General features: G+C 35.0%; 111 protein-coding genes, 12 tRNA genes and 2 rRNA genes (1 of these 125 running past the window's edge). 13 read left to right on the top strand and 112 right to left on the bottom strand.

The window, feature by feature from the left end:
- A protein-coding gene (locus BN2409_RS09145) for a permease (protein ID WP_053956339.1) crosses the window boundary here: on the bottom strand, positions 1-234 show its beginning. 249 nt of this gene lie to the left of the window's left edge; the window shows 234 of its 483 coding nt (coding positions 1-234); the start codon lies at positions 232-234; its stop codon lies beyond the left edge, outside the window.
- A gap of 113 nt (positions 235-347) precedes the next feature.
- Here BN2409_RS09145 and BN2409_RS09140 point away from each other — a divergent pair, with 113 nt between their 5' ends.
- Both BN2409_RS09140 and BN2409_RS09135 read left to right on the top strand, forming a co-directional pair.
- A complete protein-coding gene (locus BN2409_RS09140) occupies positions 348-995 on the top strand; it encodes a Crp/Fnr family transcriptional regulator (protein WP_053956338.1) in 648 nt (215 codons plus the stop codon).
- Between the two features lie 319 nt (positions 996-1,314).
- The gene (locus BN2409_RS09135; RefSeq protein WP_242847945.1) at positions 1,315-1,992 is read left to right on the top strand and encodes a Crp/Fnr family transcriptional regulator; all 678 of its coding nucleotides are present in this window, start codon (positions 1,315-1,317) and stop codon (positions 1,990-1,992) included.
- 64 nt (positions 1,993-2,056) lie between these two features.
- Here the strand turns inward: BN2409_RS09135 and BN2409_RS09130 are convergent, their stop codons facing one another.
- The 14 genes from BN2409_RS09130 to BN2409_RS09065 all read right to left on the bottom strand — a co-directional run bounded on the left by BN2409_RS09130 (position 2,057) and on the right by BN2409_RS09065 (position 14,931).
- On the bottom strand, positions 2,057-2,761 hold the full coding sequence (locus tag BN2409_RS09130; RefSeq protein WP_053956337.1) for an oxygen-binding di-iron domain-containing protein: 705 nt from the start codon (positions 2,759-2,761) through the stop codon (positions 2,057-2,059).
- 337 nt (positions 2,762-3,098) lie between these two features.
- Positions 3,099-3,764 (bottom strand): Crp/Fnr family transcriptional regulator, encoded by a 666-nt coding sequence (locus tag BN2409_RS09125; protein WP_053956336.1) that lies wholly within the window; start codon positions 3,762-3,764, stop codon positions 3,099-3,101.
- A 211-nt stretch (positions 3,765-3,975) separates the two neighbouring features.
- Positions 3,976-4,662 (bottom strand): sulfurtransferase TusA family protein, encoded by a 687-nt coding sequence (locus BN2409_RS09120; protein ID WP_199872986.1) that lies wholly within the window; start codon positions 4,660-4,662, stop codon positions 3,976-3,978.
- A 24-nt stretch (positions 4,663-4,686) separates the two neighbouring features.
- Positions 4,687-5,244 carry a hemerythrin domain-containing protein gene (locus BN2409_RS09115; protein ID WP_053956335.1) on the bottom strand — a complete coding sequence of 186 codons (558 nt, stop codon included), beginning with the start codon at positions 5,242-5,244 and terminating at the stop codon, positions 4,687-4,689.
- Positions 5,241-5,882 (bottom strand): hypothetical protein, encoded by a 642-nt coding sequence (locus BN2409_RS09110; RefSeq protein WP_199872985.1) that lies wholly within the window; start codon positions 5,880-5,882, stop codon positions 5,241-5,243. Before BN2409_RS09110 ends, BN2409_RS09115 begins: the two co-directional genes overlap by 4 nt.
- A gap of 36 nt (positions 5,883-5,918) precedes the next feature.
- On the bottom strand, positions 5,919-7,763 hold the full coding sequence (gene hcp / locus BN2409_RS09105) for a hydroxylamine reductase (protein ID WP_053956333.1): 1,845 nt from the start codon (positions 7,761-7,763) through the stop codon (positions 5,919-5,921).
- A 56-nt stretch (positions 7,764-7,819) separates the two neighbouring features.
- Positions 7,820-8,161: a cupin domain-containing protein gene (locus BN2409_RS09100; protein WP_053956332.1), complete on the bottom strand. Its 342-nt coding sequence runs from the start codon at positions 8,159-8,161 to the stop codon at positions 7,820-7,822.
- Between the two features lie 11 nt (positions 8,162-8,172).
- Positions 8,173-8,361, bottom strand: a complete 189-nt coding sequence (locus tag BN2409_RS09095; RefSeq protein WP_053956331.1) for a ferredoxin — start codon at positions 8,359-8,361, stop codon at positions 8,173-8,175.
- A gap of 156 nt (positions 8,362-8,517) precedes the next feature.
- Positions 8,518-10,170 (bottom strand): recombinase family protein, encoded by a 1,653-nt coding sequence (locus tag BN2409_RS09090; protein WP_110943056.1) that lies wholly within the window; start codon positions 10,168-10,170, stop codon positions 8,518-8,520.
- The gene (locus BN2409_RS09085; RefSeq protein WP_053956329.1) at positions 10,118-11,089 is read right to left on the bottom strand and encodes a recombinase family protein; all 972 of its coding nucleotides are present in this window, start codon (positions 11,087-11,089) and stop codon (positions 10,118-10,120) included. Before BN2409_RS09085 ends, BN2409_RS09090 begins: the two co-directional genes overlap by 53 nt.
- A gap of 8 nt (positions 11,090-11,097) precedes the next feature.
- Positions 11,098-12,687: a recombinase family protein gene (locus tag BN2409_RS09080; protein WP_053956328.1), complete on the bottom strand. Its 1,590-nt coding sequence runs from the start codon at positions 12,685-12,687 to the stop codon at positions 11,098-11,100.
- A gap of 80 nt (positions 12,688-12,767) precedes the next feature.
- The gene (locus BN2409_RS09075) at positions 12,768-13,094 is read right to left on the bottom strand and encodes an SHOCT domain-containing protein (RefSeq protein ID WP_053956327.1); all 327 of its coding nucleotides are present in this window, start codon (positions 13,092-13,094) and stop codon (positions 12,768-12,770) included.
- Positions 13,095-13,585: 491 nt separating this feature from the next.
- Positions 13,586-14,050 (bottom strand): RNA polymerase sigma factor, encoded by a 465-nt coding sequence (locus tag BN2409_RS09070; protein ID WP_053956326.1) that lies wholly within the window; start codon positions 14,048-14,050, stop codon positions 13,586-13,588.
- Between the two features lie 311 nt (positions 14,051-14,361).
- Entirely contained in the window at positions 14,362-14,931 is a 570-nt protein-coding gene (locus tag BN2409_RS09065) for a hypothetical protein (protein WP_242847944.1), read from the bottom strand.
- 204 nt (positions 14,932-15,135) lie between these two features.
- Between BN2409_RS09065 and BN2409_RS09060 the strand changes: the two genes are divergently transcribed.
- On the top strand, positions 15,136-15,540 hold the full coding sequence (locus BN2409_RS09060; RefSeq protein ID WP_053956325.1) for a helix-turn-helix domain-containing protein: 405 nt from the start codon (positions 15,136-15,138) through the stop codon (positions 15,538-15,540).
- Positions 15,541-15,606: 66 nt separating this feature from the next.
- A complete protein-coding gene (locus BN2409_RS09055) occupies positions 15,607-16,125 on the top strand; it encodes an ImmA/IrrE family metallo-endopeptidase (RefSeq protein WP_053956324.1) in 519 nt (172 codons plus the stop codon).
- Between the two features lie 214 nt (positions 16,126-16,339).
- Here the strand turns inward: BN2409_RS09055 and BN2409_RS09050 are convergent, their stop codons facing one another.
- Both BN2409_RS09050 and BN2409_RS09045 read right to left on the bottom strand, forming a co-directional pair.
- Positions 16,340-16,603: a helix-turn-helix domain-containing protein gene (locus tag BN2409_RS09050; RefSeq protein ID WP_053956323.1), complete on the bottom strand. Its 264-nt coding sequence runs from the start codon at positions 16,601-16,603 to the stop codon at positions 16,340-16,342.
- Between the two features lie 16 nt (positions 16,604-16,619).
- Positions 16,620-18,470 carry a VirD4-like conjugal transfer protein, CD1115 family gene (locus BN2409_RS09045; protein ID WP_330375423.1) on the bottom strand — a complete coding sequence of 617 codons (1,851 nt, stop codon included), beginning with the start codon at positions 18,468-18,470 and terminating at the stop codon, positions 16,620-16,622.
- 140 nt (positions 18,471-18,610) lie between these two features.
- Between BN2409_RS09045 and BN2409_RS09040 the strand changes: the two genes are divergently transcribed.
- Positions 18,611-19,255: a hypothetical protein gene (locus BN2409_RS09040; protein WP_053956322.1), complete on the top strand. Its 645-nt coding sequence runs from the start codon at positions 18,611-18,613 to the stop codon at positions 19,253-19,255.
- 100 nt (positions 19,256-19,355) lie between these two features.
- Here BN2409_RS09040 and BN2409_RS09035 read toward each other — a convergent pair whose 3' ends face one another.
- The 12 genes from BN2409_RS09035 to BN2409_RS17760 all read right to left on the bottom strand — a co-directional run bounded on the left by BN2409_RS09035 (position 19,356) and on the right by BN2409_RS17760 (position 32,050).
- Positions 19,356-20,300: a DUF3991 and toprim domain-containing protein gene (locus BN2409_RS09035; RefSeq protein ID WP_053956321.1), complete on the bottom strand. Its 945-nt coding sequence runs from the start codon at positions 20,298-20,300 to the stop codon at positions 19,356-19,358.
- 208 nt (positions 20,301-20,508) lie between these two features.
- Positions 20,509-23,271, bottom strand: a complete 2,763-nt coding sequence (mobP3, locus tag BN2409_RS09030) for a MobP3 family relaxase (protein ID WP_053956320.1) — start codon at positions 23,269-23,271, stop codon at positions 20,509-20,511.
- An 18-nt stretch (positions 23,272-23,289) separates the two neighbouring features.
- Complete coding sequence (locus BN2409_RS09025) at positions 23,290-23,712, bottom strand: hypothetical protein (RefSeq protein ID WP_242847943.1); 423 nt, start codon at positions 23,710-23,712, stop codon at positions 23,290-23,292.
- A gap of 389 nt (positions 23,713-24,101) precedes the next feature.
- Complete coding sequence (locus BN2409_RS09020) at positions 24,102-24,344, bottom strand: DUF6103 family protein (protein ID WP_053956318.1); 243 nt, start codon at positions 24,342-24,344, stop codon at positions 24,102-24,104.
- 13 nt (positions 24,345-24,357) lie between these two features.
- Positions 24,358-25,323, bottom strand: a complete 966-nt coding sequence (locus BN2409_RS17535) for a DUF3846 domain-containing protein (protein ID WP_242847942.1) — start codon at positions 25,321-25,323, stop codon at positions 24,358-24,360.
- A 16-nt stretch (positions 25,324-25,339) separates the two neighbouring features.
- Positions 25,340-26,422 (bottom strand): M23 family metallopeptidase, encoded by a 1,083-nt coding sequence (locus BN2409_RS09010; RefSeq protein WP_053956317.1) that lies wholly within the window; start codon positions 26,420-26,422, stop codon positions 25,340-25,342.
- Positions 26,423-28,243 carry a VirB4 family type IV secretion system protein gene (locus BN2409_RS09005; RefSeq protein ID WP_053956316.1) on the bottom strand — a complete coding sequence of 607 codons (1,821 nt, stop codon included), beginning with the start codon at positions 28,241-28,243 and terminating at the stop codon, positions 26,423-26,425. It lies immediately after the preceding gene.
- A gap of 119 nt (positions 28,244-28,362) precedes the next feature.
- Positions 28,363-29,277: a class I SAM-dependent methyltransferase gene (locus BN2409_RS09000; protein WP_053956315.1), complete on the bottom strand. Its 915-nt coding sequence runs from the start codon at positions 29,275-29,277 to the stop codon at positions 28,363-28,365.
- Between the two features lie 236 nt (positions 29,278-29,513).
- A complete protein-coding gene (locus BN2409_RS08995) occupies positions 29,514-30,098 on the bottom strand; it encodes a hypothetical protein (protein ID WP_053956314.1) in 585 nt (194 codons plus the stop codon).
- 3 nt (positions 30,099-30,101) lie between these two features.
- Complete coding sequence (locus tag BN2409_RS08990; protein ID WP_053956313.1) at positions 30,102-30,359, bottom strand: hypothetical protein; 258 nt, start codon at positions 30,357-30,359, stop codon at positions 30,102-30,104.
- A gap of 1 nt (position 30,360) precedes the next feature.
- Positions 30,361-31,101 carry a DNA cytosine methyltransferase gene (locus BN2409_RS17880; protein WP_479691177.1) on the bottom strand — a complete coding sequence of 247 codons (741 nt, stop codon included), beginning with the start codon at positions 31,099-31,101 and terminating at the stop codon, positions 30,361-30,363.
- Between the two features lie 562 nt (positions 31,102-31,663).
- Entirely contained in the window at positions 31,664-32,050 is a 387-nt protein-coding gene (locus BN2409_RS17760) for a DNA cytosine methyltransferase (protein ID WP_334291713.1), read from the bottom strand.
- 247 nt (positions 32,051-32,297) lie between these two features.
- On the opposite strand from BN2409_RS17760, the gene BN2409_RS08975 reads away from it, so the two are divergent.
- Genes BN2409_RS08975 through BN2409_RS08965 form a run of 3 tightly spaced genes read left to right on the top strand, consistent with a single transcriptional unit; the run spans position 32,298 to position 35,894 of the window.
- Positions 32,298-33,911 (top strand): tyrosine-type recombinase/integrase, encoded by a 1,614-nt coding sequence (locus tag BN2409_RS08975; RefSeq protein ID WP_053956311.1) that lies wholly within the window; start codon positions 32,298-32,300, stop codon positions 33,909-33,911.
- Complete coding sequence (locus BN2409_RS16835; protein WP_110943055.1) at positions 33,908-34,876, top strand: tyrosine-type recombinase/integrase; 969 nt, start codon at positions 33,908-33,910, stop codon at positions 34,874-34,876. The genes BN2409_RS08975 and BN2409_RS16835 overlap by 4 nt, the downstream gene beginning before the upstream one ends.
- On the top strand, positions 34,869-35,894 hold the full coding sequence (locus BN2409_RS08965) for a tyrosine-type recombinase/integrase (RefSeq protein ID WP_053956309.1): 1,026 nt from the start codon (positions 34,869-34,871) through the stop codon (positions 35,892-35,894). Before BN2409_RS16835 ends, BN2409_RS08965 begins: the two co-directional genes overlap by 8 nt.
- 50 nt (positions 35,895-35,944) lie before the next feature.
- Here BN2409_RS08965 and BN2409_RS08960 read toward each other — a convergent pair whose 3' ends face one another.
- The 29 genes from BN2409_RS08960 to BN2409_RS08820 all read right to left on the bottom strand — a co-directional run bounded on the left by BN2409_RS08960 (position 35,945) and on the right by BN2409_RS08820 (position 61,390).
- Entirely contained in the window at positions 35,945-36,205 is a 261-nt protein-coding gene (locus BN2409_RS08960) for a DNA cytosine methyltransferase (protein WP_330375420.1), read from the bottom strand.
- A 43-nt stretch (positions 36,206-36,248) separates the two neighbouring features.
- The gene (locus BN2409_RS08955) at positions 36,249-37,151 is read right to left on the bottom strand and encodes a conjugal transfer protein TrbL family protein (RefSeq protein WP_053956307.1); all 903 of its coding nucleotides are present in this window, start codon (positions 37,149-37,151) and stop codon (positions 36,249-36,251) included.
- 85 nt (positions 37,152-37,236) lie between these two features.
- A complete protein-coding gene (locus tag BN2409_RS08950; protein WP_053956306.1) occupies positions 37,237-37,539 on the bottom strand; it encodes a DUF6809 family protein in 303 nt (100 codons plus the stop codon).
- Positions 37,540-37,648: 109 nt separating this feature from the next.
- Complete coding sequence (locus BN2409_RS08945) at positions 37,649-37,960, bottom strand: toxin-antitoxin system HicB family antitoxin (RefSeq protein WP_053956305.1); 312 nt, start codon at positions 37,958-37,960, stop codon at positions 37,649-37,651.
- 115 nt (positions 37,961-38,075) lie between these two features.
- A complete protein-coding gene (locus BN2409_RS08940; RefSeq protein WP_053956304.1) occupies positions 38,076-38,417 on the bottom strand; it encodes a DUF3852 domain-containing protein in 342 nt (113 codons plus the stop codon).
- A 23-nt stretch (positions 38,418-38,440) separates the two neighbouring features.
- Positions 38,441-40,129, bottom strand: coding sequence for a DUF8193 domain-containing protein (locus tag BN2409_RS08935; protein WP_053956303.1), 1,689 nt, complete (start codon positions 40,127-40,129; stop codon positions 38,441-38,443).
- Positions 40,130-40,191: 62 nt separating this feature from the next.
- Complete coding sequence (locus BN2409_RS08930) at positions 40,192-40,722, bottom strand: DUF6550 family protein (protein WP_053956302.1); 531 nt, start codon at positions 40,720-40,722, stop codon at positions 40,192-40,194.
- 97 nt (positions 40,723-40,819) lie between these two features.
- Positions 40,820-41,368 (bottom strand): hypothetical protein, encoded by a 549-nt coding sequence (locus BN2409_RS08925; RefSeq protein WP_053956301.1) that lies wholly within the window; start codon positions 41,366-41,368, stop codon positions 40,820-40,822.
- Positions 41,368-41,772, bottom strand: coding sequence for a DUF4320 family protein (locus tag BN2409_RS08920; protein ID WP_330375419.1), 405 nt, complete (start codon positions 41,770-41,772; stop codon positions 41,368-41,370). The genes BN2409_RS08925 and BN2409_RS08920 overlap by 1 nt, the downstream gene beginning before the upstream one ends.
- Before the next feature lie 14 nt (positions 41,773-41,786).
- Positions 41,787-42,659, bottom strand: coding sequence for a hypothetical protein (locus BN2409_RS08915; protein ID WP_053956300.1), 873 nt, complete (start codon positions 42,657-42,659; stop codon positions 41,787-41,789).
- A gap of 8 nt (positions 42,660-42,667) precedes the next feature.
- On the bottom strand, positions 42,668-43,597 hold the full coding sequence (locus BN2409_RS08910; RefSeq protein ID WP_110943054.1) for a type II secretion system F family protein: 930 nt from the start codon (positions 43,595-43,597) through the stop codon (positions 42,668-42,670).
- The gene (locus BN2409_RS08905; RefSeq protein WP_110943053.1) at positions 43,594-45,111 is read right to left on the bottom strand and encodes a CpaF/VirB11 family protein; all 1,518 of its coding nucleotides are present in this window, start codon (positions 45,109-45,111) and stop codon (positions 43,594-43,596) included. Before BN2409_RS08905 ends, BN2409_RS08910 begins: the two co-directional genes overlap by 4 nt.
- Complete coding sequence (locus tag BN2409_RS08900) at positions 45,105-45,914, bottom strand: AAA family ATPase (RefSeq protein ID WP_053956299.1); 810 nt, start codon at positions 45,912-45,914, stop codon at positions 45,105-45,107. Before BN2409_RS08900 ends, BN2409_RS08905 begins: the two co-directional genes overlap by 7 nt.
- Complete coding sequence (gene cpaB / locus BN2409_RS08895) at positions 45,914-46,690, bottom strand: Flp pilus assembly protein CpaB (RefSeq protein ID WP_053956298.1); 777 nt, start codon at positions 46,688-46,690, stop codon at positions 45,914-45,916. Before cpaB ends, BN2409_RS08900 begins: the two co-directional genes overlap by 1 nt.
- Positions 46,687-47,145, bottom strand: a complete 459-nt coding sequence (locus BN2409_RS08890; protein WP_110943052.1) for a prepilin peptidase — start codon at positions 47,143-47,145, stop codon at positions 46,687-46,689. The genes cpaB and BN2409_RS08890 overlap by 4 nt, the downstream gene beginning before the upstream one ends.
- 155 nt (positions 47,146-47,300) lie before the next feature.
- Positions 47,301-49,100 (bottom strand): group II intron reverse transcriptase/maturase, encoded by a 1,800-nt coding sequence (gene ltrA, locus BN2409_RS08885; protein ID WP_053956296.1) that lies wholly within the window; start codon positions 49,098-49,100, stop codon positions 47,301-47,303.
- A gap of 572 nt (positions 49,101-49,672) precedes the next feature.
- Positions 49,673-50,737, bottom strand: coding sequence for a hypothetical protein (locus BN2409_RS17520; protein WP_242847940.1), 1,065 nt, complete (start codon positions 50,735-50,737; stop codon positions 49,673-49,675).
- Positions 50,698-53,346, bottom strand: coding sequence for an S-layer homology domain-containing protein (locus BN2409_RS08875; RefSeq protein ID WP_242847939.1), 2,649 nt, complete (start codon positions 53,344-53,346; stop codon positions 50,698-50,700). Before BN2409_RS08875 ends, BN2409_RS17520 begins: the two co-directional genes overlap by 40 nt.
- A gap of 12 nt (positions 53,347-53,358) precedes the next feature.
- Entirely contained in the window at positions 53,359-53,610 is a 252-nt protein-coding gene (locus BN2409_RS08870; protein WP_330375417.1) for a DUF6133 family protein, read from the bottom strand.
- 98 nt (positions 53,611-53,708) lie between these two features.
- The gene (locus tag BN2409_RS08865; RefSeq protein WP_110943051.1) at positions 53,709-53,969 is read right to left on the bottom strand and encodes a SpoVG family protein; all 261 of its coding nucleotides are present in this window, start codon (positions 53,967-53,969) and stop codon (positions 53,709-53,711) included.
- A 47-nt stretch (positions 53,970-54,016) separates the two neighbouring features.
- Complete coding sequence (locus BN2409_RS08860) at positions 54,017-54,574, bottom strand: YodL domain-containing protein (protein WP_053956294.1); 558 nt, start codon at positions 54,572-54,574, stop codon at positions 54,017-54,019.
- A 13-nt stretch (positions 54,575-54,587) separates the two neighbouring features.
- The gene (locus BN2409_RS08855; RefSeq protein WP_053956293.1) at positions 54,588-55,325 is read right to left on the bottom strand and encodes a DUF3849 domain-containing protein; all 738 of its coding nucleotides are present in this window, start codon (positions 55,323-55,325) and stop codon (positions 54,588-54,590) included.
- Positions 55,318-55,797: a hypothetical protein gene (locus BN2409_RS08850; RefSeq protein WP_053956292.1), complete on the bottom strand. Its 480-nt coding sequence runs from the start codon at positions 55,795-55,797 to the stop codon at positions 55,318-55,320. Before BN2409_RS08850 ends, BN2409_RS08855 begins: the two co-directional genes overlap by 8 nt.
- A 13-nt stretch (positions 55,798-55,810) precedes the next feature.
- Entirely contained in the window at positions 55,811-56,773 is a 963-nt protein-coding gene (locus tag BN2409_RS08845) for a DNA adenine methylase (protein WP_053956291.1), read from the bottom strand.
- A 90-nt stretch (positions 56,774-56,863) separates the two neighbouring features.
- On the bottom strand, positions 56,864-57,601 hold the full coding sequence (locus tag BN2409_RS08840) for a BRO family protein (protein WP_053956290.1): 738 nt from the start codon (positions 57,599-57,601) through the stop codon (positions 56,864-56,866).
- Positions 57,602-57,685: 84 nt separating this feature from the next.
- Positions 57,686-58,879: a hypothetical protein gene (locus tag BN2409_RS08835; RefSeq protein ID WP_053956289.1), complete on the bottom strand. Its 1,194-nt coding sequence runs from the start codon at positions 58,877-58,879 to the stop codon at positions 57,686-57,688.
- Positions 58,876-59,157, bottom strand: a complete 282-nt coding sequence (locus tag BN2409_RS08830; protein ID WP_053956288.1) for a DUF4314 domain-containing protein — start codon at positions 59,155-59,157, stop codon at positions 58,876-58,878. The genes BN2409_RS08835 and BN2409_RS08830 overlap by 4 nt, the downstream gene beginning before the upstream one ends.
- 1 nt (position 59,158) lies before the next feature.
- A complete protein-coding gene (locus tag BN2409_RS08825; RefSeq protein WP_053956287.1) occupies positions 59,159-60,817 on the bottom strand; it encodes an antirestriction protein ArdA in 1,659 nt (552 codons plus the stop codon).
- Between the two features lie 66 nt (positions 60,818-60,883).
- Positions 60,884-61,390, bottom strand: a complete 507-nt coding sequence (locus BN2409_RS08820; protein WP_053956286.1) for an SLOG family protein — start codon at positions 61,388-61,390, stop codon at positions 60,884-60,886.
- A 103-nt stretch (positions 61,391-61,493) separates the two neighbouring features.
- On the opposite strand from BN2409_RS08820, the gene BN2409_RS08815 reads away from it, so the two are divergent.
- Positions 61,494-61,733: a helix-turn-helix domain-containing protein gene (locus BN2409_RS08815; protein ID WP_242847938.1), complete on the top strand. Its 240-nt coding sequence runs from the start codon at positions 61,494-61,496 to the stop codon at positions 61,731-61,733.
- Positions 61,734-61,771: 38 nt separating this feature from the next.
- Here BN2409_RS08815 and BN2409_RS08810 read toward each other — a convergent pair whose 3' ends face one another.
- The 19 genes from BN2409_RS08810 to BN2409_RS08720 all read right to left on the bottom strand — a co-directional run bounded on the left by BN2409_RS08810 (position 61,772) and on the right by BN2409_RS08720 (position 84,312).
- Positions 61,772-62,461 carry a hypothetical protein gene (locus tag BN2409_RS08810; protein WP_199872983.1) on the bottom strand — a complete coding sequence of 230 codons (690 nt, stop codon included), beginning with the start codon at positions 62,459-62,461 and terminating at the stop codon, positions 61,772-61,774.
- 108 nt (positions 62,462-62,569) lie between these two features.
- Positions 62,570-63,664, bottom strand: a complete 1,095-nt coding sequence (locus BN2409_RS17515) for a hypothetical protein (RefSeq protein WP_242847937.1) — start codon at positions 63,662-63,664, stop codon at positions 62,570-62,572.
- A 302-nt stretch (positions 63,665-63,966) separates the two neighbouring features.
- Positions 63,967-65,340 carry a 23S rRNA (uracil(1939)-C(5))-methyltransferase RlmD gene (gene rlmD / locus BN2409_RS08800; protein WP_053957690.1) on the bottom strand — a complete coding sequence of 458 codons (1,374 nt, stop codon included), beginning with the start codon at positions 65,338-65,340 and terminating at the stop codon, positions 63,967-63,969.
- A gap of 328 nt (positions 65,341-65,668) precedes the next feature.
- A complete protein-coding gene (locus BN2409_RS08795) occupies positions 65,669-66,085 on the bottom strand; it encodes an acyl-CoA thioesterase (protein ID WP_053956284.1) in 417 nt (138 codons plus the stop codon).
- 52 nt (positions 66,086-66,137) lie between these two features.
- Positions 66,138-67,895 (bottom strand): pyruvate kinase, encoded by a 1,758-nt coding sequence (gene pyk, locus BN2409_RS08790; RefSeq protein ID WP_053956283.1) that lies wholly within the window; start codon positions 67,893-67,895, stop codon positions 66,138-66,140.
- 16 nt (positions 67,896-67,911) lie between these two features.
- Complete coding sequence (gene pfkA / locus BN2409_RS08785) at positions 67,912-68,874, bottom strand: 6-phosphofructokinase (RefSeq protein ID WP_053956282.1); 963 nt, start codon at positions 68,872-68,874, stop codon at positions 67,912-67,914.
- A gap of 92 nt (positions 68,875-68,966) precedes the next feature.
- The gene (locus BN2409_RS08780) at positions 68,967-69,146 is read right to left on the bottom strand and encodes a hypothetical protein (protein ID WP_053956281.1); all 180 of its coding nucleotides are present in this window, start codon (positions 69,144-69,146) and stop codon (positions 68,967-68,969) included.
- 124 nt (positions 69,147-69,270) lie between these two features.
- The gene (locus tag BN2409_RS08775) at positions 69,271-72,747 is read right to left on the bottom strand and encodes a DNA polymerase III subunit alpha (RefSeq protein WP_053956280.1); all 3,477 of its coding nucleotides are present in this window, start codon (positions 72,745-72,747) and stop codon (positions 69,271-69,273) included.
- Positions 72,748-72,760: 13 nt separating this feature from the next.
- Positions 72,761-74,059 (bottom strand): DRTGG domain-containing protein, encoded by a 1,299-nt coding sequence (locus BN2409_RS08770; protein ID WP_053956279.1) that lies wholly within the window; start codon positions 74,057-74,059, stop codon positions 72,761-72,763.
- Positions 74,060-74,138: 79 nt separating this feature from the next.
- Positions 74,139-75,209, bottom strand: coding sequence for an HD-GYP domain-containing protein (locus BN2409_RS08765; protein ID WP_053956278.1), 1,071 nt, complete (start codon positions 75,207-75,209; stop codon positions 74,139-74,141).
- Positions 75,210-75,363: 154 nt separating this feature from the next.
- Positions 75,364-75,630 carry an HPr family phosphocarrier protein gene (locus BN2409_RS08760; RefSeq protein WP_053956277.1) on the bottom strand — a complete coding sequence of 89 codons (267 nt, stop codon included), beginning with the start codon at positions 75,628-75,630 and terminating at the stop codon, positions 75,364-75,366.
- Positions 75,627-76,589, bottom strand: coding sequence for a DNA-binding protein WhiA (gene whiA / locus BN2409_RS08755; RefSeq protein ID WP_053957689.1), 963 nt, complete (start codon positions 76,587-76,589; stop codon positions 75,627-75,629). Before whiA ends, BN2409_RS08760 begins: the two co-directional genes overlap by 4 nt.
- 199 nt (positions 76,590-76,788) lie before the next feature.
- Positions 76,789-77,211: an NUDIX hydrolase gene (locus BN2409_RS08750; RefSeq protein WP_053956276.1), complete on the bottom strand. Its 423-nt coding sequence runs from the start codon at positions 77,209-77,211 to the stop codon at positions 76,789-76,791.
- Positions 77,212-77,315: 104 nt separating this feature from the next.
- A complete protein-coding gene (locus tag BN2409_RS08745; RefSeq protein WP_053956275.1) occupies positions 77,316-78,647 on the bottom strand; it encodes a gluconeogenesis factor YvcK family protein in 1,332 nt (443 codons plus the stop codon).
- A gap of 14 nt (positions 78,648-78,661) precedes the next feature.
- Entirely contained in the window at positions 78,662-79,519 is an 858-nt protein-coding gene (gene rapZ / locus BN2409_RS08740; protein ID WP_053956274.1) for an RNase adapter RapZ, read from the bottom strand.
- A gap of 11 nt (positions 79,520-79,530) precedes the next feature.
- The gene (locus tag BN2409_RS08735; protein WP_053956273.1) at positions 79,531-80,259 is read right to left on the bottom strand and encodes a PHP domain-containing protein; all 729 of its coding nucleotides are present in this window, start codon (positions 80,257-80,259) and stop codon (positions 79,531-79,533) included.
- Positions 80,260-80,280: 21 nt separating this feature from the next.
- Positions 80,281-81,195 (bottom strand): UDP-N-acetylmuramate dehydrogenase, encoded by a 915-nt coding sequence (murB, locus tag BN2409_RS08730; protein ID WP_053956272.1) that lies wholly within the window; start codon positions 81,193-81,195, stop codon positions 80,281-80,283.
- Positions 81,196-81,268: 73 nt separating this feature from the next.
- Positions 81,269-82,612 carry an ABC transporter substrate-binding protein gene (locus tag BN2409_RS08725; protein ID WP_053956271.1) on the bottom strand — a complete coding sequence of 448 codons (1,344 nt, stop codon included), beginning with the start codon at positions 82,610-82,612 and terminating at the stop codon, positions 81,269-81,271.
- Between the two features lie 173 nt (positions 82,613-82,785).
- Complete coding sequence (locus BN2409_RS08720) at positions 82,786-84,312, bottom strand: helix-turn-helix domain-containing protein (RefSeq protein ID WP_053956270.1); 1,527 nt, start codon at positions 84,310-84,312, stop codon at positions 82,786-82,788.
- A 272-nt stretch (positions 84,313-84,584) separates the two neighbouring features.
- Between BN2409_RS08720 and BN2409_RS08715 the strand changes: the two genes are divergently transcribed.
- Both BN2409_RS08715 and BN2409_RS08710 read left to right on the top strand, forming a co-directional pair.
- On the top strand, positions 84,585-85,136 hold the full coding sequence (locus BN2409_RS08715) for an HD-GYP domain-containing protein (RefSeq protein WP_278320211.1): 552 nt from the start codon (positions 84,585-84,587) through the stop codon (positions 85,134-85,136).
- A gap of 135 nt (positions 85,137-85,271) precedes the next feature.
- On the top strand, positions 85,272-85,811 hold the full coding sequence (locus BN2409_RS08710) for a peroxiredoxin (protein WP_053956268.1): 540 nt from the start codon (positions 85,272-85,274) through the stop codon (positions 85,809-85,811).
- A 21-nt stretch (positions 85,812-85,832) separates the two neighbouring features.
- On the opposite strand, the gene hydF is transcribed toward BN2409_RS08710, so the two are convergent.
- The 14 genes from hydF to uvrC form a co-directional block, all read right to left on the bottom strand.
- Complete coding sequence (gene hydF, locus BN2409_RS08705) at positions 85,833-87,053, bottom strand: [FeFe] hydrogenase H-cluster maturation GTPase HydF (protein WP_053956267.1); 1,221 nt, start codon at positions 87,051-87,053, stop codon at positions 85,833-85,835.
- 1 nt (position 87,054) lies between these two features.
- Entirely contained in the window at positions 87,055-88,341 is a 1,287-nt protein-coding gene (gene hydE / locus BN2409_RS08700; protein ID WP_199872982.1) for a [FeFe] hydrogenase H-cluster radical SAM maturase HydE, read from the bottom strand.
- Between the two features lie 9 nt (positions 88,342-88,350).
- Positions 88,351-89,724: a [FeFe] hydrogenase H-cluster radical SAM maturase HydG gene (gene hydG / locus BN2409_RS08695; protein ID WP_053956266.1), complete on the bottom strand. Its 1,374-nt coding sequence runs from the start codon at positions 89,722-89,724 to the stop codon at positions 88,351-88,353.
- 11 nt (positions 89,725-89,735) lie between these two features.
- Positions 89,736-89,981, bottom strand: coding sequence for a TM1266 family iron-only hydrogenase system putative regulator (locus BN2409_RS08690; protein WP_053956265.1), 246 nt, complete (start codon positions 89,979-89,981; stop codon positions 89,736-89,738).
- A gap of 383 nt (positions 89,982-90,364) precedes the next feature.
- A complete protein-coding gene (locus BN2409_RS08685; protein WP_053956264.1) occupies positions 90,365-92,173 on the bottom strand; it encodes an NADH-dependent [FeFe] hydrogenase, group A6 in 1,809 nt (602 codons plus the stop codon).
- A gap of 31 nt (positions 92,174-92,204) precedes the next feature.
- Complete coding sequence (gene nuoF, locus BN2409_RS08680) at positions 92,205-94,001, bottom strand: NADH-quinone oxidoreductase subunit NuoF (RefSeq protein WP_053956263.1); 1,797 nt, start codon at positions 93,999-94,001, stop codon at positions 92,205-92,207.
- 24 nt (positions 94,002-94,025) lie between these two features.
- Positions 94,026-94,391, bottom strand: a complete 366-nt coding sequence (locus BN2409_RS08675) for a (2Fe-2S) ferredoxin domain-containing protein (RefSeq protein WP_053956262.1) — start codon at positions 94,389-94,391, stop codon at positions 94,026-94,028.
- Positions 94,392-94,403: 12 nt separating this feature from the next.
- Positions 94,404-94,877, bottom strand: coding sequence for an NADH-quinone oxidoreductase subunit NuoE family protein (locus tag BN2409_RS08670; protein ID WP_053956261.1), 474 nt, complete (start codon positions 94,875-94,877; stop codon positions 94,404-94,406).
- Positions 94,878-95,711: 834 nt separating this feature from the next.
- Positions 95,712-96,425: a metallophosphoesterase family protein gene (locus tag BN2409_RS08665; RefSeq protein ID WP_053956260.1), complete on the bottom strand. Its 714-nt coding sequence runs from the start codon at positions 96,423-96,425 to the stop codon at positions 95,712-95,714.
- 12 nt (positions 96,426-96,437) lie between these two features.
- Positions 96,438-96,674 carry a thioredoxin family protein gene (locus BN2409_RS08660; protein ID WP_053956259.1) on the bottom strand — a complete coding sequence of 79 codons (237 nt, stop codon included), beginning with the start codon at positions 96,672-96,674 and terminating at the stop codon, positions 96,438-96,440.
- A 109-nt stretch (positions 96,675-96,783) separates the two neighbouring features.
- Positions 96,784-97,788, bottom strand: coding sequence for a permease (locus BN2409_RS08655; RefSeq protein ID WP_334291712.1), 1,005 nt, complete (start codon positions 97,786-97,788; stop codon positions 96,784-96,786).
- Entirely contained in the window at positions 97,781-98,092 is a 312-nt protein-coding gene (locus BN2409_RS08650; protein ID WP_053956258.1) for an ArsR/SmtB family transcription factor, read from the bottom strand. The genes BN2409_RS08655 and BN2409_RS08650 overlap by 8 nt, the downstream gene beginning before the upstream one ends.
- A 360-nt stretch (positions 98,093-98,452) precedes the next feature.
- Positions 98,453-99,379: an HPr(Ser) kinase/phosphatase gene (hprK, locus tag BN2409_RS08645; RefSeq protein ID WP_053956257.1), complete on the bottom strand. Its 927-nt coding sequence runs from the start codon at positions 99,377-99,379 to the stop codon at positions 98,453-98,455.
- Positions 99,380-101,251 carry an excinuclease ABC subunit UvrC gene (gene uvrC, locus BN2409_RS08640; protein ID WP_053956256.1) on the bottom strand — a complete coding sequence of 624 codons (1,872 nt, stop codon included), beginning with the start codon at positions 101,249-101,251 and terminating at the stop codon, positions 99,380-99,382.
- 189 nt (positions 101,252-101,440) lie between these two features.
- Here uvrC and BN2409_RS08635 point away from each other — a divergent pair, with 189 nt between their 5' ends.
- Complete coding sequence (locus BN2409_RS08635; RefSeq protein ID WP_053956255.1) at positions 101,441-101,986, top strand: hypothetical protein; 546 nt, start codon at positions 101,441-101,443, stop codon at positions 101,984-101,986.
- Positions 101,987-102,109: 123 nt separating this feature from the next.
- Here BN2409_RS08635 and BN2409_RS08630 read toward each other — a convergent pair whose 3' ends face one another.
- From BN2409_RS08630 to uvrB, 3 genes are all read right to left on the bottom strand, one after another.
- Entirely contained in the window at positions 102,110-103,012 is a 903-nt protein-coding gene (locus tag BN2409_RS08630; RefSeq protein WP_053956254.1) for a protease complex subunit PrcB family protein, read from the bottom strand.
- Positions 103,013-103,110: 98 nt separating this feature from the next.
- Positions 103,111-105,945 (bottom strand): excinuclease ABC subunit UvrA, encoded by a 2,835-nt coding sequence (gene uvrA, locus BN2409_RS08625; protein WP_053956253.1) that lies wholly within the window; start codon positions 105,943-105,945, stop codon positions 103,111-103,113.
- Between the two features lie 13 nt (positions 105,946-105,958).
- The gene (gene uvrB, locus BN2409_RS08620) at positions 105,959-107,935 is read right to left on the bottom strand and encodes an excinuclease ABC subunit UvrB (protein ID WP_053956252.1); all 1,977 of its coding nucleotides are present in this window, start codon (positions 107,933-107,935) and stop codon (positions 105,959-105,961) included.
- A gap of 584 nt (positions 107,936-108,519) precedes the next feature.
- On the opposite strand from uvrB, the gene BN2409_RS08615 reads away from it, so the two are divergent.
- Positions 108,520-109,536, top strand: a complete 1,017-nt coding sequence (locus BN2409_RS08615; RefSeq protein WP_207642561.1) for a sensor domain-containing diguanylate cyclase — start codon at positions 108,520-108,522, stop codon at positions 109,534-109,536.
- A 1-nt stretch (position 109,537) separates the two neighbouring features.
- On the opposite strand, the gene BN2409_RS08610 is transcribed toward BN2409_RS08615, so the two are convergent.
- From BN2409_RS08610 to BN2409_RS08525, 18 genes are all read right to left on the bottom strand, one after another.
- Positions 109,538-110,635 carry a PDZ domain-containing protein gene (locus BN2409_RS08610; protein WP_053956250.1) on the bottom strand — a complete coding sequence of 366 codons (1,098 nt, stop codon included), beginning with the start codon at positions 110,633-110,635 and terminating at the stop codon, positions 109,538-109,540.
- 93 nt (positions 110,636-110,728) lie between these two features.
- The gene (locus BN2409_RS08605; RefSeq protein WP_053956249.1) at positions 110,729-111,955 is read right to left on the bottom strand and encodes a S41 family peptidase; all 1,227 of its coding nucleotides are present in this window, start codon (positions 111,953-111,955) and stop codon (positions 110,729-110,731) included.
- 128 nt (positions 111,956-112,083) lie between these two features.
- A complete protein-coding gene (locus BN2409_RS08600) occupies positions 112,084-112,920 on the bottom strand; it encodes an aminotransferase class IV (RefSeq protein ID WP_053956248.1) in 837 nt (278 codons plus the stop codon).
- Between the two features lie 45 nt (positions 112,921-112,965).
- Entirely contained in the window at positions 112,966-113,895 is a 930-nt protein-coding gene (locus tag BN2409_RS08595) for a DMT family transporter (protein WP_053956247.1), read from the bottom strand.
- Positions 113,896-113,997: 102 nt separating this feature from the next.
- Positions 113,998-114,073 (bottom strand) — tRNA-Phe (locus tag BN2409_RS08590).
- 16 nt (positions 114,074-114,089) lie between these two features.
- Positions 114,090-114,166, bottom strand: a tRNA-Ile gene (locus BN2409_RS08585).
- A 4-nt stretch (positions 114,167-114,170) separates the two neighbouring features.
- A tRNA-Pro gene (locus BN2409_RS08580) sits at positions 114,171-114,247 on the bottom strand.
- Positions 114,248-114,264: 17 nt separating this feature from the next.
- Positions 114,265-114,340 (bottom strand) — tRNA-Trp (locus BN2409_RS08575).
- 25 nt (positions 114,341-114,365) lie between these two features.
- A tRNA-Lys gene (locus BN2409_RS08570) sits at positions 114,366-114,441 on the bottom strand.
- 7 nt (positions 114,442-114,448) lie between these two features.
- Positions 114,449-114,524: transfer RNA gene (locus BN2409_RS08565), tRNA-Gln, on the bottom strand.
- Positions 114,525-114,529: 5 nt separating this feature from the next.
- Positions 114,530-114,606 (bottom strand) — tRNA-Arg (locus BN2409_RS08560).
- 6 nt (positions 114,607-114,612) lie between these two features.
- A tRNA-Gly gene (locus tag BN2409_RS08555) sits at positions 114,613-114,686 on the bottom strand.
- A gap of 7 nt (positions 114,687-114,693) precedes the next feature.
- Positions 114,694-114,768: transfer RNA gene (locus BN2409_RS08550), tRNA-Thr, on the bottom strand.
- Between the two features lie 11 nt (positions 114,769-114,779).
- A tRNA-Asp gene (locus BN2409_RS08545) sits at positions 114,780-114,856 on the bottom strand.
- Positions 114,857-114,861: 5 nt separating this feature from the next.
- A tRNA-Glu gene (locus tag BN2409_RS08540) sits at positions 114,862-114,936 on the bottom strand.
- Between the two features lie 7 nt (positions 114,937-114,943).
- Positions 114,944-115,020: transfer RNA gene (locus BN2409_RS08535), tRNA-Met, on the bottom strand.
- Between the two features lie 6 nt (positions 115,021-115,026).
- Positions 115,027-115,143: ribosomal RNA gene (gene rrf, locus BN2409_RS08530) — 5S ribosomal RNA — on the bottom strand.
- Positions 115,144-115,183: 40 nt separating this feature from the next.
- Positions 115,184-115,343 (bottom strand): 23S ribosomal RNA (locus tag BN2409_RS08525); the annotation flags it as partial.

Below are 115,343 nucleotides of genomic sequence, written 5' to 3'. Positions count from 1 at the left end.
CACTGTTGCTATGAACAATGATTGACTTCCCACAAATTTGGCAATATTCTCTGGCGGTAATATTGTTAGAATTAAACCAATCAAAAAAATAATTGATAAGATGCTCCCCAACATACCCTTGCCCATACCAAATGCCATTTTAAGTGCTTTCAATGTCTTAACTTTATCCTTTTTTAAGGAAATCAAAAGGAATATGATCGTTCCTATCCACATTGCTACTGTAAAAATATCCATACAAATCCTCCTTTTCTTTTTGTAATAATACAATTATAAAGTAGTTTATCATTCTCAAATAGACACCAATGTTTCTTTTTGATATAATGTTTTTAGATGGAGGAGTAATTCACATGAATATTGACTTTTTACGAAATATTTCATTATTTTCAGCTGTAAAGGAATCTGACTTAGAAAAACTATTGGCAGGTAATCATATTTATAAAAAACACTATTCGAAGGGTGTAACCGTTCATAATGCAAATGAAACTTGTAGAACATTGGATATTGTATTGTCAGGAAGTTTGGTTGCGTATTCTTTATCAACTAATGGTTCATCAACTACAATGTTTGAATTTAGCAAAGGAAGTGTGATAGGAGCAAATTTATTATTTGGTGAAAACCACAGTTATCCTCTTAATATCTATTGTCTTACAGATTGTGAAATTCTCCACATTGACACAAATGCTGTATTAGAACTCTTGCACGACTATAATTTTACATTGCATTATATAAAGTCAATCTCACAAAATTCGCAAGGAATAAATCAGAAGATAGCAATGTTTACTCAAAGAACACTTCGTGAAAATATTATGTATTATTTTAAACAGCAAGCTATCATACAGAAATCCTCGGTAATTCTGCTTCCAATGAGTAAAAGGCAACTGGCAGATTATTTAGGTGTACAAAGACCTTCTCTCTTTAGAGAGCTTAAAAAATTAAAAGAAGAAGGTATTATTGAGATTGATAATCGTACAATTGTAATAAAATACTACAGATAAATCCCAAGTACAAGAATGACTTTAGAAGAACAGTAAACTAAATATGGAAATCAATACTAAAAAAGGAATCAAACAGCAAGATATTATCGCTGGTTGATTCCTTTTTTTAGTTTATTAAAGTTAATTTAGAAGGTAAATTTCAATATTAAAGTAACTAATCTCGCGTCATAATCTATTGACGCACTTTCCACTCATTATTTATAAACCTCCCGTGACAGAACTTTGGATGTCAATCCTCTTCCCACTAAATAAATGCCTACAGGTTGCACTTGCAACAAGTAAAAATTTCATTTATACTCCTTTCAAGGAGGTGCTCTAAGTGCATACCGTTTATATTAAACTACTTCAGAAAATGCCGTTACTCGAAGGAATCAAAGAAACCGAAATTGATTCTGTGCTTACTTGTCTGGGAAGCTATTTGCGTTCCTACAAAAAGGGGGAACTTATTTTTCTTGCAGGTGAATCAATAAAATCTGTTGGCGTCATTTTAAGCGGATCTGTTAATATGATTAAAGAGGATATTGGGGGCACCCAAACCCTTATCGTTTCTATGAAAATAGGAGAAGTTTTCGGAGAAACTTTTGCCTGCGGAAACCTTCCTGACTCCAAAGTTACTTTTGCTGTAGGAACAGATTGTTTGATTTTATTTCTTCCTTATAATAAGGTCTTACACTCTTGCAGCATGTCCTGCACCTTCCATCATCGGCTAATCGAAAATATGGTAAGGCTTATTAGCAACAAAAATATCCAGCTGTTAGAAAAAATCGAAGTGACCTCAAAGAAAACTCTACGAGAAAAAATTATGACTTATCTTTCCATTCAAGCCCAACAGCAAGGTTGTGCATATTTTGATATTCCTTTAGGACGTCTCGAGTTGGCTGCTTATCTATGCGCAGATCGCAGCGCATTAACACGTGAATTATCACAAATGCGTTCCGAGGGCTTGCTGGACTTTGAAAAGAATACATTTCATCTCTTAAAATTAAACAATGATTAGCCCTAAATTTTCGCAATAGGTCTTTTTCAACGGTTTTACCTTACGCTTTCTGATATGACCACAATTAATACACAGCGCATTCTGTTTCATAAAGAGCAAAAACATCATTTAACTTTCCTGTCAAAATTACACCATGTCCAGGTGCGACACATTCCAATTCCAAGTCTGCCAAGCCCAAAACAGCACGTTTCTCATTGGATGTTGCTTGTGCAAACACCTTATCAAAATATGCTTTTGCTCCCTGTAAAACCCTGTCAGTGGTGTAGTCTTTATCCAAGGGCGGTTCGCATCCCAAATATTGCCCAAACAAATCATTGGAAAACAAGATTTGTTCATTTTCAAAATAAGTAACCATATTATCATCCCAATGCAATCCTGGCGTATGGGTAAAGCGAAACTCAAATGTTCCAACTTTTAATGTTGATAAATCTTCCACTTCTATAAAATTTGCATTAGGATAACGGGAAACCAAACGATGTTTGCAGGCTGCTGTGCAGTAAATTGGAATATCCGCACTTTCAGCCAACAATAGTGCAAGAGCTCCGCTATGATCTTCTTCAGAATGATTAAGGATGATCGCATCCAACTGGCTAAGGGGAACTAACTGTTTTAACTCAGCCATGAACGTCTCTCCAACTTTTTCGGGAACAGTATCAATAAGCACATTCTTTTCTCCCCGCAAGAGATACGCTAAAAATGAAAAACTACGATCTGGTTTTTGTATAACTTTTCCCAGAACTGTACATGAATCTGAAATTGAATAATACATAAATTTTCCTCCTTTTATCCATATATTTATACTTTGTTTCGTATTGTTAATGTTAGTAATAATTTTAGTTTAACATAAGTTTCTCTGTTTCATGTTGCGTACGCAGCATGAAATTACAAAATTAATTATCTATAGATAGTAAACACTCTGGAAGCTAAAAGCAGAAAAATAAATTAAAAGAAACAGGTCAAATCTCAGCCTAGATGAAGATAGCTATAGAACAACAAAAAAAGTGACTCTTAAGTATAGGCTCACGATGAAGTATACAACCACACCACTATTAGGAAAGAATGACTGCTCCAACAATATAATTGTGTTGTGAATGGATTAAAATTTTTTATACCAAGTCGGTTTTTATTAAAAAGTGGTTTCTATGAACCGTAAACAACCCTTCCCGTTGCATTTTACCTAATTCATTTGAAAGTGCACTGCGGTCTACACTTAGGTAATCGGCCAACTGTTGCCGATTAAAAGGGATATCAAATTCATGCCTGCCCTCACGAGTCGCCTGGAAAGAAAGATAAGATAGCAACCGCCCCCGAATAGACTTTGCTGAAGTATGAAAAATACGCCGTGATAAAGTTAAGTTTTTTTGGGATGAGATTGTCAGCAGGTTTCGAATTAGTTTTCCATGATATTCGCAGGCAGATGGACACGGTTGCAATGTTTTTGCTACATTCAGAAATAAAACGAGTGTGCATTCTGCCGCCACCGCACTAACCATCAAAGGTTCCCCAGGTGCACAGGCATAGGTTTCCGCAAATACTTGACCATGTCCAATTTTATCTAAAACACTTTTATTCCCCCAAATGTCGTCGTGCTCAATAGAGACGTTTCCAGATAATACCATGCCTAATTTATGAACAGTATCTCCTGCACGGTAAATCACTTCATCTTTCTGGTAGCATTTCTCTTCCGCCATCAGGCAGCCCAGCATAGAAGTCACTTCTTCTGGTGTAATTCCACGAAACAAACTTGTATTTGATAAAAAAAGAGCATCCATTTATATTCCCACCATTTCATAAAACAACATAGTTTAATGAGATAAGCCTATTATACTATGCATAGAAGTTCAAATTGAAAGCTAGTGTTAAGGCAAAACCTCTCATTTCTCGGCTGATGCCTTTACACCTATCTGGACATACAGAATTCGTGCGGTATCACCCGCATTCCCAGATAGACTTTTACCGTAATTTTTTAGTAAAAAAACAGGGTTACTGCACCTTAACTTCGGGATTCTTTTCTCCAAATTTCTCCTTTAATTCATGTTCAATTTCGCTGCGCTGCTTACCTGATTTCTCACGAGTCTTGATTAGTTTGTATGCCTGAAATAGCTGCGATGGTCCGATTTCCGAACTAAAATAACCAATTCCCTGATTCCACGCCAGAAGTTCAAAGACATCGTCCAGAGCAGCAGAATCAAGCCCATGGATATACGCCTTTACCAATTCTCTCGTTGCTTGACGCATTCGCCCCGCACCCACTGCATTCGTCAGAGAAAGCAGCAAACGCATCTCATAAGGCAACGTTCGCTTTTGATCATTCCATGTAAGATCCCAAAAGTCCACAGCTATTTGGCCTAGTCTTTCATCAATCATGGGATAGTTCAACAAAGCTAGGGGGCGAAAGGGCGCCACTTCAGCCGTCTCAGTCTCCTGCACACGATAGAAATAAATATGAAACTCATCTTCCCCCACTTGTTGCGCAAAATGTTCAAACCCAAGAGCTTCCATAGGGGCATAAAGAGGTAGGGGCTCAAAAGTTTGTATAATTGTAAATCCACAACCTTTATCCAATCCAGCAGCACGTTTTTGTAAACCAGGGAAAAAGTTTCCTTGTAAGTGGCGAACATCAATGCGTTCAAAATTCGAAATTTGTTCCTTCCATTGTTCGAAACTCATAATCATATCCCTTCTTTCTTTGAATTAGCAATATTTTTCCGTGAGCTGTTTCAACAAATTCAAAGCAGCCTCCTGAACTCCCTTCTCTTCCGCTTGACTTTCAAAAAGTTCCACTTCACTGTTTATGCTCTGCAACACATCATCCGTAAGGCTACGTCCTGCAAACGTATAAACTACATTATTCTCTTTGTCAATATGACGTTGTAATAGGTTCGCCCATGCACCGGCGTTTACCAAAATTTCTAGCTTGTCCAGAGTATTTGGAGCAGACTCATAACGTTCCAATGCAATTTCAAGCTCACCCAAGTGAAACCTCCCCATATCATGCTCAACCAACATACCATGTTGAATCAGCTTTACGGCAGCAGGACCCAGCCGCCCCGTCATCTCTCGGAACAAAATCCGCTCCTCTTTCCCATGATGATGTTGATCCGCATAGGTTCGTGCAAAGGTAATCATATCCCTAAAATCATTTACTTCTATGGGGGCACCCTCCAATATGCGGCAGCCGGCATTACGGATTACCGCTACAAGGGCAAGAATATTTTTATGTTCCTGTACCATTAATTCAATAGAATTCATCTTTGCACCTCCTCAATGAGAAACTGCCCGTCTATCCGCTGAAAAGAAAAACGACTGCCAGAGAGACTCCCTGAAACAAAAGCGTCTCGTAATAAATAATAGTTTTCAATCTTTCCACCTACTGCATCCCAAAAAGGTAAATGCAAATCCACAGTCTGGTGCCAGCGAACACGTTGCTCACTCTGCTCCAAAACTTCATTGACGTGGTCACAGGGCATGCCTTCCAGCAGTACATCATTCAAAGCTCGATAGATTTCCTGAGCATCATTAGAATCTAACAAAGGATTATGCAATCCCAGTTGAAATGCCCGTTGTTTAAGCACTTCAATTTTTGTTGGATCGCCATGTAAAATTTCTGTAACTGTTGCTGCAAAGCGCTTCTCTGCAATACCGATTTGGCCTTGCAACCAACCGTGGATGTTACCGTTATCAATCACGTCTTCCAACGGGCGTCGCTCAACAATTCCATAAGTTGTATTTAGCTTGTTTTCCAAGGTATTACGCTCTTCTTCTGACGGAATCGAAGACAACATTGCTTCCGTCAATCCCTCCTGCAACTGAATTTTACGATAAAGCCAGTAATGAATTGGCCCTAAAAATGCACTCATAATCTCAACCCTTTCTAAAAATGTGGTCATGGAATAATAAAGTATTCCATGACCTTAATCTCAACGTTAACCGTTCACCTTACGATTTACAGCTTTTAATACATCATTCACATTTAAGCCATGAACCATACATGCATCTGCTAAAGTCTCCATCTGAGAGGAAGGACAACCTAAACAATGCATTCCACACTCCATCAGTGCAGGAGCAGTTTCGGGGTATTTACGCAAAATAGCGCTCATTATCATATCACCAGTAACAAGGTCGTTTGTAGTATCTTCGTCAAAAAACAGCTTTATGTCGTCCTCAACATTTCCAATCCCTGCAATGCCAAAGTTTTCTACCAGTACCTTTGCTACATTAGGACTAAGGAAAGCAGGAAGTGTTGGCCCTAAATGAATATTTTTCACACCCAAATACAACAGAGCCAGAAGTACAATCACTGCTTTTTGCTCATACCAAGCAATGTTATAAACGATAGGCAAATCGTTGATGTCCTCCAATCCAAAAACCTCTTTCAACTTCAGTGCGATAACAGCCAAGGAGTAGGAGTCATTGCACTGTCCTGCATCCAATACACGAGGAATACCACCGATGTCACCCAGTTCCAACTTGTTGTACTTATACTTGGCACAACCTGCAGTGAGAATAACCGCATCCTTTGGCAAAGCTTGGGCAAAGTCAGTATAATAATTACGGCTCTTGGCACGACCATCACAACCTGCCATAACCACAAACTTTTTGATTGCACCTGATTTTACTGCCGCAACCACCTGATCGGCGAGAGCCAGAACTTGGTTGTGTGCAAAGCCGCCTATAATTTCTCCAGTCTCGATTTCTGTTGGAGCTACGCAATGTTTTGCGTGTTCAATGATTTCTGAGAAATCCTTTTCCTCTCCAATAGCACCGGAAATATGTTTGCAACCAGGGAAGCCTGCTGCACCGGTTGTATACAGACGGTCTTTATAGCTATCCTTAGGAGGAACAATGCAGTTGGTAGTCATGAGAATTGGGCCGTTGAAGGTTTCAAATTCCTCTTTTTGTTTCCACCATGCATTCCCGTAGTTTCCTACAAAATTAGGATACTTCTTAAATGCAGGGTAGTAGTGTGCAGGCAACATCTCAGAGTGAGTATAAACATCCACACCAGCTTCTTGGGTCTGCTTAAGCAGCATTTCCAAATCCCGCAGGTCATGGCCGGAAACCAAAATCCCTGGGCGAGAACCCACGCCAATACTCACCTTAGTAATCTCAGGATTTCCGTAGGCTTGCGTATTTGCTTTGTCCAGCAGAGCCATACCGGAAACACCATACTTTCCTGTTTCCAGTGTCAGTGCAACCAAATCATCTGCGGAAAGACTGTCATCCAGAGTCGCCGACAGAGCACGCTGGAGAAATGCATCAACTTCACCATCTTCTTGCAGCAAAACGTTAGCATGCTTGGAGTAGGCGGAAAGTCCTTTTAAGCCATAAGTAATCAGTTCACGCAATGAACGAATATCCTCATTTTCTGTAGAAAGCACACCCACCTTGGCTGCCTTTGCTTCAAACGTAGATGCATCCCCATCCCAGTGTGACGCCTCGGGCAACGTTTCCCTATTTCTTACCTGTGCAAGCAGTTCACGCTTTGCATCCAATGTTCCACGGATACGAGCTGTGATCGCTTCTTTATCAAAGTTGGCGTTGGTAATTGTTATGAAAAGATTTAATGTAATCAAGTGATTAATTGTGGAAGAAACCTCTCCACCCTGGGCACGAAGGGCAGTGGTAACAGCTGACAGCCCTTTAGTTACATATATTAACAGATCCTGCGTCCCAGCAACATCGGGCTTTTTGCCACAAACACCCATCTGGGTGCATCCTGTACATCCTGCAGTTTCTTGGCATTGATAGCAAAACATTTTATTTTCCATGATTATTACTCCTTTATTTTACTTATATTTTTTATGTTATTTTTCTTGTTGTTCTATCAGCTCATTGAGGGAAAAACAACTGTGAGCAGCATTTTGAAGTCTTCTTTAGCAAATACTGCATGAGGTTTCTTTGCAGGCATAATTAAGGTTTCACCCGCACTCAAAACGTATTCAGAACCATCCACGGTGAACTGCCCTGTGCCTTCCAGTACCAAAACCATTGCATCCCCACTAGAATCATGGGAGCTGATTTCCTCCCCTTTTGAAAATGCAAAAAGAGTAATGCTGACATGAGGATTCTGAGCTAGGGTTTTACTTACAATTTGCCCAGCCTGAACAGAAACCTCATCTTTTAAACACAATGCTGATTCATGTTCTATATTTTTTATGTAATTCATATATAACCTCCTTAATCATCGCTTTCGATGGCATTCACAGGACAACCACTTTGTGCCTGTGCTGCTGCATCCAGTACGTCTACGGAAACTTCTTCTTTGGAAGCAATTGCGACCCCTGCGTCCGTCATTTCAAAAACCTCTGGACAAGCAATTGCACATAACCCACACCCGATACAACTTTCGTTTACAAAATACTTCATAAGAACATCTCCTTTTTAGAATCACTAGTTATAATGTTGTATATTTGTTTGTTTACACAATATTATCATGAATTTCACAACATTTATGTTGTTAAAACAACATAAAATAAAATAATTTGCAAACAGCTAAATCTTCCTATGGCATTGGTGGTATGCCTATTCATAGTAGTCCACTTCTTGTTTTACCACTATTCCTGAGTGGAACTGTATTTCTAGCTTCATGCCCTTATGTACCCTGATGGCAGATATCAGACTTTTCACAAGGTCTTGATCAAACTCCCTTACCTGTGGGTTAACATTGCCTATCGTCTTGTCTAATTCCTCAACTCTTTGTACATAACTTTCTGCATTTTTCTGTGCTTGCACCGTCTTTATTTTCGCTGTTTTCAGCCCATTTATCTTCTCAGACAGTTTCTTATATTCTTCATCGAATTCTTCGCTGACAGCTCCTTGTTTTGCGTTATTTTCTATGAGTGTAAGCATCTGCTGTTGCAGTTTTTCTATCTGTTCGTCATATTCGGTTGTAACACCTTGGGTACTGTAGTTACCTATAACTCTTATTACGTTTTCTCTGAAGGTCCCTATAAATTCACCTGTATTTTCTACTACAGTATTTATTGCTTTCATAATTGCATCATGGAGCTGTTCTTCCTTTAGGGTAGGTGAGTTCTGACATCTTGATTTCTTGCCTTGCTTCAGCCTGTCCTCACATCTCCATACTGCCGATTTTTGACCATACTTGGACCATATCTGCCTGCGGTAGGCATGGCCGCACTCTGCACATACCATCAGATCCGTAAGTACGTATTTAGAACTATATTTGCTTTTCTCCTTTAATTCCTTGTTCTTTTTTCTTGTAACTGCAGCTTTATTTAAACTTGCTCGCCTTGCTTTTTCTGCCTGTACTTGGTGGAATAACTCCTTTGGAATGATTGCCTCATGGTTATCTTCTATATAGTACTGTCTGACATATCCATCATTTTTCACCCTTTTCTTGGTTAGAAAATCTACTGTATAAGTCTTTTGCATACGAGCATCACCGCAGAATTTTTCATTTGAGAGCATTTTGTTGATGGTTCCCGGATGCCACTGCTCAAGTCCTGTGACAGTCTTAATACCATCTTTTTCTAAGTCTTTGCATATCTGAACGATACTACTGCCCTCAAGATACTCCCGAAAAATCCTTTTTACAATAACTGCTTCTTCGGGTACTATTACAAGGTTGCCGTTTTCATCTTTGGTGTAGCCTAAGAACTTTTTATGGTTTACCGATATGATGCCGTTTTCAAATCTTCTCGTCAAACCCCATCTTGTATTTTCACTGATGTTTCGGCTTTCCTCTTGTGCCTGACTGCTGAGTATGGTGATTAGCAGTTCTCCACCACTTTCCATGGTGTTGATGCCCTCTTTTTCAAATATGACAGGAACATTTTTCTCTTTCAGCTTTCTGATATTTTGTAAGGCATCTACTGTATTTCTGGCAAATCTACTGACCGATTTCGTTAGCACTAAGTCTATTTTACCATTCATGCAAGCATCAACCATGGCATTAAAGTCATCACGTTTACTTGTCTGCGTTGCTGATTTTCCATCGTCAGCAAATATGCCGGCGCATTTCCAATTTGGGTTGCTGTTTATTTTATTGGTGTAGTAATCAACCTGTGCCTCGTAACTGCCTTCCTGCTGTTCCAGCAAGGTGCTTACTCGGCAGTAGGCGGCTACACGCAGTGTTTTCTGCTCTACTCTTAATTGTCTGTCATATTTCATTTGTGGCGGTATGATTGCCACTGTCTTTTTGGCTACAGCCATTTTTCTCATCCTTTCGCTTGTATTCTAAAATCTCGCTGATTTTCAGTCCGTTTATAAATTGTGTTTCCACTTTGCTGTCTTGATAGATGGTAATTTTGCCTATCATACCTTTGAATAATTCCTCATCAAACTCTGTTAATTGGTTTTGACCGATTAACAGCTCTTTTATTTTTTGTGTCTGCACTTCGTAGTCATCTACCTTGGAAGTGCTATAGGTAAGTTCTGCTCTTTTAAATATTAGATCTGCCAACTCTTGAGATGAAAATTCCTCATCTTCTTCAAGCTGATGTATTTGATCTTCTATCGCAAGCAGTTCTTTGCTCATTTTCGGTAGCTCTTTTTTATGGGGTTTGTCTAGTAAGCGTTGATTTTTAATAAGCTTATTTACTGCACTAATAAATATTGATTTTAATTCCTCATCCGTATAAAAGAGGTTTTTGCATAGTACTCGATTCTTAAATATATATTTTTTACATTTCCATCTGCTCTTTTCCGATGCCTTACCCGAATGTTCCGTGTACTTTCGATATGGCTCACCGCATTCACCGCAGAATATCTTGTTTGCAAATAGGCTTTGGTTTTTCATGCTGTTTGGCTGTGCTGTACGTCCAAGCTGATTTTCTTTCTGTTTTCTCTTAATTTGAACCTTATCGAAGGTGGATTTGTCAATTAATTTGGGATAAATTTCGTCACCCATATATTTAATGTTTTCAAGTATTCTTCCTATAGCACCGTGTGTCCAATTGGTCTTGTTATTTGCATTCGGCACTTCTTTTTTACTTAGTTCTTTTGCTATCGCTAATAAGGATTTTCCTTTTAAGTATTCTGAGTAAATCTTTTTTACGATTTTGGATTTTTCTTTATCTATCTGTATTTTGCCATCCACCATCTTGTAGCCAATGGGCATATGTGTTTGCATATTTGTGCTCACCTCTTTGCTATGTATTCCGTCAGTTCAAGATTATTAATCAGTCTGAATGTAATATCATCATTTTTCCCGATTAGGACTTTATCTACCGTATGGATAAACAGTTCTGCTTGGTAATCGTCCATGATTACAGGGTTATATTTTATAATCTGCAGTATCCTGTTTGTTCCCTCAATCTCTTTTTCATAACCATTACTCTCAAGGAGAACATTTCGTTTTTTCTTGTATTCCTCAATTTCAATGTTAATGGCATTCTGCTTTTCCATAAAAATAGCAGAGTCCATATATCCTTTTAGCATGACTCGCTGTAGGATATGGCTCTGCTCCATTAACTCCGATATTTTATTGTTAAGTGTAAGAATTTCTTCTTCCTGTTCTTTATTCGCCCTTAATCTTTTCAAGGATTCCAAGAGGGGATAGAGGATTTCACTGTAGTTGCTTACAAGCTTATTCCACATGGTTAGAAAGGCATCTTTGATAATATCCTCTCTTACGGCTTTCATAGTACACTTTTTACTATTTTCAATATGTGTGATGCAGCACCATTGTATTTTCTCGTAAGGCTTGCCGATATAGATTTTCTGTCTGCGGAATGTTCCACCGCATTCTTTGCAGATGATTTTACTGCTGAATTCATAACGGTTTTGGTATTTACTGCTGTCATCCATGCCCATCTGCACTCTTCGGTACTCATAAATTTCCCGAACTCTTTCTGCTTGTTCCTTTGTAATAATAGGTTCATGACTATTTTTCACGGAGTACATGGGTAGCTCTCCATAATTTTTCTTTTTTGTGAAGGGGAGTACATCTGTTGTATATGTTTTTTGTAGCAGTAATTCTCCCTTATAAATTGGATTTTGCAGAATTTCCTTTACTACACTATCATTCCATTTTTCTGCTGTTCGGATGGTTGGTATATTGTCACGAGTTAAGTCTCGGGCAATTGCATAACTGCCTTTTCCGCTTAAGTATTCGTTATAAATTCTTCGGATAATCTCCGCTTCATCTTCTTTGATAATAAGTTCACCATTTTCATCCTTGGTATAGCCATATGCTACACAGCTTGGTACGTAGCTTCCATCCCCGAATCTTTTTTGAATACCCCAGCAATTATTTGTGGAGATGCTTTCCGATTCACCTTGTGCAATTGAGCTTAGGATTGTCAGCATCTGCTCACTCTGTTCAGACATCGTATTGATATTCTCTTTTTCAAAGTATACCGCTATCCCAAGGGATTTCAGAGTTCGAATTGTTTCAATGCTGTCTATGGTATTTCTTGCAAACCTTGTGATGGATTTTGTAATGATGAGGTCGATGTTTCCTTTTTCACATTCCGTTATCATTCTCTGAAATTCATCACGATTTTTCACCTTGGTTCCACTTGATTCATCTGCAAATATTCCTACAAATTCCCATTCCACTCTTTTTTCAATGTATTCTTTATAATACTCTGTTTGAGCAACATAGGAAGTATGCTGTTTTGCACTATCGGTGCTGACTCTGCAGTAAGCACAAACTCTTTTCTTTGGTCTTAATTCCTGCAAAACTTTCTGTCTTACAGGTTCTATGGTTTTAACCTTTTTAGCCATGTAGTTTTCCTCCTTTCCCAGAAGTAAGCCTTCTGTTAGTAACACACAATACCCCAAAGCAATTATAATAGCAAGTGTTTTTACACATATACTTTCGCAAGGCATGGAGAAAAGGATTGGCGGTTTAATTCATCTATTTGTGCATACTCAACATCAGAAACAATTCCTTTTCTCTTTAGAATATCAAGAAACTTAATTGACATTTTATAGTGCACCTCGTTTTGAGATTGTTCTATTGTCATTTCATGCTCTTTTGCAATTTCAGAACCTATTTTGATTAAATCCATATTCTTTACCTCCATTCCTGAATAATTATCCTTAATACCACAAAAATAGGGATTACCGCTGTCTAAGTTTGCAACTGCAAAAGCAGATAAAGCATAGGTAATCCCCATTGCTTCTGACATTAAATCAGTTATACTTTTGTTTCTGTACTTTATTCGACACTACTTCCCAAGTACTAGGCGATTTGCATAAACTGAGAGTAGTTAATTCTCATCATAGGAATCTCACCTCCTGCAGGATCTCTGCAAGCTGCCCCCATTGCGTGAGTCTGTGGCTGGACAGAAGTATCATTATAGGCTGATAAAGTTATGGCAATACAATCCACTACAAATTGTTTCATAATCAGACGGACCCGCTCGCTCCTTATGTTGGCCGCATTTATAAAATTCAGAAGAAACAATCCATTTTCACGGATTGTTCTGATTTTACAGGAGGTTATCGCGCATCTATCAAGGTTGCTTTTCCGATCAAGGCTCATCAGCTAACGTATTTATGAAATCGGATATTCAGTTTTCAAGGTGCTAACCTTTTTTCAAAATAGAAAACAGGGAAGAGAAAATATCCCTTCACCTGTTTCCACACTTAGAAGACTTTTTTGAAGTCTAATCTTGAATTATTTTTGAAAATATTTTTTTAGGTTTTCCTTTGCACAATCTACACTGTATTTTATTGCTCTAAAGGAGCACCCCTCAATTTTGGCAATCTGCTCATAAGTAAAGCCTTCAAAGTAGTATAAAATCAATCTTCTTCGTTGAATTTTAGGTAATGTATCAATTGCTCGCCATAGCTTTTCTTTTTGCAAATTCAAAAAAGCTGTATCTTCCAATGATTCTGGTTTATGTAAGGCTCTTTGATATAAGATTTGCTCATTTAGTTCAGAATGCTCAAGATTTCTTTCATCGGAACGTCTTAAATTTCTTTCTTTTCTAACAAAAGTCTGAAATAGCAATTTCGCAACTGCTACACTTATTTCGACTTCAATTTTTTTACCTTCCTCATCAACAAAAGCTGCATAGTATCGCTTTGTATTTTCATCTGCATGAATTTGCAAATAGTAAGGGTTTGTGTTATCAAACATTTTTATTTCCTCCGTTTCTGAATTTTGAAATGTTTAGAATCAAAATCAGAAAGGCGGAGAACGACACCGAAACCAACGATTTGGCTTATCCATTTTTCCTCCTAAAAATGGCGCAAAAAAAGCCGAGAATAACATTTCTGTTACTCCCGGCTTTCTTACTGCCGTATTATGAAAAATGGGTATAAAAAAGCCCCGACTTTTTTATAGTCGAGGCTTATCAGTTATTTTATTTCGTACCCATCCCACAATACACATTATAGAATATGCAATGTCCAAAGTCAGTGCGTGATTAGTTCGTATTTAGTTCGCATTTAGTCTGCATGTTTGCAAAAGTAATTATAATTATCTTCTTCACTGTGATTACCAATAAAAACAGCCTTGTATCTTGGAAGTGCATACCCCCAAAGTGCAACTCCAAATAATTTAATGGCTTCTTTTTTTCTCACATAAAAGCTTGTCCTTTCCATAGATAAACATTCAAGCAGTTCCTGCCCATTGAATGTTGCGGAATTTATATAGCATTTGGATAATATTTCATGATAAAGCTTTCCATTTGCAGGATAATCATATATTTTAATCATTGCGGTATCAATAAGTTCAATCATCCAAGATGTTTCAAATATGTAGGAAACCTTATTCTTAAATTCTTCTTTTTGCTCTGTCGGTGCAAAATTAGCTAAATAAGTTAAGGCAACATTCAAATCATTGCTATAGTAAGATTCACATATTTCTTTTATGTAATCAGCCTCTCTCAGAGTTTTCCATACAACATCACGATAGATATCTAACAACAGTTTAGCCTTATGAAAAACTTGTTCTTCATTGAGATGCATGCCTTCATACATAAGCGAAATATTTCTCATTGTTCTGGTAACTCTCATAGCAGTCCTCCGTTTTAAATATTGGGTTGATTCAAGATAATGTAATATTTTCCATACCATTAAATTCGTTGACAAAATGTGAAGATTGAAGTAATATAAATATGTAGTTTATCTTCACATTTATATTATATGAAGATTACCTACTTTTGTCAATATGTAGTAATGTATTTTGTGAAATTTAACTTCACATTCAAGGAGGACTATATGAAGTTTGGAGAGAAACTCAGAGATCTGCGAAAGGATAAAGGACTTACACAGACGGACTTAGCGAAAGAAATCGGTGTTTCACTGCGTACAATCATCAGTTATGAAACTGGTAAAAGCTACCCCAAAAAAAGAGAAATCTATTCTATGTTGGCAGATTATTTTCATATCGATGTGAATTATCTGCTTACGGAAGATGAAGAATTTATTGCAGAAGCCAAAGAGAAATACGGTTCTCGAGGTGCAAAGCAAGCTCAGGAATTAGTATCTGAAATCGGCGGTTTATTTGCCGGTGGTGAGTTATCCGAAACAGATAAAGATGCTGTTATGCAAGCATTACAGCAAGCTTATTGGGATGCAAAAGAAGATAATAAAAAATACACACCAAAGAAATTCAGACCTTAAATCATCTTCTGATAGTTTATTATTCCTAATGAGATAAAAAACTGCCCTTTTGTTGGAGGTGTTGGCTTGATTAACTCAGTTGAAATATATAAAAAAGTTGAACTTCTGAAACGCAAATGCGGTTCTCACAAAGTTCAACAAATTGCTAAAAGTCAGGGAATAAAAGTTTATTATGCTTCTCTTGAAGATTTACTCGGTATGTATACCTATCAATGGAAACAACGAATTATACTTTTGAATAATAACCTTGACGAGCATATGAATAATATTGTTCTTGCCCATGAACTCGGTCACGATCATTTACATAGACAACTCGCCACAACTGGATTAAAGGAGTTTAATCTTTTTGATATGCGAAGCATTACAGAATACGAGGCAAACGTCTTTGCGTCCCATCTTCTTCTTGATAATGAAGAAGTTTACGAGTTAGCAATGGACGGATATAACATTGAGCAGATTGCTTGCATGCTCAATTCTCATATGAACCTGCTGCTCATTAAAATGCAAGAAATGAACCGCCTTGGATATGACTTTAGACTTCCCGATTATCCTAGAGGGGACTTTTTAAGGAAGGTTAAAATATAAAAAACATACCTTATTATCTCTTATTCATGTTAAACATTATCTTTCTCATACGAATTATGTTTATTGCTTATACTTCTTTCTCTGCCTATAAACTTCCTTAGAGTGACTCCTTCTGGGTGGTCCACTATGAACGCAGACTTCGTTCACAAACAAAGCATATTACCCTCTTGGCGGAAAGCCATATTTTTGAACAAAGAGCTAAAACACAATTTTATTATTTTAGTTCTTTTATAAAATATCGGTTTGAAGTATGACTGCCGTTTTCTCTGTAACGATATTCCTTAATTAGTAAGCCATAACGGATTAAATCCGCTATGGCTCTTTTTACTGTGCTGATAGATAGTGAGGTGTCCTTTGCTATGGTTTTGACTGCGGGCCAACATTCACCATCCTTATTGCTGCGGTCTTTTAAGTACATATAGACAGTCTTTGCCCTTGGTGGCAAATCCTCACGATAAAGACTTCCAAAAAAACTCATATAAACACCTTCTTCCTTACGGTCTTAATACTGTTTTACGCTTTAATGCTGTTTCTTCAGCCTGCTCTTTTATTGCAGTATGATTTATACCTCCATGTTTTTTATTTGCAGAGGATATAACCTCATCTTCTATCTCACTGTCAGAAAAAGATTTAATAATGTTCTGCTCTAATTCTTCCTTATCTGCATAGTAAACTTTACGATGAGATTTTTCCTCTATTTCATGTGACTTTTCAAAGGTAATACCCCAATCAAGAAATAACCTTAACTTAGTCTGCATAGGATGGGCACCTGTTTTCATGACAACAAAGCTACCTTTGGGCAATGATTTCAGTTCATCTGCAGTTAGGAGTGGGCGTTCTATCATCTGCAATGATTGTGAAGGATCGTTTTTACCTCGGCTGATACTGCCACTCATGACAGTTCTGCTACCCAAAGCTTTGGAAAGCACCTGTGCTGTTTCAGAGTTAGGTGCAAAGCCACCGAATATCGTCAACTGACAGTTATCTGTGATAATCTCTGAGCCTTCTTTACCATAATTCTTATCAAGCTGTGCAAAAGACTGAATGATAGGTACAACTGAAATTTTTCGGGAACGTCCCGCTGACAGCATCATTTCAAATGACTCAATCTTTGGGATAGTTCCAATTTCATCGGCATAAATCATCACACGGTTTGGGAGCTTACCACCGTGTTCATCCGCTACCATAAGCATTTCACGATAGAACTGCTGTAAAAATAATGACACCATAAAATATTTTGTGTTATCTTCCTCTGGAAGTATAAGAAAGATTGCCGACTTTTCTTTGCAGAAAGTTTCAGCATCTATGGAGGAATGAAAACAAAGAATTTGCTCCATCTCCGTGTCCAAAAAAGCATTGAGTCTTGACAGTACAGTGGAGAGAACAGATGCCATTGCTTGTTCTGCTGAGTTAAGAGCCGCTCCCGCAAACCACTTTGCTTTATGGGTTAATGGCAACTTATCCATCAACAGCTGAAACTGACTCTTTCCTTTCACTTGACTTGGCGCCATCAAGTCTTGTACCATTTTGAACACCGATACAATGTGTCTTTTATCTACTAATTGTCCATCAATTTCAGTAGGTGGTAGGTATTCAGCAATGAGTAATATCACCGCTGTGAGAAGTCCCTCTGCAGCATCATAGAAGAATGCATTTTGTCCCATTGCGGCATTATTACCATCGGGAGATACAATAGTTTTTGCAATAATCTTTGCATACTTTTCAGCTTTGGCTTTAGCATAAAATTTTTTATTGTCGGCAAGATATATGTCCATATACTTATTAACTAGGTGCAGTAAGTTGTTTCCATCACTTCTTGTAGGGTTACGCAAATCAATGACAGCAATATTGTAGCCATAGTTTTCTTTTGCGATAGTTCCATAATTCCTTGCTAAATCACCTTTGGTATCAGTAGTTATAAAACTCATACCACTGGCACAGGCATATTCAAGATTCGGGTATAAAAAGAATGCAGTTTTACCAACACCTGCTGCACCAATCATTAAGCAATGAACATCACCTGTATCTACAAGTGCAGTGACAGTTCCTTTTCTTCCCGTTGATCCGACAACTAAGCCTTGCTTCTTTGGAAGATTTTCGCCCTTTCGCCAATCGGCAACTTGGAAGGTTACAGGATGATAAACTTGAGTAATTTCTTTTTTAGTTGCAAACCTTGCCACACCGTGCTGACCGTCACCAACAGTTTTATTTTTAATTCCGTTGAGGGTATAAAAGTGGGCAATCATAGAAAGACCCCCAATGACAAAGAACATCAGAAGTCCTACTCCTAACAAGGTTATAACGGGTGAGTTGAAAAGCATATCCATGTCTGGGAAAAAGGTCATAAAAAACGCTCCTTTCTATTTGTAATTTTTAGTAGTATAATATACAAAAACTGGTCACAAATGGTAATGTTCAATCGGTACTCAATGTAATATTCATTTCGCTTAACAATACATATAAAATTTGAAGGAGAAGAGAGAATTTGATAAAAAAACTATTTAGCTATAATTCAGATATTAATAAAAATGCATATATGAATTGGAGAACTAATCAACATGAACCAATTCAAAATATGAATGTAATTGCAGAAGGATATTTCCAAAGTGCAATTCTATTAGCAGAACAATGTCTAACAAATAATGATGATAAGAAGGCAGATGCCATTATTTTCCCTATTCTATTTGCTACTAATCATGCAATTGAGTTATATGAAAAATCAATTTGCTGGAGTTTAAATATTTTACTTGGATACAATTCAAAATTCAAAGAAAATCATGATATAAGGGGCAATTGGCTAACAATAAAAAATAAAATCATAGAGTTTGGATTCGGGTATGGACGAGGAAAAGATGAGTTTGAAAAAATGATAGTTTGTTTGGAAGCCTATATTGATGAAATTTCAACTAATATAATGGATGATGATATTAACAAAGCATTTTTTAACATTGACTTTAGCAGATACCCTTTAAACAATCGTAATGAGTACCATTTCTACTTAAAAACATATGATAACGTGGTTGTTGATATAGAAAATTTTATAAAATTAGCAGAAAACATTAGTAATTGTTTAGAGTGTTTAGCCAATTACTATTATGAATTAGTAGTAGAAAGTTGGCAAAAAGAATAAACTATAATTTGCGGTGCAGTTTATGAGCAATACACTTGAAATCGTAAGCGAATAAAGATTTTGTATACTCCCAAGAGAAGATCTCTCGGGAGTATTATTTTTATGCCATGTTAATTTCAAAGCTTTGAATCTGTTCCTTTGCGTTTTCCTGTAAATCCTCGTTGAAATCTTTAAGCATAGGGGAAATACGAGAAGCCAATATACCTTGTTCATATAACAAATTTTCAAACTTCTCACACGCATTAATTCCAGCTTTATCATTATCTAAACACAAAACTACTTTTTTAATTTGAAGGTTAATCTCCAACTGTTTGAGCATTGCCTGTTCCGAAAGTCCACAGAGGGAAACATAACTGTGCTGTTTCCAATCGCTGTCTTTATGTAGGCTGATAAAAGACAGCATATCAATGGGTGCTTCAAACACATAGAGCATGTCACTTGTTCCACAGAAGTGGAAACTGTAACAAGGATTACTGCTGTAAATATTCCCTTTGTAACCTTTACCATTAGTATAGATGCCACGCTTATGCGCATGACGAGCCACACAATTTTCATCTAGCCCAACAAAAATTACATTGTGATATTCTTTTGTTCCATTATTAGACTTTTCACAGCTTTCATACAATAATTTTTCTTTGGCAAAAAAACTAACCACATCGCTATCAATACATCTGTGCTTAATGAGATAGGCAAAGGTTCTCCGCATATCCTTGTTCTGTGGTGGAAGTTTAAATGGCTTTTTAACTTCTTCTTTCTTTTCAGCACAATGATAAACTTTACCCATCTCACCACCAAGGAGCATGGTTACCGCATCGGGAAAAGATAAACCGTAAAAGTTTTGCACAAAATCAATAGCAAGACCACCCTTTTCCGTTGCATGATCGTACCATTCATTGCCTCGAACAGTAATGCTGTGATCACTCTTTAATCTTTTTTCTCTGCCTGATGGTAGCAATGTTTCACCTTTTTGGCGGAGGAAATATTCAAGGTCAACGTTATTTGCTTGCCGTTTTTCTTCTTCAGTAAAATGAATATACTTACCCATACAACCCCTCCTTATGCTTTTTTACCAACTTTACGATGAAAGGCTATCCTTTTAACGGGATAGCCTTTCATGTTTGGTTTTTGATTCTGTTTTTCAAGTACATTGGAACTGGAATGAGTATTTTTCTGCTTGTTTTTCATAATAAAATCCTTTCCATATTGTTTTGGGGTAAAAAAATAACAGTCTTTCCGTTTTGAAAGACTGCATATTACAAACTCATATTTTGCTCATGGTCATCTTGCTTATGGCCTTGCGCCATTTTCTTTTGCTTTAACTTCCTAAGAAGCTTACTGTCTACCGTAAGACCGATAGGTGATTTGTGCTTTGGCATGTTATCCTCGAAAATTCGGCTCATATGATGCAATAACCTTGAAACTGCAAAACTTACTGATGACTCATGCCACTTATCCATATTTTCAAGAAAAAACTTTGCATACTCGTTACCTTGTTCTGCCGATAGAGTAAACCATTTTACAGCAGTTTCTTTATCCTTTGCCACATCTTGACCGATTAAATATATCTTGCCAAGAATGTACTGTGAAAACTGGTTGCCTTGTTCCGCTGATGAAGTAAGATACTTCAATGCTTTTTCAACATCTTTCGGAATTTCTTCACCTTTGAGATATAGTTTTCCGAGAACATACTGAGCAAATTGATTGCCTTTTTCTGCGCATTGTTTAAGCCATCGAGTGGCAGAAGTAATATCTTTAAAGTTTTCTTCTGTCAAATATATTTTCCCAAGTTGGTATTCTGACCACTCATTTTCCTGTTCGGCTGAATGTGTAAACATTTCAATCGCTTTTGATATATCCTGCCCTATATATTTTCCCTCGTAATAAAGTTTAGCAAGAGCATACTGTGCAAATGGGTTGCCACTTTGAGATGCAGTTTTAAAATACTCGATTGCTGATTTTATTTCTTCCTCTGTGGGATTTTCTTCTAAAAGAATAATTTTTGCAAGAGAATAGCAAGCAAATGTATTTCCAAGTTTTGCGGACTTTTGGAAATATTCTTTTGCTCTCACAATATCCTTTTCAGTTCCGATTCCATTCTGCAGCATCCAACCAAGACGGTATTGAAGTTTATCATCTCTGCTTTGTTTTTCTAAACTTTCAAAGCCTACAAATGCTTTTTGAAAATAAATATTGCTTTGATTTTCATCTTTTTCTGTGCCTGTACCGTCACGAAACATTTTTGCAACTTCAAAATCCGCATACGGAAAGCCTTGCTTTGCAGATCGCAAATAAAGTTCAAAGGCTTTTTCAAAGTTTTGATCTACACCTTGCCCACAATAGTAAAGTCCACCATGGGAATACTCGGCAAACTTATATTTCTCCGCAGATGATTTTGAAAGCCAATCCGCAGCATTTTCATAATTTTGTTCTGTCCCAAGCCCTTGTGCAAACATTTTGCCAATGCGGTACTGGGTGTATTTCCATGGTTTTTTATTCTCAACAAATTGAAAGCCCTCAAGAGCCTTTGTATAATAGTTCTTTGCCTGTTCTGCATTTATTTCAACACCAAGACCGTCTGCATACATTCGTCCTATATCAAAAACAGCAAGCACATTGCCTTTTTCGGATTCTGATTTTAAAAATTCCATTACCTTTTCAAAGTCGGGGTCTTCATTTTCTGTACCAAACAAAAACTTTCGAGCCTTTTTATAATCTTCAGACCATTTTATGTATGATGTACAAGGTTCGTCTTTGCTGTCATCTTCTGTTTCATCCATTATAAAATCAGACATCTCACTGGGTTCTTCAGAATCTTTATCAACGAAATATTCAGTTAAAGTATTTTCATATTTTTCTCCATCAGCTTCAATTTCTTCAAGTTCTGTTAAGTTGATTTCACCTTTCGATAGTTTATCTGCCTCAGAGATAATAAAATTTTTAATTGACTTAAATTCCTTTTGCTTAGAAAGCGGTATAGGGTCAGTAAGCTTATCGGAATAACTTTTAAGCACCTCATTTCTCATTTCATACCACAAGCTATATGCATCTGAAACTGTTTTTTCTTTTGCAAGCTCATCTACAATACTGTCCACGATATTTTTTAGTTTTGGGGATAAATAGCCGTAGACTCGATTGCCTTTGGTATGCTTAAGCTTTTCAGCAAGTTCAAGGAGTAACAACTCTATCTTCGGATTTTGAACATTTCCGTTTTTCATTTCTGTAATCAGCTGAAGCAATATTTTTTTGCTTTCTGCTTTTAAATCATCTCTTCGGTGACTTTGCTCCGTATAGATTTCTTTCATCTCATTTTGAAAGATATTTGAAACCAATCCAGACTTTATATTTTTGATACCATCCTTTGTGAGATATCCTCTGCGAATATCTGTGGAGTAACAAATCATGTGAACATGAGGGTGGTGGTTCTCATTATGAAAAGCTGCGTACCATTTAAAGTGTTCAATCGGAATTTTTAAGTTATCAGCAATGGTTGGTACGTAGGATTCAAGAAAGTCTTTCCACTTTTCTACGTTATCAAATCCTGTGCTTATAGCATCCTCTCGCCTTAATGAGATAATTGGTGTCCAAACATTTCCCTCGTGATGAGCAACTTCTTCCGCAACCTTTGAGAGAACTATTTTTTCTGTTCCGCTTGTAAATAAACCATGGGAAGATAATTTTTCTACCCTTGGACGATTTGCAATGTAATCCACGTAATTTTCTTTCTTCGCTGTTACATCAAGGTTGTGTTCTAATGCTATGGAAATAAAGTCTGATGCATTTTCAATTGTTTTGTTTTGAATATAATCTTCATACTCAAATAAGTTTTTACTGTCAGGAAACTCCTTCAAGATATTTTTGATAAGCTCTGCCTGCTTTTTTGTCGCTGGGAGATTTTTATTTTCAGCACTAAACTTTTGCACACCACTTCTTGTTGCAATGTATTTTACAAGATTGGATAGATGTGCTGTATTATTACCGCCTTTTAGATAAGGACATTTAAAAATTATCCTTGGCATATAAATCTCCCTTCTTTCTTATTCCCCATTACCCATTTGATACTTTACTGCATCCTCCATATTAATTCTGCCTTTATTTCTTTTTACTTCGGCAACACATCTGCCACGAAGTTTTCGCAAATCTTCATCACTGATTTCAAGTCCGGCGGCAAGAATATTCATCATCATACTCATTTCTACCGACAAGCGAAAGAGATTTGCTGATTGACGATTTTCCGTTTCCCTAAGTGTACCTTGAATTGCTCCCAATAGAATTTTAGAAAGATAATCTGTTGTTTGATTACTAACCAAATATCCCATATAAAAAGTCAAGGCCTTTTCAATAAACTCACTGCGGTTATTACAATTATCCTCTTGCAATAAATGATCCATCTTTTCAAATGTTTCTGGATACAGCCAAACCGCTGTTCTTTTCTTATTCTTGTTTTGTGGTTCTTTCAAAATATCACTCCTAATCATCGAAACCACCTGTTTGACCACCTTGAAAATGCCGTAATCACGGTCTTTTCATTGATTGCTGACCACCTAAGCATCACAAAAGTTGTTTTCCGACCACCTAACTAAAATGCGAGAAAAGCTCGGCACTGCCGAGCTTTGTGACCGAGAGGCGGTCGCTTGCGACCACCTCTCTTTATCCCGCACCTAAATCGAACGGTGGGTTCACATCTGATTTGATGTTGAGTGGTGCTTAAGTTTATATCTTATTTGGCATTTCGCAAAACCTTGCCCAAATCGCCCTCAATTCTTCCAAGGGGTATACTTATCCTATCTATGGTGTTTAAGTCGCACAAAAGGGCACACAGGTGGCAACGTGGTCGATTATCTGTTTCTTATGAATTGTCGTTATTGGATTGCGATGTAGTTATCGGTTTTTTAGCCTTTGTCGGCTTAGTCTCCTTTGCAATTCTGTCTTCGATATACTCTCGGGTAGGCTGTGGTACATATTTCTCATACAGCTTTTGAACAATATCGGAGAGTTCGTTTTGCAATTCAGCATCCTTTTTCTCCATATAAAACTCAAGTGCATTCAGTTTTTCCTTTTCAAACGTTAAGGTTAAAGTTGCTTTTTTCATTCCACTCATCCTCCTAAAAATCAAAACTTATAAACGTCATTCGTGGCTCCAGTTCTGGTTCTTCTCCTGTAAAAGAGGGAACATCAGAAAACATCTGGGTATATTGTTCTACCTGTTTGTCATCAAGTGATACAAATTCACCATCATCACTATCGCCACAAATAAAAAATGGACCACAGATAATATCTGAGCCCAAGCGTCTGTTTGGTTCCATTTCGTTTAGTTTTCCTTCCTCATTGACAACAGCAAGACATCCATCATCGAGGTAAACACATTCAATGAGTCCACCAACTTCTGCTTGTAATGCCGCAAGAGTATTCTCAATTTCTTTTACCACTGGGGGCATACCTACATCCATTTTTACAACTTTTATTTTATTTTCTGTAATTACACTTTCTTCCCATGTATCATTATTCTCCAAATCTTGCTCATTTTCCTTTATCTTATTACAGTACTCAGAATCAAGAGTTATATTAAAACAGTTATCCTCCACCACAATTTCGGCAAGTTCTTGTCTTTTACGAAGGGCCGAAATCAGCATGCCACCGATACCATTGTTCTCCTTGATATGGATTTCGTAGCATTCACTGGCATCTTCAATGTCAAAAATCCATCTACCGTTCTCTGCATTTGTTATAGCATCTTTTATAATTTTGTCTGCTGTAAGAGCAATCTGATCATCCAGATAAGGCTTGATATTGGGCATGAATGCACTGTATCTTGCATAGTTATATCCACTTGAATCAATTAGAATACCGTCACCATCCTCCACATCAAGAACAAGCAGTCCGTGAATTACACCATTAGAATCAACAAACATATCCTCTTTGTGGTCTGCAATAAACTGTCTGTCCTCAAGCAAGCCATTAGAAAACTCTTTAAATTTTTCATGTTCCATTTGCTCTACAGCTTCAATCACACAAGTCTGCGTTTGAATAGCAGAGCATTTTCTTTCGAAAGTTGCATTTGTTTTAAGCATAAAATCTCCCTTTCTCTTATGGTAAATAACTTCTTGGATTTTGTTTTTCTCCGTTTATGCGGATTTCAAAGTGCAGATGATTCCCTGTACTTCTGCCTGTAGTACCTACCTCGGCAATCTTTGTTCCTGCTGATACCTTTTGCCCCTCACTTACAAGTAACTTTGAGCAATGCCCATAAAGGGTAAGAAACCCTCCGCCATGATCCACCATCACATGGTATCCGTAGCCTGTATTGGAGTAGCGTACAAGCATAACCGTTCCGTCAAGAGCAGAATATATCGGAGTACCTTTTGGCTTTCCAATGTCGATACCCCCATGCCCTTTCATCTGTCCTGTGAATGGGTCTTTACGATAGCCGAACTCACTGGTCACCGAACTTCTCCAATTTGCCACAGGTTCGGTAAATCCATCTACACCTACGAACGGAACATCAGAAATGGGAAGTCCATTGGTAAAATCGTCAAACCCCTTCCCATAGGTAGGCGCCGGTCTGCCGTATTTAATACGGTAATAGATTTCTGTAGCATTGGCTCTATCATCAGCTGTTGCGGTTATTCCCATTACTTTAGCAATGTTTTCATAAATAACTGACAGTTCCTTAATGGGAACAGCTACAGTGTAGGTTTCTTTACTGGTACTGCCATCTTTATTTGTAACTGTGCGAGTTCTTTTTTCGTAAACAACAAAGCAATCTGCAAACTGCAAAGTATTAATAAGGGATGGGCGTTCATCGCCGAAATACAGAGCATAAAAAATAGCCTTAACTCTTACCGAATCAAGGCTTTCGTCATCTTCTGTTTTGCTGTTGATACTTTTAATATCATAGTCAAGAAAGCCAAAGCTGTAACGCATATCTTCAATATGCGTTCTGAATTCCACGGGTACTTTTTCAGATATAGCACCACCGTTAAAGGATAATTCCAATGCTGTGCTGTTGTGACTTGCTGTTCCTGAAAGAATTGCAAGAATTAAAGCTATTGTTACAATGATAGGGGAAAGGATTGCCACGACAATCCACCCAACCCCTTTTCTGATTTTGTCATTAGATAAAACCGCAGTGGCTGCTTTGGCAAGAGCTGCTCCCGAAATAGCCGCCATCTATCTACCTCCTGCCTTTCCAAACAATTTTTCCTTGTATGCCGGAGCATGAACAACAAGGTTATATCGCTCGTTACCGCATTTATAGAGGCATACTCCACGCTGAGGAAACTTAATAAGATTGTACTCACTTTGTTCAAGCTGTAAGGTATCCATATAAAATTTAGAATCTACAGCGCCGGCATTAAACAAGAATTGATGCGTGGGGATAGAGAACAAAGGCTTTGTCATCTCACGAATGCCCTCAATATTAAAGTCCTCCAAATTCTGACTGGACAGAATTACGGAGGACTCTTTCTTTCGCACTCTTTTCATAAAGTTCCTGATGTACTCAATGGCAGTCATATTTGTAAGGAATAAATACAGTTCGTCAATGGCGGCCGCCGTATTTCCCTCGGTAAGAAGTTTGTCACTCATGAAGGATAAGACATTGAAAAGCAAAGCATTTTTTACATTCTTACTTGCATTTAATAAGCCTTTTACACCAAACACAATAAATCTGTTTGAAGTAATATTGGTATAGCCATTAAAGAACTTACTCTCTGCACCCTTACACATAGAATGCAGTCCAAGTAGAATTTCCTGTAACAATTCAGCGGTATAAAGCTGATATTTTTCTTTATCATAGTCTTTATATTCTTTCTCAATCAGAGTATAAAGGTCAGACAGGATGGGATAGTCCTTAGATTCAAGGGATGCAAAGTCGGTGTTATCACTGATATTCCAATTGGAATACAATTTGCCAAGCATAATTTCAATGACATCAATATTCCTGTCATCAAAGTCTTTATAGCAACGAAAAAAATCTTTTAAAAAGCTAATATGCTGACTAAGCTTTGTTGCTTGTCTGAATGCAATGGGTGCATCCTTATCCTGTGGCGAACCGCCGTCATCCCAGCTTTTCGGTTCTAGTGGATTTATCATATACTCCCCACTCATTAAATCCACAAAACAACCGTCTGTATTTTCTGCAAGTTCACCGAATTCATGTTCTGGATCAAGGCATATTACACTTTTACCCGACTCTAAGATATTGCATAAAATCAGCTTAAGAAGATAACTTTTGCCTTGTCCCGAATTACCCAAAATCAAGATACAAGGGTTGGTTTTGTCATCATCTCGCTTATCGAAATCCACAAGAATGTTACTGCCAAACTTATCTCTGCCTAAATAAAAACCGTTGCTATCTGTCTTTCCCGAATAATTAAAGGGATACAGATTTGCAACGGATGAGGCGGGGAGGACTCGCTCAAATTGACTACCAAAAATATTTCTACCCGATGGGCCAACGCAGAAAAAGCCTTGTTGTTGACGGAGCAACAGCCTATCTACATTCAGCTTACTTCGAACAAGTTCTGTCAAAACATCAGTTTGTAATAGCTTTAGGCTGTCATAGTCGCTTGCAGTCAGTTCGATATATACTGCACAATGTAAAAGTGGTTCGCGGTTTCGATGCATGGTAGATACCAAAGTAACCACATCCTGCAGATTGCTTTCAGCAGTGACGCTTTCTTGCAAATCGTTGGTATTTGCAGTATTCATTCTGTTCTTATTTGTGGCATTATGAATGATTCTTTTTTCTTCTGTTGGTGTTACCTGTCTTGTATAGATACGCAGTGTCACACCATCTTTTTCACCTAAATGACGAAGGATTGCCTGTTCTTCAGTTACTGTGGGATATTCACGAAGTGCCCACACACATCGAAATGTGTTTCCACAAATGAAATGATCCACATTAAATTTAATCACCGATGGAGCAATCATGTCTAAAAATGTTTTGAGTTGGAGGCTCGGCTCGGTTGCAATGCTTTGAGTTTTCATCTATTATCATCAGTCCTTTCTTAGTTTAGGGTATAAAAAAACAACCTCTCGGGTGAAAGGTTGCTTTAGGATAATTGAATTTTGTTTTGTTCAGTTAACTAAGCTACATAGAAAACAACTTATTTTCTTACCGCAAGGCAATAATTTACATTATCGAATGCAGTCATATAATGAGTAGGGTTTGCTTGATTATAGGTTTCAAAGTATTGTTGTGTCATTTCCATTGGGGTTAAATGCTCATAAATTAAAAATCCATGTTCTGAAAGAATTTTCTCCATATCTTTGTACGAATAGCTACCAAGCATCTTTTCGTTTGCCGCACCTGCCAACAAAGCTTGTTTTTTTGCACGTTCTCCTGCTTTTTCGGTATAAGTATTTTCATCGGGATAATCAAATACAATTGAACTTCCCTTTGGTAAAATTAAGCTGAGCACGGTAATCAATTCACTAAATGTTTGTCTGGAAAGATAATATGCAACTCCTAGGATACTGCAAAAGCTAATTTTATTTCCATTAAATGAAGTATTTTGGGTTAATGCCGTTTGCCACTGTTCATTGGTGAAATCTGCTTCAATAAAGTGAACATTATTTGGTATTGTAATATTAGCATTTTTAAGATGTACTTGCTTATCATTTGCAGTAAAAGGATGATCAATCTCCAAAATCTGTATCTTTTCAGCCCAACTCGGTTGACGGTAGGCAAATGTATCGTATCCTGCACCGAAAATTAAATATTGTTTTACACCTATAGATACAGCAGTCTGAAGTGCTTTTTCTGCATAAGCTGCTCTGCCAAGTTGTGGAGGAGATAATTGGTTGTCTACTACCCATCTCAGGGCTTCGTCCTTTGTCCCTTTAAAATTAGGATTAAAGAAGCCAATACCGTCCGTCATGCTTTTTGAAATATTATGGTATTCTTCATCGGTCAAGAGCATCCTAGCAATACTGTCATCAAAAATTTTAACTTTATTATTTTGAGAGTGGTACGCTCTTGAGAATGCACTAACAAGTGCTGTCATGCTTTTTTGTTCCATTTTAAATCACCTCTTATACTTAATACACCCAAAGCTGGGCAAGTACAAGACTTGAAATTTTGCTCATTTTGTGGTAATATAAGTATATAAAATCAATAGAATTTACATTTCCGTCACATATTATGTGACGGATTTTTTATTATCCTTCATAGAATAACAGATAAATCTCGTTGCTTCATTTCCACCAATATTTCTTTGAATATTAAATTTCAAAACAAACTTACAAGCACAATATATTAAATATCCCCAAACACAATCCACCTCTCACCGTCAAAATCTTCGTACCTATCAGTTGTGACATTCTGTTCAAAGTACACTCCCAAAATTCTCTTAATATCTGCATTATCTGCTCGTCTTCCTGTAAAACCTTGATCCTTTAGGCTCTTTTCTATACGAGATAAATACGGAAACACGTCACTTTCTTTCTCATTTTTCAATCGAATGATTATCAGAAATTCACGAGCAGTAGCCATCTGCACTTGCATACGGTCAAGATTGGTGCTGTCTTGCATCAGAAGTTTTCGGATAATAGGATTTTCCTCTTCCTCCATACGCTTTTTTAGATATTCCTTATTGTCATCAAAATTCTCTTTGGAATTAAGGCAGAGCATTTCAATTTCAGCAATACCTTTCAGCACCGTCATCAATGCATATATTCTACTGCTTACACTGCTTTCTGAAAGTACAGAAATATTGGTGGGGTGGATGATGAAATACACCAACTCTCCATAGGAAGTGACAAGGCTGTAATCAGTGATTTCCGTAATTTCTATCAGTTCTCTTGTGGAATTTCTATGTTTTGTCTTTTCTTTTCTGCTCATAGTTTACAACCTCCATTCATATGTCTGTGGCTTTAAAATAAAAAAGAATACAGCATATCGAATAAAATCCAAGATACTCATATCCTCAAAGCGAATGCTTAAAAAAGCATATGCCGCAGTTATTACAACAGGGAATAGGATACCTGTTTGGGCAAGGGCAAAAACAGAAATAAGCAATCCAATTCCGATAATACCAATGTCACGCAGTTCCCACAGCCACAGTGTTGCTTTTGCTTTTAAGTTATCGGGATACATATACATTTTAACTTTCCTCTCTTTCTTCCTTGAATTTTTGCAAGAAAAAAGCAATCCCACGGAGAACAAAGTCTACGCATGGAATTGCCACACTGTTTCCAAGTGCCTTGTATCTTGGCGAATCTGAAGCTTTTGCTATATTCGTCCAACCATCGGGAAAGCCTTGCAGTCTTTCGCACTCAAGAGGTGTCAGCCTACGGACAAGATTTCGTGATACTGCAAGATTTTCACTTCCTCCACCATTGTCACCGCCTTGGGCTCTTAAAGTGCTACAACCTTCCTTGTAATCTGCAAATGCAGATTGCCCATAGATGTTGCTTTGGTTGTCAATAATGCACTTATCTTGGCTGACATATTGATTACCGGCACCTTTCCAATCACCATTGCACAATGCTCCAACAACATCCTGGTATGGTTTATCTACAATGCATTTGTCTTGATTTACATATATAGAATTCACTCCTTTGTAATCACGATGACACAAGGCTCCAACTACATCTTGATATGGCTGAGGCTTATAAATAGCATGAACATCTGACGTTGTAAGCGTATAACTAATATCTTTCTGCACCCCTTGACCGTTGCCTCCATTGTGATCTTGGCGGTTAATCGTATTGCTGGCAATGCAATAACTTTCCTGTACTATGGCAATACCACCTTGATTTTTACTTGGATCTGGGTTTGTAGTATCAAGTGTTCGTGATTTATCTGTTTCCCGACACCCTGATATTGGGTTATTAGATTTCATTGAATTGCTGTCTTTGCTATCCAAACTATATGCAATAGGCTTTGAAACAAGAGGAACGTTATTGCCACCTGTTCCATAGACTGCTGCCACTGTCGGTGCAACTTTTAGTGGTCCGTTATATCTGCAGTCCTTACCGTGATTATCAAACAGTACAGGCTGATTATTTCCACTTGTTCCAGCAGCTGATGTAATCGTCGGGCAAAGATTTTCACAAATTTCCGCACCACCTTGCTGACTTCCCATAACAATGGGAAGATTTCCACCCATACTTGCTCTTAATGTAGATGTTATATTTTCAGTAATATCCATGCGGTTTCCGCCTTGGTCATTTAAACATATCATTGGTTCTGTAACAAAAGTCTGCATCTGCATATTCTGTGTTGCCATCAATGCACCCGAAAGATTTTCAAGGTCAATACCTTCATTCCTTTGATTAATGTGATAGGATTTCAGTTCTTTCATATTTGATAGGCTGCTGTTATCTATCTGTGTAATTCCAGCTTGTATTTCCAATGCTGTTTTTAATTGTTTTGGCAACTCTTTACCCCTCGATTTTGCTCGTCTAAGTATTCCCAAGCAAGCGGTCTTGCTCAAATAGTATTTTGGGAGCGGTGTGTCCTCCAAAATCTGCGACAAGAAAGATTCTTTTGCGCCTTTGGGCGACACCCCAGTATTGAGCATCCAGAACTCTCCAAGCAAGGGAGAATTCTCTTCCCAAAATGCACCCAGCAGATTTCCATACCCCTCCCGCAGGTCGAGGTACAGATACGGTGTGGTCTGCAATTCGTATGCTCTCTTCGAGGACCGCTTTGAAATCTTCTCCGTTTTGAGATGAGAAGGCTCCGGGAACATTTTCCCAAACGAAGAATCGAGGTCGAATAAGGTCATTTGCTTTTCCGTCTTTTCCATCGGCATACCTCATTTCTTTTGTTATTCTAATCTGCTCCATAAAGAGTCCTGAACGTTCGCCATCAAGTCCTGCTCTCTTTCCCGCTACAGATAAGTCCTGATTATCCCGATGTCGGGATAATCAGGATTATGCCGAGGAAATAGTTATCCCGAAGTTTAAGCCACAGCCCTTGTAGATAAAGGGTCTGCGGTCAAAAACCTCGGGATAATAAATGGTGTCCATCGTTTATTCGTATAATAGAAAAGGCAGGTTTTAACCTGACTATCTGAAAATACGAGGTAAACGAATGGACACATTTAATCTGCAAGAAGTTGCCGAACAGTCGTTAAGGCTGTTGAAGCAAGGTGACGCAAGTGCAAAGACGGTGAAAGAGTATCGAACCACAGGTTTTGGCGCGGTTATCCGTCATTTCACCCGCCAGGGTGTTCTGAACGTGAGCGCCAAAATGCTTGACGCGTTTGTGCTGGAACAGCGCGAGCTTTTTGAGCGCAGAGAATTTTCCGAATGGAAATGGCGGCTGGTTCGCCGCGGGAGTGAGTTGCTCAAACACTTTGCACAAACCGGTACAGTAGAATTGACAGAGCTCAGACCATGGGAACCTGTTCTGAGAAAACCGCGCCAAAGTGTTGAGCTGGACATGCCCACACCTGAACAACTGGCTGACCCCGATGACCTTTTCGCACTGATTTGGCGAGTTAAGCAAGAGCTTCTCAAAGCGGGCCTGACGAAGCGAACAGTGCGGCATTACACAGCCGAAGGAATGACAGTCATTTTGCGCAGGCACACAGAGCAAGGGCTGGTACACTATTCTGAATCGCTGGTATCCGACATGGTGGCGGAAATACGGAGCAAATATGAGCAGGGGCTCACTTCGCGGGTTTCATACCAGAACCTGCGCAAAGCGAGTTTCCTTCTGGCTGAAATGCACCGAACCGGAGATATTACTCTCTACAAGGTCCCAGATTGGGGACAACGCGAACCGGCTCCCGAATTTGCAGCCTTGCTTCTCCATTTCTGCGACAACGCCAATCGCACGGGCATACTTGCGGGCAGCACGGTCAAGGTGGCCCGAAGCGCCATACGCACCTTTTTCTTCGAGCTGGAAGCACGCGGCCGGAAATCCTTTGACGGCATTACTTTGGCAGAGGTCAGCGATACCATAACTCGTATGGCAGATAGGTACACCGGAGGACTACACTCGGCTATCTTTTCCGTTCGGGTATTTCTTCTGCATTTGTATGAAAACAATTTTACGCCGGAGAACCTGAGCCTTGCGGTTCCCGAGATGGTCGCGTGCAGAACAGTATTCCGAGAGGGCTTTACTGGTGGTGAAACAGCGCGCTTACTGGATGAGCCAAATTTAGAAACGGCCTTTGGCAAGCGTGATTACGCCATGATGCTCTTGGCTGCCCAAACCGGCCTGCGCGCCTGTGATGTTGTCAACCTCAAGCGGGAGAATATTGACTGGCGGGCCGGGGAGATTCGCATTGTTCAGCAAAAAACGGGAAAGCAGCTAAGTCTGCCTCTTGAACCCGAAAGCGGCAACGCAATCGCGGACTATCTGCTCCACGCCCGTCCAGAAAGTGATCTGCCGTATATTTTCCTGTGTCACACTGGCGCACTACGCCCCATCAACAATCGTAGCGCCAGCGCCCTTGTGACAAAATATCTACGCCGTGCGAACATTGTTTCACATATTCCCCGCCGGGGATTCCACAGCTTCCAGCGGTCGTTTGGAACCCGGCTGCTGCAAAACGAGATACCGCTTGAATTGCTCCGACAACTTTTGGGGCATTCAAAGATTGATTCGGCGAAACCGTATCTATCCGTAGATGAGCAGGGCCTGAAAACCTGCGCGCTGGGGCTTGTGCCCTGCGGAAAGGCGGGTGATTTGGTGTGAAGCATACGTTTAAGAGCCTTTTTTCCGAGCGCCTGCGCGGCTTCGCACAGCAAAAGAATGCCGTCGGTTTTCCGTATGACGAATCGTTACGACTGCTGCTCGACTTTGACCGGTTCTGCCTTGACAAATTCCCCTCCGAAACCACTCTAACCAAAGAGATTTGTTTGGCGTGGGCAGTTCGGAAAGATACAGAGGGCAACAACACCTTTCGCAACCGTTTAATGCCGGTCAGGGAATTTGCCCGTTACCTGAACCGCTGCGGGGAACCGGCGTTTGTTCTCACACCGAATTTCGCGAAGAAAGGTCCGCGGCATATCCCGCACATTTACAGTGAAGAAGAAATCGCCGCGCTGTGGAATGTTTTAGACCATCTGCGGCCCCGCAAGGGGTATCCTATCCGCCACTTTGTCTTCCCAACACTTGTCCGCTTGCTATACTGCTGTGGTTTACGCCCTTGCGAGACCCGAAAGCTCCGTACCGCTGATGTGGATTTGGAAAAGGGGCGGCTGGATATTGTAGAAAGCAAAGGCCACAAAAGCCGGATCGTGATGATGGCGGATGATGTTACGGAAATATGCCGGAAGTATGATGAAACAGTTTCTAAAGTCATGCCCGGACGCGAACTGTTTTTTCCTGATTCCAACGGAAATATTTATGGTAAAGTAGGACTCAACAAGACTTTCCGCATTGCCAAAGCGAAAGCAGGAATTGGAACGTCCGGCGAGTATTCCCCCAGGCTTTACGACTTCCGGCACACATTCGCGACGCACCGTCTGTACCAGTGGATGTGTGATGGCAAGGACGTAACCGCCATGCTGCCGTATCTCAGCGCGTATATGGGCCACGCGCAGTTAAGCGACACATATTACTATATCCACTTGGTTCCGGGCCTGTTTGAAAAAATGACGGGGTTCGATTATTCAGCGTCAGAACATCTTCTGCCGGAGGTGGAATGCGATGAATGATTTTTTTAACACCGTTAGGAGCTTCCTGCTGGAATATCTGCCCAACCAAAGATGTTTCAGCGAAAACACGATTCGATCCTACCGCCAGGCACTGAATCTATTCATTCTGTATTTGCGGACGGAACAAAGGATGTCCGTTAAGCAAATACGATTTGATACCATGAACAGAGAAATGATTCTGAATTTTCTTGATTGGCTGGAAAATGACCGGCACTGCGGCGTCAATACCCGCAACCAACGGCTTATGGTATTGCGCTCATTTTTTGATTACGCCGGGGAGCTTGACTGCACGCAGATCGCATTAAGCGTAACCGTCCAAAATGTTCCGATTAAAACGCCGCAAAGCAAGGTGGTAGAGTATCTTTCGGAAACAGCGCTGGAGGCATTGCTGAAACAGCCCGATCCGGCAAAGCGAACCGGGCTGCGCAATTCCTTTTTCATGGTGCTGATGTATGATACAGCGGCGCGCTGCGGTGAACTTTTGGACATGAAGGTTCGTGACTTACGCATTCGTGTTCAGCACCCCATTGCCTATTTACACGGGAAAGGAAGCAAAACTCGCACTGTACCTTTGCTTTCCAGAACAGTTCAGCATTGTGAGCGATATTTGCGCACATTTCATCCCTGCGAACCGATGGACAGCGAAAAACCTTTATTCTATACCATTATTCACGGAATACAACAGCCGATGTCCGCAGATACGGTGGCACTGTTTCTGAAAAAATACGGTGATTTAGCTTGCCGTGCCTGCCCTGAGGTTCCACCGCATATTCACGCCCACATGCTCAGGCATACCAGAGCAATGCACCTGTACCACCAGGGAATGCCGATGATGCTGCTTTCCGAATATCTCGGCCATGCCAGTGAGGAAACAACCAAAGTTTACGCCTACGCGGACACCGAAATGAAACGCGCTGCAATTGACAAGGCCGATGTTGTTCGAGGCAGCGCTTCACCACCTGTGCCGATTTGGATTAATGATGATGAAATGATCCTCAAGCTCTCTGGCTTAATCTGATGAAATACCCAATATTGTTATCCCGAATTTTTTGACCACAATCCCTTTATTTACAAGGGCTGTGGCTTAAACTTCGGGATAACTATTTCCTCGGCATAATCTTGGCAAGGCGAACCTCCACAAATAATATCCACAACAGGAAGTTTGCTCCCATCAAGCTTTGTAATGTCACCAACATGGAGCATCTCGGGAAATCGTATTTTTGTTACTTCGATGGGAAAACTTTCGATTTCACTGGCCCATAAAGGCACAATTCCATTGTGAACTGCAGCAAGGGGGAATCCGCCAATCCCATCAAAAAGGCTTCCCATTGTAAATATTTATATCATCTCCATTCCATAGGCACTTTCCTTTCTACTTCGGTACCGCTTGCACAATGGTCCGAGTTGTATTGACTGCTGCTTGAGCCGTATATACCGCACTCATCACGTTCGCTTTTGTCGAGGTATCCAAACCAAATGCACCCGCAATTCTTGGAACTTCCCCCGCAGATAGCATAAGTCCCAAACCAAGTAATGCATGGTCTTTTAACACCATCAGGCCTGCTGTAAGTATGGTTGCTTGCAGAAAAGTAGTTAAGCAAAGTCCTATGATTTGTTTGCACCACCCTATAAATCCATCCAAATAACCTCTTGGAACAGAGAACATATATAAACTTCCAACCGCTATTTGAATGAGCAAAATACCACCACGCTTGAGATTTGCAAAAAACACTTTTATCACCGCATATCCCATAAGGATAATAATAAACAGTGCCATAATAGGTGAAGTGATGGCCGACAATCCTCCAAATATATTAGAATGTCCAACGGCATCAAGCGTTCCTACGTTATTTAATTCGGTAATAATACCGTTAGCCAAGTCACTGATTCCATTTGCATGACCTGTAATTCCTGTAGTAAGGCTTGCTTGCAGATTTACCGATAACTTATACAGTTCTATAGGGGCAACGGTAAAAAGGCTTACCGCCATAAATCCTTTAATAGCATTTATTCCTGTATCCTTAAGATTTCCTCGACCATACTGATATTCAATTCCCGTTTCAAAACATGACACCACAAGTCCTGTAACATAAAGAGTCCATGCAAGATAAGAAAAAAACAGTACAATGCTTTGAACCCAATTCATCTCAAATAACTCCACACCCATATTACCCATCTGGGCAAAGAAGTCACCGAGAAACCCTACAAGATGTCCATAAAACCAATCAATGATTTGATCCATCACGTCACTGAGCAAAAAATCCCATATAAACAAAAGGTGAAACCTCCTTTCTTTCCAAGTAAAAAGAGCATACCGTTTTCACGATATGCCCAAGCTTTGCATAAAAAATGACGGGGTGCTAATCCTTCAAAGATTTTAGCTTTCCGTCATCTTCATTCATTATTTCCAATATCAGTTTTGCTCCCATACGAAAGCCTTGTGTAAAGCGTTCCTCAGCATTTATATAACTGAGTTTTCCTTGTGCTGTGACAAAGTCTTGCAGTTTTTCTTTTCCTTGTGCATCTAACAGCTTGTTGAGTTGTTCTTCAAGTTCAGCTATTTCATTCAGACTCTTTTGGTATTCACTGCCATGAACCACTTCCTTTGCCATGGGACACAGATTTCCGTTGTACAACTCGCTAAGTAATTTTTCTTTCTGCATTTTCTCCACCTCCCTCAAGCACAACACAATAGCACAATAAATTGATTTAAGCTATACACAGAAACCAACAAACTTGACATTAAAAAAACAAGGACATTTTCTATCCTTGCTACTGATTATTATCTTCTTGCAACTCAGCTTCATCTAGTGCTTTTATAATTAGTTCAGTGATAAATGCCTTTTGGGTTAAGTGTGGGTTCTTATCAAGGTGTTTTTTTATTCTCGCAAAGATTTCCTCTGATATTTGCAGTGCAAGTGTCCTTGTTTGTGCCATGTTTTTCATCTCCTTCATTTGATAGTATTCAATAATCAGCTTTTCTACATATTGATTTAGGGTAAGTCCGCTTTCTTCTTGGCTTGCTCTTACTCTATTGTGCAATTCTATCGGAATTTTAGCACATAAACTTTTGGATTCCTCCATAGCTTTTTCTCCTCCTGTTTTTAATTTTGCAAGCAAAGCATACCCTAAAGTCTAAGTTTAAGCTATACCCAATACCAACAAGAATTGAAGTAAAATTCAAACAATATTTACTTTGCTACATACCCAAAATAGTCCAAATATAAAGCGGTGCCGTTAAAGTAAACACCAAACATGCAAAAAGGATTGCCGGTGCCGCCCACTCAAATTGACCATGTTTCCTATAATCAAAATAGGCAAGACCTAATTTGGCAAAGAAAAACACCGCAAGAATTAAATCAATAGCTGGGAAAATAACCTTGTTAACCACCGTTTTAATCTGACTTGATGCATCTTTCCATGTACCTTCAATAGCTCCGGCTACATCTCCTGTTCCAGCTGCAAAAACAGTAGTGCTAAATAACAGACAAATAAGCAGTGCTACTATGAGAATGAATGCAATTTTCTTGTGTTTATTCATATATTTATCTACCTTCCTTTTTCTTATGGTTTTAATGGTGCGGCGTGCCAATCATCCCACAGCGAACCATGAATCATTAAACTGTCACTAAGATTTTTAGACATCATTCCTACAGGGGTCCAGCTGTCTATTATCCACGTGTTCACTTCATATTTTCCGTTTGGCATCCAAATTGGTGTAAAGTGAGTTCGATTTTTATAGGTAGAGTACTTATTTTTTTGAAATTCAAAACGAGCATTACTACCATTCTGAACTTGTTCCAATAGTCGCCAATAGGTGTTGTAATTAAATTCTGGAAAGTAGCTCACTGCGTTTTGTGGGTTGGTCACTGCCGAGAATTGATTACTGCTTACGGAAGCAGATACTTCTTGATTAACGCCATATCCAGATTTCATTGTCTTACCATTTGCAGTTGGATTTTTACCATCGCAAAGTAACTTCATCTCTGCCGAAAAGACAGCATAATACTTGTTCAGTTCAAACTCCCACCATCCATGGTCGCACCAATACCCACTATTTTCACCTGTGCTATGCCATACCCAATATTCATGCCACCACGGGTCCCAAACAGTCCATTCAGCCTTTGTTTTTTCTGCTCTTTGAGGAATAGGTGATAATGAAAAGTCATCATCTCTATCATCAGCAACAGGGTTTGGTGGCGGATTTTTATCAAGGTCAACAATTTTGCAATGAATGGTGGTTTTATCTGTTCCTCCCGGACCTTTTACAGTTACATCTATGTTCATATTCTGTTCTATGTTGGGAGTAGTCCATTTTACCCACGCAAGCTGACTGTCACCTTCGGGATAATATATATTACCTACATTATAGTTTTTACCGTTAATATGAAAGCTGACACGAGTCGGATTGTCGGGATCAGACTGCCCACCGCTGATCATAACGGAGGTAATGACCTCTGTGCTTACACGGTATTCATAATCATACGTTGAAACAACAGGTGGTTCCGGCTGTTCTGTAAAACGCACAACCCCAAGTCCAAGCAATGATTTAATATCCGCATTGGTTGCTGCCTTGGTTGTACTGCCATTCCACGCAGGATAGCCTAAGTCAGATACTTCCAAAAACATTGCAAGAGGTAGGTTTTTGTGAGATAAAGAAACCATTCGCTTTCGCAGCAATCCACTGACCTTTTCATCATACATGGCCGCCTCAGTTGCAGTGGTTGCAATCATAACACCCTCAAACTTGTAATAAGCAATTGGTTCAAGCAGTAATTTATACTCTCCACCAATTAGCACATCGTAGTTCATGCCTGTGTGATTGGCTATCATCTGCACTGTATACTCCGAGCAGAAATATTTTTTTATAGTTTCAATATTGTTACTGCCATTCGTACTTACGATTCTGGGTATTGCTTTGGGTGGCTTAATACAGTTATATCCACCTTTTTGTGGGAACAAAGCTTTACCATTTCCATATTGAATCTTGCTTATCTTACCGAAGTTATAGATAGATGAATCTGGAGGTTTATTAGTTATATCTATGGGAGTAGTCACTATCGCATGATCCTTGGTTCTAACTACGGTCACACGAACACCATCATTGCCTGGTGACCATACATTGTTGCTTGTACCACTGCCCATTCCTCCACCTCCACCATCAATATTTCCATCCCCAACAGCAAAAACAGATATGGAATAACAACAGACAATGATTAGAGAAATACATATTGTTGTTAATATCTTTTTCATTAAGGCTCCTTTCCCCAAGAAAAAATGCACTGCTTTTGCAGTGCACTAACCTTGATTATATTTTATTCTCCCATATTTCCTACTTGCTTATTGATATCACCATCACTTACACCATCAACAACTTCATTCTCACCACCATTGGGTACATTATCGAATCCAGGTAACCCACCAGATGTATTTTGCGTTGGTGCAGTTGGTTTTTCCACTTTATCATGTTCAACAGGCTTATCATCTGCTGTTACCTTATCACCATTTGGTTTTTCATTTGGATTTGTAAGCTGTTCTTCTGTATATGTAGGCTTTTCAGCATCTCCTTGAATTTTCTGTTCTGTACCTGTATCTACCGCTCCGTTATCCGTTTCCATCTGCTGTGGAACTTCAATAGGCGGTACCTTAATTTCATCTTCTTTTTCTGAAGTAGTGGGTGTTTTTGTCACTACATCTTGAACCTCACTACTTTGAGAGGAAATATCGACATCCTTAACAGGAGGTTTCTGAAATCTTACTCCTATCATAACAATCAGTGAAATGCTTATTACTATACCGCCTGTTATGATGAGCCACTTTTGGGTTTTATCATTTATGTTTTTCATAAACCGAGGCCTCCTTATATATAAATTCTTCTATTAAGTCAAACCGTATCACAAGATTTTTTAAAAGTCTACTAAAGATTTAAAAGTTATCATAAAGTTAAAATTTAGGTGTATATCCCGCACTGTTTTCTACCTTGATATGCATCGGCGGCAACAGTTTTCCTCCAAAGGATACAGGGACTTCTAAGTTCACAGAGCTATTTATTTTAAATCTTTGGCTATCCAGATCACCGCTTGCAAAAGGTGCATTTTTAATATCCACATCAAGATTCCAAATTTTAAACTGGGTATTGTTATTATCCTCTGTTACTTTTTTGTGATAGTCATTTTCTACTGTTAAACCAAGTATTGTATCCATTTTATCATAAATATCGCCATAATCAATGGACTCTTTAAAGTCATCAAGGTTTGGCTGATAGCCGCCCGAATATCCTTCTCTAACTCCGTGATACACATCATCATAATTCTCTGTAACCGTAGAAATGACTGCATCTTGCATTGCATCACGAACTCCCTGTGCAACGATTAAAAGACGAAAATATTCAGAGATGCCTGTAAAAATCATTACAAGACAAAGAGTAATAGCAACAGCTAAAGGATAACCGTTGCCATGATTGTTTTGTAATGGTTTTATTCGTTTTTTCATCACTTCCAATACACCTCACTTTTCCCCATTGCTTCACCTCGTAGCGTAACAGGAAATGAACCAAAACCACCAAACAACCCGATATCCATATCATAAGTGACTATAACAGAAACTTCTTCGTTTAGCTGTATTTTGCCTGTTGTTGACCATTTAACCTCTGGATGAAATCCTGTTTTTTCAATAAGCACTTGCTCTCGTCTTGCCGTTTCTGTCCCTACTCGACCTGCAATTTCTGCTTCACGTACAAGTTCTGTCGCAAAAGTATCAACCTGCTGTTTGGCAATATAGGCAGGGAATACCTTAACCGCGACAGCAATTATGAGCATTGCACAAAGGACAAACACTACTACATCAATGTATCCCTCACCACGATTGTTTCGGAGAGATTTCAGCATTTTATGCATAAAAAGCACCTCCCTTATAACATTGCACTGAGTGAATGAATGATTTCAGAAATGATAATGACGATATAAGTCATTAGAAAACACATGAGCATCAAAAAGCTAAATATACGGATTTTCGAAGGTATCTTCATCGCCTCTGCTTTCAGCCTTTGCAACTCCAACTGTTTCATGTCATGACTCAGCATTTGAAAATACATCGCACCATCATCACCACGCAGCACACCAATTAGTCCACGAGTAATATCAGACAGCATTGTTGAATTGATTCTCGCCTCAAACCTTGTAAGTGCCGCCTCATAAGATGATGACCGCATGTCCGCTGTTACAATATCCAGCTCTTTAGCAAAGTCTGTACCTGCATTTTTCTTAAAGTTTTCAAGGATTGAAAGCACGTCACGGCTTGCCTTTAGTTCCTGTTTAACAGTTGCCACAAACCTTGGAAGTTCTATTTCAATTTTTTCTCTCTTTGCATTTAGCTTTTCATCAGCCTTGCGGATTTCTTTAAAATAAACAATCACGGCAAGAATTAAAACTATAGGAGCAAGCAGAGGAAAAAGAATAAGCGCAGGAATGATTCCAAAGAGAATGACACCTGATTTCACAAGTGCATTTGCCATAAATTCTTCGGGGGTTTCTTTCATTCCTGCAGCATTCAAGGTATTTCTCATACGTATTTTCTTGTACTCATCTATAGGCAAATATTTTGCAATCCTTACTGCAAATCCGTTAAGCAGAACTTCTATATTTTTAGTTTTTTTACTGCTTTCCTTAGCCGCAGAAAGCATTGCTTTTTCTGCGGCTAAGCTTGGGAGTTTCAGAAATTCTGCAAGGATAAAGAATAATCCCATTGCAAAGAAAACAGCAAAAAGAATCATTATAATTTGCATATGCCTTTTCACCTCCTATACTCAACTGGCTGAGTCAGCTTAATCACAAATGCCATAGATACAAACATGATGATAAAACAAACCGCAAGTACAATCTGCCCTGGAATGGTGTGCATTAGAGTGTGATACCAGTCTTTGTTTAAAAAATACAGCAGAGGAATATTGCAAAGCACCAACATCTGCATCGTAATAAACTCTTTTCTCGGCTCAAATACCAAGTTTTCAAGTTCACCGTTTACTACCCGCATATCAGAAAGTTTTGATACAATTGGTGTCAATGTGCTTTTAAGACTTCTATCCTGCTGACACGCAATCAACGCATCACACCATTCTCGAAAGACAGCGTTATCTATCTGCTTTCTTATGCTTTGCAACCCTGTATTAATGTCTGGATTGATCATCTTAATTCGATAAACAAAACCTTTGAATACGGAAAGCACAGGCGGATTTAAGTAGTTTATATTTTCCTCCACCGCTGTCAAAATGTCCTCATTTCTTAGATATGAGGTGGTAATGATAGACAGCGCTGTTTCAAGTTCTGCGGCAATATCCTTTTTAAAATGAGTTTGAGTGAGTCGAACATACCAAAAAGGCAAAAGCATCATTCCTACTGCAAGAACCGGTACAAGGAAGAAGTTGCCCATCATAATTGCTATGGATGTTCCAACTGCAAACAATGCAAGTGAAATTATACAAATCATTGGGAAACGGCTTGCTCGACCAGTTATTTTTAAAATTTCCTGTACCTCTTTTATCTCTCGTTTAAAGAAAGCAACCTTTTTTCTATTCGTTGTTTTATTGATCTCTTCCTTTATACTTTTTGGACCATTTAAAAAGGATTTGAAAACTCCATCTGTAAACTCCGATAGAGATAGGGAAAATAAAATAAAAAAGCCTGTTATCATTCCGATATAGGCAGTTAATAAAATTATATTCAATTGTTACTCACCTCAGCTTTCTGTAAGGTGTTAATCATTTCAAGAGGCATACCGTTTTCCAGCAGTCGTTTTGCTAAGCTGTCGGAAATACCATGTATTCGTTTGTGATGCCCCTCAATGATGAAATTACCATTTTTATCAATTTCATTTTCTGTAACAATATACTGATATAAACTGCGAAAATTTCTTGTCCCATCGGGCATAATTTCACATTCCATAATCTCCATCATGCGTCTTTGCTTGTTTTCAAGCTGTTTACAGAATACCACGATTGGGTATGCCTCTGTTACATATCCGTATAATGTCTTATCATCCATATCCACCGCACGTTTGCAAAGGGATACCATTCTTGGATACACTGCAACAGCTGAATTTGCATGAAGAGTTGTTATAACAGCAATACCTGTCCTTGCCGCCTCTTGTCCTGCATTGGCTTCGGGGCCTCGCATTTCTCCGATTACTGCAATATCAGGATTAAAACGAAGTGCCATATCAAGGAGTGTGATTTGGTCAATTTTTTGCTTATCATTATCACTATCTCTTGTAATCGTGTGAATGACCGAATTCACGGCTTTACCATTTTCATATCGTGCAAGATCAAGCTCTCTTGAACCGTTTTCGATGGTATAAATTCGTTTTCCGTTTGGGATTGTTGTCAACAGCCATCCAAGCACTGTGGTTTTACCGCTTGAAGTTGCACCTGCAATACAAACGGAAATACCATATCGAACAAGCTGTGACAGCATATTCAGCATTTCATCGGTAGCCGTTCCACCTTGTACAAAATCCTCTTTCTTCATACTCTGTGGATTTACAATACGAATGGATGCCGCAATGCCAACATCTTCATCCACAAGAGGTGTCTTTAATGTGGCAATACGGATATTTTTTGAAAGGTGCCCAAGAACTGCAGGACTTGCATTGTCCAAAACCATTCCCGATACATGGAGCATTCTCCGAACCACATTGACAGCATGTTCCGGTGAATCAAAATGCTCATCAAGCTTTACCGTTCTGCCATCAGAATATTGCACCTCAATATCCCGCCAAGAGTTGATATCTATTTCCTCAATGTTTTTTCCGAAGATATATTTTGTTAAAAAACCATACTCCGCCATTTCAGTGTATAGAGTATCAATTAGCTCATTCTCATTCATCCCATTAACAGCAATTTTCTCATCCATAACATACTTGCTAATATATCGTTTCATCTGTTCTTTGGCATCTTCTAAATTACTGTCGGTAATGAGGTTCGCATAGTTTTCGGATATATACTCCTGCACCTGTTTTAGTACTTGTGAAAACTCCCTATACTCGCACTCTTGAGCAAAAAATAAAGAGTGTGTATTCTTCTTAACCCCCAGTTTCACAGGACTTGTTATTTCATTTGGTACTGCAAGCAGTTCATTGACTCTATTACATATCGAGGTAGTTTTATTGTCTGGTTCATAAGCATCATTCTTTGGACTTTTCTCTTTCCTTTTGAAAAAGAATTCTATAATCTTTTTCAACATCCGAACACCTCCTTTACGATTTTTTCAATCTTTTTGCGAAATTCTCGGCTGTCTTTTAAAGTCAAATCTGCAAAGAGATTACCCTCCAAGTATTGCTGTTCTACCTCATTGGAATGAGGTATTTGAAAAGTAAGACTTCCCATAGCACCCGCCATATGTTCAATACCGTGATTTGATTTCATATTTGATGCACATTTATATTGTTTCTCAAAGTCAAGTCCTGTGGTTTGCAAAATAGATAGCTGACTGGATAAATAACTGATGGATTTTAAATCACAATTTGCAAGCCTTAACATAGAATCACAATCTATCAAGGCTACAGCAGAGAGAATATCACTTGCAATATAACTTCCACAGTCAATTATGACAAAGGGAGCGATTTTTCTAAGACTTGCAATCAGTTCTTTTGCCTGTGTTTCGTTATAAGGTGCATAGGAATATTCGTTTTCTCCTTTTAGCATGCCAAGAATGGTAAGGTAATCCATCTTTTTATGAGTAATCATATGATATTTCACCAGTGATTCGGTAACATGTTGTGCGGCTAAGATGCTTCCCAGTGATTTTTCGCATTCTAAATCTGATGGCGAGCAGATACAGGGGATCATGGGCGCAGTCGTATCACAAAGCACCAGTACTACATTTTTCTTTTTATCTGCAAGGTATTTTGCAATCTTTACAGCAACAGTTGTTTTACCACTTGAAGGACTTCCCCAAACAGCAAGAACACCGCCATGGAGTGCCTGTTCTTTTGGTACTTTCTGCGTTTGACCTCGTGAAAAAATGGAGCCTTTCATAAAATTCATTACTGCACCACCTCGTTTTCTTGCGTAGTCTCTGTGCTGATCTCTGAATGATAAAGTTTATTAAGCACTTCTTCTTGAATAGAAATAAACTTTTCTGCTTGTTTTGAATCCCCGCGATAAACAAGAGAAACATGGCTTTTTCCGTCTGACTCAAGTTCTGCTAAGATATTACTTTGTTCTGCTGTGGCAAGAAGTGTAACAGTGGTAGGTAGTTCTCGTTCATCTTCATTTTCAATGACTTCTCCTGTATTAGCATCATAACCGCTTGGTGCAGTAACCGAAATTACTTCCACATATTTCAGTTCGGGCGGAATAACGGTCATCCCTTGTTTTCTATAATCGGGTGCAATCACCGAAACAATATCTCCGCTTTGAAGTTTGCCCGAAAGACCGCTTGCAAAGGTTTTCAGTGTAAGTGAAATTGCCTGTTTCTCACCATTTAATCGATATAGATATGCATTATCTTGTGCGGGTGTTTTAGATATCTTTGTGTTTAAGATATAATCCCCAACAGATAAATCAGCAGCTGCAAACGCGCCAATAACTGTATCTTTGTTTTTAATAACATTTTCGGGCAGGTTATATCCACCTACTTCCACAGTCTGCACCATATCCTTTGCTATTTTATCGCCCAACTTGATTTCCTTTGCAACTCTCACAATTTCTGTCTTCTGACTGATCGTTTTATTGAAAAGCGGTGTAATTCCAAAGCAGATAAGCAAAGATATTACAATGCAGAGAATGCCAAGTGTTGTTCTGTTTTTGAAAATTTTCATATACTAAGTCCTCCCAAGTTTATAAAATATGTGGTTAAAAAACCGATGGATAAAAAAGGAGCAAGGGGCATGAAGTAATTCTTTGCCTCTTGCTCTGATAGCTTCTTTTGATGCTTTATCACTGAAAAACAAATGAGTTCCAGTGTAAAGCCAATAATGATTCCGTAAGCCGTGGCTGTAAATCCAAGAACAAGACTTACAGCGGCGGTGAGTTTAATGTCACCGCCGCCAAGCATATTGGGACATATGAACGCTGCACATATCCATAAAATAAGAGCAATGCCTAATCCCAACAGATTTGCCACCTTAAAATCAAGCACCGAACAAAGTGCAACCGCCACACAATAAATTGGTGGGATTTCTCTCTTTCTGACATCAATAACGGAAATGATTATAAGCAGAATGCTAAATAATATAGCTTGTATAATGTACTGAAATGACACAAAAGCCTCCATTATTCAAAGAAATATTCTACGCTGTAAGTAATGTTTGACTTGTTGTAGGGTAGGCAACCAACGCCTTGCCATATTTCTATGGTAGGTTTTTGTCTGCCCCCCTCCGAACCGTACGTACACCTTTCAATGTATACGGCTCTCCAATTGTTTCTAAATCAGTTGCCTCTATGGATATTCCAGTGGCAGTTTTTACAGACGATTAAGGTTTTTCTATTCATCTGTGACATAACCAAACTCCAGTTTGGAATGCGTGTGCCACGTTTTTTATACTTGTCTTTAATATCCTTTAGTTTTCTTACATGATGAACTTCCACATTTTCGTCACTGCCACACAATTCGCATTGATTTGCATTTAATCTCGTTATCAGTTGTGCACGAAAAGGCACACCATAACCAAAGCTATCAAGCACTATTTTTTCAGCAAAATCTTTTCTAACAATACTGTCATTAAAGTATGTCATTACTTTTTCGCCTTTCTTGGTCCGATATTTCATACCCACTACTCGGCGAGTTCCTGTGCCATCTTTTATTGGCACATCAATACCATACTTTTTGATAACCTTTTTAACAGATATATTTTCTTTTCTTGCGATTGTGTGGAGCATACTAAAATAGTGATAATATTTAAACTTGTACAGCCTTTTGCTAACATTGTGAGCTAAGCAATAATAATTGTATAACCCTCTGATTTCAGCATTGTATTCACTGATAATATCAAGAACAGGCAATTTTAATCTTGGTTTGAAAACACTTGATTCTCCATTGCTCGTAAAGTCCTTGATTTTCTGATTGATAACCTTATGGGGTACTAATAGTTGAATTTGACCATTAATAGAACGCTTTTTGTTGCCCTTTTTATCCTTAACCATTTTTGTGTTGTTGTGTGCTTTCATAAATTCATAGCCTAAGAAATTGGCTTTTTCCGTTGCAAGATTTGTAATGAGGGTCTTGTCCTCATTTAGTTCAAGGTTTAAGTTGTCTTTTAGGAACTTTGCAACATCCTCCCTTATGCCTTTCGCCATTTCCTTACTACCAATGACGGCAATTACAAAATCGTCAGCATAACGCACATAACGCACTCTTGTAAAATTGCTATCCATTGGGTCGGTGGTGGGGATACTTTGCAATATGCTTGTCAATCGTTTGACTTCTTCAAGGTTGTTATTCCTCATTGCAGTATATCTTTTTCCACGCAATCTCTCGTATTCGGGATTGTGCTTTCTATTTTTGCCCTTGGTGTTTTTGGAGATAATCTCGTCCATGTATTTGTCAAACTCGTTTAGATAGATGTTAGATAAAATAGGACTGATAATGCCACCTTGTGGGCAACCAGAAATGGAGTTATGCATTTGCTTAAACTCAATATATCCTGCTTTCAAAAATCTTCTAATTAACTCGATAAATCTCCCATCACCAATCTTCTTAGATAAAATATTTAATAGGATTGTGTGGTCGATATTATCAAAGCACCCTGTTATATCACCCTCGATAACCCAACTTGTTCCTCTCATTGTATCTTTGATTTGACACAGTGCAGTATGACAACTTCTATTCGGTCTAAAACCATGAGACTTATCATTGAAAATTGGCTCATAAATGGCTTCAAGGATTTGTCTAATAACTTCTTGCAACAATTTATCTTCAAAAGATGGTATTCCAAGAGGTCTTTTCTTACCGTTCTTTTTTGGGATATAGGTTCTTCTTACTGGTTTTGGATAATACTGTTCTGTTTTTAGTTTTTCAATCAGATTATCAATGATTTCATACTTGAAACCATCAATGGTTTTGCCGTCAACACCCTCTGTCATATTCCCCTCTTTGGAGTAGATTTTGGCATAGGCATTAACATAAAACTCTTTGTTGTACAAGAGTCTATATATTCTTTGGAATACATAGTGTTCATCAGTATTGGATTTCTGATTTAGTATTGATAAAATCGTATTAGCATTTTGCATTTCGCATACCTCCATTCTTTATCAATCAAACAATCTGCTTTCCTTCGCCATGTACAAGGCTTTCCCTTGCTCGGACTACTATGAAAGCTCCGTTGCCATATTAGATATTCAATGTCATCTCTCTTAGTTTTATCCTTGAGATTTATCACCATAAAGGCATTACATATAGCCATAAAGACGGCATTCTAACTTAGGCAATCTCCGTTTAAACTTAATAGTACAGTTGGTGTAACTTAGGCTTCCTTTTCGTTTCTTTAACGTACTGATTGTACGTCGGAATAAATCAAAGAGTATGAAAACAATGTACAAATATTTTCATAGATTTATCCTCAAACACATAAGTCAGTGTGTGTTTGCCCACCATGTTAAAGCGAAGAAACTGGGATTAAAACAGTATAGTCTTAGCCATATTACGCTGTGGTCTTGCATATCTTGCTTATCCCTGACTTCAAAACAAATATGCTTTTCCGACGTGCTTTGTTCCCATTGACCTTTCGGCTACTGGTAAGTCGGCTGACCAATTAGATTTCTCTTTAATCTAATGCCCACTCATGGGCGATACTAAAAAGTCCTTACGGACGCACATACATGCAATTATGATTGGTATAGTAGTAAAACTCCAGTTTGGAATAAAGTCCACTTGTTAAGCTTCGCTCAAAGGTGATTCCATTGCTTGTAGTTCCGTAATCAAGCTGTTCCCACTGCTTTGTTAGAATGTTGTATCCTTTTACTCTACCAAAGTCATTGCCGCTATGCCCACTGACAGGTGGAACAGTAAAGGTATATTTTGTGATAGTTGCACCCTCAATTCCGTTTTCCAAGATAGTAGAGTCGGGGCCTGTTAGTGTCATTCCACCTGAGCCGTTTGAATCGGCAACAAAGAATACAATTGCTGACCATGGGGATTCAGCACCAGTACTGTCAACCGCTTTTACTCGCACTACATTTTTTCCTAGAGAATAAGTGCCTGTTTGGCTCGGTCTGTTCTCCCAGACATAGGTAATGTTATCACCATCGGGGTCAATGCTTTGTGCTGTAATAGTAACGAGTGTACCCGGTGCTACACTGTTACCATTTGGTGTTCTGGTAATGACAGGTCTTGTAGGTGCTGAGTTTGCAACTGTAAATGACTTTTCTTCCCATTCGGAATAAGTCCCTGTCGTATCTTTTGCACGAACTTTAACCGTATATGTTCCTACCGTATAGTAACCGTCTGCATTTTTGCCCTGCCATTCAAGTATGGTTTCATCTCCATCTGCATCGCTTGCTGTAGCAGAGATGTTTACAAGAAACTTACCATCTTTTGCAGTTCTTGTTGGAGTTGCTGTAAAATTTGTGATAGTAGGTGCTGAGTTTGCAACTGTAAATGACTTCTCTGACCATTCGGAATAAGTCCCTGCCGTATCTTTTGCACGAACTTTAACCGTATATGTTCCCACAGCATAGTAGCCGTCTACATTTTCACCTTGCCATTCAAGCACGATAGTATCTTCATCTGGATCACTTGCTGTGGCAGAGATATTTACTAGAAACTTACCATCTTTTGTAGTTCTTGTTGGGGTTATTGTAAACTCAGAAATTTGGGGAGCCGTATTGGTTACAGTAATTTTCTGTGTGCATCTGCTTTCTCTTCCCAAACGGTCGGTTGCAACAGAAGTAAGAGCAAATTCACCTGTATCGAAAATCGAGATTGAGCCCCCTTATCTGTCAGCACTCCGGTATAACTTACAGGAGCACCGTTTTTGCTGAGCATCCAAGAAACCTTTGCGTTTTCGATATGTTCGGATTTGCTGACTTTTACATTGAACTCCTTGCCATAATGAATTTCATTTGGCATGGTAAAGCCAAAATCCAATACAGGCATAATCGTAATGCTTTCACTGTGAGAATACTTTCTGCCAAGTAAATCTGTCATATCTGCGGTTAATACAAATTCTCCATATTCTTTAAATCTTACCTTACCACCAAGTGCATTGAGGTTGCCGTCAAGAATCGTTTCAAGAGATTTTTTTTCACCGTCTTTCGTTACTGTCCACTCCACGGGAAGTGTGTTATTATGACCGCTTGTGCGAAGATCTATTTCCGTATCGGTATAGGCCACCTTTGGCAGTTCGAAGCCAATTGCAAGAACAGGTAGAACCTCTGTTGTTTTCTTTGGTTCAAATAAAAATACTCTGCCTGTTTCATCGGTAACTCGACACACAAGTTCATAAATGCCTGCTCTCTTAAAATAGATTGAACCACCACTATTATTAAGTTTTCCATTGACAAAAGTGTTCCAATCTTGATAACCAAAGGCATTATCTACAAGCCACTCCAAGGTAAGATCATCTAAATCTGTACCACTTACCGTAATCTCAATCTTCGTATCGGTATGAGCATACTTTGGCACGGAATAAGTCACAGTCGGCACAGGGTATACTTTGACATTTTGCTCATAGGAATAACTCCTGCCGACATCATCAGTAAATGAGGCTTTTAAAACATAGTTTCCTTTTTCTTTAAAACGAATATTGCCACCATCATTTGTCAAGCTGCCACTTATACAATCAGCAAGAGCAACTTTCTGTCCATCTTTTTCGAGTGTCCATATGGCAGTTTTGTCGCCGACTTCTCCTAAAGTGGTTTCTACCTTAACCGTATCATCAGTATGAAGAATAGTCGGAAGATAAAATCCTACAGAGCCTACGGGATAAATCGTAACTTTAGCGGTATCGGTGAATTTTCTGCCTGCTTTATCGGTTAATGTAATCGTCAGCTGATAGACACCTTTTTCTGTGAAACCAATGTCGCTGTCACTCAGAGTAAGGTTTCCTTTGATATATTTTGCAATCTCAACTTCTTTTCCGTCTTTTGTTAGGCTCCATGATGCCGACAAATCCTTACTGTTTTTATTCTCTGTCGTAAGAATAATTGTTTTATCGGTATGTGTAACATTCGGTAAGTTGAGTTTTACATCAGCCACAGGATAGACCGTGATTTCATGAGAAACCGTCACAACTTTTCCGATTTCATCAGTAATAGTGGCGGTTAGAGTGTAAATGCCTTTTTCTTTAAACTGCACCGTTCCTCCAGTATTTCCAAGTTTGCCTACAAGGGAATCTGCTATTTTTGCTGATTTATTATCTTTCGTAAGAGTCCATACAACAGAGTTACTGCCAAGGTTTTCAGCTTTTAAATCTACTGCAATACTTGTATCGGTATGTGCTGTATTCGGCAAAGTAAAATCAGCTGTCATAACAGGGTAAACGGATACAGTCTGTTTATATGTAATTTCTCTGCCACGGCTGTTCTTAGCTGTTGCGGTAATAACATAAGTACCTGCATCTTTTGCTTTGATCGTACCTCCGTCAGCTTTCAGCTCGCCCTCAAAAGTCTTTGAAAATTCAATGGGAAGATCATTCTTACTGACAGACCAAACGACAGAATTTACATATTTGCTTTGCGGTACAACGGTAATAGATTCTCCTACATAGATTGTTTTTGGAAGAGTAAAGCTAAACTGTGGTTCAGGAACATAGAAGGAACTTCCGCCACTGCTATTTCCATGCGAAGGTTTTTCATCCGGTTTTACAACAGGTGGATTTTGTTCCTCTTTTTTTATCTGTTCTTTTGCTTTTTTTTCTTTCACAAGCATTTGAAAGGCTTCCGCACGGGTAGCTGTATCATTTGGCTTTACTGTTTTATCAGGGTAGCCATGGATAATGTAATACTTTTCACCAATGCAAAGATACAGCTTATCCTCTTTGTTCAAAAGCTGAATATCTGTAAAATCAAGATTACAAGTACAATCTTTGCTGTGGCAGTTCGCACCTAATGCACGAACCAACATCTTTACAATTTCCATTCTTGTGATTGGTTCATCGGGTTTAAATAAATGATCCTTGTAATCAGATTCTTCAATAATGTCTTTGCTTACAAGAAATAAAATATTATCCTCCGACCAATGACTTTCAATATCCGAAAAAGAAGAGGATGGATATTCCTTATCTTCAGATATCTTTAACGTTCTTGCAAGAAGTGTAGTAAATTCTCCACGGGTAATGGTTTCATCGGGATGGCAAAGACCATCGGGAAAACCAGTAACAATACCTTGCTCTGTTAGTTTTTGAATTGCTTCTTCTGCCCAATGTCCTTTCGCATCCTCAAAGTATAAATGCATAGCATAGGCACTGCCTGCAAACATTGAAACGATAAGGCAGACAATGAGCAGAAAAGAAGAAGTCTTTTTAAATTTCTGATTCATATTATCCCTCCGTTAACCTTGGTAGTTAAACATTTCTTGGATTTTGCTTTTGAGTGTCGGCATTACTACATCTCCGAATAAAGCATAAAGTCCTGCAAGAAGCAGTCCGCCAAGTACAACTGCAATCAAGATTTTGACTGCACTGTCCACATAATTTTCACCTCTGTTATTTAAAACAGCAGATCTCATTTTCATTCTCTGAACCATAAAAAATGCTTGTGCCTTATCCATCTTTTCATTTGCAAAACAAATAATTTTCTTCATAATCAAATCCTCCTAATTTACATTGTCATTGTTGGAGCAGAACTTTGCTCCTGTTCTACTGATTGTTCTTCTTTTTGTTTCTGCCCTTGCGTAAGAAATTAGTTATATTCTTCAATTACAGCATTTTGCAGTGCCTTTCGAGCATCCGCAGTAATTGGAAAGCAGATATCTTGGTACTCTCCTTTTTGATTTTTTTGACTTGGCATAGCAACAAACAATCCTTTACTGCCTTCAATCAACCGAATACCACGTACAGCAAAAGCACCGTTAATATTTACGGATGCAATCGCTTTAAGTGCACCCTCTGGCTTAATACTTCCAATTTTCACATCGTACTGAAGTGCGTTGTTTTGTTTCATATTCTTCTTCCTCCTGCTTTTTAGTCATAAAAAAAGGAATACAGTTTTTACATCTGCATTCCCATTTCTTGTTGTAATTTTGGCTCCATAAAGCCTATTTCTTTAAATCCAAATCTGTCCACATAATAAAAACTACTGCTTGTATCATCGTAAAGCTCCACTACATCAGACATGGAAAGAGAATGCCCATTGTAGCCTTTTGGATGATCTATATTGCATATGGTATAGATAGATTCCAAATCATTTGTATCGAGTTCACCATCAAATACAACTTTGTAATGATCAGCGGCCGGCTCGCCGAACTTCTTTTGAAATTCCTCCAATGAGATAAAACGCATAGAAAAATCCGAATCAGCATTTAACTGCCAAATTCGGACTTTTTTTAGTGGCTTGTAATCTTCGTTTAACTCAGCAATCTTTTCGCCTTTGGAAAGCTTATCAAAGATGCCCTCCATAACATTGATTTCATAATTCCTCTTTTCGCACCATGATTTCAGTTCCACACAATCAAACATGGTATCTACTGATGCTTTGCCGTCCTTTACATATCCCGCAGGACTACCATAGTAATAAATACAGCCGTTTTTCAGTTTAATGCTATCCATAAAGTCCTCCTCATTACTGCATTTTCATTCCTCCCATATCTTGATTTTCCTCCATGTTCACTCCTATCTCATTTAGTTTTTCCAATGCCCAATCTGGGAGATGCTCGGTTTTCAATTCTCCGATAAAGTCGCTACGTTCATATTGGCACTTTTCGCCATCGGAAAGAAATCTGCCGAACACCTTTCTTCCACTTGCCGTAGGAGAGCAGCCAAAGCCGCCCTCACACAAAACAAGCTGGTCACGAGGATTTTTATACTCATCTTTGAGGTTTGTGGGACGAAGCACCATCACCTTACCCTCAAAGTTAAGCCCTGTCGGATCATTGCAGTGTTTTGGCTCCCATAAATTTAAAGCTTGGTAGGCTCGTCTTGCCTGGTTGATAAATCCATCCAGTACAGCAGGGTGGCTGTCCACTGCAAACTCCAACCGCTTATCAAATCCTTGAATCTTATCGGGAGAAATATAAAAGCTTTTTGCCCATTCCTTATTTTCACGAGAAAATCTGCCGTCATGACTTTTTTGCTGTACAGAGTTGGCAAGGACAAAATTAACTCTGTCATATCCAAACTGTGAAATCACTTGTTCTGCTGTGTTTTTTCCAAGCCTTAAGCCATCAAAATTATGGGCAATGACTTTTTCAATGGCATTTTTACACTCTACATTTACTTTATGTGACTCCTTATATAAATCAAGTTCTTGATTTTCCTTTGCAAACTGAAAGCTGTAAGGATATACATAATTCTTATCCATGAAGAAGTTCCCCCTTTACAAGCAAAGCATCAAGTTCGCCCATACAAATTCCATAGTTATAAAGTAATTCACGAATTTCTTCGGGAATATCTGCAATATCATGGTCGTATTCTGCTTGTTCCACACGCACAATTCCGCTGTCTTCCTCAGCATATGCAATCAGTTTTGCATCTTTTGGAATTCCTGCGGTTTCGAGCATATAGTCGGGAAGTTTAATATTATCTGTATCCATTTCTTCACAATGGCCACAATCCTCACAAGTACCACAATTTTTTGCTAAGACTTCAAGCAGATTTTGAGTGATATCCGTAAGCGTTCCAATGGTTTTCACCATATCCATTGCCGTCATCTTTGCCTTTGTCAACACAATAAGACGGTCTACTGCGGTAAGAACTACTTCATCACCTAAGTTTGCAAATTCTATCATTTCATTTTCAACAACCAAGCCTTGCTGCGCATTTAATTTTTTCATGTACATATTCCTCCTAATCCTCTTTTAAGTAATATTCAAACTGTTCGTCCTCTTCCTGCAAATTAGAGAAAAGGTTCATTTGAAAGCTCAAGTCCTCCATAATCATCTTCTTTGGATCATAATTTGTAATAATTAATTCACTGTACTCCGCACCTCCTTCATAACGCTGAGCCAAATTATTGATACGAACAGCAGAGCGAATATAAAAATTCTTATAAAGTTCTCTAATGTACTCGCAATCGTTATATGACACCATCCATAATCCCTTGCACTCTGAAAGCGTATCTCGAAGTCTTACATGGTTCTCTTTTGCAAATCCCACAGCATAATGCCCTTCTGTTCCAAAATAAGGCGGATCGCAATAGATGAATGCACCCTCTCTGTCATACTGCTTGATTAAGTCCTCAAAGTCCTTGTTCTCTATGACAACATCTTTTAATCTTTCAGAGGCTTCCCATATAATTCTGAAACACTTTCGGATGTCACAGGGTTGACCTCCAAAGGATGTTGTACTGCTGCCATAGCTGTACTTGATAAGCTTGAAAAAAGCTGCTGCTCTTTTTACTTCGTATAGCTCTGTTTTCTTTTCATATAGAAGTTTCATTTCTTCAGCAGATGGTGGAGCAATATATTTTTCTGCCAGTTTCAGTTCCTCAGCCATATATGCGTCAGTAAACTCTTCCTGCTCAATAAAATTTCTAAAAACTCCAAATTCATCTCTTGAACACAGAGGTAAGAATCCAATTTCTTTTAAAAAAGCAAGTGGACGTTCTTTCACACATAAAAAAAGGTTTACAAGATTTGAATTAAAATCGTTGTAAACCTCCATACAGTTTTTTCTCTGTCTTTTCCCGAAAAGTACCCAACCACCACCACCAAATACTTCTATATATCGAGTATGTTTTTTGGGAAACAGCTTATATAATAACTTCCTTAGAGCCTTTTTTCCGCCAATCCATGAAATAAAGCTATTCACTTTTCTACCACCTTCTTTCTGAAAAACAAAAAAAGGCCAACTGCTTTACTGCATTTGCAGTGAAACAATCAGCCTTTTAGTCTGCGGTAATCATATAATCTCACACTCAATAAGCAGTTTCATAAAATACTGTCTGCCTTTTGGAGTGATGAGGGTTTGTGTGCCACTGTGTCCGTTTCTGCAAAACTCTTTGATTTCAAAAAGTCCGCTATGAACAAATGGCTGCATTGGGTGAATGACTTGCTTTGTGTCACGGAACACAAACTTTTTATCAAGCAGAAATTGGGTGAATCTCATTGGTTTAATACCAAGTTCCTTTGCGGTAGTTCGGAAATTAACAAGCAATTTGTTATCCACCAAGGTGTCAAAGTAATCTGCTTTGGGTTCTAAAGTGTCAATTTCATCTTTCAGTCTTTCATTTTCTTCCGCTACCTTTAACATCTGTCTTAAAAACACCGCCAAGTTTTCGGGATTATGGAAAATATCATCAAGCTTTGCTTTGGTGATATATCCACCATAGGCTCTAATAGAGGGGAGGACTTCAGAAGTTACCCAACGCTTAAACTTCTTAGCGGTAGGTAGTTTACTGGAGAGAATAAGGGAATAAAGACCACTTTCATTAATAAGAGTTCCTTTTGTTCCGTTGACGGTGAACGTTTCGTTCACCGTCCTATCATCCTCGTCAACATGATCTCGGATTGCCTTTTGGGGATTGCTATATTTTAAAATTTGTGCTACATCTTTTCCCACAAACCAAGGTTCACCATCAATGAGCAAGGTTCTTATCTGCCCAAATTTCTCATTTTCAAAAATCTTTAGTTCATGCATTCACATTCTTCCTTTCCGTACAAACAAAAAAGGCCGGCAAGTTGATGCTTTCACATCTTCCTGTCGGCCGTTATTGCTTTATATTCATTTCATTTCCATTGTCATGGTTGATTTGTTTTGTTCCATCTGCATAGAGAGTGTCACTCCAGAGAAAGGCACTAACATTCCATAGGGTGTTTTCTCCACGCCGTTTTTCTGCATCAATGCCGTTCCGTACCCATCAGTAGAAAGATAGAAAAGCAAGTCATCTTTTAAAGTCATATCAATATCTTTAAGCATTTTTATTGCATATTCCGATGAAGTTTCACATCCACACTCCAAGGTGAATTCACTTAGATATTCCGTAACCTCTAATGCAGTATGCAGATTGAATTTATCCAGTGTAGTCAGCATTGCTTTGTATTTAGGAATATCACCACAAGCTTTCATTGTTTCAATTTTTCTTGCAAGTTCATTGAGAGTGTATAAGTCACTCATATCATAAAACTCTTCTTCAAGCTGTGGTATGGTGCTTTCATACTCATAAAACACACATTCTTGTAGGGTGCTTGCCCCAACTTTCTTTACAGCTGTTATAATGTTCGTATCATTTACCGGCAGTGTAAGAGTTACAGTATGTTCATCATTTGGAATATCTCCTATGGGTGCTTTGGCAATCTCTAATCGAAACACATAATCTTTGGGCTGAGGAACAGGGAAGTTTTCGTTATACAGCTGTTTCAGTTCTTCATTTAAGACCACATAGCCCCTACCGCAATAAATGCCTTTTTCTTGTTCCCGCATTTCTTTACCCACTTTTTCACAGTCGATATGGGAAAGTAACCAATCTGCTTTTTCCATTGGAAGATTATCAAGCTGTGGTACAAACTCATTATCAATATAAAAATTCCCAAGTTCCTTATCATTAAGAACGGGGATACAGTGCATATCTATTTCATTTAGATTAATTGCTATATTAATAAGTTCACTTACCGTTACCGTATCATTTTTACAGGCAAGAACCGTCAAGGCTTCAAATCGCTGTTGGTCAACTTCATCAAAATTTTCCACTAACGCTGAAAAATGATTGAGTTCATACAGACTGCAAGGCTCCAGTTCTTTTTCGGCAAGTATGTCATATTCCATCAAACATTCCGCAGAAATAACCTTGCTGTCTTCAGATGTACTGTGTATTTTTTCTAAGCAGTCCTCCATTTGTTCAAAAGTGGCAGGGAGTTCTATGTTTGCATATATCTTTCCGCCTTTATCGCAGAGTTCTGCTTGCATTACTTTTTTCATAGGCTCATTCCTCCCATCTTAGGTGAATCCATTGTTTGTTCCTCCTGTGGTCTTGAAATCACCTTGAAACTATCTTCACCTATTACCACACCGAGGGAACGACCATTATCCCACTTCATATGCAGAGTTCCCATATCGTCAACTGAAGTTACTTCCCCTTGTGTACCCGGCGGTACAGGTGAATACAGATCTGACATACTAAGCAGTTCTAATCTCGTACCAACGGGATATTGCAGTTTAATTCTTTCAACTTGTGCCTGTGTCGGATACCCTCTCATTTTACATCCCTCCAAATTTCATTTCATGATTTTGCTGTTTTATTCCCATTTCCTCAGCCGTCTGTAAACTCCAGTTTTTTGCTCTCCAAAAGCTGACGTATACTTCTTTACCATTGCATTTAATCTCTCGTTGCTCAAAACCTTCGCCCCAACCGTCACTCGCTTGACCTGTGATTTCATCCTTTATTTTGGCAAGTTCATTGTCATCAAGGGGAGCATTTAGTATAAGATTGGCTACACCCATCAACTGACCATTTATCTCTTCTACAGAGAAATCATATCTTTTTACCTTTGCATTGATGCTGTCCTGTTCGCTGTAGTATTTCATTAATCCACGTTCCGTTTCTTCTGGCAAAGCATTTTTTTCAATCGCTTGCATAATTTCGTCCTTATATTCCGCCAGTTCATCGGGGTAAACCTCAATTTCATAGTCTACTTGATAAAGGTCACCATAGTTATTTTCATCATAATATGTGGTCGCACGAAGTGGCATATAGAGCTTTAATTCCTGTGAGTCTTGCTTTGGAATTTCTATTCCAAGGTGCTCCGATAAAACCTGTGCAAGCTCTGCATTATAACCATGATAGATAATGTATCCTTTTTCGGTAAATGCACCGTTTTGGTTTGCAATTTTCTGCTGTCCATATCCCTTAAAGTCTATATATTCTTCAAGGTTTTCGTCATACTCAAAATGACCGCTGTCGCAGATTATGTACTTTCCGTATTCTTCAGCAGTATGGATATTAGGGAAGAGTTCAAACTCATACATACTATAGAGTAGTGCTTTTACGTCCTTTTGATTATTTGGCTTAACAAATTCCATCAGCTTTTCAAAATAGCTTTCTTCTTGTGTGCCAATCTCTCGAAACTTACTTGCAAAGTAATTAATATCATCCATATTTTCGCATAGTGGTTTTTCGGAAGTTATGATATCAAGCATTCTGTCTGAAAAGTGGTCACTTGTAAGGCTTAGACTGCATTCTGAAAGGGAATTTGCATCCAATCTCAGCAAGGCATATTCTATTTGCATTTGAGTACAAGGCAGATAGAGAGATTGACTGTATCCGTCTTTTCCGACTTCTAACTCTGCAATTTCATCTTGCCAATGATACAGGGGAAAGTGCATTCCGTCATAAATTGTCTGTATAGGGTTTTTGTTTTGATAAAGTATTCCGTAAGGAGTAACCCTTGGCTTTTGGTTTTGAGCAAGCAGTTGTTCAAAATACGCTCTGCCGTAAAAGCTTTGCAATTCTTTCTCACTGACTGCTCCTTGCTCTGTTAGGTACATTCTCTTGCCTACTGCATCAAGGTCGCTGAAATCGGCTACAAGGCTGTAACAGTGCGTGTTAAAAGAAATATTGATGAGTTCTGCTGTTGTTTCTGCTTTTTCTGAGTATGCCACTGCATAAAATGTCTGCAATTCATCATTATCGAAACTGTCCAATCTTTTCATTAGGTAATCTAATTCATCAATGTTGCAAGCCTTATCTTTCAGAAAAGTCGATAGCCTTTCATCGGATATATCCTTAATAATACAGTTTGGTTCTGTGCTTGGCACGATTTCTAAGCCAAGACAAACTTTTTCAAAATCCTCAGCTTTCCAAGGAAACCATAAGGTTTCGACTTTTTCGTTTATAGGGTTCTTAATTGTAATTCTCAAATTCATTCCTCCATTTCATGTTTCTGACATTAAAAATGAGCCACCTTTTAAAGTGGCTCACATTTGCTAGTTTTCATATAGGTTTGTAATTTGCAGATTTTTTTGTTCGGCATATTTTACGGTATATGCTGTACCGCCTTTACCTCCATCATAGTAACATATCATTTTACTGCTATGGTCCACCATGTATCGGTTTCTTTGGTTATAACAACCTGGGCGATAATATGTATTCAGCATTAACGCTTCATCACACTGTTCAAGTATGTCATAATACTTGTCCCGATTTGTTTCATCCCAATTTTTTGCTTGTTCTTCGAATGGTATCACAGCAATTAGTGTTATCGCTTTTGGATCATTCGGTTTGATAACCTTTCTTCGCTTTAGCACAACATCTGCACATAGTAAGTCGAATCCATAACACGCTCCGAAGTAGAATGTGTTTGCTCCATTTGCAATTGCCTCATCGATTTCTTCCCATAGTCTTACCTTAAGTTTTTCAATCTGCTCTTTGCTTTGCGGTAGTTTTTCACTCCGATGACCGCTAAAGCATAGAGCGTTTTCTTTTTTCTGCATAGTTTTATGCCTCCTTTATAATACTATATATATAGTATCTATTTATATGTATATAGTCAATACGTAATGTTGCATATAGAATAGATATAGAGAGGTGGTTAATATGAACAACAACTCAATCTTTGAAATTAGGGATTATGGAAAAGTTAGCTTTCATGTAAAAGAAATCATGGACAGCAAAGATATGACCAGAAGCAAGCTTGCTAAACTTGCTAATATTCGTTTTGAAGTAGCCGACAAATGGTACAACGGAAATATTGAGCGTATGGATATTGATGTCCTCACTCGCATCTGCTTTGTTTTGGATTGCAAGATTTCCGATTTGATGACCTATACAAAGTAAATCTCGTTGATACAGAGTCTGTTTTTTACAGGCTCTTTTTATTTGCAGATGCTCAATATGTCTTGCCCGTACTTGGCAAGGAGTACGGCATGAACAATTACTTGAAAGGTTCTCTCATCAATAAGGCTTTCATCGGCGATTTCATTTAGCTTAATATATTCTTTTCCTGTAGATATTGTCTTTGCGGTTTGATAGACAGCATATCTGCTTGTATCAATCCCTTTTAAATGGATTGATTTAAAATCAACCTTGGTTAAATAAATATGTGGGTTAGACCATTCCCATAGTTCATCATCCGCTGTAAGCAAAAACAGAGTGGCAAGAAATTGATTGTCAATTTTCTTTACCACTCTGTTTTTCATTTTAATAATATTTTCAAATCGCTGTCGGTGACTGCTGTCGCAAAAGAAATCGCCATTAAACTCTGAAACCAATTGACTCAATCGTTTTTTGAGATTATATGCTCTGAAGTCTTTAAACGTATTTCTTACTATGTTTTCATAACATACTGCGTTGGCTTTTAATCTTTCAGATAAAACTAGGTACTTGCTTTCATCATTCTTGCATTTTGGATATTCAGTGCAAAACCTACAGGCAACATTTTCTTCGGTAAACGGAAACCCTTTTAATACAATTAATCCTTTCCCTCGCTTACTAAAGTTTGGCACAAGCATCATCATCTGCTCAAACTCCTGTAACCTTGTACCGTACATAAATAATTTTGACATTCTTATCATTTCCTTTCTTTTTGTTTTTGGGCATAAAAATAAGGCTAAGTCTGTAGGTCTTAAGTTGACCTAAGGCTTAGCCTTATAAATTAAATTGATAATAAACCATTATATTTTTTCTAGCATCTCATTGAATAAAATCTTATATTTCGGAGCTAAAGATACTAATGTGAGTTTATACCATAACTCTTCACTCATATCTATATTTTCTATGCACCATATTTTATAATGTTCATCCTTTGTTTCAGTATAGTAGTCAATGGAAATATCTGAATTAGAACATCCGTTATGTTTTTGCTTATATTTCTCTGTGCTATACTCATTTTTTATAAAATCAATATGTCTAAAAGATTTTCTGTTTGGGTAATATTTTCCGTGAACAAAAGTTGTTAATACAAACTTAGGCTTATAAGCTTCTGCAATGTTTGGAAGTTGCTCTACCTCAATATGCCAAAACTCTTCATCAAGAATAGTATCATAATCCCGCTTAATGACCATCAATAATTTGTTAAATGTTTCAGGATCATAGTGAACAGTAATATTCTTTGCTCTTTCTAATCTAGTTTGCGAAAAAAGAAATGATGGACCATAGAATTTTTCAAAAAATTCATAATGACAAATATCAGCTTTATCAAGTTCTATAGCTAATCGTTCATCTAATCGAAAAAGGAGATCTGCTTTGCTTATATCAACACCATCTTGCATAATTCTGAACACAGCAGGAATGGGTTCCCCTGCATGGAGAGGTTTTCTATCTATATATAAATTGTAAAGATAATATTTATTATCAAAAACAAAACCACTTTGCCGAAAATCAATATTTTCTACCTTGGTTAAATGATAATCATTGGTTGGATAAAAAAACTTTTCTTCTGTAACAATTATATTAAAATCCCACTCTGAATACCTATTCCCATCTAATACATAACAAACTAAGGCACATGCAAGTATTTCATCATCAATATGTATATCTTTAGGTAATGATGTCTGCTTTGTTACAATGTTATATCTTTGCATATCATCTAATTTAATTGGAACAGCATAAGCAAGGATAGCCTGTGCAACAAATAGATATGAGGGATTTGAAATATCACTAGCCAAGTATTGCAGAATGGTTTCTTGGGATATTCCACTTCTTTCTATGAGTTGTTTTGTTTCATTTACTAGCGGTTTAAGGTAATTTTGAGTTCCATTCCATTTCATTCCTCCGAAATGCCTATATAAAGCGAACGTCAAATGACAAACATAATAACTTATGCTACGATATGCATCTAATGACAATATTTCTAATAGTAATTGGTCCATTATACAAGAGCCCTCCTTACCAATTCGATTTATAATCATGTGCCTAGTTTTTCGCTAATCATACTCAAATCTTTAATTTTCCTAAAAACTGACTATGTCATCTATATTTTCACCATTTTTTAAGGCTCAAAAACGGCACTTTTTTGCCCATTTTCAAGCCTCAAAATCGCTCCAAAACCACAACATGTTGTGGTCAAAGTTTACTTTTTGCCCTCTGAACCACATTTCGTCATCATTATTATCGTTTCAACGTGCCCCGTATGAGGGAACATATCTACAGGTTGTACCTCCATAGTCTTATATCCATTCTCATCTAAATATTTTAAATCTCTTGCTAGAGTTGAAGGATTACAAGATACATAAACAATTTTTTCAGGATTCATCTTTACAATAGTATCTAATACCTTTTCATCGCAGCCCTTTCTTGGTGGGTCTACTACTACTACATCAGCTAGAATCCCTTCTTTATAAAGCCTTGGAACAACCTCTTCTGCTGCTCCTGCAAAAAACTCTACATTCTCCACATCATTTAATTTTGCATTTTCCTTTGCATCTTCTATGGCCTGTGGTACAATTTCTATTCCATATACCTTTTTTGCCTTTTGTGCTAAAAATAATGAAATAGTTCCAATTCCACAATAAATATCGTAAACTACCTCTTCTCCTGATAGTGATGCATATTCTAATGCTTTTTCATACAATACCTTTGTTTGAATAGGATTTACTTGAAAAAATGACAAAGGTGATATATTAAATTTTAATGTTCCAATTGTATCTATAATTTTTTCTTCTCCGTACAATGTGATACATTCTCTTCCTAATACTACATTTCCCTTTTTAGAATTAATATTTTGTACAATACTTTTTATATTTGGAACTTCTTCTAAAAGATTTTCAATCAATATATCTTTTTTAGGAAGCTCTCTACCATTTGTAACAATTACAACCATTATATCTTTTGTAGAAAAAGCAACCTTCGTTACAATGTGTCTTATAATTCCTTTTCCACTTTTTTCATTATAATTAGGTACATTATAATTGTTTATATAATCTCTTATAACTTTTATAATTTTTGCATTCATCTCATCTTGTATATAGCAATTATGTAGATCTATAATATTATGACTCTTTTTTTGATAAAATCCTATCTGGACTTGTCCATCTTTCATACCTACAGGAAATTGTGCTTTGTTTCGATAAGCATAAGGATGATCCATTCCAATTGTATCATGAATGATTGCATCTTTGATTTTTCCGATTCTTTCAATATTTGCTTTCACTTTATTTGTTTTTAATTGTAGCTGCATAGAATAATCTATATTTTGAATCTGACATCCTCCACATTTTCTAGTATATTCACACATAGGATGGATTCTAAAAGGAGATGGCTTTACTAATTTTATAATTTTTCCTATGGCATAATTTTTTTTGACTACTTCTATTTTAGCCTTCACTTCATCCTCTATTACTGCCCCATCTACAAAAACAGTAAATCCATCTACTCTTCCTATTCCTTCTCCATTTTCTCCTATATCATGTATCAGCACATCATAAACCTGACCTTTTTTTACTATGTTTTCCATACTCAAAACTCCTTATATTCTTCTTTATCAAATATTATAAAGTATCTTTATGTTTTTTCAAGCCATAAAGTAAATCCTATTTTCCAAATTTGAAAATTTAGTGACGTTTTTTATGACTGTATCTACAATTTCCTATTTTCTTAAAATCTCTTTTCTCTTTTCAAAAAAAATAGACACCACTTTGGTGCCTTCAAGATAATAATAGAATCAGTTAGCCTATAATACAAAAGTCTCATTATAGATTATAATACATATTTTTAAATATTATACTATAAATTTTACTATATTGGATAAAATATTTAATATTTCGTAAAAATTCCTATTCTAAACAAGCAGAAAGCATCTCCCAAACTTCTGGATGGGCTTTTTTAAAATTCATAGGTTTTAAATTTTTATCTACAAATGCATGAATAGTTGTTCCTTGTGCTAATACTTCATTGTCTACTTTTCGAATCACTTCATAATAAAACTCTATTCTTACACCTTTAAGCTTTTCTATACGAGTCCTTATATAAAGCTCGTCATCATATTTAGCAGATGATTTGTAAATACATCTACTTTCTATGACGGGTAGGATTACCCCTTCTTGTTCAAGCTTTGCATAAGTATACCCTAAAGAACGAAAAAAAGAAGATCTTCCTACTTCAAACCAAGTATAATAATTTCCATGATAGGCAACGCCCATTTGATCTGTTTCTTGATATCTTACTTGAACAGATGCGTCATTCGTATACACAAAATCATCCTTTCACAAAAGTAGCCAAGCTAAGCTTGGCTTCTCTTTGTTTTTACAATACATTAGCTCTTCCGCTATATACAAGTCCTCTAATTGTATCTACTGTAACAAGCATATTATCCTTTAATACTTTTGTAGCATTTTCTACTCCTACAATGACTGGTTTATGTAGATGGAGTCCTACAATAGCAGCATGAGAAGTAAGTCCCCCTTCTTCTGTAATCACTGCACAGCATTTTTCCATATATGGAATCATATCTTTATCGGTAGCAATGGTTACTAAAACATTTCCTTCCTTGAATTTCTCCTCAGCTTCTTTTGCATTACAAGCTACACATATATTTCCAATAGCCGATTGTTTTCCAATTCCCATACCTTGAGCCAAAATTTCTCCTGCAATATGTACCTTTATGGTATTGGTAGTTCCTGCTACTCCTACTGGCACTCCTGCTGTAATTACAACAAGATCTCCAGGTTTTATATATCCTGCCTCTAATGTTTTTTCAATAGATATGTCAAACACTTCATCTGTTGAATGTCCATCTTGCGTTTTTACAGGATAAGTTCCCCAAGTTAAAGCCATTTTTCTCATAACTTTTTCATTTGTCGTAGCTACAATAATAGGTGCTTTGGGTCTAAATTTAGATACCATTCTTGCCGTATATCCAGAAGCTGTAGCTGTAATAATTGCAGTGGCTCCCAAATCCTGAGCACTACTACAAGTTGCATGGCTTACTGCATCTGTAATACTTCTTTCTTTTCCTACTGATTTTTCTCTAAGTATAGCATGATAATCAATAGATTCTTCTGCTGTTTCTGCTATATTTGCCATTGTTTTAACTGCTTCTATTGGATATTTTCCAGCAGCCGTCTCCCCAGATAACATGATGGCATCTGTTCCATCAAAAATAGCATTTGCAACATCTGTAACTTCTGCTCTTGTAGGTCTTGGATTTCTCATCATAGAATCAAGCATTTGAGTAGCCGTAATAACTGGCTTTCCAACACTATTACATTCCTTGATAATCATCTTTTGAACAATTGGTACTCTTTCTGTAGGAATTTCAACTCCCATATCTCCTCTTGCCACCATGATTCCATCAGAAACCTCTATAACTTGATGAATATTTTCTACTCCTTCTTGATTTTCGATCTTGGAAATAATCAAAATATCATCTGCTTCATTTTCTTCTAATATTTTTCTAATCTCTAATACGTCTTGGGCTTTTCTCACAAAGGAAGCTGCAATAATGTCTATTCCATTTTTAATACCAAATAAGATATCATCTATATCCTTTTGTGTAATGGCAGGAAGATTGATTTTCACTCCTGGTACATTGATTCCTTTATGATTTTTCACAGCTCCTGAATTTTTAATGATACATTTTATATCTGTATCATCTATAATTTCTACTACTTCAAGACCTATCAATCCATCATCGATTAAGATGGTATCTCCTTTTTTTACATCTTGTGGAAGCCCTTTATATGTAATACTACCTATAGCTTCATCTCCAATGATCTCTCTTGTTGTTAATGTAAAATAATTATCTTCTTTTAAATAAACTTCTCCATCTTTAAAATTACCAGTTCTGATTTCTGGACCTTTTGTATCTAATAAAAGTGCAATAGGTAATCCTAATTCTTCTCTAACTTCTTTGATAGTATCAATTCTTACTTGATGTTCTTCATGGGTTCCATGGGAAAAATTAAGCCTTGCTACATTCATCCCTTTTCGGATAATTTCTTTTAATACTTCTTTTTTTTCACTTGCGGGACCTATGGTACAAACAATCTTTGTTTTTCTCATATATATTCCCCTCCAATTATCTAGATAGTATTTGAGCTAACTCATACATTCCTTTATTGATCTCTTTTTTCATAGAAAGAGCCTCTGATATATCCATATCAAAAATTTCATTGGCTTTCATTCCTACTACCCTACTACCTTTTCCTTGTAATAAAAGCTCTACTGCATATCCTCCCATTCTACTTGCCAATATTCTATCAAAAGCTGTAGGACTTCCACCTCTTTGTATATGACCAAGTATAGTAAGTCTTACCTCTATTCCTGCCTTTTCTTCAATTTCCTTTTTAATGTCATAGGAGTTTTCTGCTGCTCCCTCTGCAAAGAGAATAATACTATGTAATTTCCCTCTATTTTTGCCTTGAATCAGTTTTTTACACACTTCATCCACAGAAACTAGATCCTCTGGGATCATAATACTCTCTGCCCCTCCTGCAAGTCCAGCAAAAAGTGCAATATCTCCACAATGTCTTCCCATGACTTCAATAATATTAGCTCTTTCATGAGAAGTCGATGTATCTCTTATATTACTAATAGCATGAAGTACCGTATTGATAGCTGTATCAAACCCTATAGTATAATCTGTATATGCCAAATCATTATCAATCGTTCCTGGAATTCCAATGGTAGGAATCCCTGCTTGACTTAACCTTTCAGCTCCTCTAAAAGATCCATCTCCTCCGATCACTACAATTCCATCTATTCCAAAAACATTAATAACATTAATAGCTTTTTTAAAACCTTGCTCCGTCTTAAAATCTTCGCTTCTTGCAGTTCTAAGCATAGTTCCACCACGATGAATAATATCTGCTACAGAGGAAATATTCATATCCTCTATATCTCCATGAATTAATCCATCATATCCTCTTTTGATTCCTACTACTTTTAATCCATGATAAATTCCAGAACGTATTACAGCCCTAATGGCAGCATTCATTCCTGGTGAATCTCCTCCACTGGTAAGTACTCCTATTTTTTTCATTTTTCCCCTCCTCTTTATATGTTTTTAAGTATTTCCTATCTATTTGAGAAGGGAAAGTTCCTAAACCAGGTACTTTCCCTATGATTTTAATATTAAATATTTACCAATACTTCATGAGCTTCTTCTACTTCTCCACTAGGAACAAGTACTTCATATACTTTATCTTCTTTTCCTATTTGTTTAATTTTTACTAAAAATCCTTCTCCATCCAAAAGCCTTTTTATTTTTTGTACATCTTCTTTATTATGTGCCATATATACTACTGTCCACATATTCTGGACCTCCCTTTGGAGTATATTGATTTTGTTACTATTTTATTCTAATTTTGAGTAAATTTCAATATATAGAAATTATATTTTATCATTCTTGCAATATAATCTAAGTCAATATTCCATATTATTCTATTATTTTTACACATTCTTTTCCTAATAGTTCTTTTAATTCCCCAATCAAACCATCTTGTATATGAATCCATAAGGATGTATCTGCTTTTAATTTTTTATTTTCTTTTTCTATATAAATATAGACAGGAACCATACCCTTCCATTTTTTAAGGATATTTTTAATATTTTGAAAAACTTCTTTTTCATCCTTTTCCTTACTAATTTTTAAATATAGTTTCATGTTTTGTGCATATTCGTTTTTGACTAAAGGAAGAATTTTATTTGCAATAATTTTAGGTTCTTCATCTTCCTTCAAACTAATTTTTCCCTCTATCACAACGATTTGATCTTCTTGTAAAAAGCTCATATATTGATCAAATATTTTAGGAAAAACAAGGACTTCTATAGATCCAAATAAATCTTCTAATGTAATAAATGCCATCATATTGTTATTCTTTGTAATTTTATTTTTTCTATGAACAATTAATCCTGCAATTCTTATAAATCCTCCATCTTTTATTTTTTGATTTTGATTTTCATCTATTTCTAACAAATCTATCGTATGAAATGTTGAAATTTTTTTGACTTCTTGTTCATATTCAGATAAAGGATGTCCACTGATGTATAGTCCTAATACTTCCTTTTCCATCATCAAAAGATTTTTTTGCGGAAATTCAGCTACATCTGGAAGTTCATCTTTTTTTGCCCCTTGTGTAATAGCCGTATCAAAAGCTTGAAAAAATGATACTTGTCCTGCTATATTTCTTTTTCGATCTTGGTTAATTCCATCCATAACCTTTTCATAAATCGCCAGAAGTTGTGCTCGATTGGCTCCCATACCATCAAAGGCTCCAGATCTTATGAGGCTTTCTACAGCTCTTTTATTAATTTCTTTCATGTCTACTTTTTCACAAAAATCCGTAAAACTCAAATACTTTTCTTTTTCTTCTCTTGCTTTTACAATAGAATCTATTACACCCAATCCTACATTTTTTACTGCTAAAAGACCAAATCTGATTTTTCCATCTTCTACTGTGAAATTTTCTCTACTTTCATTGACACTAGGTGGTAAAATTTCTATATTTCTTTTTTTACAGTCCTCTATATATTGTGCAATTTTAGCACTATCTCCTATAACACTTGTCAGCAACGCTGCCATAAATTCTACAGGATAATAATATTTCAAATAGGCTGTTTCATAACCTAATACTGCATAAGCCGCGGCGTGAGATTTGTTGAAAGCGTACTTGGCGAAGTCAATCATATCATCATATATTTGATTTGCTATTTTTTCATCTACGCCATTTCTTATACATCCTACAATTTCTATATTTCCATTTTCATCTTCTTTTCCATAAATGAAATATTTTCTTTCCTCTTCCATGACTTCCATTTTCTTTTTACTCATAGCTCGACGTACCAAATCACTTCGTCCATAGGAGTATCCACCTAGTTCTCTTACAATCTGCATAACCTGTTCTTGATAAATCAAACATCCATAGGTTACATTTAAAATAGGTTCAAGCTTTGGATGAAGATATTGTATTTTTTCTGGATTATTTTTGTATTCTATATATTTAGGAATAGAATCCATAGGTCCTGGTCTATAAAGAGAGATACCCGCTACAATATCTTCAAAGCAATCTGGCTTTAATTCCTTCATAAATTGCCTCATACCAGCACTTTCAAGCTGAAACACTCCTAAAGTATCTCCTTTGCTAATAAGCTGATATACCTTTGGGTCTGTATAAGGCATACTTGAAAAATCTATCTCTACTTTATAATTCCTTTTGATGCTTTCTAATGCATCTCGAATCACTGTAAGATTTCTAAGACCTAAAAAGTCCATTTTGAGTAATCCTAACTCTTCTAGCGTACCCATTGTAAACTGGGTGGTAACCCCTTCATTATGAACATACAAAGGAACATACTCATCAATAGCTTTTTTAGATATCACTACTCCTGCTGCATGAGTAGATGCATGCCTTGGCATCCCCTCTACGGCTCTTGCTACATCTATCAAATATTTTGCCTTTTCATCTCTATTGTAAATATCTTTTAGTGATGGATTGATTTCAAGTCCCTTATCTATAGTTATTCCAGGCTGCATAGGAATTTGTTTTGCAATTGTATCTACTTCTCCATAAGAAATATTCATAGCACGTCCCACATCTCTTATAGCAGCTCTTGCAGCCATCGTTCCAAAGGTAATAATTTGTGCTACCTTTTCTTTTCCATATTTTCTTACTACATAATCTATAACCTCTTGTCTTCTTTCAAAGCAAAAGTCAATATCAATATCTGGCATAGTCACACGCTCAGGATTTAAAAACCTTTCAAAGATTAGATTATATTTGATAGGATCTATATCTGTAATTCCTAAAGTATAAGAGACAATACTTCCTGCAGCAGATCCTCTCCCTGGTCCTACCATAATATTGTTTTCTTTTGCATATCTTATAAAGTCCCATACGATTAAAAAATATTCCACATATCCCATGGTTTCTATAGTGTTTAATTCATATTCTAATCTTTCTTTTAATTTCTCTGTAATATTTTCATATCTTTTCTTTAAACCTTCTTTACAAAGCTTTCTCAAATACTCCTTAGCCGTATAGGATTGAGGAACTTCATAGTTTGGAAGATGCATCTGGTTAAAATCAAATTCCACATGACACAAATCTGCAATCTTTGCTGTATGATCTAGGGCTTCTTTTGCATAAGAAAACAATTCTTCCATCTCCTGTGGAGACTTTAGATAAAATTCAGGAGTTGGAAACTTCATTCGATCCTCATCCTCTAATGTCTTTGCTGTTTGAATACACAATAAAACATCATGAATAGGTGCATCTTCTTTTTTGAGATAATGAACATCATTAGTAGCCACTAGTGGAATACCTGTTTCACTGCTTAATCGAATAAGCTGTTCATTGACTATTTTTTGCTCTGATATCCCATGATCTTGAAGCTCTAAATAAAAATGATCTTCTCCAAATATTTCTTGTAATCTTTTTGCATGTTTTTTTGCTTCTTCATAATTATTGTCTAAAAGATGTTGCTGTACTTCTCCTGCCAGACAAGCACTAAGAGCAATAATTCCTTCACTGTATTTTTGGAGTACAGATAAATCTATACGAGGTTTATAGTAAAAACCTTCTACATAGCCCAATGATACAATCTTCATCAAATTTTGATAGCCTAATTGATTTTTAGCAAGAAGCACCAAATGCCCCATCCTTTTGTCTTTTATTGGATCTTTATCTTTCATAGTCCTACTGGCTGTATATACTTCACATCCTATAATAGGTTTGATTCCATGCTTTTTACACTCTTTATAAAAATCAATAACTCCAAACATAGACCCATGATCTGTAATGGCAATAGCTTTCATTCCTAATTCTTTTACTTTCTTGATCAGATCTTTAATACGAGTAGCGCCGTCTAATAAGCTATATTCTGTATGGACATGTAAATGAACAAAATCCCTCATAGCTTCCTCCTCTCTATCTTCTCAATAATTTTGCAGACATCATAGCCTTTGAAACAATTTCTCCATTATAATAAGCTGTCACTTCTACTTTATAAAATTTTCGACTAATATTGATAATATCTGCATGAATTTCTACCTTGCTTTCAATTTGTAAGGGTTTAATAAAATAAATCATAAAACTATCAATAATACTATCTAAACTTTTTTGCTTTCTTATAGCCATAGAACCTGCTGTAGACATAAGCATAACCAAAACTCCTGCACTAGCAATGCCTCTTTCATTAAGCATCATAGGAGTAATTTCTCCTGTTAATGAAATTCCAGTAGGTGTTTCCTCGATTTTTGATTGATTGATCAGCATATCTTCAAAGGGTTCTGCCATATGAGGCTGATTTCTCATGTTTTTGAGTCCCCGAATCACATCTTGACGAGTAATCACTCCTACAAGCTTTTTATTTTCTACTATAGGCACAAGCTTGATTCCTTCCCAAATCATAATATGAGAAATATATGCTACGGAAGTATTAGGAGCCACTGTAATAGGATTAGGTGTCATAACATCTATAATAGAAGTCTCTGCATTTACTCCTTCAATATCTCTTGGAGAGACCATTCCTATCACATATAAATTTTCATCTACCACTGGAAATCTTCTATGTCCAGTTTTTTTCATCGCTTTTTTCATATCACAAACTTTATCTTCTTCTTTCAGATAACATAAAGTACTGGGCATAATATCTTCTGTTAAAAGAATTTCTTTTTTTATCAGTCTCTCATGTAAAGCTCGATCAATCATAGTTGTTATAGTAAAAGTGTCATAGCTTGTTAAAAGAACTGGAAGTTTTTTTTCATTGGCTATTTTTTTTATTTCCTCTTTACAAGTAAACCCTCCAGTAATTAAAATAGCACATCCTTTATCTAATGCGAGTTTATGAGCATCTTCTCTATTTCCTACAATCAAAAGATCTCCTTTTGAAATATATTTTTCAATATCCCCTACATCCATAGCTCCTATGACAAATTTATTGACGATCTTATAAATTCCTTCATGTCCTCCTAATACTTGTCCTTCTACAATATTTAAAACTTCTGAAAAAGTTACCTTGTCAATGCTCTTTTTTTTCACTTTTTCTACTCTTATGGTTCCTACTCTAGGAATGGTGCTTACCAATTCATCTCTTTCTGCATCTTTAATAGCTTTGTATGCTGTTCCTTCACTTACATCTAAATCTTGTGCAATTTGTCTTACTGAAATTTTGCTTCCTATAGAAAGATTTTTTATATAATCAATAATCTGTTCATTTTTTGTCATATACATCACCTACCTCTATGCAACTATATATCTATTAAAAAAAGTATGAACTCATCATTCATACTTTATTATACCAAAACTATTCAAGTTTCTCTAACACCTCTATAATCATAATGGATGGATAATCTATTAAATTTAACTCCTTAAAAATATCATATTTTTCACCATCTACTCCATACATACATCTTATAGTGGGACGGTTTGGATATGTATGATCTACTTTTATAACAATTCCTTTTTCTCCTGTACTCAAAACAACCATCGTTCCTAAAGGATAGACTGCTACATGTGCAATAAATTTTTTTACAATTTCATAATCAAATTGATGTCCTCCCATAGAAACTAAATATTCTACAGCTTCATGAGGAAACATCTTCTTTTTATATACTCTATCAGAAGTTAGGGCATCATATACATCAGCTATAGAGACAATTCTAGCAAACTCATGAATTTCTTCCCCTTTTTTCCCTAACGGATAACCTTTCCCATCATATCTTTCATGATGAGTTAAAACAACGATAGCACTCAAACTACTAATATAATCATATCTTTTAATCATATCATACCCTAATTTAGAATGAGTTTTGATCCTTTTATATTCTTCCTCTGTCAGTTTGGCAGGTTTATTGAGTATTTCTTTTGGAATCCACACTTTTCCAATATCGTGTAGAATTGCTCCAACCCCTAATTTTTCTAATCTTTCTCTATTATATCCCATAGCTATTCCTGTAATCAAAGATAATACACACACATTTACAGAATGAGCAAAAGTATATTCATCTGCTGTTTTTATATCTGAAAGATTGAGAAGAATATCCCTATTTCCTAAAAGATCATCTAATAGATTACTAATTGTATGAAAGACTCCTTCCATTTGAGCATGTCTTCCCATATAAAGATCATTCATCGTCTCTCTAATCACTTTTTTTGCTTCAAATCTATTTTGCTCACAAATCACATCTTCAATTACAATGTCAGAAGTTTCTTCGGTCTCTATGTATACTTGGTTAATTCCTATTTCTCTAAGTTTTTGTATATAATTTTCTTTTAATTTTACACCTGCACTTAATAAAATTTGTCCATCTATATTTTGAAGAGTTTTTGCTAAAATCATTCCTGGCTTTATATATTCAATATTTACTTTAAACATAAGTTCCTCCAAATGTGAGATATACCAAATCATACTAATTATTTTATTCGCCAAAATGATACAAACTCCTTTAATTCATGATGATAATTATATAAACATTTCATAAATTTACAAAAATTTCACTAAAAAAAACTATTCCTCTTCGGAATAGTTTTTATAGGTTCTCTTTTGGATTTTGAAAAAAATCCTCAATAGCTTTTATAGCCTCTTCTTCATCAGGACCATCAATACTTACTGCAATACTTTCTCCTTTTAAAAGTCCTAATGCCATGATACACATAATACTTTTTGCATTTACTTTTTTATATTGTTGTTCTACAAAAATATCAGACATAAATTTATTGGCTAATTGCACAAACATCGCTGCTGGTCTTGCTCTTAATCCTTGTTCGTGCATGATAGATATTTCTTTCTTAATCATCTTATCTCCCCCTTACTTTCTTTTAGTTTTTCTGCAATTCTCTCAATTTTCCTCAATCTATGATTAACACCTGATTTTCCAACAGGAGGGTCTAGCATCTGTCCTAGTTCTTTAAGACTTGCTTCCTTATATTCAAGCCTTAACTGCGCAATTTCTCTAAGTCCTTCTGGAAGAGTTTTAAATCCTGCATGGGCTTGAATATATTCTATGTTCTCAATTTGCCTAACGGATGCATTTACAATTTTACTTAAATTTGCTGTTTCACAATTTACAATTCTATTCACATTATTTCTAACCTGCTTGACTACTCTTATATTTTCTAAATTTAATAAAGCAGAATGAGCTCCCATAATATTGAGAAGATCTACAATACAATCTCCTTCTTTTAAATAAATCACATAACTATTTTTACGCTGGACAATTTTAGCTCCTAGCTCAAAATCGTTAATAAGGTCTTTTAATCCTTGGCTATGCTCCTCACTGCTTGTTACAAACTCTAAGTGATAGGTTTTCTCAGGATCACTCACAGATCCTGCTCCTAAAAAAGCTCCTCTTAAATAAGCTCTTTTACAGCATTTGCTTTTAATCAATATATATGGTACATTATAATCTATATAAAGTTTGTCGTTATTTGTTTTTAAGATTCCTGCTTCTTTAAGGATATCGTTTGCCCCCAAATCACTACTAATCATCATCATATAGTGATTATTCTTTTTTAAAAGTTTGTTTTTTCTTACTCTTAATTCTGTATGCACACCAAAACATCTTTTTAAAAGAGTAAAAATTTTTCTCGCAACAGCCGCATTTTCAGTAACAATCTTAATATTCATCTTTTGAAATCCTACAAGCTGAATTGTACCACTCATACGAATCAAAGCAGATAGTTCTGCAATTTGGCAACAACGATTCTCTGGAATAATTCTTGCTAACTCATTTTTTGCTTGCATAGAAAATGACATATTCATCACCTACCCCTAAGAACAAAAGCTTTTAGGTACATTTTCCCTTATTTTAAAATTATACCATATTTCTATATTATAGCATATATTTAGAACAAAGTCTTTCTTCAAAAAATTATTCAGTAAACTTTGTTGAAATACATTAGAGAAATTATAAAAATAAAATTTGTATAATTTCATAAAAAAGAAAAAGACCTATTTATAATTGAAGGTCTTTTTGAATTTCTTTTATAGCCTTTTGAATAATCTGACTTTCATCATCATACTTGGCAATCTCTATGGCTCGATTCATGTGAACAAATCTAGCATCAATAAATCCTTCCTCTTTTAAAGGAGATGCATCCATACTTCTTGTTTTCATTAAATACCAATGAACCGTTTTATAAACCATTTCATTTGTGTCCCAACCATTTTTAAAAGAATAGTTTATTTTGTCAATATATTTTATAATTTCAGCTTTTACATGAGTTTCTTCATACACTTCTCGAATAGCTGCCCGATCAATGTCTTCATCTTCTTTTACTTTTCCTTTAGGAAGCACCCAATCTCCATTGTATTTACGTAAAAGAAGAATGGCATTGCCAAAAACAACTACACCACCAGAACTCATCTCTCTCTTCATGACTTCCACCCCTCGCTACATGAAAGAACTCCTTCGTTTTGTTCTCAATAAATATTTTGAGGATGTCATTGCTGGCATTTTTATTATTATACCACAAAAAATTATTATAACATATATTTTTTCTTCATATCTTCCTTTAATAAATAATAATCTACAATTCTTTTTTTATCTATTGTATATTTTTCTTTTAACACCATTTCAATAATCTTTTTAGAAAGTTTATCCGCATCATGTCGAATATAGCTTTTCCTAATGTCTACAAAAGATCCTTCTATCATTTGTATATTATTTTTTTTAAGGTAATCATAATCTTCTTTAGAAGGCTTTATAGGCATGGCTCCATCTAAAATATACTTTTTCAAAGTTTCTTTAGGTATTTCTTTATTATTTGCAAATACATAATCAATTTTGTCTAATTTTAAATGTTCTAAAATAGCCTCTATATGTTTTGCAACACTATATCCATCTGTTTCTCCTGGTTGAGTCATTACATTACTAATATAAACTTTCATTGCAGATGATTCTTTCATTGCTTTTTTTATATCTTCCACTAGTAAATTCGGAATAATACTTGTATATAAACTTCCTGGCCCTAAAACAATCACATCTGCATAAAGAATTTCCTCTACCGCATCCTTTAGTGCTGCTACATTAGATGGTTTGATAAAAACTTTTTCAACAGGACTTTCAAATTCTTTTGCCTTCAATGGAATCTGTGATTCTCCCTTAATAACTTTTCCATTTTTAAGTTTTGCATATAAAGTAATATTCTCTGTAGTTACAGGTAATACCTTTCCTGTAACTGCCAATACATCATTTATTTTTTTGATAGCTTCTTCAAAACCATCTGATATACCGTTCATAGCTGCAATCAAAAGATTCCCAAAGCTTTGGCCTTTTAATTGTCCTTCTGAAAAACGATATTGTAAAAGCTTTTCCATAATAGGCTCTGTATTAGCCAAAGCCAAAATACAGTTTCTAATATCTCCTGGAGGAAGCATTCCTAAATCTTCTCTTAAAACTCCTGAGCCTCCTCCATCATCTGCTACTGTAACGATTGCTGTTATGTTAGAAGTATATTTTTTAAGTCCCCTTAAAAGTACTGAAAGTCCTGTTCCTCCACCAATTACTACAACTCTAGGCCCTTTATTTAAAATCCTTTTTTCATACAACTTTTCATCAATTTTTTGTTGTTTGGATAAACTTGGAAAATCAAGTATTTTTAATATAGATAAAAATCCTCTCTTTACAGCAATAATTAAAAGAGTTCCTCCCCCCATAATAAAAAACAAAAAATATTTTAGTATTCCTTTCTCTATTAAAAAAGGATCTAAGAGAGGAAAAGTGCCAATAATCATAAAAGCAATCCCAATAATTCCTATAAAAATCCACCTTTTGATTTTGAGTCCCGGCTTAAGCCAGTCAAATAAATTCATCCCCCTCTACTCCCCTAACAATATACTGAATCTCTATGATTAATAATTACTCTATGTCCTTTTTCCTTTAGAGTTTCATATAATATATTTGCAATCGTCACAGATCTATGTTTTCCGCCTGTACAACCAATCCCGATTACCAATTGAGATTTTCCTTCTTTAATATAAAGAGGGATTAAAAAATCTACCATATCATTTAATTTTTCTACAAAAGCGATACTTTCTGGCCATTTCATTACATATTCTCGTACAGCTTTATCATTTCCTGTAAACTCTCGCAAAGTTTCTATATAATGAGGATTTGGTAAAAATCTTACATCAAATACTAAATCTGCATCTAATAAAATTCCCTTTTTAAATCCAAAAGACTGAATAAATATAGTAAGGTTGTCCGTCTTTACTCCTTCTATATACATTTTTTTAATTTCATCTTTGAGTTGATAGGAAGTAAGATTAGACGTATCTACAATATATTTTGCTTTTTCCTTTAACTTTGCAAGTCTTTCTCTTTCTTTACCAATTCCATCTATAATTCTACCTTGTGGACTTAGAGGATGCACCCTTTTTGTCTCTTTAAATCTTTTGATCAGTACTTGATCCGATGCTTCTAAAAATAATATTTCATAATTATATCCTTGATTTTTAAGAATATCTAAGCTTTCAAAAAGATCATTGAAAAATTTTCCACCTCTAATATCAATGACTAATGCAATTTTTTCAATTTCTCCTTGTGCATGAAAGCAAAGCTCTGTAAATTTAGGAATTAAAGCAGGTGGAAGATTGTCTACACAATAAAATCCCATATCTTCCATACTTTTCATAGCTTGACTTTTTCCTGCTCCAGATAAGCCTGTAATGATTACAAATTTCATAGCGACTCCCCCTACTCTGCATTTATAATTTGGTCTACACTCAAACCTGCCTGTATGGCTCTTTGGATTCCTTTTTGTACATTTGCTACATCCTCAGGTCTATGGGCATCACTACTTATAACAAATTTAACTCCTTCTTTCATAGCAACCTTTATATATTCTACTGTTAAATAGCCATGGCTGCTATTGATTTCAAGAGCAGTTCCTCTTTCTTTTGCAGCTTTCGCTACCTCTTTTGTATCTATATTGGCTTTTGCCCCTGGATGTGTAAGAATATCAATATTATTATTATAAATAGCAGCTACTACTGCATCTGTATTGATCACTCGAACTTTTCTATCTACCGTTGGAAAATATCTTGCTAAAAAATTATTTCCATGAATTCTAAAACAATCTGAAATATGATAGGGTAATGCTCCAAAATGATATCCCGCAAGAACAATATCTAATTTTTTTAAATTTTCATCATCTATATCTAGTCTGCCATCTAAACCCATAATATTGAGTTCCATTCCAAGCTTTACTTTTATTTTATCTGTAGATTTGTTGATTGCATCAATTTCTTCTCTCATCTTTGAAAGATTTTTTCTTTTGACTCCATATAAAAGATGTCTAAATCCATGATCTGAAATTCCAATTTCTCTTAAACCTTTTTGAATTGCTATATCCACATTATCCTGAATGGTACCCTTTCCATGACTATATATGGTATGAGTATGATAATCTGCAAATATTTTCATTTGTTTTCACTTCCATTTCTTTTATTCTTCTCCAATTATTTTTATTTCTGGTTCTAATAATACAGAGAATTTATCATACACTGTTTTTTGCACAAGACTTATAATATTCATTACATCTTCTGCACAAGCACGATCTACATTTACCACAAAGCCTGCATGAAGAGGAGATACTTGTGCGCCTCCTATTCTTACTCCTTTTAGTCCTGCATCTTCTATTAATTTACCTGCAAAATGACCTTGAGGTCTCTTAAATGTGCTTCCTGCACTAGGAAATTGTAAAGGTTGCTTTGTCACTCTTTTTTGAGTAAGGTCTTTGACTTTTGCTTTAATTTCTTCTTCGTCTCCCTTTTGAAGCTCTATCTCCACTTCTAATACAATATATTTTTTCTTAGGGATAATACTATTTCTGTAATCAAGCTCTAATTCTTCCTTTTTTAAATATATCATATTACCTTCTTCATCCATCACTAAAGCAGCTTTTACTACATCCTTCATTTCCCCTCCATAGGCTCCTGCATTCATAGCAATGGCTCCACCTAAAGTCCCAGGTATTCCGCTTGCAAATTCAAATCCTTCTAAACCATTTTTGACAACTATGCTAGCTAAAGAGGATAAAAGTATTCCTGATTTTGCTTTGATTTCATTCTCTTTTATATCTACCCCATTAAAGGTATCTCCAATCTTAATCACGACTCCTCTTATTCCTTTATCTAGCACTAAAATATTGCTCCCATTTCCTATAATATAATAATCTATATGATTTGTTTTACAAATTTGAATAGTTTCTTTTATATCTTCTATCGTTTTAGGTAATACCATTAGGTCCACTGGTCCTCCTATTTTAAAAGAAGTATGTTTACTCATAGGTTCATTTTTTAAAATAGATTCTGGATTTATTTTTTCTATCAATTTATAATAAATATTTTCTATATTCACTTTCTCCACTCCTTCATTTCTCCTTCATAGATTCTTTTTCAGTATACCTATTCCTCATTTGAAATACAAGGCATTAGTCATTGATTTTTCTTATACTTTCCATATAATCCTTTATTTTTTCCTTTGAATCTTTTATAGTCTCTTGAGAAGACTTTTTACCTAGTAATGCTTGGCGAATCTGACTTTGTAAAATTTCTTCAATGCTTCTCCATTTAGGATGGGTATGGATCATTTTTATATCTTCTAACTCATTTTCTATTGTTGACAAATAAGGATCATTTTTATAGATCTCTCCTATAGATTTTTTTGCTGGAAAAACTCCTAACCGATACAATTGTCTTTGATAGTCATCCTTTGTAATAAATTTTAAAAACTTTACACACATCTCTAACTTTTTAGGGTCTTCTTGTTTAAAAATGCCATATGCATCTATAGGAGTACAAATAGATAAAGATTCTTTTTCTTCTCCTATAGGAAACCCCACTACTTCAAATTCAAATCCCCCTTCATTTTTAAGCTTCTTAAGAGACGACGTCTTTGAAGTTTCAGCAGGATATACAGCTACTTTCCCTTTACAAAATAAATCCCACGCATCCTTTTCTGAATTTTCCCCAAAATCATCTGGGGTTACTTTATACATGTATTTTAAATCTACTAATTTTTTTAATCCACTTATAGCTTTTTCATCATCAAATCCATAGCTTTGATCTTTTTCAAAAATAGTAGCTCCATCACTTAATAAAATCCCCCATAAAGGATGATTTTCTCCTACAAAAGAGTAAAATCCATATGTATCTATTTTTTTATCTCCATCTTGATCATAAGTCAGCTGTTTTACATGATCCACAAATTCTTTGTACGTCCATTCACCATTTTTAGGAATTTCAATATTTTTTTCATGAAATAAATCTACATTTATATACATCTTATATATATCTATCATCCAAGGGATTCCCCATTTTCTTCCTTTTGCTGTCACAGCCTTTAATGACTCTTCCTTATAATCATCCCATTCTTCATGAGATAAATATTGATCTAAAGGCTCTAGTACTTTTTTATGGATTACATTTTGATCTGAACCTATAGGAGCAATATCAGGAGAAGAATTAGTTTTTATACTCGTTTCTATTTCAATAGGTCCATTCAATGGGTATATTGGCTTAAAATCAATATAGACACCTGGATTTTGTTTTTCAAAAACTCTTATTTTTTCTAAAATCCATCCAAATCTTGTTCCATTTTCACAATCTAGATGAGGATAATCCCAAAATTCAATCACGCCTTTAAAATTCTCCTCTTTTTGAATAGAGTTACTTTTTAATTTATATTGTAGAAAATAAAAAGGACCAAAAATCAAAAAAGCACATATCAAAAAACATAAAAAAAAGGTCATCCCTTTATTTTTTTTATTTTCCATTTTCCCACCTCCTATAAATATTTATTAAAAAATCTTATAGTATATGCTTATAGATTATTTCAACCAATCCATAAATATATTTTATTGATTTAAAAAAAATTTAATTCTTTCATGTGGAAATCTATTCATAGGAGGGAATTTAAAAGAAAAGAAATCATATGATTTTTTCATTCTTATAAATATTTCATCTGAATTTTAAACCATGAAATAACATTTTTTTTTTCTTTATTAAAAGGAGCAATTTCATTTAACATTTCCTTAAAACAATTTGTAACATAATGAACCATAGTGGGCTCTGTAATAGATATGCAAACCTTTTCATTTTCTTCAATAGGTTGATGAAAATTATGAATAAGTACAACATTAGACTCTTTAATCATCCAAGAAAAATCATCGAAAATGCTTTTTTCTTGATCATTTATTAAAGCTATATTGTAATTCTCATAATTCTCAAGCATATATATTATATTTTTTAAAAGTATGTATACATCATAAGAATTTAAATATGCGCCAGGTTCTTTGCTAGTTTTCACTAAATTTTCGATAAAATCTTTAGAATATATCTCTATGAATTTATAGCTTTGAATCTGTATATGAAAATCTTTTTTTACATTTTTTTGTTTTTCTATAAATAATGATAACTCTTTTTCTTTTATGGTTTTGTTGTATAATAAAAAAATTTTATCATAAAGTTCCTCTGGAATAGATATAGAATGAAAGCACCAATTATAAATAAATCTATTCCCATTTAAATTTTCATAAACTGTAAAATTTTCTAATATATTTGGGCTTGTAAATTTGACTTTATCTATAATTAAAGATGATAAGTATTTATTATTTAGAGAAAGATAATCTTGAAAAACTTCTAATGCATGAATATCTTTAATTAAGAAAGCATTATCCATTTTTTTTGATTTTCTATTAAAAAAAACGATCAAAGTACCCGTATTAGGAATAAACATAATTTCTCTATATTGAAGTACAATATCATATTTATTCCAAAAATATAAATTATATTTTTCAGAGAATATATTATTTAAGAGTTCATTTATAATTTTCTTATTTCTTTCTGCATTATTATTTATATTGACCACTTTATAAATAGACCAACCTTTTTTTTGAACTTCTAGTAAAACATCATTCCATTGAGAATAAACCTTCTCAAGATAAGAGTTACATTTAAATTCAGTAAAAAATGTAATAACAATAGGTTCTTTTATATGATACGGTTTTTCAGGTATAGATTTTAAAAGAGCCATACCTGTATTAATGATGTTCTCTTCACCTTTTATCAATTCAAAATTACTCATATAATTCAAATCATAAAAACTCTTTTCCTGTGCTTCATGAAAATCAGAATTCATCACATTATTTTTTTTGTAATCTTGTAACAGCCCTAACAAAAGCTCATATATATAATTATTCATACCATTAAAATTCTCAACATCCATATAAAATTTAAATTGGTTTGCAATATGTATAATGTCATTTTTTTGATATTCATTATGAATATGTTCAGACAAATAATTAGAAATATTTTTTAAATAATTAGAATGAGTAACTATTTTTCTTTGGCCTGTTTTCCATTTACTTATTAAAGAAGGATCTACATTGATTGCATTAGCTAATTGCCTTACCTTAATATTCGTAATATTAAGTAGTTCATTGAGACATATACCGAAGTTTGTATATTTTGCCATGATACACCTCTATATAGTATTTTATAGATTGATAATATTTTCCATTACTCATTATAAGTAATAATGAAACGTGTTTCAACGAAACACCTATGACATAATCAGTCAATGACGGTTTGTAGACATTTTATGTCTACATCTTGAAAAGGAGATTCCAACAGCTATAATTATAGTAAAATATGTAAAAACTCATAGATATATGGAAAATAAAGTAGAATATATATTTCAAGGAGGTATTTACAATCAAAAAATATGAACACAACACAAAAGATCTATTGTTTTTTAAATATGTTGATTTTTTTTTACATAGGATCGCTTTAAAGTCTATAGATACATTAAATCATTGTATTAGAGTTTCTAAATTATCCATGAAAATAGGTCATTCATTTGATCTTTCTCAAAAAGATATGAAAGACTTATTGATTGCATCCCTTTTACATGATATAGGTAAAATCGGCATTCCACAGGAAATATTAAATAAACCAAATTCATTAACAAAAAACGAATATGAAATTATAAAAACACACTGTGAAATAGGCATGGAATATTTATCTGAAGTCAATATATTTAATGATATATCTCATATTATTTTGTATCACCATGAGAGATACGATGGACAAGGGTATCCATATGGATTAATTGGAAATCATATTCCTTTTTTATCTAGAATTATAGCTGTAGCCGATTCTTTTGATGCTATGATATCACCAAGAGTTTATAAAAAGCAAATAAGTATTCCACAAGCATTAAACGAAATTTTTAAAAATAGAGGTACTCAGTTTGACACCACTATTGCAGATCAATTCATAAAAATAATAAAACCATAAGATTTTTGATCCTCTTTATTTTGATAATAATTCTCATTTTTCTGTTTAGAAAATTTATTTTAGGGAATATCTAAAATAGGCTTAGTCTAAATGAAATACATTCAATATATTGAAAAGAAATAAGGAGGGTATATGATGGCTGAAAGAATGATAGGAAAGGCTGCTCCCCATTTTGAAATGAAAACAATAGATGGAGCAGGAGAAAATTTTGGAAAAGTTTCATTAGAGGACTACAAAGGAAAATGGCTTGTGATGTTTTTTTATCCACTAGATTTTACTTTTGTGTGTCCAACAGAAATTACTGGCTTTAATAAAAGAATAGAAGATTTTAAAAAGCTAGGTGCTGAAATTTTAGGAGTAAGTACAGATAGTGAACATTCTCACAAAGCATGGATTCATACTCCCGGGGAAAAAGGAGGACTTGGAAAACTTGAATTTCCATTAGCTTCTGATAAAACACATCAAGTATCCAAAGATTATGGCATATTAATAGAAGAAGATGGTATTGCTTTAAGAGGATTATTTATTATTGATCCAAATGGCATTTTGAAATACTCTGTCATCCATGATTTAAATGTAGGAAGAAGTGCAGACGAAACATTAAGAGTATTACAAGGGCTACAATCTGGAGGATTATGTCCTCTTGATTGGAATCCCGGAGATGCACAATTATAATAAATAGGCTGCATATGCAGCCTATTTAAATTTTTCTTTTATATTTGGAAATAAATCTAATGCACGATTTAATACTCCTGTAGCCAATCCTATCAATACTCCATAATTTACAATAGGAATATGATATTCATTGGATTTTTTGATTCTAAACTCCATTTCCTTAGGATTTAACATACAACCTCCACAATGAACAATCAAATCATATTTTTTGATATTTTCTTCATCTGGATAAGAGGTTCCACTAAGCCATTCAAAATTTAATTTTGCTCCTGCTGTATTTTCTATCCATTTTGGAATTTTATCTTTTCCTATATCTCCTTCTTGTCTATGATGAGTACATCCTTCACAAATTAAAACGTTACTTCCTTCTTTTAAATTTTTTATTTTATTTGCTCCAAGTACTAAAGTTTCCAAATCCCCTTTGTATCTTGCAAATAAAATAGAAAATGATGTAAGAGGAATATCTATTGGAGTCAATTCGTCTACTTTTTTAAAAGCTTGAGAATCCGTAATGACCATTTTAGGTTTTTTTCCAATATCTTTTAATGTCTTTGTAAGCTCCGTCTCCCTTGTAACAATAGCAATACCTCCATGATCAATAATATCTCTTATGGTTTGCTGCTGAGGAAGTATTAGTCTTCCCTTTGGTGCTGCTTTATCTATAGGAGTTACCAATACTACAAAATCTCCTTCATCTATTAAATCTCCTACAATTACTTTTTCATGTTTTTTGATATCTGCTACTTTTATAATGGTTTCTTTTAAATTTTCTATTCCATATTTTGTCTTTGCACTTACCTTTACAAAGGGAATATCATATACTTTTTCCCATTCTATTAAAATAGATTCTTCTACATCTTTTTCATCTATTTTATTCATGACTCCTATCAACGGAATATTTTTTTCTTTCATTCTTTGAAGCATATCTTTTTCAAAGGAAGTTATTTCTTTTGTAAAAATAAGTAAAGCAAGCTCTGTTTTATTAAGAACCTCATGAGTTTTTTGTATTCTTAATTTCCCTAGGTTTCCAATATCATCTATTCCCGCTGTATCTATTAATACTACAGGACCTATAGGGAGTATCTCCATAGACTTATAAACAGGATCTGTGGTTGTTCCTGCTACATTGGATACAAGTGCTATATCTTGATTGGTTAAACTATTGATAAGACTTGATTTTCCTACATTTCTTTTTCCAAATAATGAAATGTGTAGTCTGTTGCTTCTTGGTGTATCCTGCATATTAAACCTCCTTTTTAATATAGGGTGGCAATTTCCTATTTGACTCTTTGATAGCTTTATAAGCACTATCTAAATCTACCATATTTTTATCTGTATAAATTTGATAATTATATCTATACTTAGGAGGAGTATTAATAAGCATAATTGTATTCGCCCCTGCCTGTAAAGCCTTCGTTTGTCCATCTGGATCAATGCTAGCTAATGCAGTTGTAGCAGGAAGAAACACTCTTTTACATACAATTCTTGTGACTGCTACGGCTCTTAGCGTCATTTCAACAGAACCTATAGGATATTCTTCAAAAGGAGTGCCCTCTACAGGAAGAAAAGGTCCTATTCCTATCATATTAATGCCCATTTCTTTAAAGAATAAAATATCTTTTGCAATATCTTCTACTCTCTGTCCTGGAAGACCAAGCATATTTCCCGATCCATTTAAATATCCAAGCTCTTTTAACCATTTAGAACACTGTAGCCTTTCATCAAAGTCATCATCTGGATGAATAAATCTAAAAATTTCTTTATTGGTAGTTTCAATCTTTAATAAAAAGTTATTGGCTCCCATTTTCTTATAAAGAGCATATTCTTCTTTTGATCTTTCTCCTATACTTAGAGTAATTCTCATCCCTGTTTCTTTTTTGATTCTTTGAATCAAAGATACTATCTTCTCACTTGTCCACCATAGATCTTCTCCTGATTGTAAAATCACAGTTTTTAGTCCCATATGATTCATTTCATGAACAACCTCTAATATTTCATCTTCAGTCATTCTATATCTATGAATATTTATATCTTTTCTGATCCCACAGTATTTGCAATTTCTTCTACAAATATTTGAAAACTCAATGGCTCCTCTTATATCTACTACATCTCCAACAATTTCTTTTCTCATTTGATCTGAAGCTTTAAAAATTGCATCTATCTCTGCTTTACGATCTGTTTTGAGTAAAATCACAATCTCTTCAAAATTTAACTCTTCTCCATTTTCTATTTTTTTCAAAATCTTTAAAAATTCATCTGAAATCATATCTTGAGAGAGCTTTTCTAAAAGTCCTAAAAGTCTTTTTGGCTTGTCCTCATAAATTCCACTTAATTTTATATTTTTTTCTTTTAATATTTCTTTTACTTTTTCTAAATCCTCTTTTTTTATTTTTATGGCTGTAGCACAAACAGATCCATATTCAGAAGGAGCAGGAACCAATAAGGTTTTGATTCCTGCCTCCTTTAAACACTGATCCCCTCTTAACATATAATTAGTAGATGCTGCCATGATTAGATAGTGTTTGATCATAAATTCCTCCTAAAAGTATAAATCTTTTTGTCCTTCTTCTATTTGTTTTATTCTTTTTATAGTTTCTTCCTTTATTTTTTCATTTTCTATTTTATTTATTTCTTCTTTGATCATTTTTTCTCCTATTTCCTTCGTTTGTTCTGAAGCATAAGAAACTAAATTTTCTTTAAATGTAAGAATAGCATTTGGATGACAAAATTCATGAATATGCGCATCCTTTGCAAGCTCCATAAAAGCTTCTCCTGTTCTATGATTTCTATAACAAGCTGTACAAAAGCTTGGAAGATGCCCATTCTTTACAATAACACGAAGCATCTCATCTAAGCTTCTTTCATCATTGACTTCAAATTGAGTAGCATCTCGATCATCCTCTTCATATCCTCCTGGATTGATTCTGGATCCTGCAGATATTTGAGAAATTCCTAAATTGATGAGTTCATCACGAAGATGCGGTGCTTCTCTTGTAGAAAGAATCATTCCTGTATAAGGAACTGTAAGACGAAGTACCGCTATAATTTTTTTAAATTCTTCATCTGTAATAGGGAAAGGAATCTCTTTAAGCTTTGAGCCAAGAGCTGGTCTAAGTCTTGGAACAGATATAGTATGAGGCCCTACACTATATTTTTGATCCATATATTGAGAATGCATTAATGTGCCTAATATATCAAATTTATAATCATAAAGACCTAACAAAGGACCAATTCCAAAATCGTCAATTCCTGCTTGAAAAGCTCTCTCCACAGCAGTCAAACGATAATCGTAATCTTTTTTAGCTCCTGTTGGATGCATTTTTTTATACGTTTCTCTATGATAAGTCTCTTGAAAAATTTGAAAAGTTCCTATTCCGCATTTTTTTAACTTTTTAAAATCCTCCACAGTCATAGGAGCCGCATTTACATTAATTCTTCGAATGTCTGCATTTTCATAAATAGCTGTGACTCCATCTACAATATGATCAATATGAGTCTTTTTAGCGTCTTCTCCACAGACTAATAAAATTCGTTTATGGCCTTGAGATTCAATAGCTTTTGCCTCATGTACAATTTCTTCTGGTGAAAGAGTTCTTCTATGAAGCAATTTATTTTCCATTCTAAATCCACAATAAAGGCAATTGTTTGTACATTCATTACTTGTATACAAAGGAGCAAACAAAACAATTCGATTTCCATATATAGTCTCCTTTATATATCTTGCAGTTTGAAACAATTCATTCAATAGATCCTCATCTTCTACTTGAAGCAATACCCCCACTTCTTCTAAAGATAATCCATAACAATCTCTTGCTTTTTTGATAATATCTAAAACTTCACTTTTACTAGCTTTTTTTCCTTCTATTAATAATTTATTGATTTTTTCTTCATCGATAATATGATAAGTGCTCATATAAACTCCTCCTATTTTTGAGTGAGTGCACTTTTTACACTAACTCCTTTTAATCTTCCTAATTTTCCTGTGAGGGCCCCTATCTCATCTGTTGTACCATCTACAATGATAGATATGACACTGACTTGCTTTTCTTTATAAGGTACCCCCATTCTCCCTACAATAATCTCTCCAAAATCACTTAAAAATTTATTCACCATATCTACACTTTCTTTATCTTCAACAATAATTGCAATAACTCCTATTCTTTTGTTCATCTTACTACTCCTACTCCTTCCCATAAAAAAAACTTTCCTTACGATATAAGAGAAATTAGCCTGTAAATCTTATGGCAAAGTCATAAAAAATTAGGAACGATTCCACAGAATTTATGAAAATATAGAAATAAGAGAGAAAATGTTTAGCATTATACTGTTTGAGCTTAAGCGAGTTTGTAATGCTATTTTCTATGGTTTCTATATATTTTCCAAATTCGAGGACTTAGTGACTATTTTTATGTCTTTGTCATTAAGCTAAAGTTTTCTTAACTTAAAGGAAAGTTTTTTATATCACAAAAAATTCATAAAATCACCCTCTTACCTTTTGCTCAGATTCATCCTTGCAATTAGATTTTTTAGATCCTCCTAATGAATACAATCCATTAGTTAGATAAATGATTACAATTTCCACAAGCTGTTTCTTCACAACAACATTCTTCTACATCCTTTGGAAATTTTTCTTTTCTATTATAATGAGTATGCAATAACTCATGGGCTTTATGACTATTTGGTTTTTCTAAAAATTCTTCATATAATTTTTTGATTTGTGGATTCTCATGGGATTTTCTATATTGTAAAATTTCATCTTCTTCATACAATGCTTTGGCTCTTTCAACCCTTACATCTACCTCCATCAATGTTTTAGCAGATACATGAGGCTGACCTCCTCCACAGACACAACCTCCACTACATCCCATAATTTCTATAAAATCATATTGTTTTTCTCCTGATTTTACTAAATCTAATAATTTAGATGCAGCACCTGTTCCATGTACTACAGCAATTTTAATATCTTTTCCTCCAATGGTCAAGGCTGCTTCTTTAATTTCCTTGATCCCTCTTATTTCTTTATACTCAACTTTTTCAATAGTTTTTCCTTCCAATACATCAGAAACTGTTCTTAAGGCAGCTTCCATCACTCCTCCTGTAGCACCAAAGATCACTCCAGCTCCAGTGTACTCTCCTAATAAATCTTGATCAAATTTTTCATCTTCAAGCTCTAAAAACTTGATTCTTGATTGCTTGATCATTCTACCTAGCTCTCTTGTAGTTAAAACAGCATCTACATCTCTTAATTTGTCTACTTGCATCTCAGGTCTTTTAGACTCAGTTTTTTTAGAAGTACATGGCATAATAGATACTACAAATATTTTAGAAGGATCAATATTTTTATTTTTTGCATAATAAGATTTAATAATAGCACCCATCATTTGATGAGGTGATTTACAACTAGATAGATTCTGAATAAATTCTGGATAATAATATTCACAATATCTTACCCAACCAGGAGAACAAGAAGTAATCATAGGTAATACTCCACCATTTTGTATTCGATCTAAAAGCTCATAGCCTTCTTCCATAATCGTCAAATCTGCTCCAAAATTTGTATCGTATACTTTATCAAAACCTAATCTCTTTAAAGCTGCCACCATTTTTCCTGTTACTCTTGTTCCGATAGGAAGTCCAAATTCTTCTCCTAAAGCTGCTCTTACTGCAGGTGCTGTTTGTACTACTACATGAAGATTTGGATTATCTAAAGCATCCCATACCTTTTGTGTATCATCTTTTTCTGTTAATGCCCCTACTGGACAACTAACAATACATTGGCCACAATAAACGCAAGGTGAATCTGCCATACTTTTTTCAAATGCAGGAGCTACTTCTGTTTTAAATCCTCTATTCACAAAATCTAAAATTCCTATATTTTGCACCTTTTTACAAGTACTTACACATCTTCCACAAAGAATACACTTACTTGGATCCCTTACAATAGAAAAAGATGTATCATCTATTACACTTTTTGGTTTTTCTCCCTCAAAAGGAATTTCTCTGATTCCTAATTCTTCTGCTAAAGCTTGTAGTTCACAATTTTTATTTCTTACACAAGTTAAACATTCTCTATTATGATTGGATAATATAAGTTCTACATTTGATTTTCTTGCTTCTCTTACTTTTTTACTATTTGTTTTTATAACCATACCTTCAGATACTGGATATACACAAGATGCTTGTAATGCTTTTGCGCCTTCAATTTCTACAAGACAGACGCGACAGGCTCCTACTTCATTGATTCCTTTTAAAAAACATAAAGTTGGAATATCTATTCCACATTCTTTAGCAGCTTGTAATATAGTATAATCCTTTGGAACTTGAACTTTTATATTATCAATGGTCAAATTTACTTTTTCCATTTTGTCACTCTCCTTTTCCTAACATCCAACTTTATTTTTTTGAAATGGCGTCAAATGGACAAGCTTCCATACAAGCACCGCACTTTAAGCATTTTTCTTTATCAATATGGAAAGTTCTTTTTCCTCTGAGTCCACTAATACATCCCGCTGGACATTTTGATGCACAAATACCACATTTTCTACATAACTCTGAATCAATGGTATAGGATAGAAGATTTTGACAGACTCCTGCTGGACATCTTTTTTCTATTACATGAGCTTCATATTCATCTCTAAAATATCTTAGTGTAGATAAAACTGGATTTGGGGCAGTTTGACCGAGTCCACAAAGAGCAGATGCTTTGATATTTGCAGCTAATTGTTCTAATCGATCAATATCTTCAAGTTCACCTTTTCCAGAAGTAATCTTATCTAATATTTCAAGCATTCTTTTTGTTCCTATTCTACAAGGAGGACATTTCCCACAAGACTCATCTACTGTAAAATCTAAAAAGAATCTTGCAATATCCACCATACAATTGTCTTCATCCATAACAATCATACCGCCAGAACCTATCATAGATCCTAACTCAATTAAGTTATCATAATCAATAGGCGTATCTAAGTATTCTTTAGGCACACAACCTCCTGATGGACCTCCTGTTTGTACAGCTTTAAATTTCTTTCCCTTTGGAATTCCCCCTCCAATTTCATAAATAATCTCTCTTAGAGTCGTTCCCATAGGAATTTCTACAAGTCCTGTGTGATTAATTTTTCCTCCTAATGCAAACACCTTTGTTCCTTTTGATTTTTCCGTTCCCATATCTGAAAACCACTTAGGACCATTTAGAATAATTTGAGGAATATTTGCATAAGTTTCTACATTGTTAAGTAACGTTGGTTTTCCCCATAACCCCTTAACAGCAGGAAAAGGTGGTCTTGACCTTGGCATACCTCTTTTTCCTTCAATAGAATTTAAAAGAGCTGTTTCCTCTCCACAAACAAAGGCTCCTGCTCCTAATCTAATTTCTACATCAAAATCGAAACCTTTTCCAAAGATGTTCTTTCCTAAAAGACCATATTCCCTTGCTTGATCAATAGCAACCTGAAGACGATTGACTGCAATTGGATATTCTGCTCTTATATAAACATACCCTTGATTAGCACCTACAGCATATCCAGCTATTGCCATGGCTTCAATAACAGAATGAGGATCTCCTTCTAATATAGATCTATCCATAAAAGCTCCTGGATCTCCTTCATCTGCATTACACGCTACATACTTTTGATCTCCCTCTGCTTTATAGGTGAATTGCCACTTCATTCCAGTACTAAATCCACCACCTCCACGTCCTCTTAAGCCTGATTGTTTAACAGTATCAATGACTTCTTCTCTAGACATGTCCGTTAAAGCTTTTCCTAAAGCTTTATATCCATCAAAAGCAATATATTCTCTTATGTTTTCTGGATTGATTCTTCCACAATTTCTTAAAGCTACTCTTTTTTGCTTTTTATAAAACTGTACTTCCCCAATAGATTTAATTTTATCTTCTTCAATAGCATCTTTAAATAATAAATCCTTTACAATTTTTCCATGTAATAAATGTTCTTCTGTAATTCTTTTTACATCTTCTACCTTTACATGACTATAAAAAGCTCCTTCTGGATAGACAATAACAATAGGACCTGCTTCACACAAACCGAAACATCCTGTTTTGACCAATTTTATTTCTCTATCTAATCCATGCTTTTTTAATTCTTCTTCAAAAGTAGATATTAATTTTTGAGATCCTGAAGAAGTACATCCTGTACCACCACAAATAAGAACATGTGCTCTATAAATTTCCATGATCTTTCCCCCTTACACTCATTTTTACTTTGCTGCGTTAATGGTGTACTCCTGTACTATTTTTCCATTTAAAATATGATCTTGTACTACTTTTTTGATCTTTTGTGGAGTCATCTCTATATAAGTAACCTTTTCTTCATTTGGTTTATATACTTCTACCATAGGTTCTAATTTACATACACCAATACATCCTGTTTGAGATACTACTACATCCTTAATATTTTGAAGCTTGACCTCTTCTAAAAGAGCAATCAAAACATCTCTTGCCCCAGCAGCTATTCCACAAGTATCCATTCCTACAACAATTTTTGTTCTTTCTCTCTCACATCTAATGTCAACTTCACGCCATGCTTCTTCACGAATTTTTTCTAATTCTTCTAATGATTTCATTTCCTTTCCCCCTTAATACTTTTTGAGTATTGCCGGTATATCAGATTCCACTAGTCTTCCATACACATCTTCATTTACAGTAATCACAGGTGCTAGTCCACAAGCTCCTATACATCTAGTTGCTTCTAATGTGAATTTTCCATCTGCTGAAGTTTTCCCAACTTCTACATTTAACTCTTTTTGTATTTTATCTAATATCTTTTGTGATCCCTTAACATAACAAGCCGTTCCTAAACAGACACCGATTGTATATTCTCCTTTTGGCTCTATTGAAAATTGGGCATAAAATGTAACAACTCCATAAATTTCTGCTAATGGAATATGAAGTCCTTCTGATATCTTCTTTTGTACCTCCATAGGTAAACACCCAAATATTTTTTGTGCATCATTTAAAACAGGAATCAAGGCACCTTTTTGTTCTCTATGCTTTTGAATAACTTCCTCTAACTTTAAAAAATTTTCTTCTGTAAAAATATTCTTTGCCATATTTGTTCCCCCTTTAATCCTTACCGCTAAAAAACTTATGTCACCTTTCAAATTTTTTATTATTATAACAAATAATATTGGTATTTTGGATATTTTTTTAACAATCTTTTTTTTAAGATTTTGGAAATTATGAATAATTTTATCTGAAACATTTCATATATGTCTTTCTGTATTAACATATTTTTTATTTTGTAATTTTATTTCAATAATTTTATTGTCCTCCTCAATTTCAACGATTTTAAAAGGATCATGTATCTTTCCACTTTATATTATTAATTTTTTTTATTTTCAGTTTATTATTTTTAGATTTTTTTGCTGAAATACTTTAAATTTATTTTTCTTGCTTTTTTTTTCCATAANAAATAATATTGGTATTTTGGATATTTTTTTAACAATCTTTTTTTTAAGATTTTGGAAATTATGAATAATTTTATCTGAAACATTTCATATATGTCTTTCTGTATTAACATATTTTTTATTTTGTAATTTTATTTCAATAATTTTATTGTCCTCCTCAATTTCAACGATTTTAAAAGGATCATGTATCTTTCCACTTTATATTATTAATTTTTTTTATTTTCAGTTTATTATTTTTAGATTTTTTTGCTGAAATACTTTAAATTTATTTTTCTTGCTTTTTTTTTCCATAAATAAATTGTATGCCTATTTGAAATTTATGTCAAATTTTGTTTTATTTTTAACAAGTTTGCTTATTCCATTTGCTCTTCATGATCCTTCAAAATTTTCTAAAATTTGACATGAAGATTCACATATATAATTTTGTAAAGAATAAAATATGGGTAAAAATTAAATTTTTACCCATATCATAAATACTTACGATATTCCTTTTCTTATTTTTTGCGCAAATTCATTTGGAATTTCACTATCCTCTATAGCTTGAGCCATTTTTTCATAATCATAAATCACTTCAATAATCTTGGTTGTTATATGACTTTCCTCTATACCTATAATCATATACGTAGCATTTGGATTTCCGTGCTTTGGTTTACCTACACTTCCTGCATTGATCACATCTAAACCATTGATTTTTTTATAAAAGGGTTTATGAGTATGGCCACACACCATAATATCTGCATGAACCATATCTGCAATTTCTTCTAATTCTTTAGCGTCTTCATAAAGATATTCATTATTTCTTCTAGGACTTCCATGTACAAGTAAGATCTTACGCCCTTTTACTTGAAGTTCTATTCTTTGAGGCAATGCTCTCAGCCAACTTTTGTTTTCTTCTGTTGTATTTTCTTGTGTCCAATATAAAGATTTTGTTCCCAATGCCATAGATTCATCATCTTTATAATCACATCCACAGGCAAACAACTCTTCTCCTACACTTTGGTCATAATTTCCTTGTACAGTAGGAATATTTCTTTCTCTGATTAAATGAATCACTTCATTTGGAAAAGGACCATATCCTACTAAATCTCCTAAACAATAGATACAATCTACTCCTTTGTTTTTTATATCTTTAAGGACTGCTTCTAATGCAAAGATATTAGAATGAATATCTGTAATCATAGCTATACGCATAATGGATCCATCCTACTTTTGAATTAGTTTTTTAATTTCATTAGGTTTAGCTACTTTTCCCATGATCTTTACTTGTTCATCTACTACTAATGCAGGAGTTTTCATCACTCCATATTTCATAATACTTGGAATATCTTCTACTTTTTCAATGGTTACATTTTCTAATCCTAACTCTTTTACAGCTTCTTTTGCATTTTCTTCTAATTTTTTGCAATTTGCACAACCACTTCCTAAAATTTTAATATTCATTTAAAACCCTCCTATTTAAGTTTATTTTTAGCTTGTTGCAAAATTATATACCCTACATAGGGATCGTTCTTTATTTTAAAATTACTCAAAATTTACTTTTTATCCTTCTTTATACCAATAGATGTGCTACTACATTAAATAAATACCCAACAAAAATAATTCCTATTCCTGTAATAATTACAAAAGCTTTGATTAATTTTGGTTTGATTATTTTTCTTAAAAGAATAATTTCTGGTAGGGATAAAGCTGTAACTGCCATCATAAAAGATAGAGCTGTACCAATTCCTACTCCTTTATTGATAAGAGCCTCAGCAATAGGAATCGTTCCTAAAGCATTAGAATAAAGGGGTATACCAAACACTACAGCTACAATTACTGCAAATGGATTATTAGGACCTGCATATTTTGCAAGAAGTGGTGCTGGAGCCCATCCATGAATAAAAGCCCCAATCCCAATACCTATAATCAAATAAATCCATATTCTTTTTACAATGTCTACTACATTATCTATTGCAAATTGAAATCTTTCTTTACGATTTAATTCATCGATTGCTACTTCACCCATTTGTATTTCATATACATATTCTTCCACTTCTTTTTCTAAATGAAGTCCTCCTATGACCAATCCTCCAACCACACCTACTACTACTCCTGTAATCACATAAACTACTGCAACCTTTACTCCAAATGAAGCCAAAAGTATTGCAAAAGCTGCCTCATTTACAATAGGTGATGTAATTAAAAAGGAAAAAGTAAGTCCTAATGGAACTCCAGCTTCCACAAACCCTATAAAAATAGGAACAGATGAACAAGAACAAAATGGAGTCACAATTCCCAAAAGAGATGCCATAATATTTCCTGTAATTCCACTAAATCTACTTAATATTTTTTTTGTTTTTTCAGGAGGAAAATAGCTTCTAATATAAGATATTACAAAAATCATAATGCTAAGCAAAATAATAATCTTAATAGTATCATAGATAAAAAAATGTATACTTAAACCTAAATTTGTATTCATAGAAATACCAAATACATTTTCCACTAATTTTTGAACCAACTGATCTAACCATGAAAACTTAAATATTTCAGTAATCCATTTTAACAATTTAATCACCCCTTATTTGTTTTGTAAGATTTTTTATTTCTTTTTCAACAATCTTTTCAACAATATCAATCAATTGAACAACTTCTTCACTCTTAATACTATAATTAACTCGTAACCCATCTTTTTCTTGCATCAATATATTTGCCTCTTTTAAAATCTTTAAATGCTGTGAAAGATTAGATTGGCTAAAATCAATATCTTCATTAAGTTCACAGACACATAATGTTCCTTTTAATAATTTTTTTACTATTTTTAACCTAGTTGGATGAGCTAACGCTTTTAATACTTTTACCTGCATATTATTTATATCCATCCTATTTCACCTCTTTTTATATGAAATCATGATTTATTCTTAATAACTATATTAGAATATCCTAATATAGTTATTAACTAATATGGTATTCTTTTTTTATTTATTTGTCAATACTTTAAATAAAAAGCAGGAGTTACCTCCTGCTTCAGACTGAATACAAACTATACTTTAGCAAAGTCATAAAAATAAGGAATATTTATTGAGAATTTGTGAAAATATAGAATAGGTAAGAAAATGCTTAGCATTACACTGTCTGAGCATAGCGAGTTTGTAATGCTATTTTCGATCGTTTCTATATATTTTCCAAATTTAAAAATTAGTGACGTTTTTTATGACTTTGTCTATAAGTTAAAGCAGGAGTTACCTCCTGCTTTTTTGTGCAATCTCTACAAATCTTTCATTTAATATTTCTGCTGCATTGTATCCCATTCTTTTTTGTCTATGATTTCTTGCTGCTGCTTCTATGATAATAGCTAAATTTCTTCCTGGCTTAATAGGAATCGTTAGTTTATACACATCTACTCCTAAAATTTCTACAAACTCCTCATCAATTCCTAATCGATCATATTGTTTTTCTGGATTCCAGTTCTCCATTTCTATCACTAGTTCAATGGTTTTTTTATCTCTCACTGCTCCTACTCCATAAAGATGCTGAATATCTAATATGCCAATACCTCTTAATTCCATAAAATGCTTTGTAAGCTCTGGTGCAGTTCCTTGCAAAGAATTGTTATCTGTTTTTTTAATCTCTACTGCATCATCTGCTACCAATCTATGTCCTCTTTTGATGAGTTCTAGTGCTGTTTCACTTTTCCCGATACCACTTTCTCCTATAATTAAAATCCCTATTCCATACACATCTACTAATACTCCATGTCTAGTAATTACAGGAGCTAATTTATCATCTAAATAATTGGTAAGCTGACTCATAAATTTTGTGGTACTTACTTCTGTTCTTAATAAATGTCTTTTAAATTTTTTAGCTGCTTCTAAGCATTCCTCATGAACCTCCATATTTCTTGCAATAATCATACATGGAATATGATGCGAAAATAATCTTTCCACTCTTTTTGTTCTTATATCATGATTCAATATATTAAAATATTCCCACTCTACCATCCCTATGACTTGTACTCTTTCATAAGCAAAATATTGATAAAATCCAGCTAATTGAAGACCTGGTCTATTAATTTCACTCACATCGATTCGAACATCTGACTCATCTGGCTCATAAATTACTTCTAGATTTAAATCTTCAATCATATCATCAATGGTTACATACTCCATCTATTTATCTACTCCTTTTTCATTTTTAAAATAATTTTTTATATTTTGTGCAGCTCTTTGGTTCATTCCCTCTACTTGAGACAATTCATCTAAAGAAGCTTCTTTAATTCTTTTTACTGATCCAAAATGCTTCAAAAGCACCTTTTTTCTTTTTTCTCCAATTTCAGGTATTTCTTCTAATATAGACTGAGTCATAGTTTTTCCTCTTAAGCTTTTATGATAAGTAATAGCAAATCTATGAGTCTCCTCTTGTATTTTACCTATAAACTGAAATACATCCTTTTTTTCATAAATAGATAAAAGCTCATCTTCATAAAATAAATCCCTTGTTCTATGGTAATCATCCTTTACCATTCCTGCTGTAGGAATAGAAATCCCTAGTGCATATAAAACTTGTAATACTGCATGTACATGTCCTTGTCCACCATCTATTAATAATAAATCTGGAAACTTAGAAAATTTACCTAAATCATCTATAATTCCTTTTTCTTTCATATTTTCTTTTTCTTCTAAGCCTCTTTTAAATCTTCTATAGATAACCTCCTGCATACTTCCATAGTCATTAGGCCCTTCTATTGTTTTTATTTTAAACCTTCTATAATCACTATACTTTGGTTTTCCATTTTCAAATACTACCATAGAAGCCACAGAATGAACTCCTTGTATATTAGAAATATCAAAGGATTCAATTCTAAAGGGAGGATTTTTAAGACCTAAACATTTTCCTAAAAGGTTCATAGCTCCTTCACTTTTTTCTCTATCTCTTATTAATTTTTCTCTAAATTGTTCTAAAACTTCTACTGCATTTTTATATACCAAATCTAATAATGCTTTTTTCTCACCCCTTTGTGGATGTCTAATCATAACTTTTTCATCTTTTTTTGTAGAAAGCCATCTACTGATTAATTCTTCATCTTCTATTTTTTCATCTATTAAAATTTCTTTAGGAACAAAGGCAACTTCTGCATAAAATTGCTTGATAAACGCACTCATAATTTCCTCTCTACTCTCTTCTTTTCCATCCATCATATAATGTTCTCTTCCTATGAGTTTTCCACCTCTCACAAAGAAAATCATTACACATACATCTTCTACCCCTTTTGCCATTGCAATCAAATCTTGATCTACCTCTGAAGATGAAACAATTTTTTGTTTTTCCATAATGCTATGAATAGCACTTATTTGATCTCTATACTCTGCTGCTTTTTCAAAATTCATATCTGATGCTGCTTCTTTCATTTTTTCTTCTATCTTTTTTTCTAAAGCTTCATATTTTCCACTTAAAAACAATATAATTTCATCAATCATTTTCATATATTGTTGATCCTCTATATTTCCTGTACAAGGACCTATACATTTATGAATATGAAAATTTAAACAAGGCCGATCCTTATTTTTTTCAATATTTTTATTACAACTTCTAATAGGATACAACGTCTTTAACATTTCAATGGTTTGATTGACTGCTCCTACATGAATATAAGGCCCAAAATACTTGGCTTTATCTTTGACAATTCTTCTTGTCTTTAAAATCCTTGGATACTTCTCTCCTAATGTCACTTTAATATAAGGATACTGCTTGTCATCACGAAGTAAAATATTATATTTAGGTCTATGCTTTTTAATCAAATTACTCTCTAGAATCAATGCCTCTACTTCTGAATCCGTAATGATATATTCAAACTCACATATATTAGAAACCATAGCCACTACCTTTGGAGCATGATTTTTAGAGGACTGAAAATATTGCCTCACTCTATTTTTTAATGAAATTGCTTTTCCTACATAAATAATTTCATCTTTTTTATCCTTCATCAAATAAACACCAGGCTTGTCTGGTAGCTTTTTTAGTTGTTCTTTTATGTCAAACATTTTTTCCTCTCATTTCTTTGATAAAATTCCTTTCATAACATTTCTATCATAATAGTATATCAGATTCATTCCATCTTTAACGCAAATATACACAAGAAAAATAGTGTTCCCTATTTACAATAAAATATGTATAGTTTTTTAATTTATTGTTCATACTTACAATATCACATTTGTCAAGGAGGATTATTTATGAAAGGTTTATTTAAAAGAAGTTTCATCATTTTTATCTTATTTATTTTTACAACTTCTATAGGTTTAGCAAAAGAAAATATTCAGATCATAAAAGCTCATTTAAAAAACACAAATATTATAATCAATCATGAAAATCAATCCTTAAATACCATCTACTATAAAGATCATCTATATATTCCTATTACCCTTTTATCGGAAAAGTTAAACTGCACAAGCACCTACAATAATCATACATTGACTTTAAAAAACAATTTTGTATTTGAAGATTTTCCTGATTGTAATCCCTACAAAGGAGAAAACTTTATCTATGGTGAAATATTAAAAATAGATCAAAAAAATAAGACATTCACTATAGAGCAACATTTTGATGACAATAGTATCTTAATAGAACCAAATATCACTATTTCTGAAAATGTAATCATTATTCTTCAAAGAAACGATAAAAAAATGAATTTAGATTTTGATGATTTGAAAATTGGAGATCTCGTAGGAGTCGTGTTAAATCAACAAAATATTGCCCGGGGAATCATTCTTACAAATTAATTTGTTAAAAAATCTTTTTTGAAAGGTTCCTATGTATTAAAAAAGAGCAAAATAAAAGAGTTATATTCTCTAATTTTGCTCTTTTTTGTCTCAATCATAAGCTTTAGAGTTGGATATATATTTTTAATCTTTATAGATCATGTCAAATTCATAAGTACCTACACCTAAATCCTTTTTATTGACTTCTATTTTTATCATTTGTGATGTGAGTACTTGTGCTGAAAATACATTTGAATCTGGTTTTTCAACACGAATATAAATATTAAATATTCCATTTTTATTTTTTTCAATTTTATCTACATCTATATCATATCCAGGTGTTGGAAAAGATTGAACAATGGTGATATTTACTTTTTCTTTTCCTTCATCTATTATCATATCATTTTTCATATAATTATTTGTACTTTGTTTGTCTATAATATGAAATGGAATTTTATGATCTATCACTTTTAATTCACCTTCTAATCTTTCTAATAATAAAATAGCTTGTATTTGGGTCATTTTTTCATTCGGTCTAAATGTATAATCTGCATAGCCACTAACCCAACCGTAATGATAAGCTTCTAAGATTGATTCTTTATATTGTGTTTCTAATACATTCAAATCTATAAATGGATTTTGAATATTTGTAGTATCTTTTATCTCCTTTTCTTGTCTATATACATCTACCATCCATCTTATTGCTGTTTTACGATCTAATGCTTTATGGATATGTACTTGATCTTTTTGTATTATTTTTTTAGAAACAAAATACTCTATAGCATCTGTATAACTTTTGGGATATTCTTTATTTAAAATACTATATAAAGAACAAATAAATTTTTCCTCATAAATTTCTTCATCAGGTTTTAATATAAAATGATTTTGATCATATAAATATTGGCAATGTGCTTTTATAAAATCTTGTTTTATTAATTTTTCAGCCCAGTGACCTTTTAATACTTCATTAGAATTTGCAAAACCAAAAAGAGCACTACCCATACTGATACAAATACTAACAAATAGAATCCATCTATATCTTTTCAAAATCACCACTCCCCTTTGTTTAAATAGATACCAAAGTCATAAAAAGCGAAACATTTATCGAGAATAAAGTGACGTTTTTTATGACTTTGATTGAAACTTTATAAAAGTTTTTCTTTTTCGAAAATCTTCTTTAGATAAACACCTGTATGAGAATTAGAAATTTCTACAATTTCTTCTGGAGTTCCAACCCCTACAATTTGACCTCCTCGATCTCCTCCATCTGGTCCTAAATCAATTATATAATCACAAGCTTTTATCACATCTAAATTATGTTCAATAACTAATACTGTATTTCCTGTATCCACAAGTTTATTTAAAACGCCTATAAGTTTATGAATATCTGCTACATGAAGTCCTGTTGTAGGTTCATCTAGTATATATAATGTTTTACCTGTACTTCTTTTACTAAGCTCTGTTGCAAGCTTTACCCTTTGAGCTTCTCCGCCTGATAATTGAGTAGAAGGTTGTCCTAGCTTTATATATCCAAGACCTACTTCATACAAAGTCTCTAATTTTCTTTTAATAGATGGCACATTTTCAAAAAAAGTCAATGCTTCTTCTACTGTCATATCCAATACATCTGATATGGTTTTTCCTTTGTATTTTACCTCTAATGTCTCTCTATTGTATCTTTTTCCTTTACATACATCACAAGGTACATAAACATCAGGAAGAAAATGCATCTCAATTTTTATAATTCCATCTCCCTTACATGCCTCACATCTTCCACCCTTTACATTAAAACTAAATCTTCCTTTTTGATATCCTCTCATTTTAGCTTCTGGAACCTTTGAAAACAAATCTCTGATAAAATCAAATACCCCTGTATAAGTAGCAGGATTAGATCTTGGAGTTCTTCCGATAGGAGATTGATCAATATCTATTACTTTATCTATATTTTCAATACCTTTTATTTCCTTATGCTTTCCTGGTCTACTCTTTGCTCTATGAAGATCCATAGCGAGCTTTTTATAAAAAATCTCATTGACTAAAGTACTTTTTCCAGATCCAGATACACCTGTTACACAAGTAAAAACCCCAAGTGGAAAAGCTACATCTATATTTTTTAAATTATTTTCTTGTGCTCCTATAACTTTTAACCACTTTCCATTTGGCTTTCTTCTCTCTTTTGGAATCTCTATTTTCTTCTTTCCTGATAAATATTGACCTGTAATAGACGCATCGCAATTTTTAATATCCTCTATAGTACCAGCTGCTATAATGTTTCCTCCATGTTCTCCTGCTCCTGGTCCTATATCTATAATATAATCTGCCGCATACATAGTGTCTTCATCATGTTCTACTACAATAAGGGTATTTCCTATATCAGATAAACTTCTTAATGTTTTAATAAGCTTGTCATTATCTTTTTGATGAAGTCCTATACTTGGTTCATCTAATATATAAAGTACTCCTACTAATCTTGAACCAATTTGAGTTGCTAAACGAATCCTTTGAGACTCTCCTCCTGATAAAGTAGCGGCAGCCCTTGATAAAGTTAAATAATCTAATCCTACATCTACTAAAAATCCTAGTCGTTCATTAATTTCTTTTAAAATTTGGCTGGCAATGATTTTTTTCTTTTCTGAAAGATGAATATTTCTAAAAAAATCCAAAGCTTCTCTAATTGAAAACTCTGTTACCTGTGAAATATTTTTTCCTTCTATTTTTACAGATAAAACCTCTGGTTTAAGTCTTGCTCCATGGCAATCATCACAAGAAATAAAACTCATATATTCTTCTATCTTTTCTCTCATATAATCTGAATTTGTCTCTTTATATCTTCTCGTTAGATTATTGATCACCCCTTCAAAAGGAGCTTTATAAGTTTTTTGCCCTCCGAATTTACTTTCATAGGTAAAGGTAAGAATTTTTTGTGTACCATATAATACTTCTTCTAGAAATTTTTTAGGAAGATCTTTTATAGAAACCCCTAAATCTACATCATGCTCTTTGGCAAGTGATTCAATCATTTCAAAATAATACGTTCCTTCACTAGCATTTGCCATAGGTGCAATTCCACCTTCTTTGATGCTTAAAGATGGATTTGGAATCACTAAATCTTTATCCACCTTTTGCAGATACCCTATTCCATTACAATGAGAACATGCTCCATAAGGACTGTTAAAAGAAAACATTCTTGGTTCTAATTCTTCAATTCCTATTCCATGCTCAGGACAAGAAAATTTGGTACTAAAGGTTAAATCTTCTCCATCTATAATATTTACTACTACCAAACCATCTGATAGTTGAAGAGTTGTCTCAATAGAATCTGCAAGTCTATTTTCTATTCCATCTTTTACAATAATTCGATCAATCACAACCTCAATGGTATGCTTTTTATTTTTTTCAAGTGTGATTTCTTCTTGCAACTCTTTGATTTCACCATCTACCCGTACACGTACATATCCTTCTTTTCTTATTTTTTCTAAAACCTTTACATGCTCTCCTTTTCTTCCCCTTACAATAGGTGCTAAAATTTGAATCTTTGTTCTTTCAGATAATGTCATAATTTGATCTACAATTTGATCTATAGTTTGTTGTTCTATTTCTATTCCACAAATAGGACAATGAGGAGTACCTACCCTTGCAAATAAAAGTCTTAAATAATCATAAACCTCCGTTACAGTTCCTACAGTAGATCTTGGATTTTTATTGGTAGTCTTTTGATCTATAGAAATAGCAGGAGATAACCCTTCTATCAAATCTACATCAGGCTTTTCCATTTGTCCTAAAAATTGTCTCGCATAAGCAGATAAACTCTCTACATATCTTCTTTGTCCTTCTGCATAAATGGTATCAAAAGCTAAAGAAGATTTTCCAGAACCACTAAGTCCAGTCATGACAACAAATTGATCTCTTGGAATTTCTATATCTATATTTTTTAAATTATGCTCTCTAGCACCTTTTACAAATATACTATTTTGTCCCATTCTTTCACCTCAATTAAAGCTGTTCCTTAAGCTTTATAATTTTATCTCTAAGTTGAGCTGCTCTTTCAAATTGTAAGTTTTCTGCAGCTTCCTTCATTTCTACTTCAAGATTTTTAATGAATTTTTCTATTTCTTCTTGACTCATTTGATTTACATCTTTTTTCATTCCATATTGAACATCTTCCTCTGCTACCTTTGTAGCCTCAATAACATCTCTTACTTTTTTCACAATTCCCTTAGGTGTAATATTATGATCTTTATTGTATTTTTGTTGAATCTCTCTTCTTCTATTAGTTTCATCTATAGCTTTTTTCATAGAATCTGTTATTTTATCTGCATACATAATCACTTTTCCATCTATATTTCTAGCCGCTCTTCCTATGGTTTGAATTAAAGATGTTTCAGAACGCAAGAAACCTTCTTTATCTGCATCTAAAATAGCAACTAAAGACACTTCAGGTATATCTAGTCCCTCTCTTAAAAGGTTAATTCCAACTAATACATCAAATACACCTAGCCGTAGGTCTCTTATAATTTCCATTCTCTCAATAGTATCTATATCTGAATGAAGATATCTTACCTTAATCCCCACTTCTTTAAAATAAGAAGTCAAATCTTCAGCCATTTTTTTAGTAAGAGTTGTAATCAGTACTCTTTGCTTTTTATCTACTACATGATGAATTTCTTCTATTAAATCATCAATTTGTCCATGAATAGGTCTTACATCTATCATAGGATCAATAAGTCCTGTAGGTCTTATAATTTGTTCTACTACATTTTGTTGATGCTCCTTTTCATAAGGACCAGGTGTTGCACTTACATAAATAATTTGATGAACCAATTCTTCAAACTCATTAAAATTCAGAGGTCTATTGTCATAAGCAGAAGGAAGCCTAAAGCCATATTCTACTAGATTTCCTTTTCTCGATTGATCTCCTGCATACATACCTCGAATCTGTGGAATAGTTACATGGGATTCATCTATCAGAATTAAAAAGTCATCTGGAAAATAATCTATCAGTGTAAATGGCTTACTTCCTGCTGGTCTTTGAGAAATATGTCTTGAATAATTTTCAATTCCTTGACAAAATCCTACTTCCCTTAGCATTTCTATATCATACATAGTCCTTTGCTGAATCCTTTGAGCCTCTATCAATTTCTCATTTTCTTTAAAGTGCTTTACTCGATCATATAATTCTTCTTCTATGTCTACAATAGCTCTTTCAAGCTTTTCTTTTGTAGTTACATAGTGAGAAGCTGGAAAAATGGATATATGCTTTCTAAGTCCTATTATTTCTCCTGTCAAAGTATTTATTTCTGTAATTCGATCGATTTCATCTCCAAACAATTCCACTCTTATAGCATTTTCTGAAGATCCAGCAGGAAAAATCTCTACCACATCTCCTCTTACTCTAAAAGTTCCTCTTATAAAATTTACATCATTTCTTATATATTGTATTTCAACTAATTTTTTTAAAATTTCATCTCTACTCTTTATAATTCCTGGTCTTAATGATAACACTTGATTTTCATAATCAATAGGGTCTCCCAATCCATATATACAAGATACACTTGCTACAATAATCACATCTTTTCTTTCAAATAAAGCTGCTGTTGCTGAGTGGCGAAGCTTGTCTATCTCATCATTAATCTGCGCATCTTTTTCTATATAAGTATCCGTATGAGCTACATAAGCTTCTGGTTGATAATAATCATAATAACTCACAAAATATTCTACTGCATTTTCTGGAAAGAATTCCTTGAATTCACTGCAAAGTTGAGCAGCCAGTGTCTTATTATGAGCAATGACTAAAGTAGGCTTTTGAACTTTCTCGATCACATTGGCCATGGTAAAAGTTTTTCCTGAACCTGTAACTCCTAAGAGAGTTTGATGCTTTATGCCTTGTTTGATTCCATTACTTAAAGACTCAATAGCCCTTGGCTGATCCCCTGTTGGTCTATATTCTGATGCAATTTTAAATTGATTCATACTAAAAACCTCTCAATCTATATCCATTTCCTTTATACTATACCTAATTTTTTTGTTTATAAACATATTTTTTCCAAACATTTGTTCGTGATTTTATTATATCTTTCTCTATTATTTTCGTCAATCTATTCCTTTTTTAGATGTTTAAAGTTTATATTGTAAAAAATAGTATATTTTTACTATAGACATTTTTTGTTTTACTTAAATACTTTTTTATAAAACATTTTCAATTATTTATGAATAGTATATAATAAAAAGATAGAACATATTTTAGTAATAATACCCTTTTTATTCTAATAATGATAATATTTCTACAAATATGCAATTGTTGTTAGAAAAATTTTGATATATCAATAAAATTGTAGGTGAATTCTGTGATAAATAAAAGCAAAAAAGTAAATTTTTATTTTTTTATTTTGCTTGTAAGTATTCCTTTCATATTACATTATTTTTTTTATTTCTTAGGTAACTGTTTACCTTTTTTCTATCCTGTAATACTATCTTTAATTATTGGATGTATCTGTTTTTATTACTATACGATCAATCAAAGAATAATAAGCACACATCTACAAACCACTAAAGAAATGCAAAAATATAATGAAATGAAAGATATCATACTTCAAATTAGTAATTCTATTGTTTCCATTGAAAATATGGAAGAATTATTAAGACTCTTTGTAAATAGTATGGTACAAGTAATTGATAAAGCAGATACAGCAAGCATTTTAATAAAAAATGAAGATAATCTATTTGAATTTAAAGCAGTACATGGATTTAATTTAGAAGAACTTTCAAAAGTTAAATTATCTTCTGAAGAACTTTTTTTAGGACATCATCAAAATTACAAATCTATTATTATACCAAACCCTGATCATTTTAATTATGAAAAGATGTCCTCCAAAAATTACAATCTATTAAAAAATGCAAAGGTATTACAAATTAAATCTACTATGCGTATGCCTATTCTCATTGATAACCAAGTATATGGAATTGTCAATATAGATAATATTTCTCATGATGGCATTTTTAATGAAGAAGATATTGCCATATTAGAATATTTAACAGGGCAATTAGCAGTTGCTATAAAAAATCTACTTCTTTTTGAAAAAACTTTATTTTTATCTAGATACGACGGTCTTACTCATCTTTATCATAGACATTATTTTGATGAACTTTTTAATAATATCTATCAACGTGCACTAAGATATAATGAACAATTTTGTCTATGTATGATCGATTTAAATAATCTTAAAAAAATTAATGACGTATATGGACATTTAGCAGGAGACTTAGCCATACAACATTTTGCAGATATCCTAAAAAATAATGTTCGATCTTCTGATGTATTAGGAAGATTTGGAGGAGATGAATTTGTACTCATATTTTTAAATTCCAATTTAAAACAGACTCAGAAAAAAATAGAATTTATTTTTCAAAAAATCAGTGAAAATCCTCTTACTTATGATCAAAATAAATTTTTTGTAGATTTTAGCTTTGGAATAGCTGAATTTCCTAAAGATTCTACAGATCATAAGGAACTATTCAAAATTGCAGATTCTCGTATGTATAAAAATAAAAGTAACAAAAAAAACCGTATGTAGCTTAAGAACATACGGTTTTTTTCAATTTTGTATACTTACCTATGAATCTTCTTAAAATTCCCTTTTCTTCATCTATATCAAATACAAAGGATGTATTTTTTGGTATCACTAAAATATCTAAGTTTTTTATTTTATGTTGTGAATCTTTATATTCTAAAATCTTCATTTTACCATGTAAATCTATAGCCTTTATAGAGAGTTTATAAAGACCATCTTGTAACAGCTTTTGTATATGACTTTTATCATATACAATTCGTCCATTCATAGTTAAAATAATATCTCCTCTTTCAAAACCTATTTTCTCTCCTACTCCTCCTTTATATAAATCAAGTACAGTAACTCCTTTGCTATGACTTCTAAAAACAGGTATCTTTTTTTTCTCATTCCTTTGTCCATACACAATAAGGATCTCATGGCCTATAGGAGCAAATAAAGCTGCAATAAATTTTATACCATAAATATTTCTTGATAAAATAGCTAAAATCAGTAAACTTATACTGTACACAAATAACCTTTTTCCAGATTTTTTGCACTTTTCTTTTGGAATTTCCCCTAAAGCTAAATCTCCATATCCTAAAGCAGCTATACAAAATGCAGGAAAAAATATTATTGGAATAGGCCAAAATCTCTGCATCATATATCCACCTATAATTCCATATTTTTCATCGTCTATTAAGATAGGAATGGCCTCTTTATCTCCATCAAAGTAAATTAAAATACTTTCAATCAAATGAAAAATTGCAATAATCTCCATAATACTTGGTACATCTATCCTTGGGAACCCAAAAATTAAGCTTCCTAAAGATAACAATCCCCCTGAATAAGAAAAACATATATATCTAGGATGAATGAGCATAAGAATGATCGATAAAGGAAGAACATATATAAAATTCATAAAGTTGATAACCGTCCCTAACTGAAGTATGATTACGCTTCCTAAAATTCCTCCTAATAAACCTATCCCTATTGCATAAAATAACATATGCTTTACACCATGAGATCTTCCTATAATTTTTTTTCTTCTTTTATAAATTTTTTTATATTGTATACATAAAAGAATGAAAATAAACAAAAATGAAGGCTGTAAAAAATAATTCAAAGCATCACCTCCTTATATAACAAAAGCGTCCATAAACTTTTGGACGCTTTTCAATTCACTATTCATTTTTCCCATATTTTTCATATTCTAAACTTATTTCTTTATTTTTTCTTCTAAAACCTCTACAGCCTTTTGTAACTGTACATCTTCCTCATAAGTAATAAGATATAATTTTTCTTCTAATTCTTTTGGAAGGGGTACTTCAATATCTGGAGCAATTCCTTTTCCATGGATATAAGTCCCATTTGGTGTAAAATATTGAGCTGTAGTCAATCTAAAACCTGAACCATCCTTTAATCCTTGAATTTGTTGTACAAGTCCTTTTCCAAAGGTAGTCGTTCCTATTAACTCACCTGATTTTGTATCTTGTACAGCTCCAGATAAAATTTCAGAGGCACTAGCACTGCCTTTATTAACCAATAATACAAAAGGATAATTTACATGATCTTTATTAGATTTTTTATATTCTTTCTTGCCAGCTCTATCCATTGTATATACAATGGTTTGTTCTCCTAACAATCGATCTGCTACTTTTACACATTCATCCAATAATCCTCCTGGATTATTTCTTAAATCAATAACCAATCCTTTTATATTTTGATCTTCTAATTCTTTTAATCTTTTTAAGAAGTCCTCTGAAGTATGTTCATCAAACATGCTCATACGAATATAACCTATATGATCCTTTAACATCTTTGTAGATACAGTTTGAGATCTTACTTTTTCTCTTGTGATTACAACATCTACCGGATCTTTACTTCCTTTTTTAAGAACAGTCAAGGTAACCTTTGTACCTTCTTTTCCTTTTATTTTTGTAACAGCTTGATCTAATCTTTCTGCAATAACACCTTCTCCATCCACTCCTATAATCTTATCTCCAGGCTTTAGACCTGCTTGATCCCCAGGAGAGCCTTGAAAAGGTTCTACTACAGTAATGAGTCCATCCTCTCCTGGAGTCATAATGACACCAATTCCACCATAATAGTTTCCTTCTGTGTGTTCCATAAATGTAGCAAACTCTGCTTTATCCATATACTGTGAATATGGATCTTCTAATGAAGCAAACAATCCTCTAATAAGCCAATCCTCAAAGTTTGCTTCATTGACTGGTTTATAATAATTTTCATTAATATATTCCTTAAGTCCTAACATTTTTCCATAAGTTTTGTTTAAGTCTTTATAGTATGTATAATCTCTTTTTGAAATTACTACTTTATCTCCTACTGTCAATCCTACAATATTGCTTACAGTAAAAGTAAAAATTCCCGTTATCAATACTAATATGATTGCTCCTGTTATGGCTCGTTTTTTACTTATCATATTTTCTTCACCTCAATACTTTATTTTACATCCATATATTATTCCTTTGCCATCTTGAATATCACAAAATCTTTTTTCACATCATATCACCTATTTAAGTCTTTGTAAATGTATAAAGTGCCAAGAATTTATTTGGCACTTTTGCTTTGAAGATATTTGTTCATTTCTTCTATGTATCCACTTCCTATTTTTTCAATAATAGGATCATGAACTGAATTCATATGATCATCTCCTATACTTTCAATAGGTAACACATTCACAGAAGTTCCAGACATAAAAGCTCCTTGCAAAGTAGGGATTTCACTTTCATTAATAGACTTTTCTATTACTTCTATTCCTAAACTTTTGCAAACCTCCATAATCTTATTTCTAGTCACTCCTAATAAAACATTTTTCCCTAAAGCTGTATAAACCTTACTATTTTTTACAAAAAACATATTAGAACGACTTCCTTCTGTAATAGATCCATCTTCGTTTACAAGAATTGCTTCAAAAGCATTTTCTTTTTCTAAAAGTTCTTTTACCCTTTCTTTAAACGAAGTATTGAGTACCTTTGCATTAGGATTTTTTCTCTCTGAATGATACAAAACTGTATGAATTCCTTTCTCATACACCTCTTTTTCTGGATAATAGCTTTGAATCAAATAAGTGAAAAAATCTTGCTTTTCTTTTTCCAAATTGGTACAAAGAAGTTTTACATTTATATTTTTACAATCATTCATTAAAACCAATTGAAGAATTTCCTTTTCTATTTCTTCATCAGACTTATGTACCTCTTGATTTAAAATATTTGCTGATTTTCTTAATCTTTCTAAATGTTCTTCTAAAAAAAGAGGAATACCATCAATAATTCGAATAACCTCATAAATCATAGACGAAGAAATTTCTTCAAACGGATGGATTTCTTCTGTTTTATATACTTCTTCATTATAAATATAGTAACTTAAAAAAGCCTCTGGTTTCATTTGCTCACCCCTACTTAATATATTCTTATTCTATTATATTCCATTTTATGATGCTCTTCCAGACCTCTTTCCCAAAGATATTTTCATATTATTTAGTGATACTCCTATAATAATTCCTATTCCTCCTAAAAGAGTAAATATACTAAGATCTTCTTGAAACATAACCATAGAAACAATAGAAGTCACTAATGGATTGATATAATTAAAAACAGCCGTTCTAGAAGCTCCAATTTCTTTAATTCCTATATACCATCCATAATACCCTATAACTGTACAAGTAATAGCTAAATATAGTGCACCTAAAATATTTTTTATACTTAGTTTTGAAATAACATAAATAAAAGAAACAGGCGATAAAGAATTAGGAATCAATATAATAGGAATTAAAAGTACAAGGGATGCCGTATTAATATGAGCAATCGCAATAAAAGGATCATACTTTTCTAGTATGCTCTTTGACCCAATAGAAAATGCAGCCATCATCCCTGCATCCAAAATCATTAAAAAATCTCCAAATAAAGTTTTACTTTTAAAAAGACCTCCTAATTGACCTTTTGTAATGATTGCCAATATCCCTATAAAACATAACATCATACCTAGTATTCTATAAATATTTAATTCTTCCTTTAAAAAAATTGTCCCATAAACTGCAATTATAATAGGAGCAATTCCTACAATTAAAGAAGCATTTACTGTACTTGTAAAATGTAGCGCTGTATATTGTACAATAAAATATCCTATAAATCCCATAAATCCTAAATACATCATATACGGAAAATCTTCTTTATGTAATTTTCTTTTTTCTGGTTCCATTCTCCTTAAAATAAAGAAAAAAGCAATTGCTGCAAAAAAAATTCTCAAAAATAAAAAATGAGCAGGTGCTAAATCCCCCATTCCTACCTTTGCTGTAGCAAAAGAAGTTCCCCAAAAAATCACTGCTACAATTAATAAACTATATACCTTTTTTGTACTCATAATTTCCTCCTATAATACTATACACATATTTATCATACCATATAAAATATCCTTACATACAAAGAAATAGCAAGCATATATATTATGCTTGCTATTTCTTCATGGTGCCCAGAGGCGGAATCGAACCACCGACACGGGGATTTTCAGTCCCCTGCTCTACCGACTGAGCTATCTGGGCAAATATATATTTAAAATGGTGGGCTTGGGAGGACTCGAACCTCCGACCTCACGCTTATCAGGCGTGCGCTCTAACCACCTGAGCTACAAGCCCAAAATGGTCGGGGTGGCAGGATTTGAACCCGCGGCCCTCTGGTCCCAAACCAGATGCGCTACCAAACTGCGCTACACCCCGATATTTATGTAAAACATTGGCAGGGGCAGAAGGACTTGAACCCTCGGCACGTGGTTTTGGAGACCACTGCTCTACCAACTGAGCTATACCCCTCCGATGTGAATCAAGAAAAACATAATGGTGACCCATCCGCGGCTCGAACGCGGGACACCTTGATTAAAAGTCAAGTGCTCTACCTACTGAGCTAATGGGTCAAATTCATGGCTGGGGTAGCAGGACTCGAACCTACGCATGCCAGAGTCAAAGTCTGGTGCCTTACCGACTTGGCTATACCCCATTATATGGCGGGTCCACAGGGATTCGAACCCCGGACACACGGCTTAGAAGGCCGTTGCTCTATCCAACTGAGCTATGAACCCATAAATTGGAGCGGATGATGGGAATCGAACCCACGCTACCAGCTTGGAAGGCTGGAGTTCTACCATTGAACTACATCCGCATATATATGGAGCTGGCGAAGGGAATCGAACCCCCAACCTGCTGATTACAAGTCAGCTGCTCTACCGTTGAGCCACACCAGCTAATATAAAATTGGCGACTCGGAAGGGGCTCGAACCCTCGACCTCCAGCGTGACAGGCTGGCATTCTAACCAACTGAACTACCGAGCCAAAATTGGTGACCCATCCGAGAATCGAACTCGGGTTACCGCCGTGAAAGGGCGGTGTCTTGACCGCTTGACCAATGGGCCTTAATAATGGTAGCGGCGAGTGGACTTGAACCACCGACCTTCCGGGTATGAACCGGACGCTCTAGCCAACTAAGCTACGCCGCCACATCAAACCAGCGACGACCTACTCTCCCAGGGCGCTACCGCCCAAGTACCATCAGCGCTGAGGAGCTTAACTTCTGTGTTCGATATGGGAACAGGTGTAGCCTCCTCGCTATTGTCACTGGATAAGATACAAATGTACCTTCAAAATTAAACAATGCAAAATCTGGTCAAGTCCTCGACCGATTAGTACCTATCAGCTAAAGACATTGCTGCCCTTACACCCTAGGCCTATCAACCAGATGGTCTATCTGGGGTCTTACCTTAAAAAGTGGGAAATCTCATCTTGAGGGAGGCTTCGCGCTTAGATGCCTTCAGCGCTTATC

Origin of the sequence: Inediibacterium massiliense (assembly GCF_001282725.1) — a bacterium.
Classification (GTDB): Bacteria; Bacillota; Clostridia; order Peptostreptococcales; family Thermotaleaceae; genus Anaerophilus; species Anaerophilus massiliensis.
Note: the sequence above shows the minus strand (reverse complement) of the source record. Positions and strands in the feature narration are given on the sequence as shown.

Coding starts and splice junctions, on each gene's coding strand:
- BN2409_RS08735 (WP_053956273.1), bottom strand. CDS start 80,259: ATGAAAATATTTGCAGATTATCATACTCATACCATATATAGTCATGGA.
- BN2409_RS08650 (WP_053956258.1), bottom strand. CDS start 98,092: ATGGATATAAATAATATGCAGGTAAAAGTATTAAAAGCGTTAGCTCAT.
- BN2409_RS09065 (WP_242847944.1), bottom strand. CDS start 14,931: ATGAGAGTTACCAGAACAATGAGAAATATTTCGCTTATGTATGAAGGC.
- BN2409_RS08830 (WP_053956288.1), bottom strand. CDS start 59,157: ATGAGAGGGTATCCGACACAGGCACAAGTTGAAAGAATTAAACTGCAA.
- BN2409_RS09095 (WP_053956331.1), bottom strand. CDS start 8,361: ATGAAGTATTTTGTAAACGAAAGTTGTATCGGGTGTGGGTTATGTGCA.
- hydE (WP_199872982.1), bottom strand. CDS start 88,341: ATGATCAAACACTATCTAATCATGGCAGCATCTACTAATTATATGTTA.
- BN2409_RS09130 (WP_053956337.1), bottom strand. CDS start 2,761: ATGTATTATTCAATTTCAGATTCATGTACAGTTCTGGGAAAAGTTATA.
- BN2409_RS08750 (WP_053956276.1), bottom strand. CDS start 77,211: ATGAAGAGAGAGATGAGTTCTGGTGGTGTAGTTGTTTTTGGCAATGCC.
- hydF (WP_053956267.1), bottom strand. CDS start 87,053: ATGCAGGATACACCAAGAAGCAACAGACTACACATTTCATTATTTGGA.
- BN2409_RS09110 (WP_199872985.1), bottom strand. CDS start 5,882: ATGACCACATTTTTAGAAAGGGTTGAGATTATGAGTGCATTTTTAGGG.
- BN2409_RS17515 (WP_242847937.1), bottom strand. CDS start 63,664: ATGAAATGGAATGGAACTCAAAATTACCTTAAACCGCTAGTAAATGAA.
- uvrB (WP_053956252.1), bottom strand. CDS start 107,935: ATGAATCAATTTAAAATTGCATCAGAATATAGACCAACAGGGGATCAG.
- BN2409_RS09075 (WP_053956327.1), bottom strand. CDS start 13,094: ATGTCAGAAGCAATGGGGATTACCTATGCTTTATCTGCTTTTGCAGTT.
- BN2409_RS09125 (WP_053956336.1), bottom strand. CDS start 3,764: ATGGATGCTCTTTTTTTATCAAATACAAGTTTGTTTCGTGGAATTACA.
- cpaB (WP_053956298.1), bottom strand. CDS start 46,690: ATGAAAATTTTCAAAAACAGAACAACACTTGGCATTCTCTGCATTGTA.
- BN2409_RS08915 (WP_053956300.1), bottom strand. CDS start 42,659: ATGCAAATTATAATGATTCTTTTTGCTGTTTTCTTTGCAATGGGATTA.
- BN2409_RS09070 (WP_053956326.1), bottom strand. CDS start 14,050: ATGTTTGATAACACAAACCCTTACTATTTGCAAATTCATGCAGATGAA.
- BN2409_RS08965 (WP_053956309.1), top strand. CDS start 34,869: ATGAATGATTTTTTTAACACCGTTAGGAGCTTCCTGCTGGAATATCTG.
- BN2409_RS08600 (WP_053956248.1), bottom strand. CDS start 112,920: ATGAAACCAGAGGCTTTTTTAAGTTACTATATTTATAATGAAGAAGTA.
- BN2409_RS08675 (WP_053956262.1), bottom strand. CDS start 94,391: ATGAAATCATTAGAAGAATTAGAAAAAATTCGTGAAGAAGCATGGCGT.
- BN2409_RS08660 (WP_053956259.1), bottom strand. CDS start 96,674: ATGAATATTAAAATTTTAGGAAGTGGTTGTGCAAATTGCAAAAAATTA.
- BN2409_RS08615 (WP_207642561.1), top strand. CDS start 108,520: ATGCAAAAATATAATGAAATGAAAGATATCATACTTCAAATTAGTAAT.
- BN2409_RS08850 (WP_053956292.1), bottom strand. CDS start 55,797: ATGAAAAAATTAAATGCGCAGCAAGGCTTGGTTGTTGAAAATGAAATG.
- BN2409_RS08935 (WP_053956303.1), bottom strand. CDS start 40,129: ATGAAAAAGATATTAACAACAATATGTATTTCTCTAATCATTGTCTGT.
- BN2409_RS09000 (WP_053956315.1), bottom strand. CDS start 29,277: ATGGAACAAAAAAGCATGACAGCACTTGTTAGTGCATTCTCAAGAGCG.
- BN2409_RS08950 (WP_053956306.1), bottom strand. CDS start 37,539: ATGCAGAAAGAAAAATTACTTAGCGAGTTGTACAACGGAAATCTGTGT.
- BN2409_RS09115 (WP_053956335.1), bottom strand. CDS start 5,244: ATGAATTCTATTGAATTAATGGTACAGGAACATAAAAATATTCTTGCC.
- BN2409_RS08690 (WP_053956265.1), bottom strand. CDS start 89,981: ATGAACAAAAGAATAGGAGTTATTGCAATTATTGTTGAAGATAAAGAA.
- BN2409_RS08940 (WP_053956304.1), bottom strand. CDS start 38,417: ATGAATAAACACAAGAAAATTGCATTCATTCTCATAGTAGCACTGCTT.
- BN2409_RS08775 (WP_053956280.1), bottom strand. CDS start 72,747: ATGAGGGATTTTGTTCATTTACATGTCCATACAGAATATAGCTTATTA.
- whiA (WP_053957689.1), bottom strand. CDS start 76,589: ATGTCATTTTCTATGCAAGCAAAAAATGAGTTAGCAAGAATTATTCCA.
- hydG (WP_053956266.1), bottom strand. CDS start 89,724: ATGAGCACTTATCATATTATCGATGAAGAAAAAATCAATAAATTATTA.
- BN2409_RS08870 (WP_330375417.1), bottom strand. CDS start 53,610: ATGAAGAAAATTATTTGTTTTGCAAATGAAAAGATGGATAAGGCACAA.
- BN2409_RS08890 (WP_110943052.1), bottom strand. CDS start 47,145: ATGGAGGCTTTTGTGTCATTTCAGTACATTATACAAGCTATATTATTT.
- BN2409_RS08900 (WP_053956299.1), bottom strand. CDS start 45,914: ATGAATTTTATGAAAGGCTCCATTTTTTCACGAGGTCAAACGCAGAAA.
- BN2409_RS08995 (WP_053956314.1), bottom strand. CDS start 30,098: ATGAGCAGAAAAGAAAAGACAAAACATAGAAATTCCACAAGAGAACTG.
- BN2409_RS08925 (WP_053956301.1), bottom strand. CDS start 41,368: ATGAAAAAACGAATAAAACCATTACAAAACAATCATGGCAACGGTTAT.
- hprK (WP_053956257.1), bottom strand. CDS start 99,379: ATGGAGTATGTAACCATTGATGATATGATTGAAGATTTAAATCTAGAA.
- rapZ (WP_053956274.1), bottom strand. CDS start 79,519: ATGAAATTTGTAATCATTACAGGCTTATCTGGAGCAGGAAAAAGTCAA.
- BN2409_RS08665 (WP_053956260.1), bottom strand. CDS start 96,425: ATGCGTATAGCTATGATTACAGATATTCATTCTAATATCTTTGCATTA.
- BN2409_RS08920 (WP_330375419.1), bottom strand. CDS start 41,772: ATGCATAAAATGCTGAAATCTCTCCGAAACAATCGTGGTGAGGGATAC.
- BN2409_RS08720 (WP_053956270.1), bottom strand. CDS start 84,312: ATGGCAAAATATACAAACTTCGGTATATGTCTCAATGAACTACTTAAT.
- pyk (WP_053956283.1), bottom strand. CDS start 67,895: ATGAGAAAAACAAAGATTGTTTGTACCATAGGTCCCGCAAGTGAAAAA.
- BN2409_RS08595 (WP_053956247.1), bottom strand. CDS start 113,895: ATGAGTACAAAAAAGGTATATAGTTTATTAATTGTAGCAGTGATTTTT.
- BN2409_RS08930 (WP_053956302.1), bottom strand. CDS start 40,722: ATGAAAAACATAAATGATAAAACCCAAAAGTGGCTCATCATAACAGGC.
- BN2409_RS08905 (WP_110943053.1), bottom strand. CDS start 45,111: ATGTTGAAAAAGATTATAGAATTCTTTTTCAAAAGGAAAGAGAAAAGT.
- BN2409_RS08815 (WP_242847938.1), top strand. CDS start 61,494: ATGAACAACAACTCAATCTTTGAAATTAGGGATTATGGAAAAGTTAGC.
- BN2409_RS08765 (WP_053956278.1), bottom strand. CDS start 75,209: ATGTTTAAAGTAAATATTGAATATATAAAGCCAGGAATGATTTTAGCA.
- BN2409_RS08670 (WP_053956261.1), bottom strand. CDS start 94,877: ATGGCAAAGAATATTTTTACAGAAGAAAATTTTTTAAAGTTAGAGGAA.
- BN2409_RS08810 (WP_199872983.1), bottom strand. CDS start 62,461: ATGTCAAAATTATTTATGTACGGTACAAGGTTACAGGAGTTTGAGCAG.
- BN2409_RS17760 (WP_334291713.1), bottom strand. CDS start 32,050: ATGGAGCAGATTAGAATAACAAAAGAAATGAGGTATGCCGATGGAAAA.
- BN2409_RS08635 (WP_053956255.1), top strand. CDS start 101,441: ATGAAAGGTTTATTTAAAAGAAGTTTCATCATTTTTATCTTATTTATT.
- BN2409_RS08710 (WP_053956268.1), top strand. CDS start 85,272: ATGGCTGAAAGAATGATAGGAAAGGCTGCTCCCCATTTTGAAATGAAA.
- BN2409_RS09035 (WP_053956321.1), bottom strand. CDS start 20,300: ATGGGTAAGTATATTCATTTTACTGAAGAAGAAAAACGGCAAGCAAAT.
- BN2409_RS17880 (WP_479691177.1), bottom strand. CDS start 31,101: ATGAAATCTAATAACCCAATATCAGGGTGTCGGGAAACAGATAAATCA.
- BN2409_RS09020 (WP_053956318.1), bottom strand. CDS start 24,344: ATGAAAAAAGCAACTTTAACCTTAACGTTTGAAAAGGAAAAACTGAAT.
- uvrA (WP_053956253.1), bottom strand. CDS start 105,945: ATGGGACAAAATAGTATATTTGTAAAAGGTGCTAGAGAGCATAATTTA.
- BN2409_RS08725 (WP_053956271.1), bottom strand. CDS start 82,612: ATGGAAAATAAAAAAAATAAAGGGATGACCTTTTTTTTATGTTTTTTG.
- BN2409_RS17535 (WP_242847942.1), bottom strand. CDS start 25,323: ATGCTTAAAACAAATGCAACTTTCGAAAGAAAATGCTCTGCTATTCAA.
- BN2409_RS08945 (WP_053956305.1), bottom strand. CDS start 37,960: ATGGAGGAATCCAAAAGTTTATGTGCTAAAATTCCGATAGAATTGCAC.
- BN2409_RS08760 (WP_053956277.1), bottom strand. CDS start 75,630: ATGATTAAGAAAGAAATATCTATCATGCACGAACAAGGATTAAGAGCA.
- BN2409_RS08990 (WP_053956313.1), bottom strand. CDS start 30,359: ATGTATATGTATCCCGATAACTTAAAAGCAAAAGCAACACTGTGGCTG.
- BN2409_RS09100 (WP_053956332.1), bottom strand. CDS start 8,161: ATGAATTACATAAAAAATATAGAACATGAATCAGCATTGTGTTTAAAA.
- ltrA (WP_053956296.1), bottom strand. CDS start 49,100: ATGCAAAATGCTAATACGATTTTATCAATACTAAATCAGAAATCCAAT.
- BN2409_RS09050 (WP_053956323.1), bottom strand. CDS start 16,603: ATGAGTTTTTTTGGAAGTCTTTATCGTGAGGATTTGCCACCAAGGGCA.
- BN2409_RS08860 (WP_053956294.1), bottom strand. CDS start 54,574: ATGGATAGCATTAAACTGAAAAACGGCTGTATTTATTACTATGGTAGT.
- BN2409_RS08865 (WP_110943051.1), bottom strand. CDS start 53,969: ATGAAACAAAACAACGCACTTCAGTACGATGTGAAAATTGGAAGTATT.
- BN2409_RS08770 (WP_053956279.1), bottom strand. CDS start 74,059: ATGACAAAAAATGAACAGATTATTGATTATATAAAAAATCTTTCTATA.
- nuoF (WP_053956263.1), bottom strand. CDS start 94,001: ATGGAAATTTATAGAGCACATGTTCTTATTTGTGGTGGTACAGGATGT.
- BN2409_RS08840 (WP_053956290.1), bottom strand. CDS start 57,601: ATGCATGAACTAAAGATTTTTGAAAATGAGAAATTTGGGCAGATAAGA.
- BN2409_RS09045 (WP_330375423.1), bottom strand. CDS start 18,470: ATGACCTTTTTCCCAGACATGGATATGCTTTTCAACTCACCCGTTATA.
- BN2409_RS09090 (WP_110943056.1), bottom strand. CDS start 10,170: ATGGCTGTAGCCAAAAAGACAGTGGCAATCATACCGCCACAAATGAAA.
- BN2409_RS08975 (WP_053956311.1), top strand. CDS start 32,298: ATGGACACATTTAATCTGCAAGAAGTTGCCGAACAGTCGTTAAGGCTG.
- BN2409_RS09005 (WP_053956316.1), bottom strand. CDS start 28,243: ATGAAAACTCAAAGCATTGCAACCGAGCCGAGCCTCCAACTCAAAACA.
- BN2409_RS08780 (WP_053956281.1), bottom strand. CDS start 69,146: ATGTGGACAGTAGTATATATGGCACATAATAAAGAAGATGTACAAAAA.
- BN2409_RS08820 (WP_053956286.1), bottom strand. CDS start 61,390: ATGCAGAAAAAAGAAAACGCTCTATGCTTTAGCGGTCATCGGAGTGAA.
- BN2409_RS08835 (WP_053956289.1), bottom strand. CDS start 58,879: ATGAAAAAAGTAATGCAAGCAGAACTCTGCGATAAAGGCGGAAAGATA.
- pfkA (WP_053956282.1), bottom strand. CDS start 68,874: ATGAAAAAAATAGGAGTACTTACCAGTGGAGGAGATTCACCAGGAATG.
- BN2409_RS08875 (WP_242847939.1), bottom strand. CDS start 53,346: ATGAATCAGAAATTTAAAAAGACTTCTTCTTTTCTGCTCATTGTCTGC.
- BN2409_RS08960 (WP_330375420.1), bottom strand. CDS start 36,205: ATGGGAAGCCTTTTTGATGGGATTGGCGGATTCCCCCTTGCTGCAGTT.
- BN2409_RS09085 (WP_053956329.1), bottom strand. CDS start 11,089: ATGCAAACACATATGCCCATTGGCTACAAGATGGTGGATGGCAAAATA.
- BN2409_RS09010 (WP_053956317.1), bottom strand. CDS start 26,422: ATGGCGGCTATTTCGGGAGCAGCTCTTGCCAAAGCAGCCACTGCGGTT.
- BN2409_RS09060 (WP_053956325.1), top strand. CDS start 15,136: ATGAAGTTTGGAGAGAAACTCAGAGATCTGCGAAAGGATAAAGGACTT.
- hcp (WP_053956333.1), bottom strand. CDS start 7,763: ATGGAAAATAAAATGTTTTGCTATCAATGCCAAGAAACTGCAGGATGT.
- mobP3 (WP_053956320.1), bottom strand. CDS start 23,271: ATGCCAAGGATAATTTTTAAATGTCCTTATCTAAAAGGCGGTAATAAT.
- BN2409_RS08685 (WP_053956264.1), bottom strand. CDS start 92,173: ATGGAAAAAGTAAATTTGACCATTGATAATATAAAAGTTCAAGTTCCA.
- BN2409_RS09080 (WP_053956328.1), bottom strand. CDS start 12,687: ATGGCTAAAAAGGTTAAAACCATAGAACCTGTAAGACAGAAAGTTTTG.
- BN2409_RS09140 (WP_053956338.1), top strand. CDS start 348: ATGAATATTGACTTTTTACGAAATATTTCATTATTTTCAGCTGTAAAG.
- uvrC (WP_053956256.1), bottom strand. CDS start 101,251: ATGTTTGACATAAAAGAACAACTAAAAAAGCTACCAGACAAGCCTGGT.
- BN2409_RS08855 (WP_053956293.1), bottom strand. CDS start 55,325: ATGGATAAGAATTATGTATATCCTTACAGCTTTCAGTTTGCAAAGGAA.
- BN2409_RS08745 (WP_053956275.1), bottom strand. CDS start 78,647: ATGAATTTATTTGACTGGCTTAAGCCGGGACTCAAAATCAAAAGGTGG.
- BN2409_RS09120 (WP_199872986.1), bottom strand. CDS start 4,662: ATGAGTTTCGAACAATGGAAGGAACAAATTTCGAATTTTGAACGCATT.
- BN2409_RS08605 (WP_053956249.1), bottom strand. CDS start 111,955: ATGATAAGTAAAAAACGAGCCATAACAGGAGCAATCATATTAGTATTG.